This is a genomic window from Paenibacillus sp. J23TS9 (assembly GCF_018403225.1).
GTDB lineage: Bacteria > Bacillota > Bacilli > Paenibacillales > Paenibacillaceae > Paenibacillus_AQ.
Genome location: NZ_BOSG01000004.1, coordinates 345,599 through 460,941, shown reverse-complemented (window position 1 = coordinate 460,941; position 115,343 = coordinate 345,599). Strand labels below are relative to the sequence as shown.

The 115,343-nt window shown below is 48.9% G+C and carries 112 protein-coding genes and 1 other annotated feature (2 of these 113 running past the window's edge); of the genes, 90 read left to right on the top strand and 22 right to left on the bottom strand.

Annotated elements, in window-relative coordinates; genetic code table 11:
- On the bottom strand, positions 1-156 hold the 5' portion of the coding sequence (locus tag KJS65_RS23770; protein ID WP_213652304.1) for a YycC family protein. 15 nt of this gene lie to the left of the window's left edge; the window shows 156 of its 171 coding nt (coding positions 1-156); it begins with the start codon at positions 154-156; the stop codon falls past the left edge of the window.
- A 170-nt stretch (positions 157-326) separates the two neighbouring features.
- On the opposite strand from KJS65_RS23770, the gene KJS65_RS23765 reads away from it, so the two are divergent.
- Both KJS65_RS23765 and KJS65_RS23760 read left to right on the top strand, forming a co-directional pair.
- Positions 327-2,126, top strand: coding sequence for a M3 family oligoendopeptidase (locus KJS65_RS23765; RefSeq protein WP_213652303.1), 1,800 nt, complete (start codon positions 327-329; stop codon positions 2,124-2,126).
- Positions 2,127-2,424: 298 nt separating this feature from the next.
- Positions 2,425-2,832 carry an O-methyltransferase gene (locus KJS65_RS23760; RefSeq protein ID WP_213652302.1) on the top strand — a complete coding sequence of 136 codons (408 nt, stop codon included), beginning with the start codon at positions 2,425-2,427 and terminating at the stop codon, positions 2,830-2,832.
- Positions 2,833-3,077: 245 nt separating this feature from the next.
- Here the strand turns inward: KJS65_RS23760 and KJS65_RS23755 are convergent, their stop codons facing one another.
- Together KJS65_RS23755 and KJS65_RS23750 are read right to left on the bottom strand one after the other, a co-directional pair.
- Positions 3,078-3,314, bottom strand: coding sequence for an alpha/beta-type small acid-soluble spore protein (locus KJS65_RS23755; protein WP_136603646.1), 237 nt, complete (start codon positions 3,312-3,314; stop codon positions 3,078-3,080).
- 159 nt (positions 3,315-3,473) lie between these two features.
- Positions 3,474-4,451 carry an aldose 1-epimerase gene (locus KJS65_RS23750; protein WP_213652301.1) on the bottom strand — a complete coding sequence of 326 codons (978 nt, stop codon included), beginning with the start codon at positions 4,449-4,451 and terminating at the stop codon, positions 3,474-3,476.
- 518 nt (positions 4,452-4,969) lie between these two features.
- Here KJS65_RS23750 and trpS point away from each other — a divergent pair.
- Positions 4,970-5,959, top strand: a complete 990-nt coding sequence (gene trpS / locus KJS65_RS23745; RefSeq protein ID WP_213652300.1) for a tryptophan--tRNA ligase — start codon at positions 4,970-4,972, stop codon at positions 5,957-5,959.
- A 2-nt stretch (positions 5,960-5,961) separates the two neighbouring features.
- On the opposite strand, the gene KJS65_RS23740 is transcribed toward trpS, so the two are convergent.
- Positions 5,962-6,147, bottom strand: a complete 186-nt coding sequence (locus tag KJS65_RS23740; protein ID WP_213652299.1) for a hypothetical protein — start codon at positions 6,145-6,147, stop codon at positions 5,962-5,964.
- Between the two features lie 118 nt (positions 6,148-6,265).
- Here KJS65_RS23740 and KJS65_RS23735 point away from each other — a divergent pair, with 118 nt between their 5' ends.
- Complete coding sequence (locus tag KJS65_RS23735; protein WP_213652298.1) at positions 6,266-6,478, top strand: alpha/beta-type small acid-soluble spore protein; 213 nt, start codon at positions 6,266-6,268, stop codon at positions 6,476-6,478.
- A gap of 171 nt (positions 6,479-6,649) precedes the next feature.
- Here KJS65_RS23735 and KJS65_RS23730 read toward each other — a convergent pair whose 3' ends face one another.
- Entirely contained in the window at positions 6,650-7,633 is a 984-nt protein-coding gene (locus tag KJS65_RS23730; RefSeq protein ID WP_213652297.1) for a metal-dependent hydrolase, read from the bottom strand.
- A 306-nt stretch (positions 7,634-7,939) separates the two neighbouring features.
- Here KJS65_RS23730 and cyoE point away from each other — a divergent pair, with 306 nt between their 5' ends.
- Both cyoE and KJS65_RS23720 read left to right on the top strand, forming a co-directional pair.
- On the top strand, positions 7,940-8,875 hold the full coding sequence (cyoE, locus tag KJS65_RS23725; RefSeq protein WP_213652296.1) for a heme o synthase: 936 nt from the start codon (positions 7,940-7,942) through the stop codon (positions 8,873-8,875).
- Positions 8,876-9,027: 152 nt separating this feature from the next.
- Positions 9,028-9,639 carry an SCO family protein gene (locus tag KJS65_RS23720; RefSeq protein WP_306432990.1) on the top strand — a complete coding sequence of 204 codons (612 nt, stop codon included), beginning with the start codon at positions 9,028-9,030 and terminating at the stop codon, positions 9,637-9,639.
- An 81-nt stretch (positions 9,640-9,720) separates the two neighbouring features.
- Here the strand turns inward: KJS65_RS23720 and KJS65_RS23715 are convergent, their stop codons facing one another.
- Entirely contained in the window at positions 9,721-10,071 is a 351-nt protein-coding gene (locus tag KJS65_RS23715) for a toprim domain-containing protein (RefSeq protein WP_213652295.1), read from the bottom strand.
- A gap of 444 nt (positions 10,072-10,515) precedes the next feature.
- Positions 10,516-11,685 (bottom strand): MFS transporter, encoded by a 1,170-nt coding sequence (locus KJS65_RS23710; protein WP_213652294.1) that lies wholly within the window; start codon positions 11,683-11,685, stop codon positions 10,516-10,518.
- Positions 11,686-11,909: 224 nt separating this feature from the next.
- Between KJS65_RS23710 and KJS65_RS23705 the strand changes: the two genes are divergently transcribed.
- Together KJS65_RS23705 and KJS65_RS23700 are read left to right on the top strand one after the other, a co-directional pair.
- Positions 11,910-12,365: a hypothetical protein gene (locus KJS65_RS23705; protein WP_213652293.1), complete on the top strand. Its 456-nt coding sequence runs from the start codon at positions 11,910-11,912 to the stop codon at positions 12,363-12,365.
- 42 nt (positions 12,366-12,407) lie between these two features.
- Complete coding sequence (locus tag KJS65_RS23700) at positions 12,408-13,562, top strand: transglutaminase domain-containing protein (RefSeq protein WP_213652292.1); 1,155 nt, start codon at positions 12,408-12,410, stop codon at positions 13,560-13,562.
- Between the two features lie 84 nt (positions 13,563-13,646).
- Here KJS65_RS23700 and KJS65_RS23695 read toward each other — a convergent pair whose 3' ends face one another.
- The 3 genes from KJS65_RS23695 to KJS65_RS23685 all read right to left on the bottom strand — a co-directional run bounded on the left by KJS65_RS23695 (position 13,647) and on the right by KJS65_RS23685 (position 16,495).
- Complete coding sequence (locus tag KJS65_RS23695; RefSeq protein WP_213652291.1) at positions 13,647-15,476, bottom strand: 5'-nucleotidase C-terminal domain-containing protein; 1,830 nt, start codon at positions 15,474-15,476, stop codon at positions 13,647-13,649.
- A gap of 91 nt (positions 15,477-15,567) precedes the next feature.
- Positions 15,568-15,993 (bottom strand): ImmA/IrrE family metallo-endopeptidase, encoded by a 426-nt coding sequence (locus KJS65_RS23690; RefSeq protein WP_213652290.1) that lies wholly within the window; start codon positions 15,991-15,993, stop codon positions 15,568-15,570.
- A 52-nt stretch (positions 15,994-16,045) separates the two neighbouring features.
- On the bottom strand, positions 16,046-16,495 hold the full coding sequence (locus tag KJS65_RS23685) for a helix-turn-helix domain-containing protein (protein WP_374706215.1): 450 nt from the start codon (positions 16,493-16,495) through the stop codon (positions 16,046-16,048).
- A gap of 255 nt (positions 16,496-16,750) precedes the next feature.
- Between KJS65_RS23685 and KJS65_RS23680 the strand changes: the two genes are divergently transcribed.
- The 30 genes from KJS65_RS23680 (at position 16,751) to KJS65_RS23540 (ending at position 45,430) form a co-directional block, all read left to right on the top strand.
- Positions 16,751-17,218, top strand: a complete 468-nt coding sequence (locus tag KJS65_RS23680) for an ArpU family phage packaging/lysis transcriptional regulator (protein ID WP_213652289.1) — start codon at positions 16,751-16,753, stop codon at positions 17,216-17,218.
- A 461-nt stretch (positions 17,219-17,679) separates the two neighbouring features.
- A complete protein-coding gene (locus tag KJS65_RS23675; RefSeq protein ID WP_213652288.1) occupies positions 17,680-18,519 on the top strand; it encodes a hypothetical protein in 840 nt (279 codons plus the stop codon).
- Between the two features lie 10 nt (positions 18,520-18,529).
- Positions 18,530-18,739 carry a YqzN/YkzM domain-containing protein gene (locus KJS65_RS23670; protein ID WP_213652287.1) on the top strand — a complete coding sequence of 70 codons (210 nt, stop codon included), beginning with the start codon at positions 18,530-18,532 and terminating at the stop codon, positions 18,737-18,739.
- A 2-nt stretch (positions 18,740-18,741) separates the two neighbouring features.
- Positions 18,742-20,208 carry a phage tail sheath family protein gene (locus KJS65_RS23665; protein ID WP_213652286.1) on the top strand — a complete coding sequence of 489 codons (1,467 nt, stop codon included), beginning with the start codon at positions 18,742-18,744 and terminating at the stop codon, positions 20,206-20,208.
- Positions 20,209-20,269: 61 nt separating this feature from the next.
- A complete protein-coding gene (locus tag KJS65_RS23660; protein WP_136603665.1) occupies positions 20,270-20,677 on the top strand; it encodes a phage tail tube protein in 408 nt (135 codons plus the stop codon).
- 35 nt (positions 20,678-20,712) lie between these two features.
- Positions 20,713-21,147 carry a phage tail assembly chaperone gene (locus KJS65_RS23655; RefSeq protein WP_136603666.1) on the top strand — a complete coding sequence of 145 codons (435 nt, stop codon included), beginning with the start codon at positions 20,713-20,715 and terminating at the stop codon, positions 21,145-21,147.
- A 23-nt stretch (positions 21,148-21,170) separates the two neighbouring features.
- Positions 21,171-21,299, top strand: a complete 129-nt coding sequence (locus tag KJS65_RS30125) for a hypothetical protein (protein ID WP_280531354.1) — start codon at positions 21,171-21,173, stop codon at positions 21,297-21,299.
- A gap of 23 nt (positions 21,300-21,322) precedes the next feature.
- On the top strand, positions 21,323-22,891 hold the full coding sequence (locus KJS65_RS23650) for a tape measure protein (protein ID WP_213652285.1): 1,569 nt from the start codon (positions 21,323-21,325) through the stop codon (positions 22,889-22,891).
- A 68-nt stretch (positions 22,892-22,959) separates the two neighbouring features.
- The gene (locus KJS65_RS23645) at positions 22,960-23,613 is read left to right on the top strand and encodes a LysM peptidoglycan-binding domain-containing protein (protein ID WP_213652284.1); all 654 of its coding nucleotides are present in this window, start codon (positions 22,960-22,962) and stop codon (positions 23,611-23,613) included.
- Positions 23,610-24,587 carry an XkdQ/YqbQ family protein gene (locus KJS65_RS23640; RefSeq protein ID WP_213652283.1) on the top strand — a complete coding sequence of 326 codons (978 nt, stop codon included), beginning with the start codon at positions 23,610-23,612 and terminating at the stop codon, positions 24,585-24,587. Before KJS65_RS23645 ends, KJS65_RS23640 begins: the two co-directional genes overlap by 4 nt.
- The gene (locus KJS65_RS23635; RefSeq protein ID WP_213652282.1) at positions 24,580-24,981 is read left to right on the top strand and encodes a hypothetical protein; all 402 of its coding nucleotides are present in this window, start codon (positions 24,580-24,582) and stop codon (positions 24,979-24,981) included. Before KJS65_RS23640 ends, KJS65_RS23635 begins: the two co-directional genes overlap by 8 nt.
- Positions 24,974-25,429, top strand: coding sequence for a DUF2634 domain-containing protein (locus KJS65_RS23630; protein ID WP_213652281.1), 456 nt, complete (start codon positions 24,974-24,976; stop codon positions 25,427-25,429). Before KJS65_RS23635 ends, KJS65_RS23630 begins: the two co-directional genes overlap by 8 nt.
- The gene (locus KJS65_RS23625) at positions 25,429-26,583 is read left to right on the top strand and encodes a baseplate J/gp47 family protein (RefSeq protein ID WP_213652280.1); all 1,155 of its coding nucleotides are present in this window, start codon (positions 25,429-25,431) and stop codon (positions 26,581-26,583) included. Before KJS65_RS23630 ends, KJS65_RS23625 begins: the two co-directional genes overlap by 1 nt.
- Complete coding sequence (locus tag KJS65_RS23620; RefSeq protein ID WP_244864760.1) at positions 26,576-27,142, top strand: YmfQ family protein; 567 nt, start codon at positions 26,576-26,578, stop codon at positions 27,140-27,142. The genes KJS65_RS23625 and KJS65_RS23620 overlap by 8 nt, the downstream gene beginning before the upstream one ends.
- A 2-nt stretch (positions 27,143-27,144) precedes the next feature.
- Positions 27,145-28,173 carry a phage tail protein gene (locus KJS65_RS23615; protein ID WP_213652279.1) on the top strand — a complete coding sequence of 343 codons (1,029 nt, stop codon included), beginning with the start codon at positions 27,145-27,147 and terminating at the stop codon, positions 28,171-28,173.
- Positions 28,174-28,190: 17 nt separating this feature from the next.
- Positions 28,191-28,487, top strand: coding sequence for a hypothetical protein (locus tag KJS65_RS23610; protein ID WP_213652278.1), 297 nt, complete (start codon positions 28,191-28,193; stop codon positions 28,485-28,487).
- 146 nt (positions 28,488-28,633) lie between these two features.
- Positions 28,634-29,065 (top strand): phage holin family protein, encoded by a 432-nt coding sequence (locus tag KJS65_RS23605; protein ID WP_213652277.1) that lies wholly within the window; start codon positions 28,634-28,636, stop codon positions 29,063-29,065.
- Positions 29,052-29,768: a glycoside hydrolase family 73 protein gene (locus tag KJS65_RS23600; RefSeq protein WP_213652276.1), complete on the top strand. Its 717-nt coding sequence runs from the start codon at positions 29,052-29,054 to the stop codon at positions 29,766-29,768. Before KJS65_RS23605 ends, KJS65_RS23600 begins: the two co-directional genes overlap by 14 nt.
- Before the next feature lie 543 nt (positions 29,769-30,311).
- Positions 30,312-31,802, top strand: a complete 1,491-nt coding sequence (gene glpK / locus KJS65_RS23595) for a glycerol kinase GlpK (protein ID WP_213652275.1) — start codon at positions 30,312-30,314, stop codon at positions 31,800-31,802.
- 78 nt (positions 31,803-31,880) lie between these two features.
- Complete coding sequence (locus KJS65_RS23590; protein WP_213652274.1) at positions 31,881-33,551, top strand: glycerol-3-phosphate dehydrogenase/oxidase; 1,671 nt, start codon at positions 31,881-31,883, stop codon at positions 33,549-33,551.
- Positions 33,552-34,179: 628 nt separating this feature from the next.
- Positions 34,180-35,169, top strand: a complete 990-nt coding sequence (locus KJS65_RS23585; protein ID WP_213652273.1) for an ABC transporter ATP-binding protein — start codon at positions 34,180-34,182, stop codon at positions 35,167-35,169.
- Positions 35,166-36,155 carry an ABC transporter ATP-binding protein gene (locus tag KJS65_RS23580; RefSeq protein ID WP_213652272.1) on the top strand — a complete coding sequence of 330 codons (990 nt, stop codon included), beginning with the start codon at positions 35,166-35,168 and terminating at the stop codon, positions 36,153-36,155. Before KJS65_RS23585 ends, KJS65_RS23580 begins: the two co-directional genes overlap by 4 nt.
- Before the next feature lie 135 nt (positions 36,156-36,290).
- The gene (locus KJS65_RS23575; RefSeq protein WP_244864759.1) at positions 36,291-37,958 is read left to right on the top strand and encodes an ABC transporter substrate-binding protein; all 1,668 of its coding nucleotides are present in this window, start codon (positions 36,291-36,293) and stop codon (positions 37,956-37,958) included.
- A gap of 17 nt (positions 37,959-37,975) precedes the next feature.
- Entirely contained in the window at positions 37,976-38,980 is a 1,005-nt protein-coding gene (locus tag KJS65_RS23570; RefSeq protein ID WP_213652271.1) for an ABC transporter permease, read from the top strand.
- Between the two features lie 11 nt (positions 38,981-38,991).
- On the top strand, positions 38,992-39,888 hold the full coding sequence (gene nikC, locus KJS65_RS23565) for a nickel transporter permease (RefSeq protein ID WP_213652270.1): 897 nt from the start codon (positions 38,992-38,994) through the stop codon (positions 39,886-39,888).
- Between the two features lie 211 nt (positions 39,889-40,099).
- Positions 40,100-40,615 carry a sigma-70 family RNA polymerase sigma factor gene (locus KJS65_RS23560; protein WP_306432989.1) on the top strand — a complete coding sequence of 172 codons (516 nt, stop codon included), beginning with the start codon at positions 40,100-40,102 and terminating at the stop codon, positions 40,613-40,615.
- The gene (locus KJS65_RS23555; RefSeq protein WP_213652269.1) at positions 40,605-41,792 is read left to right on the top strand and encodes an anti-sigma factor; all 1,188 of its coding nucleotides are present in this window, start codon (positions 40,605-40,607) and stop codon (positions 41,790-41,792) included. Before KJS65_RS23560 ends, KJS65_RS23555 begins: the two co-directional genes overlap by 11 nt.
- A 216-nt stretch (positions 41,793-42,008) precedes the next feature.
- Positions 42,009-43,418, top strand: coding sequence for a deoxyguanosinetriphosphate triphosphohydrolase family protein (locus KJS65_RS23550; protein ID WP_213652268.1), 1,410 nt, complete (start codon positions 42,009-42,011; stop codon positions 43,416-43,418).
- Between the two features lie 42 nt (positions 43,419-43,460).
- Positions 43,461-44,417, top strand: coding sequence for an MsnO8 family LLM class oxidoreductase (locus KJS65_RS23545; protein WP_213652267.1), 957 nt, complete (start codon positions 43,461-43,463; stop codon positions 44,415-44,417).
- 32 nt (positions 44,418-44,449) lie between these two features.
- Complete coding sequence (locus tag KJS65_RS23540; RefSeq protein WP_213652266.1) at positions 44,450-45,430, top strand: TRM11 family SAM-dependent methyltransferase; 981 nt, start codon at positions 44,450-44,452, stop codon at positions 45,428-45,430.
- Positions 45,431-45,479: 49 nt separating this feature from the next.
- Here KJS65_RS23540 and KJS65_RS23535 read toward each other — a convergent pair whose 3' ends face one another.
- Positions 45,480-46,451: a D-2-hydroxyacid dehydrogenase gene (locus KJS65_RS23535; protein ID WP_213652265.1), complete on the bottom strand. Its 972-nt coding sequence runs from the start codon at positions 46,449-46,451 to the stop codon at positions 45,480-45,482.
- A gap of 187 nt (positions 46,452-46,638) precedes the next feature.
- On the opposite strand from KJS65_RS23535, the gene KJS65_RS23530 reads away from it, so the two are divergent.
- The 5 genes from KJS65_RS23530 (at position 46,639) to KJS65_RS23510 (ending at position 51,595) form a co-directional block, all read left to right on the top strand.
- Positions 46,639-48,393, top strand: a complete 1,755-nt coding sequence (locus tag KJS65_RS23530) for an ABC transporter ATP-binding protein (protein WP_374706211.1) — start codon at positions 46,639-46,641, stop codon at positions 48,391-48,393.
- A 69-nt stretch (positions 48,394-48,462) separates the two neighbouring features.
- Positions 48,463-49,131, top strand: a complete 669-nt coding sequence (thpR, locus tag KJS65_RS23525; protein ID WP_213652264.1) for an RNA 2',3'-cyclic phosphodiesterase — start codon at positions 48,463-48,465, stop codon at positions 49,129-49,131.
- Positions 49,132-49,394: 263 nt separating this feature from the next.
- Positions 49,395-50,255 carry a cell wall hydrolase gene (locus KJS65_RS23520; RefSeq protein ID WP_213652263.1) on the top strand — a complete coding sequence of 287 codons (861 nt, stop codon included), beginning with the start codon at positions 49,395-49,397 and terminating at the stop codon, positions 50,253-50,255.
- Between the two features lie 89 nt (positions 50,256-50,344).
- Positions 50,345-51,028, top strand: a complete 684-nt coding sequence (locus KJS65_RS23515) for a metal-dependent hydrolase (RefSeq protein WP_213652262.1) — start codon at positions 50,345-50,347, stop codon at positions 51,026-51,028.
- Positions 51,029-51,106: 78 nt separating this feature from the next.
- A complete protein-coding gene (locus KJS65_RS23510; protein ID WP_213652261.1) occupies positions 51,107-51,595 on the top strand; it encodes a ferritin-like domain-containing protein in 489 nt (162 codons plus the stop codon).
- A gap of 21 nt (positions 51,596-51,616) precedes the next feature.
- Here KJS65_RS23510 and KJS65_RS23505 read toward each other — a convergent pair whose 3' ends face one another.
- On the bottom strand, positions 51,617-52,774 hold the full coding sequence (locus tag KJS65_RS23505; RefSeq protein ID WP_213652260.1) for an MGDG synthase family glycosyltransferase: 1,158 nt from the start codon (positions 52,772-52,774) through the stop codon (positions 51,617-51,619).
- A 243-nt stretch (positions 52,775-53,017) separates the two neighbouring features.
- Here KJS65_RS23505 and KJS65_RS23500 point away from each other — a divergent pair, with 243 nt between their 5' ends.
- The 4 genes from KJS65_RS23500 (at position 53,018) to KJS65_RS23485 (ending at position 61,618) form a co-directional block, all read left to right on the top strand.
- Positions 53,018-53,599: a TetR/AcrR family transcriptional regulator gene (locus KJS65_RS23500; RefSeq protein ID WP_213652259.1), complete on the top strand. Its 582-nt coding sequence runs from the start codon at positions 53,018-53,020 to the stop codon at positions 53,597-53,599.
- A gap of 164 nt (positions 53,600-53,763) precedes the next feature.
- Entirely contained in the window at positions 53,764-56,118 is a 2,355-nt protein-coding gene (locus KJS65_RS23495; RefSeq protein ID WP_213652258.1) for a YhgE/Pip domain-containing protein, read from the top strand.
- A gap of 478 nt (positions 56,119-56,596) precedes the next feature.
- Positions 56,597-61,195: a glutamate synthase large subunit gene (gene gltB / locus KJS65_RS23490; protein WP_213652257.1), complete on the top strand. Its 4,599-nt coding sequence runs from the start codon at positions 56,597-56,599 to the stop codon at positions 61,193-61,195.
- A gap of 276 nt (positions 61,196-61,471) precedes the next feature.
- Entirely contained in the window at positions 61,472-61,618 is a 147-nt protein-coding gene (locus KJS65_RS23485) for a hypothetical protein (RefSeq protein ID WP_213652256.1), read from the top strand.
- Between the two features lie 102 nt (positions 61,619-61,720).
- Here KJS65_RS23485 and KJS65_RS23480 read toward each other — a convergent pair whose 3' ends face one another.
- Positions 61,721-62,089 (bottom strand): helix-turn-helix domain-containing protein, encoded by a 369-nt coding sequence (locus KJS65_RS23480; RefSeq protein WP_136603696.1) that lies wholly within the window; start codon positions 62,087-62,089, stop codon positions 61,721-61,723.
- Between the two features lie 218 nt (positions 62,090-62,307).
- Here KJS65_RS23480 and KJS65_RS23475 point away from each other — a divergent pair, with 218 nt between their 5' ends.
- The 5 genes from KJS65_RS23475 to KJS65_RS23455 all read left to right on the top strand — a co-directional run bounded on the left by KJS65_RS23475 (position 62,308) and on the right by KJS65_RS23455 (position 66,836).
- The gene (locus KJS65_RS23475; protein WP_213652255.1) at positions 62,308-62,739 is read left to right on the top strand and encodes a hypothetical protein; all 432 of its coding nucleotides are present in this window, start codon (positions 62,308-62,310) and stop codon (positions 62,737-62,739) included.
- A gap of 326 nt (positions 62,740-63,065) precedes the next feature.
- Entirely contained in the window at positions 63,066-63,683 is a 618-nt protein-coding gene (locus KJS65_RS23470; protein ID WP_244864771.1) for a sugar transferase, read from the top strand.
- A gap of 58 nt (positions 63,684-63,741) precedes the next feature.
- A complete protein-coding gene (locus tag KJS65_RS23465) occupies positions 63,742-64,731 on the top strand; it encodes an LCP family glycopolymer transferase (protein ID WP_213652253.1) in 990 nt (329 codons plus the stop codon).
- Between the two features lie 415 nt (positions 64,732-65,146).
- Positions 65,147-66,061: an ABC transporter ATP-binding protein gene (locus KJS65_RS23460; RefSeq protein ID WP_213652252.1), complete on the top strand. Its 915-nt coding sequence runs from the start codon at positions 65,147-65,149 to the stop codon at positions 66,059-66,061.
- Positions 66,054-66,836 carry an ABC transporter permease gene (locus KJS65_RS23455; protein WP_213652251.1) on the top strand — a complete coding sequence of 261 codons (783 nt, stop codon included), beginning with the start codon at positions 66,054-66,056 and terminating at the stop codon, positions 66,834-66,836. The genes KJS65_RS23460 and KJS65_RS23455 overlap by 8 nt, the downstream gene beginning before the upstream one ends.
- Before the next feature lie 119 nt (positions 66,837-66,955).
- On the opposite strand, the gene KJS65_RS23450 is transcribed toward KJS65_RS23455, so the two are convergent.
- Positions 66,956-67,378 (bottom strand): bactofilin family protein, encoded by a 423-nt coding sequence (locus KJS65_RS23450; protein WP_213652250.1) that lies wholly within the window; start codon positions 67,376-67,378, stop codon positions 66,956-66,958.
- A 9-nt stretch (positions 67,379-67,387) separates the two neighbouring features.
- Positions 67,388-68,398: a M23 family metallopeptidase gene (locus tag KJS65_RS23445; protein ID WP_213652249.1), complete on the bottom strand. Its 1,011-nt coding sequence runs from the start codon at positions 68,396-68,398 to the stop codon at positions 67,388-67,390.
- A 204-nt stretch (positions 68,399-68,602) separates the two neighbouring features.
- On the opposite strand from KJS65_RS23445, the gene cls reads away from it, so the two are divergent.
- Positions 68,603-70,033 carry a cardiolipin synthase gene (gene cls, locus KJS65_RS23440; RefSeq protein WP_213652248.1) on the top strand — a complete coding sequence of 477 codons (1,431 nt, stop codon included), beginning with the start codon at positions 68,603-68,605 and terminating at the stop codon, positions 70,031-70,033.
- 28 nt (positions 70,034-70,061) lie between these two features.
- On the opposite strand, the gene KJS65_RS23435 is transcribed toward cls, so the two are convergent.
- On the bottom strand, positions 70,062-70,385 hold the full coding sequence (locus KJS65_RS23435; protein WP_374706210.1) for a YnfA family protein: 324 nt from the start codon (positions 70,383-70,385) through the stop codon (positions 70,062-70,064).
- A gap of 171 nt (positions 70,386-70,556) precedes the next feature.
- On the opposite strand from KJS65_RS23435, the gene KJS65_RS23430 reads away from it, so the two are divergent.
- A complete protein-coding gene (locus tag KJS65_RS23430; protein ID WP_213652247.1) occupies positions 70,557-71,480 on the top strand; it encodes a YitT family protein in 924 nt (307 codons plus the stop codon).
- A gap of 337 nt (positions 71,481-71,817) precedes the next feature.
- Here KJS65_RS23430 and ligD read toward each other — a convergent pair whose 3' ends face one another.
- The 3 genes from ligD to ku form a co-directional block, all read right to left on the bottom strand.
- Complete coding sequence (gene ligD / locus KJS65_RS23425; protein WP_213652246.1) at positions 71,818-72,708, bottom strand: non-homologous end-joining DNA ligase; 891 nt, start codon at positions 72,706-72,708, stop codon at positions 71,818-71,820.
- A gap of 471 nt (positions 72,709-73,179) precedes the next feature.
- Positions 73,180-74,121: an ATP-dependent DNA ligase gene (locus KJS65_RS23420; protein WP_213652245.1), complete on the bottom strand. Its 942-nt coding sequence runs from the start codon at positions 74,119-74,121 to the stop codon at positions 73,180-73,182.
- 24 nt (positions 74,122-74,145) lie between these two features.
- Complete coding sequence (ku, locus tag KJS65_RS23415) at positions 74,146-75,066, bottom strand: non-homologous end joining protein Ku (RefSeq protein ID WP_213652244.1); 921 nt, start codon at positions 75,064-75,066, stop codon at positions 74,146-74,148.
- A gap of 189 nt (positions 75,067-75,255) precedes the next feature.
- Here ku and KJS65_RS23410 point away from each other — a divergent pair, with 189 nt between their 5' ends.
- From KJS65_RS23410 to KJS65_RS23395, 4 genes are all read left to right on the top strand, one after another.
- Complete coding sequence (locus tag KJS65_RS23410) at positions 75,256-75,555, top strand: hypothetical protein (RefSeq protein ID WP_213652385.1); 300 nt, start codon at positions 75,256-75,258, stop codon at positions 75,553-75,555.
- A 55-nt stretch (positions 75,556-75,610) separates the two neighbouring features.
- The gene (locus KJS65_RS23405) at positions 75,611-75,790 is read left to right on the top strand and encodes an H-type small acid-soluble spore protein (protein WP_136603711.1); all 180 of its coding nucleotides are present in this window, start codon (positions 75,611-75,613) and stop codon (positions 75,788-75,790) included.
- A gap of 165 nt (positions 75,791-75,955) precedes the next feature.
- Positions 75,956-76,765, top strand: a complete 810-nt coding sequence (locus KJS65_RS23400; RefSeq protein ID WP_213652243.1) for a phosphotransferase family protein — start codon at positions 75,956-75,958, stop codon at positions 76,763-76,765.
- A gap of 212 nt (positions 76,766-76,977) precedes the next feature.
- A complete protein-coding gene (locus KJS65_RS23395) occupies positions 76,978-77,772 on the top strand; it encodes a class I SAM-dependent methyltransferase (protein ID WP_213652242.1) in 795 nt (264 codons plus the stop codon).
- Positions 77,773-77,827: 55 nt separating this feature from the next.
- Here KJS65_RS23395 and KJS65_RS23390 read toward each other — a convergent pair whose 3' ends face one another.
- On the bottom strand, positions 77,828-78,370 hold the full coding sequence (locus tag KJS65_RS23390) for a GNAT family N-acetyltransferase (RefSeq protein ID WP_213652241.1): 543 nt from the start codon (positions 78,368-78,370) through the stop codon (positions 77,828-77,830).
- A 266-nt stretch (positions 78,371-78,636) separates the two neighbouring features.
- On the opposite strand from KJS65_RS23390, the gene KJS65_RS23385 reads away from it, so the two are divergent.
- The 20 genes from KJS65_RS23385 to KJS65_RS23290 all read left to right on the top strand — a co-directional run bounded on the left by KJS65_RS23385 (position 78,637) and on the right by KJS65_RS23290 (position 98,432).
- Positions 78,637-79,515 carry a LysR family transcriptional regulator gene (locus KJS65_RS23385; RefSeq protein ID WP_213652240.1) on the top strand — a complete coding sequence of 293 codons (879 nt, stop codon included), beginning with the start codon at positions 78,637-78,639 and terminating at the stop codon, positions 79,513-79,515.
- Between the two features lie 126 nt (positions 79,516-79,641).
- Entirely contained in the window at positions 79,642-80,484 is an 843-nt protein-coding gene (locus KJS65_RS23380; protein WP_213652239.1) for a transporter substrate-binding domain-containing protein, read from the top strand.
- 37 nt (positions 80,485-80,521) lie between these two features.
- The gene (locus KJS65_RS23375; RefSeq protein ID WP_213652238.1) at positions 80,522-81,307 is read left to right on the top strand and encodes an amino acid ABC transporter permease; all 786 of its coding nucleotides are present in this window, start codon (positions 80,522-80,524) and stop codon (positions 81,305-81,307) included.
- Positions 81,304-82,014, top strand: coding sequence for an amino acid ABC transporter permease (locus tag KJS65_RS23370; RefSeq protein ID WP_213652237.1), 711 nt, complete (start codon positions 81,304-81,306; stop codon positions 82,012-82,014). Before KJS65_RS23375 ends, KJS65_RS23370 begins: the two co-directional genes overlap by 4 nt.
- The gene (locus KJS65_RS23365) at positions 82,011-82,763 is read left to right on the top strand and encodes an amino acid ABC transporter ATP-binding protein (RefSeq protein WP_213652236.1); all 753 of its coding nucleotides are present in this window, start codon (positions 82,011-82,013) and stop codon (positions 82,761-82,763) included. Before KJS65_RS23370 ends, KJS65_RS23365 begins: the two co-directional genes overlap by 4 nt.
- Positions 82,764-82,775: 12 nt before the next feature.
- Complete coding sequence (locus KJS65_RS23360; RefSeq protein ID WP_213652235.1) at positions 82,776-83,792, top strand: LLM class flavin-dependent oxidoreductase; 1,017 nt, start codon at positions 82,776-82,778, stop codon at positions 83,790-83,792.
- A gap of 35 nt (positions 83,793-83,827) precedes the next feature.
- Entirely contained in the window at positions 83,828-85,009 is a 1,182-nt protein-coding gene (locus KJS65_RS23355; protein ID WP_213652234.1) for a M20 peptidase aminoacylase family protein, read from the top strand.
- A gap of 44 nt (positions 85,010-85,053) precedes the next feature.
- Entirely contained in the window at positions 85,054-86,172 is a 1,119-nt protein-coding gene (solA, locus tag KJS65_RS23350; RefSeq protein WP_244864758.1) for an N-methyl-L-tryptophan oxidase, read from the top strand.
- Between the two features lie 12 nt (positions 86,173-86,184).
- The gene (locus KJS65_RS23345) at positions 86,185-86,652 is read left to right on the top strand and encodes a DinB family protein (RefSeq protein WP_213652233.1); all 468 of its coding nucleotides are present in this window, start codon (positions 86,185-86,187) and stop codon (positions 86,650-86,652) included.
- Between the two features lie 78 nt (positions 86,653-86,730).
- Positions 86,731-88,068 (top strand): LLM class flavin-dependent oxidoreductase, encoded by a 1,338-nt coding sequence (locus tag KJS65_RS23340; RefSeq protein ID WP_213652232.1) that lies wholly within the window; start codon positions 86,731-86,733, stop codon positions 88,066-88,068.
- Positions 88,069-88,082: 14 nt separating this feature from the next.
- On the top strand, positions 88,083-89,303 hold the full coding sequence (locus KJS65_RS23335; protein WP_213652231.1) for a M20 metallopeptidase family protein: 1,221 nt from the start codon (positions 88,083-88,085) through the stop codon (positions 89,301-89,303).
- 13 nt (positions 89,304-89,316) lie between these two features.
- On the top strand, positions 89,317-89,892 hold the full coding sequence (ssuE, locus tag KJS65_RS23330) for an NADPH-dependent FMN reductase (protein ID WP_213652230.1): 576 nt from the start codon (positions 89,317-89,319) through the stop codon (positions 89,890-89,892).
- Positions 89,893-90,032: 140 nt separating this feature from the next.
- The gene (locus KJS65_RS23325) at positions 90,033-91,106 is read left to right on the top strand and encodes an LLM class flavin-dependent oxidoreductase (protein ID WP_213652229.1); all 1,074 of its coding nucleotides are present in this window, start codon (positions 90,033-90,035) and stop codon (positions 91,104-91,106) included.
- A gap of 201 nt (positions 91,107-91,307) precedes the next feature.
- On the top strand, positions 91,308-91,943 hold the full coding sequence (locus KJS65_RS23320; protein WP_213652228.1) for a hypothetical protein: 636 nt from the start codon (positions 91,308-91,310) through the stop codon (positions 91,941-91,943).
- A gap of 20 nt (positions 91,944-91,963) precedes the next feature.
- Positions 91,964-92,938 carry a helix-turn-helix transcriptional regulator gene (locus KJS65_RS23315; RefSeq protein WP_213652375.1) on the top strand — a complete coding sequence of 325 codons (975 nt, stop codon included), beginning with the start codon at positions 91,964-91,966 and terminating at the stop codon, positions 92,936-92,938.
- A 127-nt stretch (positions 92,939-93,065) separates the two neighbouring features.
- Positions 93,066-93,551, top strand: a complete 486-nt coding sequence (gene tsaE / locus KJS65_RS23310; RefSeq protein ID WP_213652374.1) for a tRNA (adenosine(37)-N6)-threonylcarbamoyltransferase complex ATPase subunit type 1 TsaE — start codon at positions 93,066-93,068, stop codon at positions 93,549-93,551.
- Positions 93,548-94,318 carry a tRNA (adenosine(37)-N6)-threonylcarbamoyltransferase complex dimerization subunit type 1 TsaB gene (tsaB, locus tag KJS65_RS23305; RefSeq protein ID WP_213652227.1) on the top strand — a complete coding sequence of 257 codons (771 nt, stop codon included), beginning with the start codon at positions 93,548-93,550 and terminating at the stop codon, positions 94,316-94,318. Before tsaE ends, tsaB begins: the two co-directional genes overlap by 4 nt.
- A gap of 20 nt (positions 94,319-94,338) precedes the next feature.
- Positions 94,339-94,857 (top strand): ribosomal protein S18-alanine N-acetyltransferase, encoded by a 519-nt coding sequence (gene rimI / locus KJS65_RS23300; RefSeq protein WP_213652225.1) that lies wholly within the window; start codon positions 94,339-94,341, stop codon positions 94,855-94,857.
- Positions 94,857-95,903: a tRNA (adenosine(37)-N6)-threonylcarbamoyltransferase complex transferase subunit TsaD gene (gene tsaD / locus KJS65_RS23295; RefSeq protein ID WP_213652223.1), complete on the top strand. Its 1,047-nt coding sequence runs from the start codon at positions 94,857-94,859 to the stop codon at positions 95,901-95,903. Before rimI ends, tsaD begins: the two co-directional genes overlap by 1 nt.
- 421 nt (positions 95,904-96,324) lie before the next feature.
- Positions 96,325-96,607, top strand: a binding site (T-box leader).
- 274 nt (positions 96,608-96,881) lie between these two features.
- Positions 96,882-98,432, top strand: coding sequence for a 2-isopropylmalate synthase (locus tag KJS65_RS23290; protein ID WP_213652221.1), 1,551 nt, complete (start codon positions 96,882-96,884; stop codon positions 98,430-98,432).
- Positions 98,433-98,915: 483 nt separating this feature from the next.
- Here the strand turns inward: KJS65_RS23290 and KJS65_RS23285 are convergent, their stop codons facing one another.
- Positions 98,916-100,865, bottom strand: a complete 1,950-nt coding sequence (locus KJS65_RS23285) for an ABC-F family ATP-binding cassette domain-containing protein (protein ID WP_213652219.1) — start codon at positions 100,863-100,865, stop codon at positions 98,916-98,918.
- Positions 100,866-101,228: 363 nt separating this feature from the next.
- On the opposite strand from KJS65_RS23285, the gene KJS65_RS23280 reads away from it, so the two are divergent.
- From KJS65_RS23280 to KJS65_RS23240, 9 genes are all read left to right on the top strand, one after another.
- Entirely contained in the window at positions 101,229-101,873 is a 645-nt protein-coding gene (locus KJS65_RS23280; RefSeq protein ID WP_213652218.1) for a 5-formyltetrahydrofolate cyclo-ligase, read from the top strand.
- The gene (moaC, locus tag KJS65_RS23275; RefSeq protein WP_136603734.1) at positions 101,854-102,327 is read left to right on the top strand and encodes a cyclic pyranopterin monophosphate synthase MoaC; all 474 of its coding nucleotides are present in this window, start codon (positions 101,854-101,856) and stop codon (positions 102,325-102,327) included. Before KJS65_RS23280 ends, moaC begins: the two co-directional genes overlap by 20 nt.
- Before the next feature lie 42 nt (positions 102,328-102,369).
- Positions 102,370-102,855, top strand: a complete 486-nt coding sequence (locus KJS65_RS23270; RefSeq protein ID WP_136603735.1) for a MogA/MoaB family molybdenum cofactor biosynthesis protein — start codon at positions 102,370-102,372, stop codon at positions 102,853-102,855.
- 216 nt (positions 102,856-103,071) lie between these two features.
- Positions 103,072-103,341: a twin-arginine translocase TatA/TatE family subunit gene (tatA, locus tag KJS65_RS23265; RefSeq protein ID WP_213652373.1), complete on the top strand. Its 270-nt coding sequence runs from the start codon at positions 103,072-103,074 to the stop codon at positions 103,339-103,341.
- A 91-nt stretch (positions 103,342-103,432) separates the two neighbouring features.
- The gene (gene tatC / locus KJS65_RS23260; RefSeq protein ID WP_213652216.1) at positions 103,433-104,206 is read left to right on the top strand and encodes a twin-arginine translocase subunit TatC; all 774 of its coding nucleotides are present in this window, start codon (positions 103,433-103,435) and stop codon (positions 104,204-104,206) included.
- A 381-nt stretch (positions 104,207-104,587) separates the two neighbouring features.
- Complete coding sequence (gene groES, locus KJS65_RS23255; RefSeq protein ID WP_136603737.1) at positions 104,588-104,869, top strand: co-chaperone GroES; 282 nt, start codon at positions 104,588-104,590, stop codon at positions 104,867-104,869.
- Between the two features lie 59 nt (positions 104,870-104,928).
- Complete coding sequence (groL, locus tag KJS65_RS23250; RefSeq protein WP_213652215.1) at positions 104,929-106,557, top strand: chaperonin GroEL; 1,629 nt, start codon at positions 104,929-104,931, stop codon at positions 106,555-106,557.
- 725 nt (positions 106,558-107,282) lie between these two features.
- Entirely contained in the window at positions 107,283-107,795 is a 513-nt protein-coding gene (locus KJS65_RS23245; protein ID WP_213652213.1) for a hypothetical protein, read from the top strand.
- A gap of 1,691 nt (positions 107,796-109,486) precedes the next feature.
- A complete protein-coding gene (locus tag KJS65_RS23240; protein ID WP_213652211.1) occupies positions 109,487-110,224 on the top strand; it encodes a hypothetical protein in 738 nt (245 codons plus the stop codon).
- A 351-nt stretch (positions 110,225-110,575) separates the two neighbouring features.
- Here the strand turns inward: KJS65_RS23240 and KJS65_RS23235 are convergent, their stop codons facing one another.
- On the bottom strand, positions 110,576-111,226 hold the full coding sequence (locus tag KJS65_RS23235; protein ID WP_244864757.1) for a MarR family winged helix-turn-helix transcriptional regulator: 651 nt from the start codon (positions 111,224-111,226) through the stop codon (positions 110,576-110,578).
- A gap of 120 nt (positions 111,227-111,346) precedes the next feature.
- On the opposite strand from KJS65_RS23235, the gene KJS65_RS23230 reads away from it, so the two are divergent.
- From KJS65_RS23230 to ppk1, 3 genes are all read left to right on the top strand, one after another.
- Positions 111,347-113,188, top strand: a complete 1,842-nt coding sequence (locus KJS65_RS23230; protein WP_244864756.1) for an ABC transporter ATP-binding protein — start codon at positions 111,347-111,349, stop codon at positions 113,186-113,188.
- Positions 113,189-113,465: 277 nt separating this feature from the next.
- Entirely contained in the window at positions 113,466-114,380 is a 915-nt protein-coding gene (locus KJS65_RS23225; protein ID WP_213652210.1) for a Ppx/GppA phosphatase family protein, read from the top strand.
- Positions 114,377-115,343: the 5' end (the start) of a polyphosphate kinase 1 gene (gene ppk1, locus KJS65_RS23220; protein ID WP_213652209.1), read on the top strand. Its footprint extends 1,172 nt past the window's final position; the window shows 967 of its 2,139 coding nt (coding positions 1-967); the start codon lies at positions 114,377-114,379; its stop codon lies off the right edge, out of view. The genes KJS65_RS23225 and ppk1 overlap by 4 nt, the downstream gene beginning before the upstream one ends.

The following is a 115,343-nucleotide window of genomic DNA, read 5'->3' as shown; positions in this document are numbered from 1 at the left end:
CTTGTCAGCTTGATCCTCATCCGGTTGTTCTTTGCCAAGCTCAGCGATTTTTTGCAGCAAAATATGCTGCGGCATGTGCATGAGATTTTCAAGCGGAACTCCCAATTTTTCCGACAGCTTTACAGCCGTTTCCGGTGATATTTGCAATGGTCTCATGACGAGTATCCCTCCAATGGATCTATTAATGCCTAGACTTTCTTAAGAAAACAACAACAAATGCGGTCTGGCTACTGTGGAATTACGTCGATAGACGTTTTCTTATAGTTATACACCTTATCATGAAAACCAATCAAATGAAATCCTAAACAAAGGAATGGTGATCTGTAATGAATAACAATTTAAAATTGACATGGGATCTGGAGTCCATTTTTCCGGGAGGATCCGCATCTTCCGAATATTTAGCGTACCTGGACACTCTGGAACAGGATCTTCTGAAGCTGAAAAAGGATGTTAACGCCGCTGGTGCGCCAACGAGTCTTGAAGAAACCAAGCCTTTTGATGCCGTCATTTCTTCTCTGGGAAGCTGTATTTCCCGCCTCTCGGAGGGCAGTGCTTTTGTCAGCTGTCTTCAGGCACAGAATCAAGGGGATACCAAAGCGGTTCAGCTCGCCGGACGAATCACAAACTTGCATGCGCTTTTGAACACCATCATGACACAATTCGATGATATCCTTGGCCGCACGAATGATGAGACATGGAAAGCCTGGATGGGCCGCGCTGAGATTCATCCAATTGCTTTTGTATTGAATGAGAGCCGGGATCAAGCCCGTGAAAAGCTGAGTCCGGAGCTTGAAAGTCTGGCGCTGGATCTGGCCGTGGACGGATACCATGGTTGGAGCGACCATTATGACACGGTTGTGAGCCATGTGAAAATTCCATTTGAAGTCAATGGCGAAACGGTGCAGCTTTCCGCCGGGCAAGCTCATAACAAGCTTTATGATGCCGATAAAGAAGTCCGTGATGCCATGTTCGTGAAATGGAAGGAAGCTTGGGCTGATAAAGCCGATTACTGCGGAGACACGCTGAACCATCTCGGCGGCTTCAGATTGAAGCTGTATGAGCGCCGCGGCTGGGATGAAGTTCTGAAGGAGCCTTTGGCTATTAACCGCATGTCCAATGCAACGCTGGATGCGATGTGGAGCGTTATTCAAGACAACAAATCGATGCTTTTGAAATACATGGAACGCAAAGCCAAACTCCTCGGGGTTGAGAAGCTGAGCTGGGTGGATGTTGATGCTCCAATTGGAAAGGTTTCTACCAAGGTGTCTTACCAGGAAGCAGCGGAGACCATCGTAGAACAGTTCCGTAAATTCAGTCCGAAAATGGCCGACTTTGCCGAAATGGCATTCGATAAATCATGGATTGAAGCGGAAGATCGCCCTGGCAAACGTCCTGGTGGCTTTTGTACTTCACTTCCGGTCAGCAAAGCAACCCGTATTTTCATGACGTACAGTGGAACGGCTTCCAATGTTTCCACGCTAGCACATGAATTGGGTCACGGCTACCATCAGCATGTGATGGATGATTTGCCTGTGTTCAACCAAAATTATGCTATGAATGTCGCTGAAACGGCATCAACCCTTGCCGAAATGATCGTTGCTGACGCAATGGTGAAGAAAGCAGGCGACGAGCAGGAGAAGCTGGCTTTGCTGGAAGACAAGATCCAACGCAGCGTAGCCTTCTACATGAATATTCATGCCCGCTTCCTGTTTGAGACCCGCTTCTACGAAAAACGTAAAAATGGACTTTTAAGCGTTCAAGAGTTGAACGATCTGATGGAGGAAGCACAGAAGGAAGCTTATTGCGATGCGCTGTCTGCTTATGAACCAACGTTCTGGTGTTCTAAGCTTCATTTCTATATCACTGGCGTGCCGTTCTATAACTTCCCGTACACCTTCGGTTATATGTTTAGCACAGGCATTTATGCACAGGCTCTACAGCAGGGCGCAAGCTTTGCGGATAAATATGATGCTTTGCTTCAGGATACCGGTGCTATGACGGTTGAGGAGCTTGCGAAGAAGCATCTGAACGCTGATTTAACAGGACATGATTTCTGGCAGAGTGCTTCTGATCTGCTACAGCAAGATATTGAGGAATTTTTGGGCATGACGGAAGAATTGGCGTAAATTCTGCAGGTTTGCAAAAAAGCTCATTATATCTGTAAACAAAAACAGGAAGATCCGCTTAATCGCGCTATCTTCCTGTTTTTTTTGTTTCGGCATGAAACCCTAGGGAAAATCATTTATTTTGTCAGATAAACCAGAAAAATAGCGGATTTTTGGCGAGAAATAAATCAAAAAAATGAAAATAATAGTAATAAATACCCAATTTTGTTTGAAATTGTTGTGTGATTCAGCACCCTGTCTTATAATGAGTCATAAGCCCTAAAGAGTTTTGACGAAAGTTGAAGAGAGGAGGAAGAAAATGATAAAAACCGAGCAATTATCCCTAGCAAGACAGCTTGATATGGTATTTAAAGAGCTTGAAGAAGAACTTTCAGGGCTATCCTCGGGAACTGTATTTGTGCAAATACGCAATAATGCTATTGGCAAATTCGGGATCCGTCATAATCCGCTGGAGGGTCGAAATGGAGAGCTCCGCTCTGCAGATTCAGGGCTCTCTCCGGTGCAATATTCTTCATTCCGAATCATGGCGCTTGAAAGTTTGAAATACAAACGACACTGGACCCATGGCGAGATTAGCTACGAATTTGCTGTACGGCAGGGCATGATTGTGGTCGATGCTACGCTGGAATCCAATTATAACATGGCTAATTTGATGATTCGCTACCCAAGACATACATATCCGGATCCACTTACTGAAATTTTTTAATCAAACAGCACTCATATATGACTTTTTTATATTAGCATCACAAACGATAATGCTTTCCGAGTGGCGAAAAGCTTGATTAGTTAGACGACATAATAAGGGTTTTTGCAAGTTATAAAGCGCAAAAAAAGGCAACCTTTTTACAAAGGCTGCCTTTTTCTTACGGATTAGACCGTTTGATCAGCAGGTGCGGCTCACGCCTTGCCGCTGATCGACATGATATCACATTTACAAATGCCGAAAGCAGATTATTGACGACCAGAAAGCTGCTGTTCTGCCATTTGCACCAGACGTTTTGTGATATAACCTCCCAAAGAACCAGTCTCACGGGAAGTCATATTACCGTAGTATCCGTCTTGAGGGATTTGAACGCCCAGCTCCTGAGCAGCTTCATACTTCATTTGTTGAAGTGCGGAGTTTGCTTGAGGTACTACCAGGTTGTTGGAACGGTTGCTGCGTCCTTGGTTTTGTCCTGCTTGACCCATGTGTTGTCACCTCCTTTGAACTTGTTGAAGTTATTATGGATATAAAGATTTGAAAACATACAGCAAAAGAGAACAAAAATAACTGGAAATTATTAGATGGAAAATCGAAAAGGCGGCCTCCCGATATGCATCGGAAAACCGCCTGGTTTCATTGTTATTTTATGATTGAACAGGGTAAACCATATTCAAATGCAAATCCATTTCTATGGACTGCTTGGGCTCCAAGCGAATCAGTCCTGTAACATCCGGGCCAACCGGGAGGTTAGGGGCATTCGGCAGCCAAGTATAAGGTTCGATGCAGAGGAACTCATTGGCCTCACCCTTGGTATACAGCACCCAGTGCTTATAATATGCGGAATCTGCTGAATATTTGAATCCATAGCCATCGCTGCGCATCAGGGTCGCCTCTACAGGCTGGCCTTTTCCGATTCGAAGCAGTGTGTCAAAATTGGTTCCTTGCATATTTAGTCCTTTATTAAGCTGCTCCAGCGGTCCTAAAGGCAGAACTTCACCCGTTGTGAGTAAGTCCTGATCCAGACCATAAATCGCATCCACTGGCAGCTGGAGGGTCCAGTCACCGGGTTTTTCGTCAAGGAGAAACCAGGTATGAAAACCAATGCCGAAAGGTACAGGCTGCTCACCCAAATGTGTAACCCTTAAACGCTGGGTCAAATGATCGCCCTGCAGGCGCATGGTCATCTCAAGCTTTAGAGGAGCCGGAAACTGTTCCATCCAGTGAGGATCGTCCGCGGTCAGGAATTCGGTGGTAACCGCGCAGCCGTCCTCATCTTCCTCAATATCGCTGACTCTCCAAGGCTGTGTACGGTGCAGCCCGTGAATATGATTGTCACCAGCGGTATTGCGGTCGAATTGGTACTCGCGGCCTTCATATTCAAAATGGCCTCCGCGAATTCTGCCTGGCGGAATGAGCATCGGCATACCGAAATGATAGGGTTTTTGCATATAAAATGCCAAATCATTTTCATCGGGTCTTCGGATGACTTGTCTGCTCTGGATGTTGTCCCAAATGGAAATCACATTGTTCCCCAGCCACGGCAGCAGCGTGACTTCAAGCTCACGACTATGAAGGATGTACGTGTCGTAACCATTCCATTGCCCTTTGGTCACTTGTTTCATATCGATGCTCCTTTTCCCACTATAATTCAGATCGTTACGTTTGATACTTATAGAGTTATCATAACAGATTTTGCGGTGATACGTAAAAAAACGCCTTCGTTGCAGTTCACAGAAATCATATTTTCATAAAAAAGGGATTTGACAATTTGGCAAGTTCAGCTATATCATAGGCATTGCATAAAGGCTTTTAATGATTATGGTAACACGATGACAGGGACAAGTAAGCAAAGACGGCATAACCTTCAGAAAGCCGGTGGTTGATGTGAACCGGTGGAGCCGATTTTGCCGAATGGACCCATGAGTGCCGAGTTGAACGGAAGAAGCTTCTTCCCGCGTAGGCCGGCCGGATCATTCCACGTTAAGGAATTCAAGGCTGTTTCGGACCTTTAGTTTGCATTTGTTCAAGTTGAGCAATCATTCTAATGACGGTCAGCAAATAAGGGTGGCACCACGGTCTCACGTCCCTTCAGGGCGTGGGGCCTTTTTGTATATTTAAATGAATTAATGGAGGGATTTTCATGAAAACTGTACTTTCCGGAATCCAGCCGAGCGGTAAACTGACGCTGGGAAACTATATTGGAGCCATGAAAAATTTTGTGAAGCTGCAAAATGATTATGCCTGCAATTTTATGGTCGTGGATTTGCATGCCATTACGGTAGCGCAGGAGCCAAAGGCTCTGAGAGAGCAGTCTGAGGCTGTAGCAGCGTTGTTCATCGCAGCCGGAATCGACCCTGATAAGGCAAATGTATACATGCAGTCCCATGTACCGCCACATGCGGAGCTCGGCTGGATCTTGACGACCCTGACCTCCATGGGTGAACTTGAACGCATGACCCAGTTTAAAGATAAAACCGCAGGAAAGGATTCCGTCGGTGCAGGCTTGTTTGTATATCCATCACTGATGGCAGCAGACATCCTGGTATACAATGCGGATCTCGTACCTGTCGGTGAGGATCAAAAGCAGCATCTTGAGCTTGCCCGCGATCTAGCAGGACGTTTTAACCACCGTTTCGGTGATTATTTTACGATTCCCGAACCGTATATCCCTAAAGTGGGTGCGCGGATTATGTCACTTGATGATGCATCCAAAAAAATGAGCAAGAGCAACCCGAATCCGGGCAGTCATATCACTCTGCTTGATACACCGGATGAGATTCGCAAAAAAATCAGCCGTGCCACGACGGATTCTGGAAAAGAGGTACGCTACGATCCTGCTGAAAAGCCAGAGATCAGCAATCTGATGAGTATTTACTCCGAGTGTTCAGGCATGTCTATGACAGAGATCCAGAATCAATATGAAGGACAAATGTACGGCGGCTTTAAGAAGAACTTGGCTGAAGTGGTTGTCAGCGTACTGGAACCTTTGCAGAAGAGATACTTTGAAATCCGGGAGTCCGGTCAGCTGTACGATATTCTTGCAAAAGGCGCCGATAAAGCGATGGAAACCGCATCACGCACCGTAACGGATGTCAAGGAACGGATGGGCTTCCTGCTCCCCAAAAAGTAAGATTATTCGGGTTCCGGCCCATTTATACGATTTTTCTTGGCCTTGATTACGAAGCCCCAGCCAATATTACCGATGGCGATCACGCCAAGAAGAACTGCAATCCAACCGTTATAGCTCATGGCGATGGCCGCTGCTGCCAGAAGAAGGATGGACGAGCATGCGAACCATAGGGACAATCCTTTACTCATTGTAAAAAACCTCCAGACAAGATATGAATTCTTTTCTGTATAACTCTCAGCGACCGAGCCATACTAAGCTTGCAAGCTTGTTACTAACACACACGCAGAATTGAAGGGAGATCTTAATATGGCTCAATCTCGTTCTAACAATCTGGTAGTACCGCAAGCAAGAACAGCTTTGCAACAAATGAAAATGGAAGCTGCTCAAGAACTGGGTGTTCAAATTCCTGAAGACGGATATTACGGCAATATGACTTCCCGTGAAACTGGTTCTCTTGGAGGATATATTACCAAGCGTCTCGTTCAATTGGCTGAACAATCCATGTCCGGTCGTCAATAATCTAATACATTCGCCAGCCCGGAGCGCAAAGCGCTTCGGGCTTTCTTGCGTAAAAATGAGTCTCTAGGGTGATTCTCTCCTACCAGGCAATTTTCGTCAAGTTTGAATTGGAGGAAAACATAGAAAAGGCTGTTCCGAAATGGAAACAGCCTTCTTATTTAATATGAAGTTTTAGCCTGAATTAATGGACAGCCTTTTGTCCATTTTCTTGGCGCTGAGCCATCCGACATACGTATTAATGGGTTGAAATTGTTTATCCATCACCAGCACGGCTACAAACGGATATTGTTTCCGGTGGCGGTAGCGTACATCCGCCCAGCGAACGACATAGCCCCAGGGCAGATTCTCAACCTCCGCAACGGCGAATGATGTAAAATAGAGAAATGCCTGCACATCCGGATGCTGCTTGGAATGCTCAACAGCGGGGTGCTGCTCGCTGCATGCATGCTTACGCCATTCCAGGTCATTACCGTTCATAACACCAATCTCATAGCTGCCATCGGTCAGAGCTTTGACGACATGCCATTTATGAAAGGATACGGTGGGTATGACATAGTAACGTTCTCCCCCTTGGCGGGTAGGATCGAGTCGCTTGACCTCTGCTGTCTTGAATGAATGGACGACGGTGCGCCAGACATAGTAGATCGCGGTCAGGATATACAGACCCAAAAATAACGGGGCCGGTTTGGCTGCTCCGGTGCTCCATAAGAGAACGGCAGCAGCATGGGTCGTAAAGATAAACGGATCAAAAATGTGAATGATGTTCCAGGATATCCATCGCTCAGAAAATGGCCGTACAGCCTGGGTTCCATACGTATTGAACAAATCGCTGAATACATGGACGCATACGGCGACTCCTGTCCAGAGAATTATGTGTCCTGCTGGCACTGTACTGAACAACAACGCTAGAATACTGCCGATAAGCGCGGTCCAGATGACGAGAAACGGGAGCGAATGCGTGATACCCCGGTGATTCTTTACATACAGGGCATTGCTCTTGAAGCGCAATAGCCCGTCGAAATCAGGGGCCTGAGAACCGATGACCGTACCCAGAAGTACAGCAGTGGCAAGCGTTGGGCTTGCAGCTACCGCTGGATCAACGTAGGCGAGACCGGCCAGACTAAGTCCCATCACAAAATGTGTGGCTGTATCCATTACCATGTCTCCTTCATGTTGTTCTTGTTATTATTGTAACAAATCCGGAAATGCAATTCCTGCTCCTGCGGGCAATTCATGTGAGAATTTTGCAAATTTTGCAGTGCATGTTTTCCTTATTATAGTTACTACCCACTTTTGGATGAATATATAAGGGATTGACCATACTAAAATGTGTCACCGAATTGTCAAAATAGTGAATGATTTTGGAGAGGATTGTCAAACACTTTTAACTTTTGATATGATAAACTTTATAGCGGAGGCATCTTTCCTCCATAATGACAGAATAAGGAGGATTCTTAAGGCGTGGACAATCATTTAAGTTACCAGGCTCCTTCGGATTCCGCAACGCTTTCCATCAAACAAACGCCCCCGGATTCGTCGGCAACATGGAAAGATTTCATAACACTTACGAAACCCGGGATTATCCGTTCTAATTTAATTGCTGTTTTTGCAGGCTATTGGGTCGCGTCTCAATGGGACATTCAGTTTGGCAAAATGATCTTGACGCTGCTGGGAACCGTGCTTGTCATGGCTTCTGCCTGTGTATATAACAATTATTTTGATCGTGAACTCGATACGAAGATGGAGCGCACACGCAACCGTACACTTCCATCCGGACGCTTGAAGCCTTCCATTGTACTTTGGTATGCCTTTATACTCGGTGCACTTGGACTGGCTGACCTGTTTATTTTCTCAGGTGTTCTTGCCGGTATCTTCGGTATGGTCGGGATGTTCGTTTATGCGATTGTGTACACCATGTGGCTCAAACGCTCTTCGACATGGAGTACCTCGGTTGGCGCGATCTCCGGAGCTATGCCACCATTGATCGGTTATGTGGCTGTGACCCATAACGTCGATATGGGAGCCATTCTTTTATTTGCGTGGTTGTTTCTGTGGCAGCCGCCGCATTTCTGGGCGCTGGGCATTCGCCGCGTGGAAGAGTACAGAGCAGCCGGTTACCCGCTTCTGCCTGTTGTGAAAGGAATTAAGCGCACTAAAATTCAGATTATTCCGTATCTGGTGCTGCTGATCCCTATTCCGATTTTGATGTATGTGTTCGGTTATACGGGTATTTACTTTATGATCATCGGAACGCTGCTGTCGCTCTTCTGGCTTTTCCTTGGTATTAAAGGCTTCACCGCAAAAGATGATGATGCATGGGCAAAGAAGCTGTTTATCTTCTCGATTAACTACTTGACCCTAAGCCTTATCGTAATGATCCTTAACACCGTGCATTAAAAATAAATAACGGATAAATCCCATGGATGCATGGGATTTTTTCTAGAGATCAGGTAGAAGTTCGCCAAATAGCTTCTACCTGATCTTACAATTAGGGTTATTCTAATACTGTAATGATGCTCGTAAAATGTGGGAGAGGAAGAGTTATCCAAATGTTGAAACGTTATAAATGGACATGGGTTTTGCTCGCTGTCATTATCATTATGGCAGGTTACCTAATCTATACCAGTTCAGGGATCGGCAAATCCAAGCTGCCAGTAATAGGGCAAGTTGAGGACTTTTCCTTGGAGAATGTAGATGGCAAGACCGTAACGCGTGATGATACGAAGGGGAAAGTTAGGCTCTTTTACTTCTTTTATACCAGCTGTCCGGATGTATGCCCGGTAACGACATTCCTGCTCTCCCAGACGCAAAAGCAGCTCATTAAAGACGGCACTTTTGCCAAGGATGCGGAATTTGTCTCCATCTCCTTCGATCCGAAGGTGGATACACGGGAGAAGATTAAAGAGTTCGCCGATAAATTTTACGTGGATTATAACGGTTGGTATTTCCTGAGAGGCGATGACAAGAAAATCAGGGATATTGCCGAAAAATCATTTAAAATTGGAATTATGGGCGACAACAAAGATAATTTTGCTCATTCGAATGTCATTGCTTTGGTTGATCGTGACAATAATGTCCGTAAGCTGTATAACGCAAATGACACCGACAATGTCACCGCAGAATCGCTTGCCAAGGATGTCGAAGACCTGGCCAAAAAGTAATTATAAAGCTATAACATAGGAAGCGCCGCTTGATTTGCCGTTAAGGCTTACATCAAGGGCGCTTTTTCGTTTGCTTTTCCATCAGGAATAAAAGGGAGGATCGGGATAGAGGATGTATTCTTCCAGTCCCGCCTTTTCAAGCTGGGCAACCAGATATTCGACGGGTGTACCCTCAACCCCGGGATATCCTCGCCGGGTGTATATATGACCCGCATCAGGAAAGGCATCACGGAGCAAGCCGCGGATTCTTTTACCGGAGCTGTCATTATCCATAAATAAATAAACTTCTTCATCTTTGATCTCTTTACGCAGTGACTCCAGCTTGATGGAATTGAGCGTGCCAAAGGTGCATAAAATCCGGATTTCATCTTGAAGCAGCCGGCGGAGCTTGCTGCGGTCATTTTTTCCCTCGACAATAATAAATATGGACATGACGATCTCACCTCGGGTACAGGAGCCGACAAGCTCCTATCGAAATTCCCCGGGAAATGTTGAAAGGACAATGACTTTCGTCCCCGGGTCTCCCTTAGTGTAGCTCTTTTCCGGCAAGCCATGCAAAAAACAAGACGATCTGTCCGGGTGGAGGCAGACCGTCTTTGAAGAATCGTTTAGACTAGCACCAGAAGGCGCGCAGAATAATTACCAGCAATATAAAGAGCACCAGGATAACTCCAACATTATTACATCCTCCCATGACTGGCGAAACTACTGGAGCTACAGGAGCAACTGGCGCTACAGGACCGCAGCCACAGTGACCTATATGACCCATACCTATCACCCCACTCTCTTTTCTGGTCGCATAACACAATGTATCTTATGTGGGTAGAGGTCATAAGTATTGTGCAAAGGCCTAGGGAGGAAGATTTAGGTGTTAACCTATGATGCCGGGGTTTGATTGACATTGGGATGCAGCAGGGAGCCCGGTTTGCGGCTGATTGGGAGCAGCATAAGTCCGGTCATCAGCAGTACAAAGGCAATAAAGTAGGGAGAGACAATGTCACGCAGCTGCCCGGCTGTGATAGGCCCGATAAAGGAACCTATGGACATGGCAATGGACTGCAGCGAGAAGACCCTGCCCAGTTTAATGCCTCCACTCAGCTGAATAAACAATGAGGCCATCGCCGGGAAAATAACGCCCTTCGCCATCCCGAGAATGAATAGCGCTGCAGTCAAAGGGATGGATTGAAGTGCGGCGAGACTATAAAAACATACTGCGAGCAGCAGGATTCCACTGAGCACTCTTTTGTAAGGGGAGTAACGGTTAACAAAAAGCATGCTCAGCGTGAGTAATGCACCGATGCTCATAATGGAAAACAGTATGCCGGTTGATTTGATTCCCTCCACGCCGGTCGAGCGTAATGGCAGCTCAAAGAATAGTATTCCCTGCGAACATGAAATGACAAAAGGCAGAATATATATGCGCCAAGGAACTTGGACTTTTGTTGAAGTAGCGTTAACCGCCGCTTCAGATGCTTCAGCAGCAGATTGAGCCGCTTTGCGGGCAGCTCCGGGCACACTGAATATGGCCATAAGCCCGGTGGCGATCAGCAGCCATCCCAGGCTTTGGAAAGTGGCTGAATATCCGGCTTTGGCAACGATAAATGCACCCGCTGCAGGTGATACGACGGAGGCAAGCGTATGTACAACGCCATGTCCTGACATGAATTTACCCTGGGTCACCTTGTCGGAGGACAGCGAAGCCAGCAGTGTCAGGCAGGCGGGGGAGAGAAAGGCCAGGACAAAACCGCTGATAGAGCGCAGGACGAGCAGCTGCCATGGATAATGTACTTGAGACTGCAGCAGCAGCACGATTCCGGCCGAAACGAGGCTGAAAATAATATAACGGCGGCTGCCATGCCTGTCGATGACGGTTCCGGCGATCAAATTACCCGGCAGATGCGTGAGGGCGTAAATGCCCATCATCCAGCCGATAAAGACAGGCGCAGCCCCAAGTGACACTGCAAAAGGAGTTAAGATGGGATACTGGGCATGAAGATCAAAGAAAGCCAGAAACAAAAACATATACAGCCAAATTGCGGTTTTCACGTGAGCGGCTCCTTTCTGTGCAAAAGACAAGTTATGATCTACATGTACGCTTGTACTTGGGGGATTAGACCCTATTTTTCAATATCGCTATACTTCAGTAGAGTGACAACTACCGCCAGTGCAGGCTGACAGCCTATAAGGTAATCATGTATAATCTAAAAGGCGGACCTCATGCTCGATGGAGAGTCTGATAACAAGCTTTGGCTGATGGGAGTGGTAAGTGAATGAATACGCAGGTTTGGTCCGATTTTTTGCAGCAAAACTGGCTGGTGATCGTTATTGCTCTCATTGTGCTGTTTGTGGTCCTGAATCTAGTAAAAACAATGGTGAAATGGGCTCTGGTCATTATCATCATCGTGGCCGTGGTAGTTTACAGCGGGGTTTCGCTGGAGAAAATTAAGGACGTTGTGAACGATGTGAAGACGGAGGCCGTGGATAACCTCAAAAGTGAAGCGACAAATGTCATGATGAAGGAAGCCAAAGAAGCGAAATATACATCGGATGCGGCCGGGAACTTTACGATTACGACGCCTAATCTGGAGATGAAAGGCCAGAAGGGCAAGGACAAGGTGGATGTGTCACTCCGGGGCGTATCGCTCGGGCAGTGGAAAATCAGTGACACCGTTCAGTCGTTTATCGCTGAATCCAAGAATAACTCAAATGTTACCTCGGGTAAGTAGAGCAGGCTTTTTCCATGCCGCAACCTGGAGGGAGGTCATCTTATGCTGCAATCATGGATGAAGAGTCTGCAGGAATTCAATATCATCTCGATTTTTCTGCTGCTGATTATGCTCGTTTCGCTGTTTCAAGGCTGGCGGCGGGGAGCATCGCGTTCGGCCGGAAGACTTCTCTCCCTGCTTAGGGAGGGAGTTTTTATTGTGGTAGCCCTGGTGCTGTCCGTGCCTTTTACACTATGGATATCACCTAAAGTACAGGAATGGCTGACGCAGTACACAAGCTCAATGCCGAACCGTAACCTGAAAGCCTGGGAACAGATTTATTATACGTTCATGTCTTCCATGGCTGATTTTCCGCTGCTGCGGTTTGCCGTGCTGTTTATACTGAGTTACAGCATGATCCGCCTGCTTATGCGCTGGCTTACGGTACTTGTTTTTGGTGGGAAGGGCGCTCTGTTCGCGCCGGGTACAAGGCAGTCCTCATCGATTTTCAGCCGCATGTCAGGAGCGCTCATCGGCCTCTTGATCGGTGCAGGACGCTGCATTGTTGTCGTGGCGCTGCTGTTTGTGTATGTGTCGCTGTATCCGAGTTCTGCTTTTACCCGTTATGTCGAAGCATCTCCGATTTATCAGGAGGGGGCGCAGCGGGTCATTGAGCCATTATCCGGACATTTGGTGAAGGATAAGCTGCCTGTATTCACGAAGGCCGTGGAAAAAGAACTCAGCGGCATTATGCAGCGCAAATACGAAGTCATCGATCATGCGATTCCGGATGATATTGATGCGGCCGCCGCTGATATCGTCAAAGGAGCGAAGACGGATGAGGAAAAAGCTCGGCTCCTGTATGATTGGGTAGGCTCAAGAGTGCAATACGATTATGGCAAGGTCGATGACTATGAGCAAAAGGGAATCTGGCATGAGCAGGATCCGCAGAATACGTTTGATACGAAAAAAGGGGTCTGCATTGACTATGCCCGTTTGTATGCGGTCATGGCCCGTTCGCAAGGACTGCAGGTTCGGGTGGTTACGGGGCAGGGATACAACGGACAAGGCGGCTACGGCCCGCATGCCTGGAATGAAGTGTACCTAAGTGAGAATAAAAAATGGATTCCGCTGGATCCAACCTGGGCCCAAAGCGGCAACTGGTTCAATCCACCGAATTTTGCGGCGACGCATATTCGGGACGGTGTCCTCACATAGACTTGGGTGTTGAAAAAAAGGAGCTGTACCGCATGCCTTAGCTGGCATGGGTACAGCTCCTTTATTTATTGCACAGCCGTTTGTTTAAGCTGGCAGCTTGATGGTTTGCCCTGGATAGATCAGACTGGCATTTTTAATATGATTCAGGTTTTGCAGGACTCTCCAGGTCGTTCCGTATTTCAGGGAAATGGAGTAAAGGGAGTCCCCCTTTTTCACCACATATATGCTTGCTGCAGGAACGGGTGCCGGTTTTGCCGGCTCAGGCTGCGGCTTCACTACGGGTGCTGTTGGCTTTTCCGGTTCTGGTGCTGGAGCCGGAGTTACCGGCTTGGTTGGCTCAGGTTGTGGAGCTGGAGCTGCAGGCGCTACACCTTCGGTGATGCGCCCTTGAGGCTCAGCTGGCACGTTGCCGCCCTTTTGAATATAAGAGATCAGCGCTTCATCCAGCGCACCGTACATACCGGCTTGCGGATATTTGCTGAACATGGTGTATTCGTCGCCGCCAATAGACATGAAGTCGTTGGTAGCCAGTGTGTATGTTGCTTTCAGGTCAATCGCTTTGTCGCCAACCATGACGGAATGCACGCGGCTTCCCTTTGGCTTGGACTTGTCGATTTTGAAGCTGACCCCGGATACTTGCGGGAAGCCGCCTTTGGAATCAGGATAGTCGGATACACCGTTTTCCAGAGCGGCCACGATATCTTCGCCGGTTACTTTAAGCTGTACGATCTGGTTGCCGAAAGGCAGGACGGTTACGATATCCCCTTTGGTAATGGTACCGGCTTCAATGGAGGCGCGGATACCGCCGCCATTGGTCAAGGCAACATCGGATTTGCTCACATCGCGCATCGCATCGGCTAAGAGATCGCCGAGGTTCGTTTCGCTGGTGCGTGCCTTTTCACGGGAGCCTTCAAGCTTGACCGGTGTTTCGCCGACTTTTTCCTTCAGGATCGGCTCTTGTTCCTTTTGGATGGAAGCCACGAGAGAGGCGACTTTTTCATCAGGCTTGATGTCTGCAGCCTGTTTTTCGTCGACCAGCTTCGCTTCCTTCTTCACGACTTTGCCGCCGTCTACCCACAGATCCACGACGCCGACATATTTGGTGTATTCACCGGCGCTGGCAATCAGCGTGTTGTTGTCGGCATTCAAGCCGTGTTCGAGTACGGTATGGCTGTGGCCGTCGATGAAAACATCAATGCCGGGAACTTCTTTTACTAGCTTCAGGCTGGTATCGATGCTGGACTTGTCCTCGCCCAAATGACCGACAGCAACGATGACGTCCGCTTTCCCTTTCAGCTCATCCACCATTTTCTTGGCTTCGACCGCAGGATCGGCGAACTTGAGGCCTTCCACGTTTTTCGGACTGGTTTTATAAGCGGTTTCCGGTGTGCTGAAGCCAATAATACCGATTTTCACGCCGTCCACTTCTTTAATGGTATAAGGTTTAAAAAGATCAGATCCATCCGATTTTTTTACATTGGAGCTTAGCATAGGGAACTTCAGCATCTGGGACAGCTCGACCAGGCGGTTCCAGCCATAGTTGAATTCATGGTTGCCAGGAACCATGGCATCATAGCCCATTTCATTCATGACCTTAACGATGCTCTCACCGCGGACCAGCGTGGCAAATGGCGTACCGTGAAGGGCATCACCCGCATCCAGCGTGAGCGTATCCGGATTTTGACTGCGGTATTGATTGAATATCCCCGTAACCTTCGCAAAACCCATTTCTGGTGAAGAAGCGACTGCGCGCGCATGCATGTCATTCGTGTGCAGGATGGTAATATGCTTGCCGCTTGGAGCAGCTGGAGCCGTTCCACCTGAGGTTCCTTCCGCCGCCGCGGCTGTTCCGATCGAACCGACCAATAGCCCGGTGCTCAGCAGAATAGAAGTGAACCATTTACTTTTGACCATGTAACTTCATGACCTCCCTATAGTAAATAGATAATATTTCCTTCTATTATATTTTAATAGACTATTGGAAAGGTGTAATAAGACTAACGAATCATTTATTATCCTGTGGTTGAAAAAAAGTATGCATTTCCTGCGGGATACCATTACGCCTGCAGTAATCCTGCACAGTCTCTTCCTGTTGAAAAGCTGTTCCCGCCGTCAACAGGAGAATGGCGAAACGGTTGGCCTGCCGTTCGAGCTTGCCAGGTGAAAAATAGGAGTGCTCTTCCAGAAAAAAACGGTTGATGCCCTTATGCAGCCTGTCGTGTCCGAGCTCATGCGCACATACGAATCGCTGCCATTCGGGAGAAAGCTGGTTGTGTATCACAATAAACCGTCTTCGTAGCTTGCGGTAGTACAGCCCCTTGGTTGATGTGCCAAGATCAGTGTAGCGGATATGTATGCCAAGCGCGCTTGCAAGCTCAAAGGGACAGCTGGTTTTGTGTTTGCGGGTTAACTTTCGAATGATGTCATCCACAGTGTTCACCTGCTTTGTCGGTTGTAGTCGAAAGTCGGGAGCTTGGGGTGAGCTATTTTCCATCCGGAGTTCCGTTATGGTTTTTCTTCCTCTTATTCATCTGCTTGGCCTCCCAAAACAATCCGGTCAGTACATCCTTGATCCGCTGCTTATCCTCCTGATCGAGTGGAATCCCGTCAAACATCAGCTCGCCGTCTTCTTCCAGCATTTTTTTGAAATCCCGCTTGTCCTTGTAGGTGGCCCATGCAGGTGATTGTTCAGCCATGCTCATGCCGTCTGCCTCTTCCAGATAGCCCGCTGCACTCATAAGCTCTCCATAAGAAGCATCCAACGCATCGGCCAGTTTGCGGATGGTAGTGGCTTTGGGAATGCCGCGCACACCGTTCTCCATTCTGGATATTTGCGAATTGCTGATGCCGGCCGCTTCTGCCAATTGATTGATCGTTAAACCTTGCTGCTCCCGCAGCTGCTTCATCATCATTCCAAATTCGTTCTCCACAATATGCCCACTCCTTCGATATAAAGCCTGCACTTTCTTCGTACTATACCCTTGTATTGCCAAAAGGTAAAGAAAAGATGTGTATTTTATACCAAAAGGCATAAAAGAGGAGATAATCTTGTCTTTATCGTCTGAAAAGGTTCAAATTTGCTGTTTTACGATATTAACCAAAAAGTGGTATGTTATCATCATTATACGAACAAAAATACGAACATACCAGAGTAAATTTAATTATTTAATTAGAAGGAGTGCATACCTATGGAAAAGGGACTACCGGAACTGGACCGCCGCAAAACGCAAACCGCCGTCGAGGCTTTGCTTGAAAAATACCGTATTTACAAGACCATTACCTTTGAGGCAAGAGAGGCAAGCATGACGGCTTCTTACACGGAACGCTTTCATGGGCCGACGAACGTGACCTCGGATCAGACCGCTCAGATTGCCGTTCATAATGTGGACGTGCCTGCGACAAGAAGAGCGTACTGTGAGATGATTGAGTCGATTGTGGAGCGGCTTAGTGAACGGGAACAGCTGGTCATCCGCGAACGTTATCTGAAGCAGGACGATGTATTCGATTACAAGGTCTACAACTATATTCTGGATCCGCCCGTCAGCAAGGACACGTATACGAAGGTCCGGACCAAGGCCTTTTATAAAATGGCGCTGGCATTGGCGGACAGAGGACTGTTGATGCTGGGGGAGCTGCAGAAGAGGAAGCCGGGATGAGAAGCTGCATGTTCGATGACCATCATGATATGGAGAGAGAAAACGCTGAGAGCAGCCGGGGGCCTGAGAAGGTCGCCGGTTTTTTTATTTCAAGAAAGGTAACGTCGACGACTTTGAATACGAACATCGCAATAAAATAAACATTAAAATACGAACATACATTCGTACTATTTTCATCCGCCGATGCTCTTTAATCCGTCCGTTTCACCGTCAGCGCATCCCATTCAGGGGTGTAAGATTATAGCATCGGAAATGAACACAAGAGGACAAGCCGAAGACAAAAACAGTCAAATGCGAGCCGGCCATAAGGGCCGGTTTTTATATGCGGTGATTGCCTTTCGAACGCATTTCCGGTGCATATGACGACGGGAAGGAGGAGCCGTATTGAGAAAGAGAGCAGACTTTAGTAGTGCAGAAATGGGATTTGGGGCCAAGGGGATAAAGGTTCGGCTGCCTGCAGCATGAGAGCGGCGGTCAAGCAAGCGATAATCGGCATCGTTCCGATACTGAAGGACCGGCTGTACGATGTGCAGCTTCCGGTCGAAGGGGGTGAGGAACCCTATGGTGTGATCGCCTTCGGCGAAGAAATATGGAAATCATCCTGGGCGGGATACCGGCAGGTGATCCGTATCAAGCTGTACGCGGGTGATGCCGGTTTGGATCAGGCGGATAACTGGGCAGCTGAGCTAATCAGTGGTCTGCATCACAAGCGTGTGAAGAATGCTGATGATTCTGCTTTTACGCTGCATTACCTGGGGGCTAGGGAAGCTGAAAGGCTGGATCCTACCACCGGAAAGGCATGCCGTACGCTGCGCTTTGGTGTGTATAACCCGGAGGCAGGTGCAGGCGATGCTGAGGCTGGGCCAGACGAGTGGCTGCAAGCATTAACCGATTGGACTTTCAGCCTGATGGGTAAGCCATGGTCGGTATATCATACGGCATGGCCATCCGGCCCGGATGAATACGCGGTGTTGTGGCGGATGACTGGATGCGAGACGAAGATGGCGGGAGCTTCCTTGTATGAAGTTCGCAAACATTACAGCGGGCATATTACCGCACCGGATGCAGCTACTGAGCAGCTGACGGCCGTGTCCTTGATTGAAGGATTAGGTTCGAAGGTGCAGCTGCCCATTAGTGCTGATCAACGAAGGTACATGTCGGTGGCGGAAGTGTCGGCCGATTTGCAGGCGGATTCCTTTCTGGACGGCCAGCTGCGGTTGACGCTGGTGCAGCGGCAGATGCGTCCAGCAGAAGAAGCGGCGCTGATCCGCAGAGTCGAAATTCATCCCATTTTGAAGTGAGGTGGCCTACATGGCTGTGAAGAAAACGATTAAAAACGAAATGGAAGGAAGCATTGCTCCCCGCTATAAGCTCACGGAGCTGATTGCCCATTGCAAGGATCTGTTTGATGTCAAACAGGAAGTGATGGCGGGCGCTTTTTATGGGACGGAAGGCGAGCAGTTCACTGTATCCGAGACCAAGGAAAAAATCGAACAATTCATGAAAGCGAAGGTGGATTAATTATGGCAGGCGGAACATGGGAAAACACGAATAAACCGGTATTGCCGGGACTGTATATGAATTTCAAAGCAGCGGCAGCATCCGCAATTCAAGGTGGCTTGCGCGGTACGGTGGTTGTGCCGGTCAAAGCCAATTGGGGTCCTGTACGCGAGTTTGTGGAGATCAGCAGCGAGACGGCGATTGCACAAGTTTTTTCAAAAGATACCCTTGATGGAGCAACTGCGTATCCGACGCTCTATCTCGCCCTTCTTGGCGGACCGAAGAAGCTGTTGGCGTACCGCTTGGCGGATGACACTACTGCCGCGGCAAGCATTACACTTCAAAATGCGGATGCTTCTCCTGCAGAAGTCCTGCAGCTTCAGGCCAAATATCCGGGCAGCCGCGGCAACGGCTTTGCCGTCACGGTACAGCCATCGCTCGGAGAACCGGATGGGCGTGAGCTTCGACTATACGAAGGCGCTAAACTGCTCGGCACCTACAAGGGAACAGACGGCACGGCGGCTTCCATCGCGGAGCAAATCAATCAGGACAGCAGCAATGTGTGGATTACGGCCAAGGTGCTTGGACAAGGCGGCATTCCGGCCGATGTCAGCGGTGCTGTGCTTTCGGGTGGTGTAAGCGGCAGCGGAAAGCTGACCAATGCCGATTATATCGCCATGCAGGAAGCAGCGGAAGGTCAGGAATTTGATGTGCTGGCACTGGATTATGCCGCTGATATGGCGCTTTTGCAAAGCTTCGCGGCTTGGGTTAAACGACTTCGCCGTGAAGGAAGAGGCGTGATGGCCGTCTTCGGTGGATCGACTTCCGATGATGTATCCAAGGATGCGGTGAAGCTGGCATCAGCCCGCTCGCTGGCCTTGAATCATGAAGGCATCATCAACGTCGGAACAGGCGTGCGTCTTGCCGGAACAGATTACAGCTCTGCACAGGCAGCTGCTTATGTGGCCGGTCTGATTGCGGGTCAGCGCTTGAATCAATCGGCGACGTATGCGGTAACGCCATTTGACGATGTGACTCGCCGCTGGACCCGCTCTGAACAGGAAGAAGCGGTGAAAAACGGCGTATTCCTGCTCTTTTTCGATGGCCGTCAAGTCAAGGCGCTGCGTGGTATCAACAGCTTGGTCAGCCCTGCGGAAGGCCAGAACAATGCTTGGAAGAAAATCCGCACCATCCGTGTCATGGATGCGATCAATGCCGATCTGCAGCATGCTGCGGAACAGACGTATATTGGCAAGGTGAATAACACCGAGGAAGGTCGCCTGGCGTTGATTGGCGCAGTGAAGGAATATTTGGCTCAGCTGTGGCTCAGTGGTGTCATCGAATCAAACGGCTATGACGTGATTCTTGACCCTGCCTACTATGGTGACAGTGCAGTGAATAAGCCGGAACCGGATCAGGTTTTTCTGCAGTGGAATGTGAAGTTGGCCGACGTGATGGAGCAGCTGTTCGGAACCTTTTATGTGCAGTAATACTCAGCAGCTTAATCATTCATCTATTTAATATCTTTCAAATTATAAGGAGGAACTAACAATGTTGGATGCTTCAAGAGTGATTTTGGGGACATATGGCCAGGCCTATATCGATGGGGTGTGGCAGACGCATATTAACAAGCTGGAGGCCAGCGTGGAATTGGAAAAGAGAGAGCTGAATCTGGTCGGCAACGACTGGAAGGTGCACAAAAACGGCATTAAAAAAGGCACCGGGACGATGAGCGGCTACAAAGTGACCTCCGATATGATTCAGCGAGGCTTCACCAAATTCGATATCATTTCCAAGCTGGATGACCCGGAATCATTTGGCCATGAACGCGTGCGCCTCATTCGCTGCATGCCGGACAAAATCCAGCTCGCCAACTGGACAGCCGGTGAAGAGGTGCAGGAGGAGACCACGTTTACCTTTGAGGGCTATGAGCTGGTAGATCCGATTGTCGGAGACTAAGCATTGTTAAATTTCATCATAAAGGAGAATGAAGTATGAGCTTGCATGAACATATGACAGAGGAACAAATATTGGACAGCCTGTTTGAGGCCGCCGAAAAGCTGCCGGAGGAGACCGTCCGCATCAAGCGCCTGGATATGCAGATCGTGCTGCATGGACTGACTTCCAGTAAAGTGGACAGCATCCGCGAACGCTGCATGATCCGCCGGACGGTAAAGGGTTCGGTAGATGAGAAGGTGGACAGCGAGACGTTTAATGCGCTGCTCATTGCGGAAGCGACCGGCAAGCTTGAAGTGAAAGGCTTGTCTTTGAGCGGCTGGGGTGACCCGCGCATTACGAGCCGCATGAAGCTGTCCGGCGGGGAGCAGGCGGTGCGCCGCATGCTGCTTGCGGGAGAACTGGATGCCGTTGGAGACAAGGTGCTGGAGCTATCCGGTTTTGGCGTTGAGATCGAAGACTTAAAAAACTAATCAACTCCGGGGGAATGACGACGATGCTGTATCATCTGTGGGTGCGGCATCACCTTCGTCCCGGAGATTTTTGGAGGCTGCCACGGGGTGAACGTCTGCTGCTGCTGGCTTTTACAGAGGACGAGCTGGACCGCATGGCGGCCAAAAATTAATGAATAGAAGGAGGTGAACACAAATGGCTGAAACGTTGAATTACCGCATGAACCTTGTCATCGACCCGAAAAACGTCATCAAGGCCAACCGGGAGCTGCGCGCCATGGAGCGCTACTTCGAGCGTATTCAGGGGCGTGTGATGCGAATCGGAAGAACCCGCATGGCACCTGAAATTGTACTGAAGGATCGGGCTTCGAAAGGGCTAGATGGAATTCTCGGTAAGATCAATCGGGTGAAATCGCAGATTATTAATGCTTCGGGGACGGTGAGAGTGGAAGCGGCAGCGGGGAAGGATCTACAAGATTTGTTATCGGCACTTGGAAATATCAAAATCGAGGTCGCAGGTGCATCTGAAAAACCAAAAACCTTCTGGGATAAACTGAAAGACGGCTTTACCGCCACGAAATCCATAGGTGGTGGTATTAAGAGCTTAACCGATATCCCCGGAAAGGCAAAAGCAGTGGGCGACGCCAGAAAAGGAATAAAGCCCGAAGATAAAAAGGATGGAAATGCTAAGAAAGATGAACCAGCAGATGAGTCCAAACCTATTACAAAAACGAGGAAACAGAGAATTCAGGAGGGAAGGCTGCATAGAGGTAAGAGAGCCCTGAACACGGCGAATGCCTTGGGAGACCTGATATCAACTGTCGGCTCTGCTGGAGTCGATCTGATTGGTGGAGCTCAGGGATTCGGTAAACTAGGAAAAGACCTATTTAAAGGCGGTAGCGGAATAGCATCCAAGGCAGCTTCTTTTGTAAGTTCAGCTGTTAGTGAAGTCGGTAATAGTGGTGTGGGGAGCATAGCAGGCAAACTCCTTAAAAGTGGATCGAAAAAGCTTCTCGGTCCATTAGGATTTGCAGCCGATGCGATGTCTATTGCTTCAGCCAAGCCGGGTAAGGAACGGGCTCAAGCGATCGGTTCTGCTGCTGGAAGCACCATAGGTTCTGTATTAGGCGGAGCCGTAGGAACTTTAATACCCATCCCTGTCGTAGGCACCGCAATCGGTTCTGTGATCGGGGGAGCCGTAGGGGATTTTGTTGGTGGGAAAGTAGGGGGCATGGTTGCAGATTATGCTCCTAAGATCAAAGAAACATTTTCATCAGTGAAGGGTTGGTTCTCGAAAACTTTCTCTGGTAAAAAGGACAAACCCTCAGCAGATATATCCCAAAAACCTGCTGCCATGATCGGTCCATCTATGCCAAGTAAACCGCAAGCATTTATTGGGCCGCCAGTACCTACGGGACCGTTAGTACCCAATGCTGCCTATTTAGCCGGAACATATGCTGCACCGGGTCCACGCCTACAATCAGCAACAGCCCCAAGCTCCGTATCAGCGGGTGGCAAGGCAATATCGCAGCTGGTGCAGATCAGTTCGGAGCAGATGACTGCATTTTCCGGACTCTTTAAGGATTTTAAAGCTGAAGTTACAAATCAATATAACCTTCCTCCAGGAGCGTTACAAGTCACTGTTCACGAGGAACACCCAATTGACATTGAGGGCTTGATCCAACAAATCGGTCAGCGGCTCAGAGCCGAATTTCAAAAGGCAACACAAAATCAAAAGCCTGCGGCAAGGGCTTACGCCCTCTAAGCATATACCGTAAGCTTAGTGAATGATTCGGCTGTGGATGGCCTACTTGAAAGGAGGAAGGTAGATAGATGGAATTTATTCTAATCAACGGCAAGGGGGAGAAGTTCACTTTTCCGGTAAACCCGGAAGAGGTATCGATCTCGCGGCAGAAGGGCTTCGATACGACAACGATCCTATCGTATGGGGAATTCGATTTCCCTCAGGGAGATAAAGTGAAGGAAATTTCCTTCGCTTCTTTTTTTCCTAAAGAGTTCGATGAATCTTTCTGCCAGGGAAGCGAGCAGGATCTACCGGACCCGCAAATTGCGATGAACACACTGAATGAATTTTTATCATTAAAAGCACCTCTGCGATTTATCATCACGGAGACGGCCGTGAATGTTCCCGTATTTGTATCCTCTCATCAGTCGACTTTTCGCGGCGGCGAACTGGGAGATGTTTATTTTGACATTACGCTTCGGACCTGGAGGGAAATGAAGGTAGCCAAAACGGCGGCCAGCAGTACTGGCCAATCTGCGACAGCGGTTAATAAGAAACCACGTGTGGATATGAAGCAAAAGAACAAGAGCTATATAGTCAAATCGGGTGATTCGCTATCCAAAATAGCCAAGCTGGAGCTCGGGAACAGCTCAGATTGGCAGAAAATATATCAATTGAACAAAAAGATAATCGGCAGCAATCCAAGTGCTATTAAACCCGGGCAGAAGCTGGTGCTACCATGAGCTATAAAGTGATTTTGCAGGATAAATATGATCTGTCTCCCTTGGTTGAGGCGATCAATCTCCGCGATTCACTCGAACAGGTTGCTTATCAAGGTACGGTTAACCTGATTGTAACGCCGGATATGCCGGTGATAAGTCCAGGCATGGCTATCCGGATCAGCGGGGTTCCTTACGGGAAAAAGGACTATGTTCCTCTGCTTAACCCGGCCGTCGTCTGGGAGGTCGAAAGCTCAAATAACGGAAACAAGCGGATGACGCTGACGGTATATGACCGGACGATTTATCTGGATAAATCCGAGGATGAATATTTGTTTCCGGCCAAACAGACGGCGACGCAGCGCTTTAAAAAGTATGCATCCGATTGGAACTTGAAAATCGCCAAATTGCCGGATACAGGCAAAGATCTGGGGCGTTCGGTTTACCGGACACAGTCCATCTATGCAAGCATGTTTGCTGATCTGAGAGAAACCGCAAAGGCTGGCGGAAAGCTCTATCATCCCCGTATGATCTCGTCCGGGCTGGAATTGTATGAGCTTGGAACGAACAAAGAAATATATATTCTCGAACATGTAACGGATACGACGCAATCCCGCACGCTGGAAGGAGCCGCAACCAAAGTGAAGGTGCTGGCAACGACCGCCAACGAGAGCGGGCAAGAGGTTCCAGCCAAAGTGATGGCGATCGCGGAAAAGGACATCGATAAGTACGGGCAGCTGCAGGCGATTATCCAGGATGATGAAGTAAAGTCGAATGCAGCTGCAAAAGAACTGGCGAATAGCAAGCTGCGCGGGATTTCGCAGACCATATCCCTGAATGCCCCGGATATAAATACGGTACGGGCGGGAGATGCCGTTATGCTGGGCGGGATGAAGCTGCTGGTGATTTCGGTCAGCCGGGAATTGGGAGAGCCGGGAGGCATGTCGCTCGAGCTTGGTACCTATGATGACGTGAAAAGGAGGTTTTACCTTGAATAAAGATCCTTACGGACAACTGGCATCCGCACTTTACTCTTCTGTCGGTAAGCATGCAAGACAGGCATTCGGAGGCACGGGTGCTGTACTGGGTACGGTCACGGGGACTGGCCTCAAGCTGGATGATTTCAAGCATGAGCTTCCGGATTATATGGTTGCAGAGCTGCCGGGATTGTTTACGGCACCCCGATATATGGTGACAGGGACGACCGTTCAGGCCGAGCAGCCGAATTGGGACAATAAGCAGATGAACACCTCTTTTTATTTTGAAAAGAACGAAGTGAAAGATGTTAGTCTCAGACTTGCCTTACAGCCGGGTGACCGGGTACTTGCCGTTCGGGTAAACAGAGGCAACGACGTGGTCGTTGTAAGTAAGGTGGTGAACGGACATGGCTAATCTATTTCCTGAGACGGTGGATATGGTGTGGACGGACGTAACAGAACCAGAAGCACTCGAGAAGAACGGGGCAATTTTCGGGCGAAGCTGGCGCTTTGATTTTGAGGCTGGCGAATTTGTCATGTCGCCGACACGCAAAATGACGGTGGGCGGTGATAAGGACGCTTGGGTCATTTGGTGCGAAAAAGCCATCCGTACGCCGCGGTACCGCTATGTGATTTACTCCCGGGATTACGGCAGCGAACTGGAGGGTCTGATCGGCAGCAGCAGCCGGGCGCTTCAGGAAAGCGAAGTTCGGCGCATGGTTACCGAAACGCTGCTGTCCGATGCAAGGACACAGAGCGTGGATCAGTTTGCCTTTGACTGGGAAGGAGAAGCATGCCGCTTCAGCTGCCGCATTACGAACGTCCATGATGAAATGGAAACAATCGAAAGCGTGGTGATCTAATGGCAGACTTGCCGCAATATTTGCAGGAACAAACGGAAGAAGAAATATTAAACCGTATGCTGGATAAGGTGCCTTCGGATATCGATAAATCTGAAGGCTCTTTTATTTGGGATGCACAGGCTCCGGTCGCGTTTATGCTGTCTGAGGCGGCGATTTGGGCGCAGGAGCTGCTGAGACGTGGGTTTGCCAGCACGGCGGCCAGCGATACCGACTATTTCCGCTCGGCTGAACTGGATTTGCGGACAGCGGAGCATGGCATAACAAGGCGTGAAGCGGTAGCTTCATCAGGGCGTGTAGTATTTACAGGAAAACCAGGAACGAAGGTGCCTTTAGGAACTTTTGTTGCTACCCCGGCGGATGACGTATCTGGTGAGCTCGCGGTGGAATTCGTCACAACGAAAGCGGTTGTTTTGGACGAGAACGGTGCAGCATCGACAGCCATACGGGCAGTTACGCCCGGGAAAAACAGCAACGTACCCGCAGGCGTGATACAGTTGATGTTTTCGTCAGTAAGCGGTATTACATCTGTTACAAATCCCGAACCGACAAGAAGCGGGGCGGATACTGAGACGGACCAGTCGCTGTTGGAGCGTTTCTACGCGAAGGTTCGCAGCCAAGGGACAAGCGGAAACAAGGCACAGTATATGCAGTGGGCGAATGAAATCGCCGGTGTTGGCGGCGTTGAAGTAGTCTCTTTATGGAAGGGGCCCGGCACGGTTGCACTGTACCTTTTGGATACAGACAAGCGTGCGGCAAGCGCAGAAATTGTGGAAGCCGTGCAGCAGCATATCGATCCGACCCGGGACGGGCAGGGCGAAGGGCTGGCCCCGGCAGGCCCCGTGGTGACCGCGATGCCTGCGGAGGAGGTTGCGATCGATATCACCGTCAAAGTCCAGCGTACACAGGAGAAGCCGTCAACGCTGGAAGAAATCCAGAAACTCATCGGAGACGGGATTCAAGCCTATTTGCAGCAAATTGCCTTTAACCGGAAAGATCCCTTGGTGCGCTATACGCGGATTGCCGCCGTACTCCTCGACATTCCGATCATCGTGGATTATTCAGATCTGACCATTAACGGGAACACAGCTCAGCAGAATATTGAAATCGGGTCTGGCGAGGTGGCGGTACTGGGGACGGTGAGCGTAAGTGAATAAAAGTGAATGGAGCAGCTTGCGGGGACGCGAGCTGTTTTCTTATCTGCCAGCGTACTACGAGAACTCACGAGTGATGCAATCGGACATGGATGCCAAGGGCAGGGAGATGGATCTGCTGTATCAGGCACTGGAAGCGGCAGCCGCACAATTTTACGTACGCACAGCAACCTGGGGTCTGAGTCGTTGGGAGGTTGAGCTTGGTATTCCCACCGACTCGGCTAAGCCTTTAGAGCAAAGGCGTGCTGTGGTGGAATCCAAGCTGCGCGGTGCGGGCCAGTTCTCCGGGGCTCTCGTCAAAAACGTGGCCGAAGCCTATGACGGTGGAAAGGTGGAGGTATCTTTTCAGCCTGAGGGATGGGGCTTTACAGTCAAGTTTATCGATACCGTCGGCATTCCGCCGAATCTCGAGGATTTGAAAGCGGCTTTGGAAGAAATCAAACCAGCCCACTTGGCGGTGAAGTATGCCTTTAACTATCTGTTGATCCGCGACCTTCATGGGGTGGTCACGCTGGATCAACTGCAACAAATACCATTAAACAAATTTGCAGGAGGTGCTTGAGCATGGCGAGCAATACACCGAATCTGGGGCTGTTGAAGAAAGACCCGGCAACAGATGGGAACGATACTTTTAATGTTAAGACGATGCTGAATGAAAACTGGGATAAGATTGACGAGGCTGTAGGGAATATTAAGGTTAATGTACCAGATGCGAGTACTACTCAGAAGGGAATTGTGCAGCTGTCGAATGCGACGAACAGTGAATTGGAATCAACGGCTGCTACATCAAAAGCAATTAAAAATATTACAGATGAGATGAATAAAAGGTTACCAATGAGTGGAGGGAATATAACTAATAACCTAACTATTCAATCTAACCAGGTTATCCACTCTGGTAACATATTATCTTATATCCCAACTGTTGATACAGGAGACCAAGTAGGAAGAATGTTTTATGTGGATGGATCGGCAGGGATAGATACACCTGGGCGCGGATCTGAGAATACACCCTGTAGAACAATAAGTTTCTGTTTATCGCAAATAAAAAAGCATCTTATTGGAAATGTAACTATAGCTATTAGGGCAGGAATTTACTCAGAGAGCATGATTGATATCAGTGGATTTGATGGTCCATATAAATTAGAATTTCGTCCATGGTATCCAAATACTAATTTATCAGTAGATATTACAGGGTATATTAAAATATTAGGTTGTACAGTATGGAATATTTCGTTTTACGGATTGAAGTTTGCGCAATGTATAGATTCAAGAGATTATTCTTCATCAAGAGTAAATATTACGAGTTGTCAATTTTATTCAACATTCCAATATGGCATTATTTTTACTGGCCAAGGACTGGATGTATCATTTACCAACTTTGTTAATAAACCTGTTTGTATTAGCATGATGTCTGGGTTTTTGGTGTTTTCTTCAAATAATACAGGTTCCAATAATACCACAGGGATTTCGGCAGAAAATGGAGCGATTGTAACCATCAGGGGTACAATTGATATTGGAGCTATCACAACATTTAAGGCAACTGGAGGAGCGCAGATTTTTAATACACCATATGGAGTAATAAGAACTAGTTAAAAGGAGAGGCTTACACAATGTTTGCTTATATATATAAACGTGAAAACCGTATTATAATTGATCGCATTCTGGATGTTATTAGTGTTAGTGATGATCAGATTAATGGCCAGGATATATGTGTTTCTGGCATAGATACGACAAAAGCAGGCATACTAGTTTCAGAAAAATTACTAGAAATTGGGGGCGAAATTCCTAGAGATTTAAATGATTACAAAGCGGATTTCGCCAACAAATCCACAGAAGAAGAGGTTGTTTCTCTTAGAAACAGATTGGCAGAGCTTGAATTAGTGTTGGTGGATTTTTTAAAAAGGTAGGGAAATTACTTATTACTTGACACACAATAAGATATCCTTTTTCATTTTGGGAAAAAATCAATAAAACCAAAACAACCATGCTCTCGGATATTCCGAATACATGGTTGTTTTTTTCGAAAATATAAAATTTGAAAGGAGGACTACCCATGGATGAACGACTTTCTATCCTAGTCAAAATGTTCTCCACAGCTTTTGGTGCGGTAACTGGATATTTCTTTGGCGGCTGGAGTTTGCTGATGCATCTTCTGTTGATCCTGGTTGCCGTCGATTGGTTTACGGGGTGGATCGCAGCCTGGAGCAGCGGCGAGCTTATGAGCCGCAGAGGATTTTATGGTATTGCTAGAAAAGTTGCTATATTCCTTATGGTTACCGTAGCCCATTTTATAGACCTGGTGCTTGGAAACCTCAAGTACTTTCAGAATGCCGTGATCTTCTTCTATTTAGCAAATGAACTGCTAAGTATCATTGAGAATGCTGGACGCATGGGGCTTCCTATACCTAAAGTATTTCAGCGAGCCATTGAAATTTTAAACTCCAAATCCCAAGAGGAGGAAAACACTCACCATGAACAAAACTAACTTCATCTCCACCATCGCTCCCTGCGCCGTCTCCGATATGCAGCGAACCGGAATTCCCGCGTCTCTCACGATCGCCCAAGCGATTCTCGAATCAAACTGGGGGACAAGCAGACTAACGAAGCAGGCTAACAATCTGTTCGGCATCAAGGGTAAGGGACCGGCGGGAAGCGTGGACATGCCAACGACGGAGTATGTGAAGGGCAAGCCGGTCAAGGTGACCGCCTCCTTCCGAAAATACCTTTCCTGGACGGAATCGATCGCTGATCATTCTGAGCTGCTACTAAAAGGCACCCGCGATAATCCGACCCGCTATCATGGCGTGCTTCACGCAGATTACAAAACAGCTGCCAGAGAGGTCTGGAAGGGCGGCTACGCCACCGACCCACAATATCCTGCCAAACTGATCGCCATAATGGAGACATACAATCTGACAAAGTACGATACCACGAGCAAAGATAAAGGAGATGGTAATTCGATGCAGGTTGCCGAGCTTCAGCAGCAGCTTCAAGTCATGCAGAAAAGGGTAGATGAATTAGAAGGGCAGCTGTCCCGTTTAACAGTTAAAGACCAAATGCAAACACCGGCATGGGCTGAATCCGCGGTGCAATCCGCAACCAGCGCCGGTTTAATCGATACGCCTGTCCAAGGAAGCTACGACTTCTTCCGGATGCTGGCGGTTTTGCAGCGTCTGAAACTGCTGTAGGTTTCGCAGCATCTGAACGGGACAGGAGGGAATTGATGTTTTCATGCTACGGCTAACGGGGGCTCCATACTAGGAACATCACAGAGACAACAAGGAGCCCCGTTTTGTTTACTGCAAAAGGCAATCCGGTCTGTAGAGGATTGAATTAGTGGCGTGTAAATTGGCTATACATTGCAAATTGTGTTTAACAAAAAACTTAAGCAGCGGAGGGGACGGAATCGATCTGAAGAAGCGTAGCGGTCGCCTAAAAGCTTTCCGAAGGAAAGCTACATCGGAAGCATAAGCTTTGTCTCCGAATCTCTACCTTAGGAAATATAATCAAGAAATTTGGAGACAACAGCGATCGGAAGAACGATCCGTCACCGTAGCGGTCACATAGCACAAAGTAAAGAACTTCAATAAATTAAATTTTCTTCTTCAAATATAGAAGGTTTTCGAATAGCATAAGAAGTAGGAAAAACACGTACAGCACTTTTTTATCAAAATTCACTAAAGCGTTTACATGACCTTAACAATCCATTCTACATAAACCGGGGGAGAGCTATGGAAAAATACATATTGTCTTTGGACCAGGGAACAACGAGCTCGCGCGCGATTTTATTCAATAAAGCGGGAGAAATCGTCTACACCGCGCAAAAAGAGATCACGCAATATTTTCCGAATCCGGGCTGGGTCGAGCATAATGCCAACGAGATATGGGGATCGATTCTGTCGGTCATCGCTTCGCTTCTTTCGGAGTCTGGCGTCAAGGCGGAGCAGATCGAAGGTATTGGCATTACCAACCAGCGGGAAACCACCGTCGTTTGGGACAAGGAAACGGAAGAGCCAGTATACCACGCGGTGGTATGGCAATCGCGGCAGACGAGCGGGATCTGTGAGGAATTGAAATCCAAGGGATATAACGACCTCGTACGCGAAAAAACAGGCCTTCTCATTGACCCTTATTTTTCGGGTACCAAAGTAAAATGGATTCTGGACCATGTGGAAGGTGCCCGTGAAAAAGCCGAGCAGGGCCGGCTGCTATTCGGCACAATCGACTCCTGGCTGATCTGGAAGTTTACCGGGGGAAAGCGGCATGTGACGGACTACTCCAACGCTTCCCGTACACTGATGTACAATATCCACGAATTAACATGGGACGAGGAGCTGCTGGAGATTCTTGGCGTACCTTCGTCTATGCTGCCTGAGGTGCGTCCATCTTCCGAAGTGTACGGCCACACGGTAAAGCATCACTTTTTTGGCCAGGAGATTCCGATTGCCGGAGCGGCTGGCGACCAGCAGGCGGCCTTGTTTGGTCAAGCCTGCTTCGATGAGGGAATGGCGAAGAATACATATGGAACCGGCTGCTTTATGCTGAAAAATACCGGCGAAACTGCCGTACACTCCGAGCATGGCTTGCTGACCACAATCGCGTGGGGCATTAACGGACGTGTGGAATACGCGCTGGAGGGCAGTATTTTCGTGGCGGGATCCGCCGTGCAGTGGCTTCGGGACGGTCTCCGTATGCTCAAGGACTCCAAGGAAAGCGAGGATTACGCCGCGCGGGTCAGCAGTACGGACGGTGTGTATGTTGTACCTGCTTTTGTGGGTCTCGGCACTCCATACTGGGACAGCGATGTACGCGGAGCGGTTTTCGGCCTCACACGCGGCACCTCGAAGGAGCATTTTATCCGGGCAGTGCTCGAGTCGCTTGCTTACCAGACCCGGGATGTAATTGCTGCGATGGAGGGCGATTCCGGCATTGAGCTGAGAACGCTGCGCGTGGACGGCGGTGCTGTGCATAACAACTTCCTGATGCAGTTCCAAAGCGATATTTTGGGCGTGACGGTGGAAAGACCGGTCGTCAACGAAACAACGGCACTCGGTGCAGCTTATCTGGCGGGACTCGCGGTTGGCTACTGGAAGAGCCAGGAGGAAATTTCGGAGCTGTGGGCGAAGCAGCATGAATTTGAGCCGGTCATGGACGAGGATGTTCGCGAAGGATTGTATGAAGGCTGGAAAAAAGCAGTTAACGCAGCCATGGCGTTCAAGTGAAATTTTGCAAAATCCTGGAATGATACAATAAGTGCGCGCCTTTATGGCCTTTAGTGCATGCAGAGGAGATGAGCATAGATGACTTTCACGAACACGGAACGGGAACAGATCAAAAATGCACTGAGCGGCGAAACGTTTGACGTCCTTGTAATCGGCGGAGGGATTACGGGGGCAGGAATCGCCTTGGATGCGGCAGCACGCGGCATGAAGGTGGCTCTGGTGGAAATGCAGGATTTTGCGGCAGGCACCTCCAGCCGGTCGACGAAGCTGGTTCACGGCGGGCTGCGCTATCTGAAGCAGTTTGAGATCGGCATGGTAGCGGAGGTCGGCAAGGAAAGAGCGATTGTGTATGAAAACGGACCGCATGTGACCACGCCGGAATGGATGCTGCTCCCGATGCATAAAGGCGGCACCTTCGGTAAGTTCAGCACGTCGATCGGACTGCGTGTGTATGATTTTCTGGCGGGTGTGAAAAAGGGGGAGCGACGCTCCATGCTTTCCATCCAGCAAACGCTAGAAAAAGAGCCGCTCATTAAAAAAGATGGGCTCAAAGGCGGCGGCTATTACGTCGAATACCGTACGGATGACGCCCGTCTCACGATTGAAGTGATGAAAGCTGCTGTAGAGCACGGGGCCACGGCCTTAAATTACACCAAAGTCGAAAACCTCATTTATAGTGACCAGAAACAGGTGAAGGGCGCCGCCGTCCGAGACTTTCTGACAGGGGATGCCTATGAAATAAAGGCGGCCAGGGTTGTCAATTCTACCGGACCATGGGTCGACCGGATTCGGGAGATGGATGACTCCAAAAAGGGTAAAACGCTCCGGTTGACCAAGGGTGTTCACCTCGTGATCGATCAGTCCCGGTTTCCGCTGCGGCAGGCGGTTTATTTTGATACTCCGGATAAGAGAATGGTATTCGCCATACCGCGTGATGGAAAAGCCTACGTGGGTACCACGGACACCTTTTATGACCAGAATCCGGTACATCCGCAAATGACGGCGAGTGACCGGAGCTATATTATCAATGCCATTAATTTTATGTTCCCCGATGTGAATATCACCGAAAAGGATATTGAATCCAGCTGGGCCGGGGTGCGTCCACTCATCTATGAGGAAGGAAAGGACCCGTCGGAGATTTCCCGGAAGGATGAGATTTGGGAGTCCGACAGCGGGCTGCTGACGATTGCAGGCGGCAAGCTGACCGGATATCGGAAAATGGCAGAAACGATTGTCGATGTGTTAGCCAAAAAGCTGGAAGAATCGCAGCAGCGATCTTTCAAGCCATGCCAAACCAAGCATCTTCCGATTTCTGGCGGAGATATGGGCGGGGCCAAGGCTTTGGACGCATTTATACAAAAAACCACGCCTACGGGCGTACAGGCAGGACTTTCGCAAGCGGAGGCGGTCAGGATCGCACGGATGTACGGTACGAATGCCCCCAAAGTGTACAAGCGCATTGCAGAAGGCAAGGATAAAGCGGGGACTTTCAAACTTCCGCTGATGCTTTATGGCCAGCTGGCCTATGCATTGGACGAAGAAATGGTAGTATCTCCGGTAGATTTCTTTACTCGGCGCTCTGGGTTGACCTTGTTCAACATCGATATGGCACGAAAAATGAAGCAGCCTGTCATTGATATGATGTCCTCCTGCTTGAAGTGGAGTCCGCAGGCCCAAACGCGCTACACGATTGAATTGGAAAAGGCGCTCGTTGATGCGGTTACCCCAACCGGTGATTTAACGGTATAAGCGGATATCCATAAAATAAAACGAAAAAGATCATAAAATGCAAAATGAAGACCTTAAAAAGGTACTTTGTTTTGCATTTCTGCTGTTTAATGATTAATTTTGTAGAAAAAAGTAGAATTGTGTCCGAATATAATTTGTACAAGCTGTAAAATATTTCTTGTAACTGCTTATTTCTTGTAGTAAAGTTTTGTATTAAATAACGGAATATTTATAGTATTCGATGTTTCTGATGCTAATCAATGATTTACTTCGATCTGGATCCATCCATCTAAAGTTCTACTCACTTCGCATGCAGACAGAAGTCACTCCTTACTTCTATGACCTCACTTCACAATCATGCAGAACCTTTCACAGACTTTTCCCGGCATCATACCTACCCTTGGCTCTATCTTACCCAAAGCATGACATGGCAGACCTGATGAATGCTTTATCAGAAAATTTAAGCGTTATAATTTTGTCCAAATAAACAGAAAAGGGGATTGTATCGAAAAGACAATCTAAAAACGAATGAAACCTAAATTAGAAGCCGCTGAAGAACAGGCGGGCTGTTTTTTGCACCCATTTGACCAAAGTTCAATTGTTCATATTCATCCCAAGCAACCCATTTTTAGCACAAAGGAGTTTTTGCATGGGCAAGCCAATACTCGAGATCAAGAATCTCCGGACGCATTTTTTCACAGACCGTGGGGAAATTCCGGCAGTTGACGGTGTCGATTTGTATCTGAATCCGGGTGAAGTGCTTGGTGTCGTTGGAGAATCCGGCTGCGGCAAAAGTGTGACCTCATTGTCGGTACTCAAGCTGGTTCCGAGTCCGCCAGGCAAAATTGTAAGCGGATCCATACGATTCAAAGGCAAAGATATCGTTCCGCTTAGGGAATGGGAGATGCGCAAAATCCGCGGCAACTCGATTTCGATGATCTTTCAGGAACCGATGACCTCGCTCAATCCCCTGTTTACGGTAGGACAGCAGATTACAGAAACCGTCCGTCTGCACCGAGGCATCAGCAGGAAAAAAGCGCGCTCGATCACGCTCGATATGCTCAAAAAGGTCGGTATCGCAAGAGCGGAGTCCATTATTGATGAATATCCGCATCAACTGTCAGGAGGGATGAGGCAGCGGGTGATGATTGCCATGTCCATCGCCTGCAGTCCCGAAGTACTGATCGCTGATGAGCCGACAACCGCTTTGGATGTAACGATTCAGGCTCAGATTCTGGATTTGATCCGGCGGCTTAATGAAGAGCAGGGCATGGCTGTCATGATGATTACGCATGATCTCGGCGTGGTCGCTGAAATGTGCCACCGGGTAGCGGTGATGTATGCCGGTAAGGTTGTGGAGGAAGGCAGCGTGCATGACATCTTCAAAAATCCCCTTCATCCGTACACCCAGGGGTTGATTCAATCGGTTCCCCGTATGAATGAGACCAGGGAGCGTTTGTATTCCATTCCCGGCAATGTGCCGATTCTCAGCAAAAATATGCAGGGCTGCCGCTTTGCCGCAAGATGTCCGCATGTCATGCAAAGATGTTTGGAAGCGCTACCAAATTTAACGGAGCAGGAAACCGGTCACAGTTGCAGATGCTGGCTCCATGAAACCCCGCAGGAGGATGCCGTATGAGTGAGACACTGCTTGAGGTTTCGCATCTGAAAAAGTATTTTCCTATCCGTAAAGGACTGTGGAACAAAACGCTGGGACATGTAAAAGCCGTGGATGATATTTCGTTTTCCGTCCGCCGGGGCGAAACCTTCGGTCTGGTTGGTGAGTCGGGCTGTGGCAAATCCACGACCGGACGCTCGATTCTGCGGCTGATTGAACCAAGTGAGGGCAAGGTTCTTTTCGAAGGTCGGGAGATTACAGGTCTGTCCATGGAGGCCATGCGTAAGCAGCGCCGGGATATGCAGATTGTATTTCAGGACCCGTTCTCTTCGCTGGATCCGCGGCATAGCGTGCAGCGCATTCTGGAGGAACCCCTCATTGTTCACGGTATCTCAAGCCGCAAAGAGCGGCAGGAACGGATTGAGCGGCTGATCGACGTCGTTGGCCTAACACGGACGCATCTGCACCGTTATCCCCATCAGTTTTCGGGAGGGCAGCGGCAGCGGATCGGCATCGCCAGAGCACTGGCCCTGCAGCCCAAGCTGATTGTTGCGGATGAGCCGGTGTCCGCGCTGGATGTATCGATCCAGTCACAGGTCATTAACCTGCTGCAGGATCTGCAGAGTGAGTTCAAGCTAACGTATATTTTTATCGCGCATGATCTCAGTGTGGTGAAGCATATATGTGACCGTGTTGCCGTCATGTATCTCGGGCGAATCGTGGAAATTGCGGACAAGCATCAGTTGTATGATACACCGCAGCATCCATACACCCAAGCGCTTCTCTCCGCAGTGCCGGAGCCTGATCCGGATTTGAAAAGGCAGCGGATTATTTTGCAGGGGGAAGTGCCGAGTCCGGCCAATGCGCCGGTCGGATGCGCTTTTCATACGAGATGTCCAAAGGCGATGAAGGTGTGCAGTGAGGTCCGTCCTCAGCTTCTGGATACCGGAGGCGGGCATATGACGGCCTGCCATTTGTATACCCCGGAGTTATCCAGCAGGCAGTAGTGATGATTTCGGTTTCATGCGGCTTATAGCTGCTGTTTGAGGCTTTGCAAATGAAAGGTTCAATCGAACCTATGCAAAGTCCCGCATATAAACACTTTTTATTCGATCTGTAAGAAAAGAAAGGGGAAAAAAACGATGAAGAGATGGACGAGCGTTTTCCTGGCACTGACGATGGTGATGGTATTTACGCTTACGGGATGCGGCAGCAAGAGCGACGGAAAGCAGGCATCCGAGACACCGAAGACGACAGACAGCACGGAGAAGAAAGAAGATCCGAAGCCAGAGGAGAAAAAGACGCAGGATACACTGGTATTTGGGCGCGGCGGGGATTCGGTAGCATTGGATCCAGCCATTGTCACGGATGGAGAATCCTTGAAGATCGGACATCAGGTGTTCGACTCGCTGCTGGAGTATAAGGAAGGGGAAACGGAAGTTCAGCCCGCACTCGCAGAGAGCTGGGAAGTATCCCCGGATGGTCTGAAGTATACGTTCAAGCTGCGCCAGGGGGTCAAGTTCCATGATGGCACGGACTTTAACGCAGAGGCCGTCGTGTTCAACTTCCAGCGCTGGAGTGATCCGAAGAGCGAATTCAAATTCGAAGGCGATTCCTTCGACTATTATGATTCCATGTTTGGTCCTGATGGCTCCCGGGTCATTAAGGACGTGAAAGCTGTGGATACGAATACGGTAGAGTTCACGCTTGCCCAGCCGCAGGCACCATTCCTGCAAAATATCGCCATGACCTGTTTTGGCATCGGGAGCCCGGCAGCGATCAAGGAGAAAAAAGAGAATTTTAAAAGCGAGCCGGTCGGCACAGGGCCATTTGTATTTAAAGAATGGAAACGTAATGATTCCATCACTTTGGAAAAGAATCCGAACTACTGGAAGCAGGGGCTTCCGAAGCTGAACAAGGTTATCGTACGTTCCATTCCGGACAATTCCGCACGATTCAATGCGCTGCAAAATGGAGAAATCGACATCATGGAGGATTTGAACCCGGATGACCTGTCCGTGCTCGAAAGCAAAAGCGATCTGCAAAAGATCAACCGGCCATCCTTCAACATCGCATACCTCGGCTTTAACCTGAAGAAAAAACCGTTTGATAACGTGAAGGTTAGAGAGGCGCTCAGCCATGCGGTGAACAAACAAGGTATTGTTGATGCTTTCTTCGCAGGACAGGCTAAACCAGCCGTGAATCCAATGCCGCCTACGCTATGGGGTCATAATGACAGCATTCAGGATTATGACTATAACCTGGACACCGCCAAGAAGCTGCTTGCAGAAGCAGGTTATCCAAATGGGCTGCCTGATCCGGTCACGTTCTATGCGATGCCGGTATCCCGTCCTTATATGCCGGATGGCAAGAAGGTGGCAGAGGCAATCCAGGCGGATTTCGAAAAAATCGGAGTCAAAGTCAACATTCAATCTCCGGAGTGGGCAACGTATCTGGATGATACGAAAGCAGGCGCCAAGGACGATATTTACATGATGGGCTGGACAGGCGATAACGGCGACCCGGATAACTTTATCTATACGCTGCTTGATAAGGATTCCATCCCAGGCAACAACCGCAGCTTCTATGTGAATGAAGACCTTCACAAAATTCTGATTGAAGCTCAGAAGGAAGTTAGCCAGGACAAGCGTGTAGAGCTGTACAAGAAGTCTCAGGAAATCATCAAAAAAGATATTCCATGGATTCCGCTTGTGCATACCACGCCAATTCTGGCCGCCAAAGCCAATCTGAAAGGGTATGTGCCGTCGCCAACAGGTACTGAAGCCTACAGCAACATCTACTTTGAATAATCGGCAGGTGAATTGCTTTGAGCTCATATGTATTGAAACGCCTGTTGATTCTGATTCCGGTTCTGATCGGAATGACCATTATCGTATTCTCCATTATTCATGCCATTCCCGGTGATCCGGCAGAAACGATTCTCGGCCAAAAGGCCACCGAGCAATCCAAGGAGGCGCTGCGCCAGCAGCTGGGGCTGAATAAGCCCTGGCTGCAGCAGTATTTTACCTACCTTGGAGATCTGGCCAAAGGTGATTTGGGGAAATCGGTCCGGACAAAGGAACCGATTGCGAAGGAGATCATGCCGTATCTTGCAGCTACGCTGGAGTTGACCTTCACAAGTATGCTGTTCGCAACGTTTGTAGGGATGAATGCCGGTATTATCAGCGCATGGAGGCAGAATTCCTGGTTTGATTACATTATCATGGTGATCGCACTGGTTGGGGTCTCCATGCCGATATTTTGGCTTGGTCTGATGGAACAGTGGATCTTCTCCATTAAACTGCACTGGCTCCCTTCCATTGGAAGGATGGACCAGCGCGATCCGGTGGAGTCGGTCACGAATCTGTACATCATAGATTCCATCATTGCCGGCAGATGGGATCAGCTGTGGACGGTCATGAAGCATCTGGTACTGCCGAGCATCGCGCTCGGTACGATTCCCATGGCGATCATTGCACGGATGACGCGTTCGAGCATGCTCGAGGTCATGAAATCCGATTATGTCCGTACAGCCAAAGCCAAAGGCTTATCCCAGTTTTTCGTGGTGTATAAGCATGCTCTGAAGAACGCGTCCATTCCTGTATTGACCGTCATCGGTCTGCAGACGGGTTCGCTGCTCGGCGGAGCGGTGCTGACGGAAACCATTTTCGCATGGCCGGGTGTGGGCCGTTATATTTTCGAAGCGATTAGCTCCCGTGATTATCCGGTTATTCAAAGCGGTATTCTTATTATCGCATTCATTTTTATCGTTATTAATCTGATAGTGGATCTGCTGTACGCCTTGATTGATCCGCGCATCCAATACAAATAAGGGGGAAGAACATGGCAGAAGTTACGGTTAAACCAAGCTCCGCCGCCGCTCCAGTCATGGAGGAAGTGTCAGGCCCCTGGCGTGATGCGTGGAGGGCGTTTCGTAAAAATAAAATCGCGATGATCGGGCTCATGATTATTATTTTCTTCATTGTGATTGCCCTGATCGCGCCGCTGATTGCACCCTTTGATTACAAGGATCAGCAGCTGATGGACCGCCTGAAGGCACCATCCTCGGCCCATTGGTTCGGAACGGATGATCTCGGACGCGATTTGTTCAGCCGGGTATTGTATGGCGCAAGAATTTCGCTTTGGGTCGGCTTCTTTTCGGTGATTGGCTCCATTGCAGCCGGCACGGCACTGGGAATTATTGCGGGCTACTTTGGCAAATGGGCGGATATGGTCATTTCAAGACTCTTCGACATTTTGCTGGCATTCCCGAGCATCCTGCTCGCGATTGCAATCGTGGCCATTCTGGGGCCTTCGCTGCAAAATGCGCTGTACGCCATCGCGATCGTTAACATTCCAACTTACGGCCGGCTGGTCCGGGCGAAGGTGCTCAGCTTGAAGAATGAAGAGTATATCACGTCGGCAAAGGCGATTGGAATGAAAAATATGCGTATTCTCCTCAGCCATATTTTGCCGAACAGCCTGACGCCGATCATCGTGCAGGGCACGCTTGGCATTGCGACGGCGATTATCGAAGCGGCGGCCCTCGGCTTCCTTGGTCTCGGCGCTCAGCCTCCGGAGCCGGAGTGGGGCAAAATGCTGTCCGACTCCCGTCAGTTTATTCAGAAAGCACCTTGGACGGTCGTTTTTCCGGGTGTATCGATCATGCTGACGGTGCTCGGTTTCAATCTCCTCGGGGACGGCCTGCGGGATGTACTGGATCCAAGAATGAAAAATTAAAACATGAGTAAGCAGAGAGCAGCTTTTTACCTCACAATGAGGTAGAGGGCTGCTTTTTTGTGTCCTGTTCGTCTGTCCTGGCCCATCTTGTTCTTGGAGGAATCCGTGCCATTTAGGTGGAAGTGGTAAGGATCTGATAAGTTTTTGAGATTATTTTCCAAAAGTCTGTAACTATTGTCTGGTTGAAACGTGGTTTTATTGAGGGGATTAAATGATGAAGCGCAGCACACTCGAAAGCGTGTACCGGAAATATATGCCTGAAGTGTACCGATATTTACGGACCCTTTGCGGAGAAGAAGCTGCCGCAGAGGATCTGGTACAGGAGACCTTTTACCGGGCTTATTTGCATCTGGAAAATTACAAGGATGAGAAGATCAAGCCTTGGCTCTTCCGGGTGGCCTACAATGCCTTTATTGATATGAAGCGTAAAGAAAGCCGAAGTATCACGTCGTCGGATGATTTTTTTCATAATCTGCCTGATGATGACAGGAAGGAACCTGAATCGGTCATTTTGCAAAAGGAAGCCAGGGATACGCTGCAGGATTGGATATCTAAGCTTCCTGATCTGCAGAAGCAGGCTTTGATTTTATATGATCTGCATCAGTTTTCATACCAGGAAAGCGCGGATATTATGGGCATTGCACTATCGCATTTTAAAATTCTGCTGTTTAGGGCCAGGCAGCAGCTGCGGAAGATCCGGGAAAGGAACGATCAGAATGAGCGATGATTTCAGAAAAAAGCTGCAGGATTACCGGGATGGAAAGCTGCCGGACGAGGAAAAGCTACAGCTGGAGCAGGAGCTGGAGAAGATGGAAGTCTACCAGTCCTATCTGGATAACATGCTGGACAGTGAGGAAGACAAGAAGAACACGGGGCACGGTAAGTTATCTGCTGAAGAGAAGAAAATGCATAAGCGGGAAGCGAGACTGCTCCGAAGAGGGAAATGGAAGGCGCGTTTTGGCACGGTATTAACACTATTCAGTTTGTTTATATGGTTTACGTTCTTGTCTTCGATCGGGAGCGCGATTTACTTTTCAGCAGGGAGCCCGGATCGTAGTGAAGTGAACAAGGATGTGGTGGAGTCGGCTATCGCTGTCGGATATCCTAATATCAAAGTTAATCTGAGCAGCAATGCTGGGACTTATTTTAATATGAAGGCAACCGGGAAAATGACGAAACGCGTGGGAGATGAAAATCTTGAGGTAGGAGATTTCTCGGGATCATTTCTATTCAGCTGGCTGCGAATATATGATTTCTCCTGGTCAGATGCCGAAGCAATCGGAAAAGTTCTTTTTCAATATCCAGGATATAAAGCCATAGACAGTGGTGCAGAATGGAAAAGGCTGGAGAAGCTGCCTGAAGGCACGGTAACGGAGGCCTATGTATCTTACAAACAGCTATATTCAACAGATGATTTTTTGAAGCTGTTCGAGGGCAAACCGTTTGATCCGCTCTGGTTTGCTGTAGACAATGGTGAGGGATCGGCAAAACGCGATTACGGAATGGTGGTCAGCCCAATTGGATTTCCATCGTACCCCGTATGGCATCCTGGCGATGGGAAGGTCACGAGTAGTTCAAAACAAAAAACGGGACTCTTCACCTCAATGAGCACTACTTCAACTTCATATCCTGGTGTAGACCCCTACGGCTCAGGAGAGCTAAGGAATGAGAACTTTATCAATACCCTCCGCATTCTGGAAAAGCATAAATTAGCGGCGAGAAATCTGATTCCTTTTGTGGACATTAGCGATACTCTTGATTATGTGGAGAAGAACGGGGTTAAAATCTATGGAGCCGTTGTGACCGGCCCTACCAAAGAAATTCTAAAGCTGAAAAATGACCCTGCGGTGTCCGGTATTCGCGTTGGAAAAGTCACATTGTGGAACTGGAACCAGGAGCCGTAATGGAATGATTGGACTGATTTTACAATCTGTGTATCCATTAGCCGTCGATGCGGACCGTGATAACGGTCTGAAAGGCGGCTTTTTTGTGCAGATTTATGATAGGAAAGCAATTATCGAATAGAAGAAGCATCACGCGTTTATAAATTTACAAGTACAGCGGGTTCGAAATGTCTTATAATGAAAAAAATAAAAAACTGGAGCCAAGGAGTGCTGTATATGAATATCAAAGAGAAAAGAGAACACCGTCAGTACCCTGAACAAACCAGACTGGATGCGTCCAGAGCTACGTATGAACGGGATTATTCAAGGCTGATTCATTCACCGACATTCCGCCGGTTGCAGGGCAAGTCTCAGGTTTTTGGCGCGGGGACCGGTGACTATTACCGCACACGCCTGACACATTCGCTCGAAGTCGCGCAGATTGCCCGCGAAGCGGCCAAAAGTCTGGTGCGTGCATATCCTGAAGTTACGGAAGAGATGGCTGATAATCCTGGACTTGTGATCGATCCGGAGGTCGTGGAATGCGCGGCGATTGCCCATGATTTTGGACATCCGCCTTTTGGACATAAGGGTGAAGAAGTGCTGGACGGCATTCTGGATCAGCTTATCAAGGATAAGACGAAAGAAGCGGTTGAAGGCTTATATATGAACTCCGAACAAATTCAGGATGTGCGCATCCGCATGCGGCATAAATATGAGCATTTTGAAGGCAACGCGCATAATTTCCGGCTGATTATGTTTCTGGAAAAACGGGAAAACGTGGATGGGCTTAATTTATCCGACGCGGTGCTGCTGGGGATTAACAAATATCCGTTCCCGGGTACGTTGAGTAAGAAGGGCCTCTACCAGCATGAATGGAGTTATATTTCGGAGATCCGCCAGGACTGGGGCATTCCCTCCGATAAAAGAACGCTGGAATCGCAGCTCATGGATTTATGCGATGATATTGCCTACTCCGCGCATGATCTGGAAGATGGGATTAAGGCTGGGAAGATTGAGGTGCATGAGCATTTTCTGCATGATCCTTATATTATCCGCCTGATTATTGAGAAGATCATGACGCTGGAGGATTTCTTCTGGAAAGGCTGGGACGCGGACCGCATCCGCCTCAAAGTAGAAGAGGTCATGACCTCCTTCTTGCAGGTCTGGAATGATAAGCTGCCTTCCTGCGAGCATGATTATTCCCGGACTCGGCGCGAGGTCAAGGCCTTCTGGGTAAGTCTGTTCGTCAGTAACCTTGGAGTCATCGAAGATGGGGACTGGAAAAAGGTTACGTTTATCAAGGACAATGAAGAAAATCTCGATATGCTTCGTACCGTTAGCGTCCTGAAGAGCTTTGCCTGGGTCACCATGATCCGGGATTTGCGCGTGCAGCGTCTGCAAAAACGGAGCGAGTGGATGATTAAGCATCTCTGGGATGCTTTTCTCGATCCTGTCACATCCAAATCCATTATTCCGTCCGACTGGCTCCAGCGCTACGAGAGGGATCAGGCTAGCAGCCGCCCGATTTGGACATGGGAGCACATGGTCATCGATTATATCGCCGGCATGACGGACGCCTTTGCGGAAAAGATCTATAATGAATTGTACGGACTAAAGGTAGGGTCCATTTACGATCTGGATTAAATAGAGGTTTCATAATCGGTTTGTGTGAGAGGGGCTGAAATCATGACGGGAATAAGCTTAAGCGTGCTGGATTTGGTACCAAGAATAGGAGAGGTCTCCTATGAAACCGCGCTTCAGGAGGCAGTGGTGCTTGCGTCTTCGGCGGAACAGTGGGGCTATTCGCGTTATTGGGCAGCTGAGCATCATGATCTGGAGAATCTGTCCTGTGCCTCACCGGAGCTGCTCCTCGCACATATCGGAGCGAAGACTAACCGGATCCGGCTGGGGACAGGCGCTCTGCTCTTGCCTCACTATAGCCCGCTGAAGGTCGCGGAGAGCTTCCGCCTGCTGGCTGCTTTGAATCCGGGACGCATTGATCTCGGGATCGGTCGCGCGCCTGGCGGCTCAGCCCATGCTTCGATGGCGCTTAGCGGTAACTTTCTGCAGAATGTCGCAGATATGCCGAAGAAGATGCGGGCTTTGATTAAGCTTCTGGATGACCGATATGTCTATGAAGAACAGCTGGTTCAGGCCAGACCTTTTCCACAGATCCAGCCGGAGTTATGGATGCTGGGCACGAACAGCAAGAGTGCAGGTTTTGCTGCCGAGTATGGCACAGGTTATGTCTTTGGGCAGTTTATGAGCGAACGTGACGGTGCCGAGGTGCTGAAAACGTACCGTGAGAGCTTTCATCCTTCTGCTCTGCTGGACAAGCCGCGCATGATGGTGGCGATTGGGGTTATTTGTGCCGAGACGGAGCAGGAGGCAGAGCATCTGCTGCGGGCAGCTAAGCTGCCGGGACCAGAACGGAGCGGGCCGGGAGAACAAGAAGTACGTGGTGAACCACAAAACCGGCTTGTATACGGCACACCGGAGCAGGTAAGGGAGCGGCTCGCTATGTTTGCAGGCGTCTATGAATGCGATGAATTCCTTGTATTTACCCCTGTTCAGGATTATCGGAAGCGGCTTGATTCTTACCGAATGCTTGCCTCCTGCTGTTTAGGAGTGAATAATATATAGCTCATTTGGCCTTGGAAAGGAACAGGTTATTCATGAAAGAACATGTACAACAGGACTTGGCGGACGGTCACATGGTTTATCTCTATACGTATGCCAGCCATGAGACGGAAGCGGAGCTTTGCAGTATGGAGATGCGGGCATTATTTGGCAGCAGCGAGGAATACCGGAAGGAATCACTGCTGCTAAGTCAACAGGATATCGATCCCGACCGCAGTCCGTTCCTGTCTCTGCGTATGGATGTGCTGCTTAGCGGAAACTCAGTGGAAGAGCTTGCGGAGCACGCAAGCTTGAGACAGCTTGTTGAGGACAAAAAAACTTTCAAAGTGATATTTATCAAATCAGGTGATCCTTATCCTTATGAGGATCAGAGAGCATTTGAACGGCTCGTCGGAAGCCGGATTCAGGGAAGGGCTGATATGAGGAAGCCGGATATTACGCTAGGGCTGATCTCTATACAGGGGACCTGGCTGCTAGGCATATGTCACTATCCGCAGCGGACATGGCACTCGCATATCCATAAACCGCAGAACTATTCCACGGGCCTCAGCGCCGCCACAGCCAGAACGCTGGTTAATATTATGGCGCCGGATACAGAAGGTTTACGGGCGGTGGACCCTTGCTGCGGGATGGGCAATGTGCTGATTGAAGCCTTGTCCATGGGGCTGGACATCCGGGGAAGAGATATCAATCCTCTTGCCATCCGCGGAGCAAGAACGAATCTGGAGCACTACGGTTATCCTGTGGAGCTGGTTACGCTGGGGGATATGAATGAACTGGATGGTCCGTTCGATGCTGCGATTTTAGATATGCCCTACAATCTCTGCTCGGTATTGCCAACGGAAGAGCAGAAGCGTATGCTGGCGAGCCTTCATCGTCTGGCGCCGCGGGCGGTGATCGTATCCACTGAAGAAGAGGTACGGAGCCGGATCGAAGAAGCGGGTTACCGCATCAAGGTTGAATGCAAGGTATGGAAGGGTAGCTTTGTACGCCATGTGTGGCTGTGCGAGGCTTAATATAGGAAAGCCCCGGTCTCTTCTAAATGAGAGACTGGGGCTTTTATTATTAATACATCCGTTCGTAATCAACCAGATTGCGCGGCGGCTTTTGCCCTTGGGCGTAGGCTTTAACATTTTCCGTGAAAATATCAACCACCCGCTCGGTGTAACGGTCATTGCTTCCGGCAACATGCGGAGTAATGATCACTTGTTCCATCGTCCACAGCGGATTGTCCGATGGGAGCGGCTCCTGTTCAAATACGTCCAGACCAGCACCGCTGATTTGTCCGCTGTTCAAGGCATCAATTAGCGAGGACGTATCAACCGTCGGCCCGCGGCCGGCATTGATGAAGCATGCGCCTTTTTTGGCTGCCTTCCAGGCTGCGGAGTCAAACATATGATGAGTTTCCTCCGTTAACGGCAGCACATTCACAATGTAATCGCCCTGACCAAGAGCCTCATGCAAGCCATCCATCGTAAACATTTGATCCACGTTCGGCTCCGGTTTATCCGAGCGTCTGACCCCGATAACATGCATGCCGAAAGCCTTGGCCAGTCGGGCAGTTTCGCGGCCGATTTCTCCCACGCCGACGATAACCAATGTTTTGCCGTTTATCTCGCCCAGTGTACTGTGTCCCGGAACGGCCAGATCCGATTTCCAGTTCTTCTGCAGTTGATGGCGGACGGCGATATGCATCTGACGGGAGAAGGAGAGCATCATAGCAAATATGCTTTCCGAAATCGGAATGGCATGCACCCCGCTGGAGTTGGTGATCAGGATGCCCCGATCCCTTAATCGCTCTAAAGGCAGGGTATCCACACCCGCAGACCAAGTCTGCACCCATTTCAGCTTACTATCCTCCTGCAGGGCATGTTCGGCAATCGTTTTCGACCAACCGACGATGATTTCCGCGTTCTTGATCTGCTGTTGGTCGAGCTCCTTCTTATTCTTTACAATCATTTCAAAGCCGGGGGCGGCCTGCTCGATCTGATGAATTTGTTCCGGTGTCAGGGAATGAAGACATACGATCTGTTTCATGCTTAAGCCTCCTCATTCTGTGTTATGTACTTTATTTATTACCTACTAGAATACCAGATTTAAACAGGCCATGAAAAGAAGGGGATCTTTTTATATAAACATTTTATCGCGAAAGGTATGTCTCCAACTTTGGTCTTTACGCTATAATCAGGTTACTTACATATAGATGTGGAGGCTTAGCAAGCGTATGATGCAAAATGCAGGAAAGGCTGCAGGTCAAAATTCGGGTCTGATTCGAAGGTTCATGGCATATTATGGTCCGCATAAAAGACTGTTTATGATCGATTTTGGCTGTGCAGTGGTAGCAGGATTGCTTGAACTCGGATTTCCGGTCGCAGTCCAGTGGGTGGTGGACAAGCTGCTGCCGGATGGAGCATGGGGTACGATTATCGCAGCGGGATGCGGTTTGCTTGCCCTCTATCTGGTCAGCATGGGGCTGCAGTTTATCGTCAGCTACTGGGGGCATAAGCTGGGCATCAATATCGAATCGGATATGCGCCAGCAGGCGTTTAACCATGTGCAGAAGCAGTCATTCAAGTATTTTGACAACACAAAAACAGGGCACTTGATGTCGCGAATGACCAATGATCTTTTTGATATCGGGGAGATGGCCCACCACGGGCCGGAAGATATGTTCATTGCCGTCATGACTTTTCTCGGGGCATTTTGTATCATGTGGACGGTCAACTGGCAGCTTGCCTTAATCACTTTCATCATCATGCCGTTTATCGTATGGCTGATTGTATTTTTTAATCAGAGGCTGAACCATGCATCCTCGGAAATGTTCCGCAATATTGCGGAGCTGAATGCCGGCGTTGAAGATAGCGTTTCCGGGATTCGGGTCGTCAAATCCTTTGGCAACGAAGAGTTTGAAATCGAACGTTTTCGCGTAAGCAATGCCGGTTTCCGTCTTGCCAAGCTGCACTCGTACTTGGTCATGTCTTTTAGTGTCTCGGGGATGTATATGCTGACACGACTGATCTCGCTGATCGTGCTGATCTGCGGCGCCTGGTTTGCTTATCAGAATAAGCTGACTTACGGCGAACTGGTTGCTTTTCTGCTGTACGTCAATATTTTCCTGAAGCCGATCGACAAAATCAATGCCTTGATGGAGAGCTATCCTAAGGGGATGGCAGGCTTCAAACGCTTCTGTGACCTGATGGATACCGACCCTGAAATTAAGGATCAGCCGAATGCGGTGGAAGTGAAGCAGCTTCGCGGTGATATTGAATTCCGTAACGTATCATTCGGCTACGAAAATCACAGACGGATTCTGGAGGATATCAACCTGACGGTTCAAGCCGGTGAAACGGTAGCCCTGGTCGGACCCTCGGGCGCCGGAAAATCAACTCTGTGCAGCCTCATCCCGCGTTTTTACGATGTGGAAGAAGGAGCTATCACGATTGATGGGATGGATATTCGCGAAATGACCCAGCATTCGCTCCGCTCACAGATCGGTATGGTACAGCAGGACGTGTTCCTATTCAGCGGGACGATCCGTGAAAATATCGCCTATGGGGATTTGAATGCGAGCGAAGAGGATCTGCTGGATGCGGTGCAAAAAGCTCATCTGGAATCCCTTGTGGCGTCACTGCCGGACGGGCTTGATACCATTATTGGTGAGCGCGGCCTGAAGTTGTCTGGCGGACAGCGCCAACGACTGGCCATTGCACGCATGTTTCTTAAGAATCCTCCGATATTAATTTTGGATGAAGCGACATCTGCCCTCGATACCGAGACAGAAGCAATTATCCAGGAGGCGCTGGAAATCTTGGCGGTCAACCGGACCACGCTTGTGATCGCGCACAGACTGGCTACCATCCGTAATGCTGATCGGATTATCGTCGTAACGGAAGAGGGAATCGCCGAGCATGGACGCCATGAGGAACTCCTGCAAAGCGGGGGCGTGTATGCAAGACTGCATCAAGCACAATTCGGATAAAAATGATCATTACACAGACCGCAGGAAATTTTTCCTGTGGTCTTATATTTTTGGAGGACATAGGCATTTTTGGGATATACTAAAATGAGGCTATTATATAGAAGGAAAATTTTCGAAAGGGGTATATTTTACATGGATAAGCAAATAAAGGAGCAGCCGCTCCGGCTGTTTATAGCGATAAAATTATCTGAGGATCTAAAGTCCAAGCTGGAGGAATGGAGAGAACATTATCAGCAAGAATTTGCTTTCAAAACATGGACGCACAGGGAGGATTATCATATCACTCTCCAGTTTCTAGGAGATGTGGAACCAGTCCGCGTACCAGCCATTTCGCAAAAGCTTCAGACCATAGCTCACCAATTCCATCCATTTAAACTTAAGTTTGGGAAAGCCGGTATCTTTGGTGTTGGGACCTCCCCAAAAGTGCTTTGGGCTGGAGTAATTGACTACAATCATATGCTCAATCAACTGCAGGAAGCTGTGACTATTGGAATGGAGGAGTTCGGTTTTGTGAAAGAGTCCCGTCCCTATCATCCTCATATCACAATTGCCCGAAAATACACGGGAAATGAGCCTTTTCAATTGGATTCAGTGCCCTCATTACTTCCGCAAACAGCGCTCAAGGGGCAAGAAGAGGGGGAGGCCTTCTGGACTATAAACGAATTTGTACTTTTTTCCACGCATTTGCACGATCGTCCAATGTATGAGATACTAGAATCCTTCCGCATGGAAGATTAGGAGATTGATATTTTCAAGCTTTATTTTTAGTCATATAAAAAATTCCTGCACATAAAACAATAGCTTTTCCCTTTAGCCGTATCCTGTGAACCGTAAAATTGTGCCGTCACGAAGCTGTTGATGTTGTAAAAAAGTACCTATGTTTTTCCGTTTACTCTCGTATTCGCGGATGCAGCAAGTCACCGAAAATTTTTTTTGGGTTTTCAAACCCTCTATTTTCGGTTACATAAGAAGGGAATGTGCCGGAATATAGGAGGAGAAATATGTACACTCTACGACAAAACCGCTGGATGGCTTTGCTTATCGGAGTTCTTCTAGTGTGTTTCTCTGCGATTTGTTTGCTTCTTCAAAATGAACAGGCCAATAAATTGCAGAATAAAAGCAGTATGAATCTGAATCGCTTTGATTCGATTTCTTTAAGCAAGACCGAAGTCAAGGCCGCTAAACCGGCGAATATACAGATTACGTCACAATCATCCCATGACAGACTGCCCCTGCGTTTTCAAAATGTAAATAATTTGAATTCGTGGAAAAATAAATCGAAGGTTATTTTTATTGAAAGTCTTCCTGCGAAATCGCCACAGGCAAAGACGAAGCTGGAAATTGAGCAGCTGAACGCAAAACCGAAGGTGAAAAAAGTGGAGGCGACTCATCAGAAAGAGCTGAATCCTCAGCTTACTCCCCCTAAAAAATTATTCTTCAGCCGGACCAAACTGCTAAGTCCATCGGAACAGGCAAAATCGACCTGGCAGTACAATGTATCCGCTGATGATGTGCTCCTGCTGCAAAGAATTATTATGGCAGAAGCAGAAGGCGAACCGTACCAAGGCAAAGTTGCAGTAGCGAATGTTGTCTTGAATCGGCTGCGGTCAGCCAATTTTCCCAATACCATTAAAAAGGTTATATATCAAAAATATCAGTTCAGTCCTGTGGCTAACGGACGGTTTGATCGCGTGAAGCCGAACCAGGATAGTATTCATGCTGCCAATGAAGCGTTGAACGGCAAGAAGGCGGTGACGGATGATACGTATTATTTTCTTTCCCTTAAGCTGGCAGATGATCTGACGGTACATCATACGCGCACATTTGAGAAGCGGATCGGGAACCACTCTTTTTACAAATAAATTCCAATTAGATATGATAGGGTTAGATTGAGGTTTTTCTTATCAATCCGGTTCATGTTGGGTAATTTATTGTAGGAGGTGCCACATTCATGAAAATTACGTATTACGGCCATTCTTGTGTACTTGTAGAGGCTGAAGGCAGAAGTGTTATTATGGATCCCTTTTTGACGGGAAATCCCGCTTCGGGAGTTTCGCCAAAGGATATTCATGTGGATGCTGTACTGCTGACGCATGGACATGCGGATCATTTTGGAGACTGCATCGAGATTGCCAAGGCGAATGAATGCCCGATTATAGCTGTGTTTGAACTGGCGGAATACTGCCGGAGCCAAGGTGTCCAAACCTATGGCATGAACATCGGCGGGAGCCAATCATTTGACGGTTTTAAAGTAAAATATACGCTGGCCTTTCACAGCTCCTCAGTTTCGGTGGGGGATTCATGGATTTATGCAGGAGAGCCTGGAGGCATTTTGCTGACGATGGGTGGCAAGACCTTCTTCCATGCCGGGGATACAGCGTTGTTCGGTGATATGCGTTTAATTGGTGAAATGAACAAAATTGATGCTGCTGCTCTCCCGATCGGAGATGCGCTGACCATGGGACCGGAGGATGCATTGCTGGCGGCCAAGTGGCTGAACGCGGAAAAGGTGCTGCCGGTACACTACAATACATTTTCGGGCATCCATCAGGATGGACTTCTTTTCTGTGAGCGGCTCAGTCAGGAAGGGATTAAGGGATATCCACTGAAGGCGGGGGAGAGCTTCGAAATCTGAGGCTGCCGAGCAAACACCACTCTCTATCCTGGGCATATACTATGATTGAATAGGCCTACAGGAAAGGCGGGAGCCCCGATGAACTACCGGACAAACGGAAGCGGTACAATCGCCGTTCACCACCTGCAGTATGTTATTCAGGCAGAGTATCGTTCCATGATCAACGCACAGCGCCTACTGCATCTAGCCCCTCCAGAACACCGGATGCATTTCAGCAGGAGTGTGGAATTGAAACAGAAGGAACGCCTCGCAGTCTGGACGCGTTTGTATTATCATTTAACCGCTTGTTATCCGGTGTTCACCAAAGTGGAGCCGCCAAAAGATTATGTGTCAGGACTTAAAGCGTCTGTCTTCGATGCGCTTGATGCCGCCGAACTCTATGCAGAACTGCTGGACCGTGCGCAGGAACCTGAGCTTCAGCGCATACTGCAGCGTGCCATGAATGGGGAGAACCGTTTGGCTGCCCGGCTTAACTTTTTGTATAGCAGCTATATGCTGGAGAATGGTGATTTGGTTAAAAGCAAAGGGCTCATCGGTGTGATAAAAAAACAGCTTCCTCCTTTTTAGGAGGGAGCTGTTTTTGCGAGTTTATAGCCTGCTGCTTCCGGAAGAAGATTGCGGACTCCACTGTCGTAATAATTCGTACACCTGCTGCGCGCAATGAAATGGCTCGCTGCCTGGCTCAGGACTAACCAGAGATTTCAGCCTGCTGTTTTCCACAGACTCATATTCATGAATCAGACGATGATGCCAGCGATCCAGGACAGCAGGGGAGCTGATCATTTCCGCACTTCCAAGCTCCACGAAGTATTGGCCGTTTTCTTCCTCCTGGCCAGGAATCACTTCGTAAAACAGCATCGGGATGCCCTTGGCCAGGCCTTCGGTGCATGTCATGCCTCCGGGCTTGGTAATGAGCAGATCGGAGACATCCATCCATTTATCGATCTGGTTGGTATATCCAAGCAGGTGGATGTTAGGATGATTGAGTACAGGACTGCTTTTCATTTTGTGGAGGAGTTTTTCATTACTGCCTGTGCATAATATCAGCTGTATCTGATCCGCCCAGGATATCAGCAGATTTATCATTTCTTTGTTAAAGGAAACGCCCCAGCCCCCGCTCATGATCAGAACTGTCGGCATGCGTCTAAGTCCAAGCTCTTGAAGCAGCTGTTCCTTGTCCGCTCTTTCCCAGAAATTCGGGTGAACAGGGATGCCGGTCACTTGAATAGATGAGGAAGGAACATTCCGGCGTAACAGCAAGTTTTTGACCCTGGATGTAGACACCAGGTATTGATTAACTTCCTTATTAACCCATGTACCATGGACATCATAATCCGTAATTAGTGTAACGAGCGGCACAGGTATCCCCTGCCTTTTGAGGCGCGAGATCACAGCATTGGGAAAAGGATGCGTACATACGATCAAATCCGGTTTAAGCTGTTTAATGACCTGAGCCGCCTGCGTGTAAAAGAGCCGATGCAAGGCGAGCTTGGTCAGCCGGTTGAGCGATTTATTATATTGCTTGCGGTAGAGCATCCCAACCAGTTTGGGGCTGCTGCTGACCGTCTTACGGTATGCCGACAGGATTAAGGGACCCATCTTCGGATTTAAAAATTTACCGAGCTCGATGACGCGGCATTGAAGATTGGGGTCGAGCCTCTTCATCCCGGCCGCCAGTGCGTATGCTGCTTGCGTATGGCCTGTGCCGAAGCCCTCGGACAGCAGCAGCACTCTCTTTTTCCGCATGTTTTCACCCACTTTTCCTTCCTCTATCTTACAGGAGGATATGGTAAAAATCTATAAACGGCCGTCAATTCTGCAGGATGGAAAACGGGTGTGTGAAAATAAAAGAAAAGATTCTGAAAAAAATGTCTGGGAGGGGTTGCCAGCAGTCTATGAACGTGATAAAGTATGAATTGACCATATGACCGGATTGGAAATCTGGTCATTACGATGAATGAATAATCTAAAGGAAAGGAGGAGAAGGATATGCCTGCGGTAGATCGTCGGAAGCAAATCCTTCAAGCGGCAGCGCAGTCTTTCGCCCTGTTTGGATATAAGGCGACGACGATGGATCAGGTGGCAAAAATTGCGAACGTGGGCAAAGGGACCATCTATACATTTTTCACCAACAAGGAAGAACTGTTTGATGAAATTTTGTACAGCGTGATCGTGGAGATGAAAGGACTTGCCGAGAGTAAAATCAGGCGGGAGCATACTTTTTTTGAGAACCTGTACAGGGTCTTGGACGCTTTGCTGGAATTCAGAGATGACCATGAGCTGTTCATCAAGCTGTCCCAAGAGGTCCGGGATGTCGGTACGCTCAAAGCCAGGGAAGGGATTGCCAAGCTGGAGCGTGTAATTTTGGATTATTTGGAGAGGGAAATCGCCTCTGCGCTTGACCATGGAGAAATCAAACCTTGTGATCCGCAAGTGGTTGCCATTGTCATGTTCAAGCTGTATATTGCTCTGACTTCCGATTTTAATCAGATACGGGAACCACTTGGCAAGGACGAAATTCATCATTATATCCAATTGTTTTTAGCAGATGGTCTGGCGGAGTCTTCCTGAAGCAGCATACACATCAAAATAGCGGGGCAGACCATGCTTCCAAGTACGAGCAGCCTAAGTAGGCGGCCGGAAAAGGAAGTTTTTATTAGCTCTGAAGTGACCAATTGATCAAAACGGTCATTTAGTATTGAGAAACAATAGAGAATATAAGGAGAGAAACATTCATGAAGTCAATATCTGTATTTTTCAAGGATATGGCTGCGACGGTCCGCAACCGGAAGCTGCTTATTTCCATGGTAGCTGTGCTCTGTATTCCGGTTATGTATGCCGGATTATTCCTGACAGCCTTCTGGGATCCTTACGGTAAAATGGATCAATTGCCAGTGGCGGTTGTCAATACGGACACCGGTGCAGAGTATGGAGACCAGTCGCTGCATGTTGGGGAAGAGCTTATTGATGAGCTAAAGAAAAGCGATGATTTTGCTTGGAAGTTTGTAAGCCGCGAGGAAGCGGAGAAGGGGATGGAGGAAGACAAGTATTATATGACGATTGTCATTCCTGAAGACTTTTCATCCAAAGCCGCGACAGTACTGGATGAGCATCCGCAGCCTTCCGAAATCATCTTCGAACCGAATGAAGGGTATAACTTCCTGGCTTCGCAAATCGGCGGAACAGCCGTAAAAGAAATCAGAACAAAGGTATCCGAGAAAGTAACCGAAGCTTATTCCAAGACATTGTTCGATCAAATCAAAACCGTATCAGATGGCCTCGGTGAAGCAGGCAGCGGGGCATCCGACATTTCAGACGGAGCTGTAAAGCTTGATGAAGGAGCTGCCAAGCTGAAAGAGAATTTGAGCAAAATGGTGGCAGGCACGGTTAAGCTTCAGGAAGGTATTCAGCCACTTTCTAATGGAGCAGGTGACCTGCAAAAAGGCGCCTTGAGCCTGAAGGAAGGTTCATCGACATTGGCAAGTGGTCTGGGTCAGCTGAGTTCAGCACATAAGCAGCTGGAAGATGGCGTTGTCTCCGCGCATCAGGGATCCGTACAATTAAAAGACGGACTGACCGCGTCTGAAGCCGGCAGTGCAAAATTGAAAGCGGGACTGCAATCCGCAGTAGACGGCAGCAGCAAGCTTCAAGCCGGGTTGGCATCGACAATGGATGGCAGCGGCAAGCTTCAGGATGGGCTGAAGCAATCGGAAGCAGGCAGCGCCAAGCTGGCCGAAAGCATGAAAACCGCAGAAGCTGGCGGGGCTCAAGTGGCATCGGGTGCCCAAGGCGTGGCACAGGGCTTGCAGCAGTTAGCTCAGTCAAGTCCGGAGCTTGCTCAAAACCCGGCAGTGCAAAAGCTGATCGCGGCAAGCCAGGCAGTAGCCAAAGGCAGCGAACAGCTGCATCAAGGGCAGCAGCAGCTCAGCGAAGGAGCTTCGCAGCTGCATAAGTCTCAACAGCAGCTTTCTGGCGGAGCCTCCAGTCTCCATGATGGATTGCAGCAGCTATCCGGTGGCGCGACCCAGCTCAGCCAAGGAGCAACGCAGCTGACAACAGGTGTGGATCAGCTGCATCAAGGACAGCAGCAGTTGCTTCAAGGAGCAGCCCAGCTCGAAGCAGGTCAATCCAAGCTGGAAGACGGAATGAAGCTGTTCGGCACGAAGCTGGCCGACGCGGCTAACGGCAGCAAGCAATTATCCAGCGGCGCAGCCCAAATCGCCGATGGTTCAGGCAAGCTGAAGGGCGGTATGAGCCAGCTCGGCAGCGGCGTATCTGTCTTAGCGGATGGATCGAAGCAGCTTGATACCGGGGCTGGCCAATTGACAGAAGGACTCGGCAAGCTGAAAGACGGTTCCGGAGAGCTGGCCTCTAAGCTGAATGAAGCAGCCAAGAAAACGGGTGAAGTTAAAGCCGGTGACGAGAACTTCCAAATGTTTGCGGAACCTGTTCATATCCAAGAGAATAAGTTCTCCAATGTACCGAATTATGGAACAGGTTTTGCGCCGTACTTCCTGTCTCTAGGGTTGTTTGTGGGTGCCTTGATTAGTACCATTGTTATTCCAATGAGAGATACATCTGTGATGGGTGCTTCCGGCTTCAACCGGTTCATCAGCCGGACATTCTCTTTCGTATTGATGAGTGTGCTTCAATCTTTATTGTCTGCTCTCGTCATCTTGTACGGATTGAAGCTTGATGTACAGAGCGTTCCGCTATTCTATCTCTTTACATTTATCACGAGCTTGTCCTTTATGTTTATGATTCAAGCCATTGTTACCTGGCTGGATCAGCCTGGACGTTTTGTTGTCATCGTACTTTTGATCTTCCAATTGACAACCAGTGCAGGTACCTTCCCGCTGGAGCTGATTCCAGACTGGATGAAGAGCCTCAATCCGCTTCTGCCAATGACATACAGTGTCAAAGGCTTCAAAGCGGTTATATCTACCGGCGATTTCTCATTGATGTGGCAGCAAGCTGCTGTACTCGGCGCCGTGGGCATTGTATTCCTGGCCCTGACGCTCGTATACTTCTCCATGAAATCGCATAAAGGCATTCTTGATCAGCAGCAAGCACCGAGCGTGTCCGCATAATAGACACAAAGGTGAAAAAAGGGTTATCCCAAGCCATAGTGGCTTCGGGATAACCCTTTTATTTATCTGTTGAAAAATAAATCAATTGTATTTCTTCTACTATTAAATAAGGAAATAAAATAAGGAAAAATAAGCCATAGCAATGAATATTTATTCACTTAATGTATTATTTAATTGATCTTACTTTAATACGGCAGTGCAAACCAATATTTATCAGGATCATAAAAACTTTAAATTGCGCAGACCCAGAGGGCAATGTTAAAATAATAAAACCAATTCTTGTTGAATAAATATCGATGATTAAGATGAATAACCTTTCCCCCATAACAACGAGGTTGTCCGCTGTTGTATGTTTACCCCATTCCCCAATTATAGTCACTGTTTTGTTCTTGTAGCCAATGTCGTCTCGCCCAGGGTTGTGTTTGTCGTACCCGGAATTAAGTCATTATTCATTCTGAAGATAGAAAGGTTGCTTTCCATGAGACATACGGTACTTCCCCCTAAACAGGGACTTTATGATCCGCAATTTGAAAAAGATGCTTGCGGCATGGGGTTTGTTGCTCATATCAAGGGCCGGGCTTCCCATGAAATTGTCAGTCAGGCGTTGACGATGCTGGAAAATATGGAACATCGCGGCGGCCAAGGCAGTGAGCCTAATTCCGGTGACGGAGCCGGTATTATGCTGCAGATTCCACATCGTTTTTTTGCCGAAGAGGCACTAAAGCTCGGATTTGAACTTCCTGAGCCGGGTCAATACGGAGCAGGCATGCTGTTCCTTTCCCATGATGAGGCCGTTCGTGAGGCTCATGAGAGCCGGCTGATTCAGATTATTAAGGAAGAAGGCCAGACCTTCCTCGGTTTCCGGGAAGTGCCGACCTATGATGAAATGCTGGGCAAATCGGCGAAGGAAGCGAAGCCGTACGTGCGCCAGGTATTTATTGCTCGCAGCAGCGACCTGAAAGAAGATCTTGATTTCGAACGCAAGCTGTACATCATCCGCAGACGCGTCGAACTCGATATCCGGTATGGTGGAATGCCGGAAGGGGATACCTTCTATATTTCAAGCTTATCCTGCCGGAAAATTGTATACAAAGGCATGCTGACCACGGTACAGGTGGGCCAATTCTATCTGGATCTGCAAAACGAAACGGTGGAGACTGCGATCGCGCTGGTTCACTCCCGTTTCAGTACGAACACGTTCCCAAGCTGGGAGCGAGCTCATCCATACCGTTTCATGATTCATAACGGCGAGATCAATACGCTGCGCGGTAATGTGAACTGGATGCACGCCCGCCAATCCCTGTTTAAGAGTGATGTCTTCGGTGCTGATCTGAACAAAGTGAAGCCGGTTATTAATCCGGACGGCTCAGATACCGCGATGTTTGACAATACCTTTGAATTTTTGTACCTGAGCGGACGTTCCCTTCCTCATGTGGCCATGATGATGGTGCCTGAACCGTGGAACAACGACGAAGGTATGGGAGAAACCAAAAAGGCATTTTATGAATACCACAGCACGCTGATGGAGCCTTGGGACGGACCTGCCGCTATGGCGTTTACGGATGGCGTGCAGATCGGAGCAATCCTTGACCGTAATGGTCTTCGACCTTCCCGTTACTATGTGACCAAGGACGACTTGATTATTCTGTCTTCCGAAGCGGGTGTCCTTGACATTGCTCCTGAAAATATACTGTACAAGGATCGTCTGCGCCCAGGCAAAATGCTGCTTGTCGATACCAAGGAAGGACGCATTATTTCCGATGAGGAAGTGAAAGCATTGATTGCTTCCGAACAGCCATACCGTGAATGGCTTGACGAGCATCTGGTCAATCTGGATGAGCTGCCGGATGCGCCTGAGCTTCCGAATCCGAAGCATGACAATGTAACACAGCTTCAGTTGGCCTTTGGCTATACATTCGAAGAGCTGCGCAAGGTATTGGAGCCGATGGCCTCCACCGGTATGGAAGCACTCGCCTCGATGGGCTATGATGCTCCGCTGGCTGTGCTGTCCGATAAGCCTCAACGGCTGTACAATTACTTTAAGCAAATGTTTGCTCAGGTAACGAACCCGCCGATTGATGCGATTCGTGAAGAAATCATTACGGCGACGGGGACAACCATTGGACCGGAGCGCAATCTGCTGCATCCGGAGCCGGAAAGCTGCCGCCAGATCCGTTTGGATACGCCGATTCTGTCTAATGAGGATTTTGCAAAAATCCGTCATGTGCACCGTCCTGGCTTCAAGTCTATGACGATCCCAATCTTCTTTACGGCAGCTGACGGGGCCGAAGGCCTGCGTCAGGCGCTCGATGGACTTTGCCAAGCGGCTGACCGGGTCATCCGCAAGGGTCATAACATCCTGATTCTGTCCGACCGCGGCGTGGACCGTGAAAATGCAGCCATACCAGCGCTGCTGGCCGTTTCCTGCCTGCATCATCACCTGATTCGTCAAGAGACGCGCACGAAGGTGAGCATCCTGCTCGAATCCGGTGAACCGCGTGAAGTGCATCACTACGCGCTGCTGCTTGGTTATGGTGTCAGTGCGGTCAACCCGTATCTGGCCTTTGAAACGCTGGACGACATGATCCGTCAAGGATTGCTGCGCGGCGTAACGCATGAGAAAGCTGTGAAAAATTATATTAAAGCCTCGACCAAGAGCGTGGTTAAAATACTTTCCAAAATGGGTATTTCTACAATTCAATCCTACCGCGGGGCTCAAATCTTTGAAGCGGTTGGCTTGAAAGAGGAATTCGTAGAGCAATACTTTACACGCACGCCTTCACGTATCGGCGGTATCGGTCTGGAGGAAGTAACGGCTGAAGCGCTTGCCCATCATAACCGTGCTTTTACAGAAAAAGACGGAAACGACAAGGTACTGGATTCCGGTGGTGAATATCAGTGGCGTAAGGACGGAGAAGAGCATCTGTTCAACCCGCAAACCATTCACTTACTGCAGCAAGCAGTCCGTACTGGAGACTACAAGGTTTATAAGAAATACTCCAAGCTGGTGCAGGGTGAGAATGAGCAGAAGATGACCATCCGCTCGCTGCTGAAGCTGAAGCCGGTTGGACCTGCGGTATCTATTGATGAGGTTGAGCCCATCGACTCCATCATGCGCCGTTTCAAAACAGGCGCGATGTCCTTCGGTTCGATCAGTAAAGAAGCGCATGAGAGCTTGGCGATTGCCATGAACCGCATCGGTGGCAAGAGCAACACCGGTGAAGGGGGAGAGAATCCTGAACGTTACATTCCGGATGCGAATGGTGATTCCCGCCGCAGCGCGATCAAGCAGGTTGCATCAGGCCGGTTTGGCGTAACATCCAACTACCTGGTGAATGCCGATGAAATCCAGATCAAGATGGCTCAAGGTGCGAAGCCAGGCGAAGGCGGCCAGCTGCCAGGACGCAAGGTGTACCCTTGGGTTGCCGAGGTCCGCGGTTCCACGCCGGGTGTCGGTCTGATTTCACCGCCGCCGCATCATGATATCTATTCCATCGAGGATTTGGCGGAATTGATTTATGATCTGAAGAATGCGAATCCACGTGCGAACATTAACGTGAAGCTGGTATCCGAGGTTGGTGTGGGCACGATTGCCGCAGGCGTAGCCAAAGGCAGAGCCGACATTATCCTGGTGAGCGGCTATGATGGCGGCACCGGCGCTTCGCCGCAAAGCTCAATCCGCCATGCAGGTATGCCGTGGGAGCTGGGTCTTGCGGAAACGCATCAGACGTTGATTCTGAACAATCTGCGTGACCGTGTCGTGCTGGAGACGGACGGTAAAATGCTGAACGGCCGCGATCTGGCCGTGGCAGCGCTGCTCGGAGCAGAAGAATATGGCTTCTCTACGGCACCGCTGATTGCCCTTGGCTGCATCATGATGCGTGTATGTCAGATGGATACTTGTCCGGTGGGCGTCGCAACCCAGAATCCGGAACTGCGCAAGCATTTCATGGGGGACCCGGCGCATGTCGTGAACTTCATGAGATTTGTGGCTGAGGATCTGCGTGAGTGGATGGCTGAGCTCGGATTCCGCACCATCCAGGAAATGATCGGGCGCACCGACTGCCTGGATGCCGATGTGGTGAACACGCACTGGAAGAAGCAGGGCATCGACCTGTCCGCACTGCTGCATATCCCGGAAATGCCGGAAGGAAGCACACGCTTCAACAGTAAAACTCAAAATCATGGTCTGGAAGAAACACTGGATATTCGTCATCTGCTTGATTTGGCTGCCCCTGCTCTTGAGAGCGGAGCCGCTGTTCAGGGCACGCTACCGATTACCAATGTAGACCGGGCAGTAGGCACGATTCTAGGCAGCGAGGTAACACGGAAATATGGAGCAGCAGGACTTTCGGCAGATACCATTACCTTTACGTTTACAGGTACCGCTGGCCAGAGCTTCGGGGCATTCGTTCCGAAAGGAATGACGCTGACGGTTGTAGGCGATGCCAATGACTATACAGGCAAGGGGCTTTCCGGCGGGAAGCTGATTGTGAAGCCATCGGAAAAATCAACCTTTAAGGCAGAGGAAAATATAATTATCGGTAATACTGCATTCTACGGTGCAACAAGCGGAGAGGCCTACATCAACGGGATTGCCGGTGAACGCTTTGCAGTCCGTAACTCCGGTGCCTCGGTTGTCGTTGAAGGCGTTGGCGACCATGGTTGTGAATATATGACAGGCGGTCGCGTGGTTGTGCTTGGCGGCACAGGACGCAACTTTGCTGCCGGGATGTCCGGTGGTATCGCCTATGTATATGATCCGGAGAACACCTTCATTCAGCGCTGCAATCTGGAAATGGTGCTGCTAGAGCGGGTGGAAGAAGCTGAAGAGGCAGAAGAACTGAAAGAGCTGATTCAGAAGCATGTGTCCACTACTGGAAGCGCGATGGGGCAGAAGGTTCTGGAGGACTGGGGTCAGAGCCTGCAGCAATTCGTAAGGGTTATTCCGAAGGATTACAAACGAATGATTCAGCATATCCGCAAGGTACAAGAAAAAGGACTGACCGGAGAAGCGGCTCTGCTGGCCGCGTTTGAAGCCAACATGCGTGAGCTGGCCAGAGCTGGCAGTCATTAAGTCATAAATTTTACATGAACATGCAGGCTTGACCAAAAATGGGTTTGCGATTTTAACTCCTTATGGAGACTGAAATCGCAGGCCCATTTTTTTCGACAAAAATAGAACCGGATTTATAAGACAAACTTTCCATCAGACGACAGCATCATAAAAGCACTTGAGATATAATAAAAAAGTCCTATCCGTCCAGGTTCTAAATGACCTGTTTTAGGGTAATCAATACAGCATTCTGATCTTATATTGTTAAATTGATGAGTGGAGCGAGGGGTATCTTCGATGAGTGATGAGAAGGAATTTGGTACCGAGGCCCGGTCCAATGGTGAGCTTCCGGCGCAAAAACAATTGGATATCCTGAAAGTGCTGGAACAATGCGGGATACACCCCGAAAGCTGGCATAACTACATCAAACAACAGGATCAATAGAAATAAATAGAAGTAATCGACGTACGTTCAAAGAATCCATTCCTTATTTAGCGGAAGTTAAAAATACCTCAGCAGCTCTAATGCTGTGAGGTATTTTTCTGTTTATTTCATGGAACGCTCCATACGTACAAAAGCAATAAACCGTTTAGCTTCTTCCTCTGTAAGACTGCGTCCGTCTACCATTAGATTAAACCGCTCCAGCAGATCCCCGTCAGAAAGCTCCAATTGATCTACAAAATCACGAACTTCCTGATCCATAACCCGGTTGGATTGGTTCGTACGGCCAATCAGATAGTCTATGGTTACTTCGAATTTATCGGCAAGCTTGGTGAGAATCTCAAAATCAGGTTTGCGGCGGTTCTTTTCATAGTGGGAGAGTGCGGCTCTCGTGATGCCGATCGATTGGGCTAATTCTTCCTGAGTCCATCCTCGTTGATCCCGCAATTCTGCGATGCGATTATCATGATTCATGAATAAACCTCCTCCAATTGCCTGCATGGTTGCTCAGCAAAAGTAACGAATTGTATCAAATATAGGTCTATATGTTTAAAAAGGGATTGACTTGTTACAGTTTGTATCGTAAAGTGAACATGTAATCGATACTATTTGTATCTATGGTAAACAATATGTATCAATAAACAGTGTAGTTCAATATTCATACTTTTATACCATAAGGCAGGGTCGAAGCAATGAATATGTTGACGGCATACGGCATACATCTGCAAATGTACATATCCATTTATCAAATTGGTGAAACTTCCATCGTTTTAAATCGTTCCCGTCCGGTCGTTCTATGGGAAATTGAATCCAGGATGCTCATATTCATCAGTGATTTGAATTTCCCGCTTGTGCCTGAAATACGGCTCTGCTTCGATATCATCTGTGAGGGCCAGCCCATATGCCGGACTTATGGCAAACTGCTCTGGAAAGAAGACAGCCTGACGGAGGCCAAGCAATATGGGGTTCTCCTTGAGCCCGAAGAGCACGGGGAGGTGAACATAGCAAAAAAAATAACCCGCTCCGTAATGGGCGGCGGCAGAGTCAGCATTCAAAAGTATGATTTTTACATGGAATTCTTGAATGATAAAGGCAGCGGGCAAGTTTTTGATGTCTTTACGTAGGATTTTCACTCAAATCCTGTAATTAAAAAGTGCAGTGCATGGGATAAAGTCATTTTACTATATTTATCAAAGGGCTGCATAGTGCTTTTGCCGGAGGTTTTGCAAAATAGCCGTATAAATCGGGAATAGGAATCTATTAAGCGAGGGATGGATCTTGAGCAGTGTGAATATTTATGATAAACAAGCCGTTTTGGACGAACTAAAGCTCCCCCGAAAAATTCTTCTAATTAATACCACTGCCCTGTAGGATCCTCATGAACAGTATAAATCCGTTAAAAAATACCCTGGAAGCCGGCCGTCAGTTTGAAGCAATTCCGCTGTTTGAAATGAAGAACCGAAATTTATTTTTGATTAGTAAACGAATTCAGGATGTATGCTTTTCCCTTCTCGGGCTTTTGCTGTTGTCGCCGCTGCTGCTCTTGATTGCATTCCTGATTAAGGCTGAAGATCCTAAAGGCGCCGTTATTTTTGCTCAAACGCGGGTTGGAAAGAACGGAAAGGTATTTAAAATGTATAAATTCCGCTCTATGGTCAGTGATGCCGAGACGATGCTTGGGAAGCTGATGGATCAGAATGAGATAAGCGGAGCCATGTTTAAGATGAGAAATGACCCAAGGATTACCCGTGTGGGGCGGTTTATCCGAAAAACAAGCCTGGATGAGCTCCCTCAGCTGCTGAATGTGCTCATGGGGAATATGAGTCTGGTGGGACCAAGACCCCCGCTGCCAAGGGAGGTTGACGACTATACCTCATATGACATGATGAGACTTCTTGTCGTGCCTGGCTGCACGGGGCTGTGGCAAATCAGCGGCAGAAATCATGTGGGATTTCAGGAAATGGTGGAGCTCGATCTCGAATACATACGCAATCAATCCCTTATGAAGGATATCATTATTATGTTCAAAACCGTTAAGGTACTTTTCGGAGCGGATAATGCCTACTGACCACAAGTTTTCCTTTGTTTTCAGCAAAGCTTGAACAGAAAGGTGGAAAATCTGATTCATGAAAAAATGGGTTGTAATCCTCACGTCTGCTTTTGTTGTCGTCGTACTGGGCGTGGCCGGTTATGCAGCATATATTTATCAATCCGTGAAAACCACGGCCCATCAGATCTATGAAAGCAGGGATGCTGCAGTTCAGCCGAAGCCAGTCAGCAAGGAGGGGAATTCATCTCCGAATACGGCAGTGACTAGCACTGGCAAGGATGCGAGCGTACAGCCCAGCTCTGTCAAGACAACCGTGCAGCCCATCAATCTGGAGGAGAAGAAGCCTTTTACTGTGCTGGTCCTGGGTGTCGATCAGCGGGAAAATGATAGGGGTCGTTCAGATTCGATGATCTTCCTGACTGTCAATCCAGCGAAGCAGAGTATTCTCATGTTCAACATCCCGAGGGATACACGGACGGAGATTGTCGGACATGGCACCGTGGATAAAATCAATCATGCCTATGCGTTCGGTGGCGTGAGCATGTCGGTCAAAACCGTCGAGCATTTTCTTGATTATCCCGTGAACTACTATATCAAAGTGAATATGGAAGGCTTCGCCCATTTGATTGATTCTATGGGAGGCGTGGAGGTAAACAATCCCTTTTCCTTCTATTATGAAGGGCATCAGTTTGATCAGGGGGATCTGAATTTGAATGGGGAAGAAGCGCTGCTCTATTCCCGGATGCGTTACGATGATCCGCGCGGCGACATGGGCAGAAATACAAGACAGCGGCAAATCTTGAATCAGGTGATTAAAAACTCGTTGAAAATTACGAATGTGGTCAAGATAGAGTCGCTTCTGAGCGATGTGGGAGACAGTGTTAAGACGGATATTACCTTTGATGATATGAAGGCCTTTCTTACAAATTACCGTACAGATCTGAAGGAGATTGAACAGGTTGAGATTAGCGGTGAAGGAGAAAGAATCAAGGGAATCTGGTACTACTCCGTCAGTGATAAGGAACGCAGCAGAATCCATAATCTGATTAAAGAGCATTTGCAATAGAAAAAAAGTCAAACCCTGAACCGTCCTGGACGACCAATCCATGGAGGTTCAGGGTTTTTCGTACAGAATATCTTGACATCAATCCATGATTGTTGTAGATTTCTGTTAATGATACAAATCGTAACTTTTATAAGCTGAATGATACACTTTGCGTTTGTTTCATACCAAAGGAGAGGAAGTTGGTTCTGATGAACGATCAGCAGTATGTCTATTGCTTGTGCTGTGAGAGAAAGGTGCCTGTGTCGGATACAATGGTTATTTTCCGGACGGGATATTATCGTACCATTGTTCCTTTGGGATATTGTAAAAATTGTTATACGCAGGGGGAAAAAGAGACGAGATTCCAGTATATGGAGCATATGCCAAAAGGATATGATACAATGAGGCGATAACCAAGCGAAAAGGAGTGAAGTGAATGCAGCATGAACCAGTGGTTCGGCTGGAGGGTGTGACGAAGAAGGTCTCTTCCAAGACATTGGTAGAAGATGTTACGCTCGACATTCCGCCCGGACAGGTATTTGGATTCCTTGGACCCAACGGTGCCGGGAAAACAACGACGATTCGGATGATGGTCGGTTTGACCTCAATCAGTCAGGGAGATATCAAAATTTGCGGATACAGCATTAAGGAGCATTTCGAGGCGGCGGTTTCCAATGTCGGGGCCATTGTCGAAAATCCGGAGATGTACAAGTTTTTGACAGGATATCAGAATTTGCGCCATTTTGCCCGCATGATGACCGGCATTACTGAGGCCAGAATTCAAGAAGTGGTCGGACTTGTAGGACTGAATAACCGGATTCACGACAAGGTGAAGACCTACTCACTTGGGATGAGACAGCGTTTGGGGGTAGCCCAGGCCATTCTTCACCGGCCGAAGCTGCTAATTCTGGACGAGCCTACGAATGGACTGGATCCGCAAGGGATCAGGGAGCTTCGCGATTATCTGCGCCTTTTATGCCATGAAGAAGGGACTACCGTTTTCGTCTCCAGCCACTTGCTGTCCGAAATGGAACTGATGTGCGACAGTGTGGCGATTATACAAAATGGCCGACTGATTGATGTGCGCTCGCTCAAAGACCGCAGTGTGGATGGTCAATCGGCAGCGATAGAAACAGGGTTCCTCGTGGATGAGCCCAATAAGGCGCTCTCGATCCTTGAAGGCGCTGGCATCCAAGGCAGCATGATCACCTTAAAGCTTACCCGGGACGAGATCGCCGAGATAAATGCCAGACTGGTGCAGGCAGGAATCAAGGTGTATGGCATACATACCGTTACCCGTTCACTGGAAGAACAGTTCCTGGAAATGACGGGGGGTGACCAAATTGGGTAATTTTTTCAGTCTCGTACAAAATGAAAATATGAAAATCTACCGGCGCGTCCGGACTTGGGTGATGCTTGGGATTCTCGTCGTCGTTAATCTGGTGATTCCGTTGCTGTTTTCGATGGTGGACTCTGAAGGGGCAACCTCTATTTGGGACAGCGTAATCCTCAGCTCAACCTTTACGTTTTTCCTGTGTACGATCTTTTCGGTGATTATTGCAGCCGATTCCGTGGCAGGCGAATTTTCCTGGGGAACCATCAAGCTGCTTCTGATCAGACCGTGGAGTCGTTCCAAAATTCTGCTGTCCAAATATATATCGGTTATCCTGTTCAGTCTGCTCTGCACATTACTGCTTACAGGGGTCTCGCTTCTGGTTTCCAGTCTCTTATTCTCCGGCAGCGTGGATAGCAATATGTTCACGTCAGGGAAAAGCGGACTTGTCTTCACGCTTCAATATATTCTATGCGACTATGTCAATTTGTTTATTACGGTCGCGATTGCCTTTATGCTGTCAACGGTATTTCGTGCCGGAGGCCTCGCGATCGGACTTGCGCTGTTCATCATGTTTACCAAAGGGATTTTTATGACTCTGTTCAGTCCTGAGCGTTATACATGGGCCAAGTACTTGATTTTTACGCATATGGACCTCACGAGTTATCTGCAGTCGGATGTGGGACCAGGAGGAATTACGCTGGGCTTCTCACTTGCTGTGCTTGCTGTGTACTATATCGTTTTTATGGCGATCTCCTGGTATGTCTTCAAGAAAAGGGATGTCGCTGCATAAGACGCTGATGGTTCCAAAAAAGCCCACCGTGGAACGGAGTGTGTTTGATTCTGCACACCCCGCTGCGGCGGGCTTTTTTCTATGCAAAATAAAGTTCCCGGCAGCATGGGGCAAAATGGTCAGCCTGCTTCCGTTTCCAAAAGATGCACATCAACAGCCGGCAATGCTTCCGCTTGTTCATCCTTCTTCGGCTCCATTTTGCTGGAACCATTGAGAATACCACCCTCGGCAATCACGAGGGAAGAGGCGGCGAGCACGTCTCCGAACATCTGGCCGGTCGGGGTGATCGTCAGCTTGCCTTCCGCCTGCACATCTCCATAGACTTTTCCTGCAATAACGACTTCCCTGGCGCTGATATCGGAGCGGGCAACAGCATGCTCCCCGATCGTGACGCAGGCGCGGCTTTCAATGACTCCGTTGAATTTGCCCTCAATACGCACATTAGCCTCACAGGCGAGAGCTCCTTCAACCTCGGTTCCTCTTCCGATTAGGGAATCGGTAGGCATAAACGCATTTTTGGATGCTTTGGATCTGCTCAACATAGGACCTCCTTAATTCAATTCGGATTTTTCCGGACGGATATACGGGAGTGGATTAATAGGCTTATCATTCTTGACCACCTGAAAATGAAGATGCGGACCGGTACTGCGGCCGGTCGAGCCGAGGAGGGCGATCTGCTCGCCTTTATCTACCGATTCGCCCACATCCACTTGAATTTTACTGAGATGCATATACCAGGTTTGCAGCCCATTCGGATGCTCGATAATGATATAGCGGCCGCGTGCGCCGCTTTCATCCGCTGTGACCACTTTGCCGGCACCTGCCGCATAGACAGGACCACCGTTCTCGCCGGCAATATCAATACCTGCATGGAAGGCGGCTTTACCTGTAAAAGGATCAGTCCGGTAGCCGAAGCTTGATGTCAGCACTTGGGATGAGGTAGGCCATAACGTGGGGTTACCTGATATCTGCGTCTGGGTTTCCTGGGCTTTTTTCAGCGTGTGGGGGACCTGGCTTTCCATTGCTTTCAGCAGCTCCTGCATTTCCTGAAAGTCGTCTTTCGTCTCCTGGGCCAGATCCAGCATTTCATTCTCATGCACGGCAATGAACTCGCCCCCGACATGCTCTGAAGCATCCCAGGACAGGGAAGACGCTTTAACAGCGGAATCATCCGTGGACATGCTTGTGCTGTGTTTGTCGATAAACTGCTGCAGCTGCTGCTCGAGCTCATCCACATGCTCCATTTTTAGTTGCATATCCTTGGCCTGGGACGAAAGCTTAATAATTTCATTTTGCAGTCGCTCGATAGATTGCTCGCGGCTGTTGACCGAGCCTTGAAGCTGAAGGTTCTTCACGTTTTCCAGGTTAACCTTCTGCTCCAGCTGGGTAATCACCTGGGAGGAATGGGCCTGCATGGCAAGAACGAGACCGGACAGCGAGAGGACCGCGGCTGCGGGTACAGCCAACATCAATGGTTTGGACAGATGAATCTGCTTCACCGAATGCTGGGCATCCCGCATGACCAGAAGTGTCATACGTCGATTCGCGGTTGCACTTTTCATGGCAGCTCCTTTCTGTAGCGTCGTTATACTTGTCTTATAATCTATGTATTCGACGAACGCTCGGAACATGTCTAAAATGTTACCATTTTACGTTTGCGTCTGCCGGGCGCTCTTGAGGGTAAGTATTGAATAAAGAAGGCTTGGTTTGGTGAATGATGGATAAATAACCGATCGGCGATATTTTTCCGGTAAGGAGGCTGCCCTATGGTGTGGCTGCTGTTCGCACTAATTATTTTTATTTTTCAGATCGCTACCATTTTGCTGTTCGAGTTCCATAATCCTTCCAAAACGGTTGCATGGATGTTTATTCTTTTCTGCTGCCCGATTATCGGTTTTGTCGTCTACTATTTTGTAGCTCAGGATTATAAGGCGCGCAGGAGGGTACGTACCCGGGGCTCGCGGCTGTTCCGCCAAATGCGTTCCATACTGTGGAGCCAGGCGGTGACGGTCAAGAAAATAGAAGAGATGCATAATCCCGAATTCGAGCATCAGGAGCGTCTGTTCAATCTGCTGTCACGACTATCGGAAAGCCCGATCACAGGCTGTAATACCAGTAGGGTGCTGACGGATGGGGAAGAAGCGTTTGGTGCCATGCTGAAGGCAATGGAAGCGGCGAAAGAGCATATACATATCGAGTTTTATATTTTCCGGCATGATGTCATTGGGACCCAATTTCAGGAGATCATGATCCGCAAGGCGAAGGAAGGCGTCAAAGTCCGTTTCATGTGCGATGGACTGGGCAGTTACAAATTGAAGCGGGAGTTTGTGAACAAACTTAAGGAGGCAGGAGTGGAGTTTCATTTTTTCCTCCCGCCACTGCTGGCCTTTATCGACCGGCGCATCAATTACCGGAACCACCGGAAGATCATTGTGGTGGACGGAACGACGGGATTCGTGGGCGGGATGAACGTCGGGGATGATTACCTGGGGCAATATCCTAAAATGGGTTACTGGAGAGACACGCATATGAAGATCGAAGGGGATGCCGTCTATTTTCTACAAAACGTGTTTTTGAATGACTGGCAGCTGGCTTCAGGGGAAAAGATCGTCGATCCTGCGCTCTTTCCCGAGCATGAATGCGAAGCGGGCGAACAGATTCAGATTGTCAGCAGCGGTCCCGATCAGAACTGGAATGCGATTCAGGAGCTATGCTTCTCAGCCATTTCCGTTGCGAAAAAAAGAATCTGGATCACTTCGCCTTACTTTATTCCGGATCCGAGCATTTATGAGGGACTGAAGACAGCTGCTGTCAGCGGAGTGGATGTGCGAATTATCATTCCGTGGAGATCGGACTCAAGGCTGGTCCACCTGGCTTCGCTGTCCTATGTGGAGGAGCTGCTGCTGGCCGGAGTCCGGTTCTACCAATACCAGAAGGGCTTCATTCATGCAAAGGTGATGATCGTGGATGATATGCTGGCTTCGGTGGGTACCGCTAATATGGATATGCGCAGCTTTTTTTGTAATTTCGAGCTTACCGCCGTGTTATTCGAACAGTCAGCAATCGACCGGCTCACTGCGGACTTTGAGGAGGATATGCGGGTCAGTCATGAAATAATGAAGAAGGAATTTCAGGAGCGGGCATTTTTACATAAAAAAGCAGAAATGCTCTGCCGCATGTTATCTCCACTCCTGTAGTTTCGTTCCGTTTCCTATTCCTTCTCCTTCAGGAGCGGGGAGCCCACAGGATGATAGAAACGCCTACCAGGCAAAATGCAGCCCCGATCCAGTCGTACAGGTCCGGGGTGTTTTTGTCGATCCCCCATCCCCATAGGAGGGCAAGTACAATGAAGACACCACCGTACGCGGCATAAACGCGCCCGAAAGAGGGGAAATGCTGCAGTGTGGGGATAATACCGTACAAAATCAGCACCAAAGCGCCAACCAATCCATACCACCAAGGTCTGGACTCCTTAATCCAAAGCCATACCAGGTAACCTCCGCCAATCTCTGCCAGACCGGCAGCTAAAAATAAAAATAATGATCTCATGATAGAATATCTCCCATCCCATTAATACTCAGACAGAAACTATGATATAATAATAAAGAACATTTATCACGAAAAGACTTGATGGAGGATCATTTATTAGTGCTTCTCTTTCCTCTCATGGCGCTTTCGTGTTTATATTCACACCAAATTGATAAGAATCGGGGGAATTCGATGGCTGGATCTTCTAATGCCCAAACTGCGGATAGGGCCAAACTTCCGCATGGACAGCAGCAACCGCTTAACGCACCGACTTCTAAGCTTAGGATTTTATCGCGCATCATCGCCATGCTGATCGGAGCGAGTATGGTCGCTGTCGCACTGGAAATTTTTCTGGTGAACAACAGTATTATCGATGGCGGAATTACCGGTATCTCCATTATGTTAGCCCACCTCTTTCATTTGCCGCTTGGTATTTTTCTGACCTTACTCAATATTCCTTTTCTGTTTCTCGGTTATAAGCAAATTGGTAAAACCTTTGCATTCTCAACTCTCGGAGCCGTAATTGTCATGTCCGTAGGAACGGCACTGCTTGAGCCTGTAAAACCCATTACCTTTGATCCGCTCCTTGCCGCCATTTTCGGTGGTGTGATTCTTGGAGCAGGCGTAGGCCTGGTTATTCGTGCAGGGGGATCTACAGACGGTAGTGAAATCGTCGCGATTCTGATCAATAAGAAAACCCCTTTTTCCGTTGGCGAGATCATCATGTTCATCAACGTGTTCATTCTCACCAGTGCGGGCTTTGTGTTCGGCTGGAATAATGCCATGTATTCACTCATCGCCTATTTCATCGCTTTTAAAGTGATTGATATCACCAACGAAGGTATCGACCAATCCAAATCTGTATGGATCATCAGTGACAAATACAAAGAGATTGGTGATGCTCTGACCCAGCGTCTTGGACGCGGCGTGACTTATCTGGAGGGTGAGGGTGCCTACTCAGGTGACAGCAAAAAAGTAATTTTCGTTGTCATCACCCGCCTTGAAGAAGCAAAACTGAAGTCGATCGTCGGTGACTGGGACCCGGACGCGTTTCTTGCGGTTGGTAATATCCATGACGTTAAGGGTGGCAGGTTTAAGAAAAAGGATATTCATTAGCTGTGGGCTCATCAAAAGGTTAGCTGTTGACCGGCGCGTGCGAAACCGCTGCGGTGCGGATCATTCTTCCGGTCGCTGTTGTCCCCGGATTTCTTGAATGAAGTAGTTGCAAATGTAGAAATCCGCTGACAAAGGCGAACGCTGCGCTTCTTCAGAACAATTCGGCTCCTCCGCTCCCTAGGCATCAATCAAAAGCCAACTTCTTATTGAGCAGGGGGGAGTAACAAAAGCCCGGAAGAATTCATCTTCCGGGCTTTTTGACATATAAGAATGTATACATTTACGGGGTCCCCGCAAAGTACATGGATGGACCTGGGAGGATCCCTGCTTAGCGGGGTTATTTGGCGTTCAAATGGCGGATGACCTTCTCCACAGGCTGCGGCGGCAGGGATGCGATGAGATCGCCGGTCTTTTGCAACCGTTCTTCGATATTCAACAGGTGAAAATCCAGCGGTGACACATTGCTCCGAACCTCTTCCCAGTGGAGCGGAGTAGATACTGTAGCGCCGGGTCTGGCCCGGGGGGTGTACGGTGCCGCAAGGGTTTTACCCTGATAATGCTGGAGGTAATCAAAATAGATTCTGTCGCCGCGGTTTTTCTTTAGACGCTCCAGCGTGAACAGCTCCGGATGCTTTTCAGTGACAAACCTTCCTACAAAAAGTCCAATGACCCTAAGCTCATCGAAAGTAATCCCCTCATGGATAGGAACAATAATTTGCACGCCTGTAGCTCCCGATGTTTTGGGAACCGAGTCAATCCCCAGCGAATGAAGCACATTACCGACGATGGATGCGGCTTCCATAATACGCGGCTCGACTTCCCGTGAGGGATCCAGATCGATCATCCACTCACACGGCAAGGTGCTTCCGGCGTAATGGAGGGATGGATGGAACTCGAGTGCTGCGAGATTGCCAAGCCACAGCAGCTCAGGCAGACCGTTCAGCACAATATAGTGGATGCCTTCCTGCTCGGCCGTATGGACATAAGGCGGAAGCGGCTCGGGCGCATTTTTTTGATAAAAGAATTCACCGGGTACCCCATGCGGATATCGGATGGTTGTGAGCAGCCGATTCTGGCAGTAGCGCAGCAAATAAGGCGCGAGCGCAGCCAGCTTTTGCAGATACATTGCCTTGGTGATGCCCATTTCGGGCCACAGCGGCTTATCTGGATTGGTGATGGGAATGGCATGGCCTTCAATGGTAATGGTGCCTTTCACGGTACGTGGCATAAAAATACCTCCGAAAGATTTTGTCGATAGGCTGTCCTGCTTGGGACAGCCCAGTTGTGATACCTATATAAAGTTCATCCATAGAGAGGGAGGTGCCAAAGAAATGGATGGGGACATCTGCTGGTGCTCCGGATCTTCGTAAAAAAAATCAATTGGCGAAATCGGCGAGATACTGAAAAAAAGCGAGGAAGCCGTCAGGAAGAAATATAGCCGAACCCAAATGAAGCTTAAAAGCATGATGACGGCATCGGAGGAGGAAAATGAATGCGTCCCGGAATTGCGATTAATTCGCTTGGGGAACCTACAGCCAAAAAGTGCGGGATCAGCTGCAGCCGGGAGAATACGGGCAAGCAAGAACCGACTTGGATGGAGAGATGACAAGCATAATTTATATTACGAAATATACGATAACCTGGGCAGCAAATTGACCAAACAGGATTTCGTAAAGCTCGCTGAGGATATGATTGCATCTCATTGATCCAACTTGCAGTCCTCTGGAGCGGAATCCACGAAGGCCTGTATACTCGGTTGGCGCAGTGTGCCTCCGGGCGTCCATTCAAGAAAGTTCACCTTTACGACCCACTCGGGGCGGATCCATACCGCCCCTTTTTGGCGTTCCGACGGATTGGCGAATGGCCTGTCCTTTTGCTGCATAGTCGTAGCCTTCTCCGTAATTCTTCGCCAGTCTGCCACTGCCAGCTTGCCGGTTCCGGCATGCCCGATATAGATAAGCTTACCTTCTTCATCATAAAGGCCGAGCAGCAGCGCGTTCACCAGACCGTCCCGGTAGGTGACGCCGCCAACCACGGCATTTAAATCGAGAATGTTCTTTCGCTTTTGCCAGCGCTTATCCTTGCCACCCACAGCGTATGCGCTGTCCAAGTCTTTGACGACAATGCCTTCGAGCTGATGCTGTTTGGATACTTCATGCAGTAGGGGGATATCCGGATAGCTCGGAACAGATTGTACCAACGGACTTGGAATCAGGACCTTAGCCAGCAGCGCCTGACGTTCATGCAAGGGCTTATTCGTGACGGATTCCCCGTTGAGGTACAGAATATCAAATACCATATATACGATCGGAACCTGCTGCACGCGGGCGCGGATTTGCTGCTCTTGCCGCAGGCTGTCCCGCTTCATCACTTGATGAAACGAAGGCACGCCATCAACCAAAGCGATAATCTCACCGTCCAGTATAAAGGAGTCCGCCCGGCAATAGGCAGCGGTGTCCATGAGCTCGGGATATTGCCGCGTGCGGTTGTTGCCTTTGCGGTTGATGAGCTCTGTGCCCTCGCTGTCATGGTAAACCAACATGCGTACGCCATCCCACTTGATCTGAGCGATCAAGCGTTTCCCGCTGGGAATAATATTCGTCATGATTGGCTCGAATGGTTTAACCGGACGCAGCTTCATAGGCAGGATCCCCCCAGCTTGCGGTTAAGAGACGGTTTCATTTTTCTTGGCCGTCTTGCGGCGTTTCGGCTTAGGACCTTCGGCGCCCGCGGCCTGCTTGTCATCTGCGGCTGCTGCCGTCTTGGCTTTAGGCTTGGCAGCTTTCTTAGGCTTGCCCGGATCGGTAGCCAAGCTTGCCGGCCGGGAAGCTTCGATACTGGCCTGTAAGGCCGCCATCAGGTCGATCACATTCGTTTCCTGCTTGGCAGGCGCGATCTTGATTTCTTGGCCCGTGACTTTATGCTCGATCAGCTCGAGCAGCCGCGCACGGTAATCATCAGTATATTTCTCGGGATTAAAAGGCTCGGACAGCTGGTCAATTAGCATTTGGGCCATGCCGAGCTCTTTCTCGTTCACGGTCACATTTTCAGGTAAGTTCGGAACCTGCGTCACCGGACGGATCTCATCGGGATAGAACATGGTTTCAATAGCAAGGCAGTTCTCCAGCACGCGAATGGCCGCGAGGGAGCTTTTGGAGCGGATGGATATTTTGGCGATGCCGATTTTACCACTCTGCTGCATCGCTTCCTTCAGGAGCTGATAAGCGTTACCGCCAGCCTGATCAGGCGCTAAGTAATATGTTTTCTGAAAATAAATGGGATCGATCTCCGTCAAGTCCACGAAATCTAGGATAGCGATCGATTTATTCGCCTGATCCGTGATTTGCTCGAGTTCATCCTTTTCAAACAGGACGAACTTTCCTTTTTCATACTCATATCCTTTGGAAATTTCCTCCCACTCAACCTCTTTCTCACATACCGGACATTTGCGGACATAGGACAGGGGACTTCCGCACTCCTTATGCACATATCTCATGGAGATATCTTTATCTTCCGTCGCCGAAAACATTTTGACAGGCACATGAACCAGCCCGAAGCTGATGGCCCCTTTCCAAACCGTATGCATATTCAGCCGCTCCTTTTTATTTTTTTTTGTATTAGCTCTGTTCCTAACAGTATGCCTATCTTTTGCTCAATCTATGACATTTGAATAGAAGAAATGGAGGATGATCCGCTGGTTTTACATGCTTTTTTCCTGAAAAGGGCATGCTAAGAACAGTGCAGACCATTTTTACGGGCAGGAGGCAAAAAGAGAATGAGGAAAAATCAGGATGAAGACCTGCATGAGGATTTTAATAAGGCCGCGTTAAAGCGTTATGAAAAAGTGTCCAACAATATGGAAGCTGCCAGCTTTATCAATGGGAACGATGTGGATTGGGAAAGCATGACATCTCCTGAGCAGGTATCTCATGAGAGCCATATGTTTGATATTGACCGGATGGTAAATGAAGGACTTGGCGGCGGTGAAATTACGGCGGATAACGGATATATCGGTGATAGTACGACGGATTCGATGGTTCCGGAGCCGCATGACGGCGAATCAGATGACAAGTAAGCAGAGGAATCGGGTCTGGGAAATCTATTATGAATAAAAGAGAGGTTCGATGGTAATGGACGTTAAACGCGCGCTTGAGATCTATAAGGACACAACCAACATTGCTGTAAAGCTCGAAGGGGAACCCGTCTGGATTGAAAATGTGGATGAAGTGAACGGTATGGCTACCGTACAGGTGGGCGCAAGGCCAACCAACACTCAAACCGTCAATGTGGAGCGGCTGGAAGAAGGATAGATCATCATATGAAGAAGGCCCGTTGCCCGAAAAGGAGCTGACGGGTTTTTTTATGCTTATATATGTCGATGGATCATATGATAAGTGCTTCAAGATTCTTCTGAATTCGATTACAATTATTGTAAGATCCGCTAGTGTTGTTACCTTGGAGGAGGAGAAGGGAAGATGAACAAGAGTGAGGGGATTATTGCTTCTGGACGAACAGCCGAACTGCTGGCCTATGAACCGCAGCGGGTATTGAAGCTTTTTCGAGAGGAGTTCCCGATGAGGGCCGTAGAGCAGGAGTTCCGTGTCAGCCGGGAAGTGTATGCGTCTGGGATTCGGGTACCACAGCCTTTTGAGATGAAAGAACATAACGGACGTATGGGCATTGTTTATGAAGAGGCAGACGGATTGACCATGCTGGCAGCCATTTTCCGGGATCCTGGAATTATAAAAGAAGAAGCGGGGCGGATGGCGCGGCTTCATGCGGAGATACATAAGAGAAAAGTGGATGGACTTCCCCGGCAAAAGGCTATGTTGGCCGATAAGATTATGGAAGCACCTTTTTTGATGGAAGATGAGAAGCGCAGGATTATCGCTGGGCTTGATTTGCTGGAGGATGGCTCGTGGCTCTGCCATGGAGACTATCATCCGGATAATATTATGCTGGGGCATAAGGAGTGGATTATCGACTGGATGACGGCGATGAGCGGAAGTCCAGCCGCTGATGTCGCAAGAACTTTGCTCTTGCTTAGAACAGGAACACTGCCAGAAGAGCTGCCTCCTCCCGTTCAGGAGCTGTTTGCCCAAATTCGGGAGCAGCTGACGGTAGAGTATTTGCAGGAATATATGAAACTAACCGATATCTCACATGAGCAGATTGAACGCTGGATGGTTCCAATCGCTGCGGCACGCCTGGTGGAATGGATCCCGCCGGAAGAGAAGGAACAGCTCCTGGAGCTGATTCGGGCGCAGGCGATTGACCCCGAATAGTCTGTGAAATACTTCTAAAACTTGGTCACCCGAAGATTTTTCATGGGTGGCCTGCTTGGTCTTCGTGAAAAAACCTCTTTTCTGTTTGTCGATTTTTGCGTTAAAATAAATGGGCATAACATACAATATACCTATCAAATGATGTTCATAGAGGGCGAACCATTGGTGATTTTCATGACACAGCCCACATTCTTATAAACCTTGGAGGAACAATGGAAGCGCGCGAATCGAACAGAGAAGCATGGAATGGCGGGGCTTACTCGGCATGGGTGAACCGCTTTGGTACGCCTGAGCAGGCAGCCGAACGACTAAAGGACAATCCGGTCAAAAGCATTCAACATCTATACAAATATTTTGAAGAGCAGGTTCAGGGTAAAAGCATAATGAATCTGATGGGCTCCAATGGGATAAAAGGCGTTGCGTTAGCCCTGCTTGGAGCCAAGGTAACGGTTGCCGATTTTTCTTATGAAAATCAGCAGTATGCCGAGGAATTAGCCCGTGCCGCGGGGGTTGAACTCCGATATGTGTTATCGGATGTGCTGCAGCTTCCGGAAGAGGAATTTCTTTTGTCCTATGATACGGTTTTCATGGAAAACGGAATTCTGCATTATTTTAAGAATTTGAAGCCTCTTTTTGATTGCGCAGCTAGGCTGTTGAAACCAGGAGGCAGATTGGTGGTGCAGGATTTCCATCCTATTTCTACGAAGCTCATATCCTCCTCAGGGACGACGGCGAAGATCAGAAAGCATAAAGTGACAGGAGATTATTTCAGCACTTCCTTGGAGGCAAGTGACGTATCCTTTCAAAAGTATTTGAACAGCGGGGAGAATAGCAGTTCGAATACGGTCTATTTACGTAAATGGACGCTTGGAGAAATTGTGACTGCCGTGGCGGAATCAGGCCTCCGTATTATGTCTCTCGAAGAAATGCCCAATCTCTCCTCCGAAGTATATGACAAGGGGATTCCCAAGACATTTACTATTGTTGCTGAGAGGATCGGTTCATAGCAGTACATGAAAAGGCGGTGCCAGCTGTAGAGCTGGGCACCGCCTTTTTTTCATTTTATACAACCGGTTCGAGCAGTGAAGTTGAGCTCAAATCGAGCTGATATCCTTTTACAAGCGTTTCTCCGTTCCGGGTATCCGTCTCATAAGCGCGCTTGAAGCCAAGACGTTCGTATAATTGTACGGCTGAGGCCATCATGTCCGATGTATGCAAATTTAGGGTGGACGCACCTAACTGGACGGACCTGCGCGCAGCCTCCTTGATCAGATCCGTGGCTATTCCTCGTCCGCGGACTGCAGGAGACACGGCAAGAAGCCGGATAATTGGCGATTGTAAACCCATTTCAGGCTTGCCATACGCGGCCTCGGAGGAGAGAAACAGCTGCACACTTCCAACAATTTCACCGTCCAGCTCGGCAACTATGCGGGCATGAGGACCGCTGCCATATACGGAGTCACGGATGGAATTACGGTATTCCTCCCAACGCGGCTCCGGAAGGTCGAAAGCATACTGCTGATAGGCTTCGAGCATGACATGCGCTATGGCCTCCTGCTCAAATTCCTCCGCATCGCGGATCATAATTTCTTGTGCTGTGGTCATCACGGTCACTCCTTTTCATCGTTTTCATCAAATTTGTTTATTCAGTATAACTCCAAAAACAAAGTAAACATATGGGAATTAACAAATATTGATATCGTTATTGAAAAATTCAATTATACAGGATTGATCTAAATAATCATTGACAATAAAATTCCAACTGTATAAATTGAACTAAAGAAATGGATAAGATCAGAAAAATTGATTAGCGACTGCTGGTTTAAAACCGTCTATTTTTATATGAATAGTATGTAATTGGAGGTGTATGTATGAATATTGAAAATATTGAAGCTTTCGTCTACATCAATCATTATGGAAGCTTTAACAAGGCAGCAGATGTGCTTTTCTTGTCCCAGCCTACCGTCACCGCACGGATCCAGTCGCTTGAGCGCGAGCTGGATTGCAGACTCTTCGACCGGTTCGGCAAGCAGATCCAGCTCACCGACAAAGGCAAACAGTTTCTTCCCTATGCTCAACAAATCCTCCAGACCTATCAAAAAGGCAAGCATCATATCCATTCCAAGCGCGCGACACCCAATGAACTGCGGATTGGCTGCACCGTGTCTGTGTCGAATTACTTAATGCCTCATTTGCTTATGCGGCTGAATGAAAGGTTTACGGATATTAAATTCAAAATCACGACGGCTCCCACAGATGAGCTCGCAGCCAAGCTGTCTTCCAGAGAACTAGATCTGGCGTTTGTACGAAAACTGATGAATCCTGCATTTCAGTCCTATCCTTTCTTCGAAGACCCGATCCGTTTGTATGTGTATAAGGAGCATCCGTTAGCTGCTGCCGGGAGGGCATCAATCCGCGATATCCGTCATGAAACACTTATTTTCTTCGAGTGCGGCTCACTCGATTGGATGCGGATCCACCGGGTATTCGAAAGCTTGGAGCAGCCCCCTAACATCGTGTTCCAGGTGGATAACTCCGAAACGGCCAAGAAGCTTGTGTTGCGCCGGGCTGGAATCTGCTTTCTCCCCGGGCTCTGTGTGCAGCAGGAAGTAGAGGCGGGTCTGCTTGTCCCTGTCGATATTACCGAAACGACGGGCATCGCCCTGCAAACCAACCTGATTACATTAAACGGAGAGCACACGGAATTCGCTGAAGCGCTGCTCGAATCGGGCGGAAGGGTACTAAATTAAGGATTTGGATACATGAATAGAAAAACTCTATTAGACGCGTGCTGTAATTCGCGGTAAAGTTAGTAACATCAAATTCATACTAAACAGATAGGAATTATCAATTTGGATCGAAAAGGGGATGAGATCATGCGTAAATCATGGACAATGGCTGCAGCATTACTGCTCACGGGGGTAATTGCCGGATGCGGATCGGGAGCTGAAAAGTCAGCCAATCAAGCAAAGGAAGGAACTGCCAATGCGTCAGCGGGAACAGTGAAAAAGATAGTGGTGGGCACAGGTACAGCCTTTCCGAAAATCTGCTTTATCGACGAGAACGGTAAGCTGACCGGCTTTGACGTGGAGCTAGTCAAGGAAATTGATAAGCGGCTTCCACAATATGAGTTCGAGCTGCAAACCCAGGAATTCGCTAATCTCCTCCTCAGTCTGGAGACGAAAAAAATTGACTTTGTTGCTCACGAGATGGAAAAAAATCCGGAGCGAGAGCAAAAGTATTTATTTAATAAAGAGCCTTATGCCCACTGGAGAAACAAGATCATTGTTGGCAAGGACAATAATTCCATACAATCACTGGATGATCTGAAAGGGAAGAAGGTTTTGACCGGTGCAACAAGTGCCGAGGCTCAAATCCTGGAGAACTATAACAAGAAAAATAACAATGCCATCAACATCGTCTATCAAAGCGGCGCGGCCAAGGATTCCGTGAATCAGATTACGACCGGACGCGTGGAAGCCACGGTCGGTGCAGACTTCTCACTGCCGCTGATTGACCCGCAGGGCAAGCTGAAAACAACGGGGGATGATCTCTCGGAAGCGGATATCCTCTTTGTATTCCGTAAAGACGATCCGGAGGAGCAGAAGCTGGCGGATGACATCGACGGTGCGATCAAGGAACTGAAAGCAGACGGTACGCTGGGCAATTTGAGCAAACAGTGGCTGGGTTCGGATTTCACCGCCGATTCCAAGAAATAGACTGCATGCATGACCTAGGTTAGGGAGGAGGAAGCTCATGGGGGCGCCGTTTGATTTTACTTATATATTCAGTTATTTTCCAAAGCTGCTATCGACGCTGGGGATTACGCTGCTGATCGTAGCAGGCTCGCTTCTGGTGGGGATCATCCTGGGGTTTCTCATCGCCCTTCCCCGCCTATACAGGATTCCGGTAGTGAATACGCTGGCCAAAGTGTATGTTTCTTTTTTTCGGGGAACGCCGATATTGATCCAGCTGTTTCTTTTTTACTACGGTCTTCCCGAAATTCTGAAGCTGGTGCATATCGATATATCCAGAGCACCGGTGCTGGTATTCGTCATCTTGACCTATGGCCTTCATACCGGTGCTTTTATGTCGGAAACGATCCGCGCTTCGGTAACGGCGGTGGACCGGGGACAGGTCGAGGCGGCTTATGCCATGGGCATGAAGGGGCATCAAGCATTTACCCGGATTGTGCTGCCTCAGGCGCTGGCGATCGCGGTCCCGGTATTCTCTAACCTGGTCATTGCTCTGCTGAAAGACACGTCGCTGGCCTTCACGCTTGGCGTGATGGAAATGACGGGCAAGGCGGATACACTGGGTTCTCTCACGCAGCATTTTGTTGAAGCATATATCTCGCTTGCACTCATCTATCTGGCGGTCAGCTTTACGCTCGAGAAGCTGCTTTTGACCCTAGAGCGCCGCTTACTGAGACATGAGCAGCCTGACCCGGCAGGGCAGAGAAGGTTTCGGATTCAAAGAAAACGCTCCTATCGGCGCATGGTTGCCAGCATCGACTCGGGCAAAGGAGGGACTGACCTATGAAAATCGATCCATCCTTTATCTGGACGGCTTTGGTTCAGCTGCTGTCTGCCATTCCTACCACGCTTGTCATAACAGCAGTGTCTGTTACCGCCGGCTTTGTCATCGGATTGATCACCGCGCTGCTGCGAATTTATAAAATCCCGGTACTGGGCCAGATTGCGACCGGCTATGTCACCTTTATCCGGGGAACTCCAATGCTTACCCATTTACTCCTTATTTATTTCGGTCTGCCGATGCTGCTGGATGCATTGTCCGTACAGCTGGGATGGGGTTTCAAATCATCCTCTATTCCGATGATCGGCTTCGCCTTCATATCCTTTTCAATCACAGCGGGCGCCTACATGGCAGAAGTGATCCGTTCCGGTCTGCTCGCAGTGAACCGCGGTCAGCTGGAAGCTGCTTATTCGGTAGGCATGACGACACCGCAGGCGTTACGCCGAATTGTTTTTCCCCAGGCGCTGGCGGTCAGTCTTCCGAATTTGTCCAATTCGGTCATCGGCATGCTGCACGGTTCTACGCTCGCTTTTACAGTGTCGGTTGTTGAAATCAATGCAAAGGCGCAAATCGTGGCATCGACGAACTGGAAGTTTTTCGAAGCATATCTGGCGGCAGCCGTTATTTTCTGGGGACTTACGCTTCTGATTGAACGGGCCACTGCAATGATCGAGAAACGAATCAATCTGTACAATCGGGGTGGAGTTGCATGATCAAACTGACCAATATATCTAAATCCTTCGGGCGTCACCAGGTACTGAATCAAATTGACCTAACCGTGCAGAAAGGAGAGGTGGTCGTCATCCTGGGCCCAAGCGGCTCCGGGAAAACGACGCTTCTGCGCTGCGTGAACTATTTGGAAAAACCAAATAACGGCGAAATTGTTATCGGTGACTACAGCTTGAATTGCAAGCGTGCTGGAAAAAAGGATATCCATCAGCTGCGCCAGAAGTCGGCAATGGTATTTCAGCAGTACAATCTTTTCAAGCATAAGACCGCGCTGGAAAATGTGATGGAAGGACTCATCGTGGTGAAAAAGCTGCCCAAGGAAGAGGCAAAACAGCGAAGCGTTGCACTGCTTGAAAAAGTAGGTCTTGGCAGCAAGCTGGAGGCGTATCCGAGCCAGCTCTCCGGTGGACAGCAGCAGCGTGTGGGGATTGCCCGCGCACTGGCTCTGGAGCCGGAAGTGATTCTTTTCGATGAACCGACTTCGGCACTGGATCCGGAGCTGGTGGGCGAGGTGCTTGCCGTGATTCGGAAAATCGCGAAGGAGGGCATTACGATGATCGTTGTCACCCATGAAATGGGCTTTGCGCGGGATGTGGCGAACCATGTGGTATTCATGGATGGCGGCGTGATCGTGGAAGAAGGGACGCCGGCGGAACTGTTCAACAATCCCCGTGAAGAGCGGACGAAGCAGTTTTTGAAGCGGATCACACCGGAACTTAACTATAGCATTTAGGAGGCAAAGGGTATGGCGATTACAATAAGCGTTCTTGATCAAAGTCCGATCTATCCGGGAGAGACAGGCGCAGAAGCACTCGCGCGCACGGTATTGCTGGCGCAAAAATCGGAGCAGCTGGGATTCCGGCGCTTCTGGGTGTCGGAGCATCATGATTCCGAGCAGCTGGCAGGCTCCTCGCCTGAAGTGTTGATCTCCTATCTGCTGGCAAAGACGGAAACGATCCGTATCGGCTCAGGGGGCGTGATGCTGCAGCATTACAGCCCATATAAGGTAGCTGAGAATTTTAACGTGTTAGCCTCCTTGGCTCCAGGGCGTGTTGACCTCGGGATTGGGCGTGCGCCGGGCGGCTTGCCCCGCAGTACGCAGGCACTGCAGCGCGGCATTCAGGATTCGGCATCTTTGACGGACAAAATCGTGGAGCTGGATCAATTTGTGCATAACCGTCTGGAACCGGACCATCCGCTGGCCGGGCTGAAAGCAGCGCCGCTTCCGGAGAACCCGCCTGAACTCTATGTTCTCGGCGCCAGCGTGGGGAGCGCGGAAATTGCAGCCGGGCTGGGTCTTCCATATGTATTTTCCTTATTTATCAATGGTGATGAAGAGGTGGCTCTGGAAGCAATCCGCAGCTACCGCAATGCATTTAACACAGAACATGGTTCTCAGCCACAGGTCATTATCGCGCTCGCCGTTGCTGTTGCGGATACCGAAGAGGAGGCTGCTGACCTTGTAGGTGCACAGAAGCTGGTGAAAATTCATCTGGCCAGTGGCAAGACACTGACGCTCGGCACTCGCGAGCAGGCGGAGGAATTTGGCCGGCAGGCAAATGAGGATTATACGATTGCAGAACAGGAGCCTATTATCACGAAGGGTACCAAAGCATCCGTGCGCGAGAAGCTTGATGCACTCCATAAGGCATCCGGTGTGGATGAGTTTATCGTAACCAGCAATATTGCCCCATTCGAAAAACGTCTCCGGTCGTTTGAACTGCTGAGTGAAGCATTGGCTGGTGCGGCAGCGGAGGTATGAGGCTCCGTTCAAAAAATGTGAAGGAGGATGATGTGATGACTGGTCATCAACTGGAGTCCGTATCCGAAACTGCTTATGAAAAATTTATTCGAATTCGCAGGCATTTGCATCAATATCCGGAGCTGTCGAATGAGGAATTCGAAACGACGAAGTCTATTCGCAGATGGCTGGAGGAAGGGGATATTCGGGTTCTCGATTATCCTTTGGCAACAGGCGTCATCGCTGAAGTCGGAGGTCTCCGGGAAGGCCCCGTTATTGCGCTGCGCGCGGATATCGACGCGCTGCCGATCCAGGAAGAGACGGGTCTGGCCTTCGCCTCAACAATTCCAGGAAAAATGCATGCCTGCGGGCATGATTTTCATACCGCGGCCTTGCTTGGAACGGCGTATGCTTTGAAAGCGCGCGAGAGTGAACTGCAAGGCACCATCAGACTGATATTTCAGCCGGCTGAAGAGAAGGCCAAGGGAGCGAAGCAGATCATTGACAGCGGAGCGCTCGAAGGGGTGCAGGCGATATTCGGCATGCACAATAAGCCGGATTTGCCTGTAGGGACGATCGGTATTAAAAGTGGTCCGCTGATGGCTGCTGCAGACGGCTTTGTCGTGGAGATTGACGGCAAAGGCTCCCATGCAGCTGTTCCAGAAGCGGGACTCGATCCGATCGTAACAGCGGCCCATGTCATTACGGCACTTCAATCGATTGTGAGCCGGAATGTAAGTGCCCTGGAAAGCGCGGTGATCAGTGTGACCCAGCTTCACAGCGGAACGGCCTGGAATGTCATTCCAGACAAGGCTGTATTGGAAGGAACGATCCGGACCTTTGACGATCAGGTACGGCTGCAGGTGCTGGAGCGCTTCAGCCAAGTGGTTGAAGGAGTGAGCACCGGATTGGGTACCCGTGCCGGTGTACGATGGATCGAAGGCCCGCCTCCAGTCCATAACGATGAGACGCTCGCGGAGCTGGGGCGTGAGGCTGCTGGCGCCACCGGATTACAAGCGGTGGTACCGGTGCCTTCGCCGGCCGGAGAGGACTTTGCAGTATACCAGCGCAGCATTCCGGGGTTATTCGTTTTTATGGGAACGGCAGGAACGCAGGAGTGGCATCATCCAGCCTTTACGCTCGATGAGGCGGCGATTCCGGTCAGCATCCGTTTCTTCACGGTTCTGGCTGAACGCGTATTAAAGCATCTGCATTCCAGCGGGGGTGAGCTGTCATAACATCCATCAAGAACTATGACGTCATTATCGTCGGAGCAGGCTCCATGGGGATGAGCGCCGGTTATTATCTCGCCAGAGCGGGCGTGCGCACACTGCTGATTGATGCGTTTGATCCGCCGCACCGAGAGGGAAGCCATCATGGTGAACCAAGGCTGATCCGGCATGCCTATAGCGGTCATCCAGTCTATACAGACATGGCCATCCGTGCCCACGAGCTGTGGAATGAAGTAGAGGATTTGACGGAAACTCACCTGCTGGTGCAGTCAGGGGTTCTCAATATAACCGATCCGGATCTGTATTCCTTGTCAGAACGTATCGTAGGAGCAGCTAAGCATGGGGTTATAACGGAAAAGCTGGACGCTGCAGAAATGCGCAGACGCTGGCCTGGCCTTGATATTCCGGAGCATTTTGAAGCCATGTATGAGCCTGCCGCCGGTTATTTGCGGAGTGAGGCTTGTATCCGGGCTTATAGGGCGCTGGCGCTGTCTTACGGAGCAGAGCTGTTGACAAATACCGCGGTCACCGGCATTACGGCCCGGAAGGGCAGCGTAATCATCCACACCCGGAATGGCAAGTATCATGGGTCGGGCGCAATTCTGACCGCGGGAGCATGGTTCAGCACGCTTGCCCCGTTTGTTTCGCTCCCGGTCAGAGCTGTCCGTAAGGTGGTTGGATGGTTCGAGACAAGTACTCCCGATTTCCAAACGGGAAGATTCCCAGGATTTACACTCAACACTCAGGAAGGCGGATATTACGGTTTTCCGGATATCGGAGGCGCTGGTCTTAAAATCGGCCGGCATGATACCGGACGTGATTGGAAGCCGGGGAGCCCGGTTCTGCCCTTCGGCAGCTTACGGGAAGATGAAGGGGAGCTGCGTAGCGTACTGGAGAAGTATATGCCAGGGGCTGCTGGCCGGTTGACCAAAGGCGCAGTTTGCAAATATGAGCTTTCGCCGGATGAGAATTTCATTATAGACAGGCATCCGCAATATCCGAACATCCTTGTCGCAGGAGGTTTCTCGGGACATGGTTTCAAATTTTCGAGCGTGGTCGGCGAAATATGCTCGCAGCTTGTCATGGATGGACAGCCGCAGCATGACATCCGTCCGTTTGCGCTATCGCGTTTTGAACGGCAGGCACCACCTGAACCAAGCTTCGCATAAGGAGGAGATTAAATGAGTGAGGTTAATTTAGAAGCTTTTTTAAATACCCATGGACAGCTGCTGACGGCCATAGACGGATTAAGTGAGGAGCAGGTGAAGTGGAAGCAGGCGCCGGAGGTATGGAGCGTTCAGGAGGTGGTCTCACATCTCGTCGATCACAGCTTTGTCATTTCGTTTCGGATTCGCGATATCCTTGCTGCTACAACGGCACAGCTGCCAGCTTTTAACCAGGATGCCTGGGTCAGCGGTCAACACTCGAACGAAGGACAGCTTTCTGACATCCTGGATGCCTTCCATGCCATTTTGGAATATAACAGCCTATTAGTAGGACGTTTGAGCGAGGAGGAGTTGGCGAAGACCGGCGTCAATTTTAAAGGCGAGACCGTAAGCATCAAGACCATCATCCAAGGATTTTCCAAACATGTTCAGGGGCATCTCGGTCAAATTGAACGAATTAAACAGGCTGCTGTTGCGGTGTGAAGTAAGGACGGCTTAACCTATTGGTTTTCCAAATCAAGCTTTCTAAATGGACCATTTCCGATAAGGAGGATGTTAAACATGGCAAAGCAAAAACAGTTAAAGCTTGGGGCTCTCCTGCATGGAGTTGGCGGAGGAACTTCTTTATGGAGGCATCCGGACAGCGATCCGGGCGCGAGCGTGAATTTTGAACTCTATAAGAGCTGGGTTCAAAAGGCCGAGGAGGGCAAGCTGGATCTCATTTTTATTGCAGACGGATTGTACATTAACGAGAAATCCATTCCCCACTTTCTGAACCGCTTCGAACCGATCACCATCCTGAGCGCGCTTGCTGCTGTCAGCAAGAACATCGGCCTTGTCGGCACCTTATCCACCTCGTACAGCGAACCGTTTACGGTCTCCCGTCAGTTCGGCTCACTGGATGTTATCAGCGGCGGCCGCGCCGGCTGGAACATTGTTACTTCTCCGCTGGAAGGCTCTGCGCTGAACTACAGTAAAATGGAGCATCCGGAGCATGACAAACGTTACCGGATCGCGACCGAGTATCTGGAAGTTGCACGCGGCTTATGGGATTCATGGGAGGATGATGCGTTTGTCCGGAATAAGGAGACAGGCGTGTTCTTTGATCCAGAGAAAATGCATGAGCTAAATCATGAGGGGGAATTTTTCTCGGTGAAGGGACCGCTGAATATCGCAAGGTCCAAGCAAGGGCAGCCGGTGATTTTCCAGGCCGGGGCATCCGAGGTTGGTAAAAATTATGCTTCGAAAGAAGCGGATGCTATCTTCACGGGGGCCGAGAATCTGGAAGAAGCCATACGTTTTGCACAGGATGTGAAGGCTCGTGCCGCCGCCTTTGGCCGGAATCCGAATGATGTATTGATCTTCCCTGGCATCGGACCCATCATTGGCAGCACTGAGGAAGAAGCGGAACACAAATATCAGGAAGCTGCCAGTCTGGTGACCATTGAGAATGCGCTCAATTACCTGGGCAGATTCTTCGAGCATCATGACTTTTCGCAGTATCCACTCGATGAACCGTTTCCGGAGCTTGGCGATCTAGGCAAAAACAGTTTCCAGAGCGGTACGGATAAGATCAAGAAGGATGCGAAGGAAAAAGGCTTAACGCTTAGGCAAGTCGCCATCCAATCTGCTACGCCGCGCGGGAACTTTATTGGTACAGCGGAGCAGGTGGCAGACCGCATCCAGGAATGGTTCGAGGCCGGAGCGGCCGACGGATTCATGCTTACAGCCTCCGTGCCGCATGGGCTTGAGGATTTCGTGGATCAGGTGGTGCCTATTTTGCAGAAGCGGGGCATTTTCAGAACGGATTATGAGAGCGATACGCTGCGGGGCAATCTTGGATTACCGGTTCCGGAAAACCGTTACGCCAAGTCCGATGCCGAAGCTGTGCGCTCCTGAGTATATCTACGGATATGAACGTCATTGAACACATGGACGAAATCATGGCATATGCCGGAAGTCTCCAAGAAGAGCTGATTGAGATCAGGCGTGATCTGCACCAACATCCCGAGCTGTTGTATGGCGTTGCCCGCACGGCTGGCATTGCAGCCGGACTGCTCGAATCTTGGGGTATCGAAGTCCGGCGGAATGTCGGTCCGCATTTTGGCATGGGTGTGGTTGGAACCCTTAAGGGGACTGGCGGAGAGGGACCCATCATCCTGCTGCGTGCAGACATGGATGCTCTTCCGATCCAGGAGGAGAACGATGTGCCGTACAAGTCGCGGCAAGCGGGTGTTATGCATGCCTGCGGGCATGATGCGCATACTGCCATGCTGCTTGGGGCAGCGAAGACCTTATCGCAGTTCCGGGATCATATCCGTGGAACGATCCGGTTTGTATTCCAGCCGGCCGAGGAAGGGGCGCTCCCAAGTCCGTTGGATGGACGGCTGCTGTCGGGCGGACGCGATATGATCGAGGCTGGGATCCTGGATGGGGTAGAGCGGTGTTATGCGCTTCATGTCATGCCTGAGCTTCCAGCCGGGTCGCTTGGTATTCATGACCATTATGCAATGGCGGCATCCAGTCACTTCAAGATTCGCTTCACGGGGACATCGGGGCATCATAGTGCGCCTCATCATGCCGTAGATGCACTGCAGATGGCAGTCCGCTTCGTAACGGAAGTGAACGGACTGATGGCGAACAGGGTGGACCCGACCGAAGCGGCCGTGCTGGCTTTTGGCACACTGCAGGCGGGTAGCGCTATAAATGTCATCGCAGCGCAAAGTGAGCTCACGGGTACTTACAGGGCATTTACCAAGGAGACCGTAGCAGCGATAACGGATGGTTTGCAGCGTAATGCGGCCTCCATTGCAGAATCTGCTGGCGGAAGCTATGAGATGGAGCTGCGCGAGGGAATTACGGTGGTGAACGATGCAGCTGAGGTTCAGCGCGTTGTGTCCGCGGCAGCAGAGGTTCTGGGCGCAGAGCAGGTTCACCGGCTCTCCCCTCCAAGTCTGGCGGGAGAGGATTTCGGCTGGTATCTGGATCGGGTCCCCGGGGTATTCGCTTTTCTCGGCTGTGGTAATGCCGCTCAGGGAATAACCCACGCGATCCATCAGCCTCGCTTTGACCTGGATGAAAGCATCCTGGTGCAGGGCACCCGCATTCTGGTGAAATTAGCGGTTCAACCATGAGGAGGAGATTATAATGAGAAGAATTGCTTTAATCGTAGGAAGCCCGACACACGGGTCCAGATTATTTGGAATGACCCAATACGCTGCAGATCATCTGGCTCTATCCGGCTTTGACATCGATTTGATTTCAGCTGCAGATCTTCCGGCTGAGGATCTTCTCCGCGCACACTTTAACAGTCCTGAGATCCAGCAGGCACTTGCCAACGTGGAGCAGGCAGACGCAGTCATTATTGCCAGTCCCGTTTTTAAGGCTTCGTATTCAGGCGCATTGAAGACCGTTCTCGACCTTATACCCCAAAAGGGATTCCAAGGAAAAGTAGTGCTGCCCCTTTTTATCGGAGGGACGATTGCACATCTGCTCGCCGTGGACTATGCCTTAAAACCAGTTGTGTCTGCGCTTGGAGGCACGAATATTCTCGGAGGGGTGTTTGCTGTAGACCAATGGATCAGCCGCACGGAACATGGGGGATTTGAGCTTACCGAGCAGCTGAAGGATCGTTTGGACACGGCCCTGAACGAGCTTAAGCTCGAACTTGAGCATTACATCTCTATTTCCAGTAACGAGAGAGAGGAGCAGGCTGCAGTCTGAAGCATTCCACGAACCCATCTCTCGAACAAGACCACGATCCAGCGGGATCGCGGTTTTTGTGCTGCAATTCAAGGGTGCATCATTCTGCCATTCACGATCCTATTTCATCAGAACGAATCACTCAAAGGAGGCTCCATATCATGAAAGTGGCAATATTCAGTTTAATGATGAATCTCCCCAATGCCGTAACAGGGGAGTCCCGGACGTCGCAGCAAAAATTTCAAAATGTCATCAACCAGGCTGTTCTCGCCGAACAGCTGGGATTTGATGCCTATGGTGTGGGCGAGAGGCACGGGGCTCCTTTCTTATCCTCCTCACCACCCATCGTATTGACTGCCATTGCGGCCAGAACCTCCCGCATTCGTCTGCTGACCACGGTTACGGTGCTGAGCGTCCTGGACCCGGTGCGTGTTGCTGAGGATTACGCAACCCTAGATCATCTGTCCGGGGGGCGACTGGAAATGATCATCGGAAAAGGCAATGATCCACGGCATTATCCGCTCTTCGGCATTACGGAGGAGGAGCAATGGGATTCCATGGCTGAACGTTACCGGCTGCTAAAGAGGCTTTGGACGGAGGAAAACGTCACCTGGGAAGGGCGCTATCGTTCGCCGCTAAACCAGGTGACGACATATCCAAGAACGTATCAGTCCACCATACCGATTTGGCATGGCAGCGCGTCAAGCACCCTGTCGACGGAGCTTGCGGCACAGTTCGGCGAACCTATTTTTTCCTCGAATTCTTTTCATCCGCAGGCGAAGTACAAAGCGCTCATCGATCATTACCGTGAACGACTGGCCTATTACGGGCATGATCCGTCCCAGGCTGTCGTGGGAGCGGGCTCAGGCAGTCTTTACCTGGGAAATACGGCTGAGGAGGCGATCCGCCGCTTCAAACCTTACTATCGTGCTTTTAGTGCAACAGAGTCGGCTAAGCATAACCAGTCACCGTTTGTTAGTCTAGAGGATACTATCGCGAATGGTCCGGCACTGATTGGCAGCCCCGAGCAGGTCGTCGAGAAGATCCTGAGCTATCACGAAGCCTTTGGTCATCAGGTTCTGAGCATCAGCGTTGACGGCCTGACGGAGACGGAGCAGCAGGAGCAGCTGCAGCGTTTTGCCGAGGAAGTGCTGCCTGTCCTGAAGCGGGAAATCCCAAGCAAGGTTTGGGAAAAGCCGTCCGTTATCGTAAAGGAAGAAAAAGCTGTGCGGTAGAATGAATCCCATCCACTTCAAAAAGCCTCCAAACGGTTACAAGTCACAGGTGTCTGACAAGACTGTCCTGCGCTGCCGCTTGGCGGTTTTTTTTATTTCGAGCGGGAACGTATAGATAACCAGACTATAACTCTAGCTATCGCTGGGTTACAATATTTTGTAATATAAGAATATTATTCTTCCAATGACAGAGGTAGGGTTATGAAAAAAATGATCTTGTCCATCGCCATTGTGGCTGCCGGCTTGGCCTACTTTTATATCTTTTTTATAGATGGAACCTACAGGACACCGGTTCAGGCGATCGAAAAAGCAAGAAAATTGGATGAACCTATTGAAGTTGTCCAAGAGCAAAAGAAGGGGAACGGGGAAGTTGTCTTTTATCTCCGTTATATCCATCAACATAGTCCAAGCCCTGTAATTTCTGTGGATTATACGAGCCGGGATCTGATGGGCTGGAGATGGGTTACTGGCGGCGGGCACACTCTGATGGAGTCAGATGAAGCGATGGCAGAGCAGGAGCGGCTGGATGCGCAGTGGTCGGTCCAGTGGGTGCCGGGTGAGGATGAAACGCCATTTCCCTTGCTTTTCGGTGCTGTCGTGAACCCGGATATTGCCTCGGTGACGGTGACGGACGCCAAGACAGCCACAACGGAGACTGTGGAGATGATTGACGCCGGCAAGGATTTGAGAATATGGTACTTATTTGTTGATGAGTCACTAGGAACGGATTTTACATTACACGCACTATCCGCGGAGGGTGATGTGCTCAGTACGCAGCAGCTGAACGGCAAGCCTCTTCATACAGGCACAATGGCAAGGGAAGATATATTAAAATGAAAAAGAGCGGGGGTGCACCGATGTCCAAAGCTGATAACATGCTGGCGATTCTGTGGATGCTGAAGCAGGGAAAAAAAATAACTTCGACAGAGATCGCGGATCATCTGGAGATCCATGTTCGTACCGTATACCGGTGTATCGATGCCTTGTGTGCAAGTGGTGTTCCGATTGTGTCGGAAGCGGGGCATCACGGAGGCTTCAGCCTGCTCCATCCTTTGGTGGAAGCTCCGATCTTTTTTGATGCGGGTGAACAGCTGGCATTGGTCCATGCTGCTACGTTTGCAAGAGAGGCTGGGTATCCTTTTGGGCAAAAGCTGGAGCAAGCGGTTCGCAAACTGAAACAGTATACCAAACCGGAGCAGCTCGAGCAGCTTCAACGCCACGAGGCTGGCCTCGAGGTGCTCCGGTCGGAGCCTGAACCCTCGTTGGAACCAGTTCTAGAGCAGTTGGAAACGTTATGCGCGAAGCGAGCAACCTTGCGGATGATCTACCGGAAGAGCCCGGAGTCGCCGGAGCAGCCGCGCAGTATTGATCCATATGGCCTCGTGCACTGGCAGGAAAAATGGTACATTGTCGCGTTTTGCCATTTGCGCAGCGAAATCCGCAGCTTTCGGGTGGACCGCATTCAGGCGATCGAGCCTACGGGGCATTCGTTTATGCGGCCGGAACCATTTTCGGCCAAGGCATTTTTCATGAATCGGCTATTATCGGCACCGGGAGAGAATCAGGACATCCTGACGCTCCGTATTCAAGGAAAGGGCTGGGCTGTTGAAGAGCTGTGCAGTCACTGGTACATGCATCATTATTTGGTGAAGCAATCTCCATATGAAGCCTTTTTTAATATCGAAAAGGAGGCCTTGAATACGTTTGTTGCAAAGCTTCTCTTGCCATATGGCCCAGCCATCCGGATATGTGAACCGGCTGATCTTAACGAACGTCTTGCACAGATGGCGTCGGAGCTGGCGGAATATTACCGATCCTATGAAAAATTTTAGAATGAATTCGAATCAGTGGATCTCTCGGACCATCCTTGCGGGAGCGGGAGCAGACCGATATAATTAAGGACAAGTTACAGAATGGAATTGAAGCTGAAGGCGAAGGTGGGTCAAGGCATTGGAACAGATTCAAAACGGGAAACCGTTTGTATATACCTCCCATAGTCCTCAGGATACGGAAGCACTCGCAGCGTGGCTGGCGAAAGCGGCAGGACCTGGAACCGTTATCGGTTTGGACGGAGATTTGGGAGCAGGGAAAACGGCATTTTCACAATCATTTGCCAAGCATTTAGGCGTGAAGGCGATCGTTAATAGTCCCACGTTCACGATTATTAAAGAATACGAGGGGCGGCTGCCTTTCTATCATATGGATGTGTACCGGGTATCGCTTGAAGAGGCGGAGGATCTGGGGCTTGATGAGTATTTTTACGGCAGTGGGGTAAGCCTTGTGGAATGGTCACAGATCGTAGAAGAGCTGTTGCCGGAGCCGCATCTGCATTTACAGCTTGAAACCACCGGTCCAAACGAGCGGAGAATTACGGTGCAGGGTTACGGAGAGCCTTATGAAGAGTGGTGTAGAAGTCTGATACAGAATGGGGTCTTTACAGAATGAATCAACCACAATCACAGCCGCTTAAGCGGTTTTTGGCGTTGGATACGTCCACGGCATGTCTTGCTTTGGCGGTTATGGAAAATGATAAAGTACTGCATACCATCAAAGCCGCAGGGGAACGGAATCACTCGGTTCACCTGCTGCCCCTTGTTCAAAAGGGATTGGCGGAAGCCGGTGTGGCATCAAGCGATCTGAACGGAATTGCGGTCGGCATCGGTCCCGGCTCTTATACGGGCACGCGCATAGCCGTTACGGCTGCCAAAACGCTGGCCTGGACCTGGAACATTCCGGTTGCCGGCATTTCCAGTCTGCATGCTTTGGCATGGAGCGGTCTTCTAAGTGCTGCGGAGAGAGGCGCTGGCAAGAATTGGGTGGTTCCTTTAGTAGATGCCAGAAGAGGGCAAGCCTATACGGCGCTGTTTCAGGCCCGAGGGGATCATATGCCCGTCCGCCATCATGAGGATGCGATCCGCCTGATGGATCATTGGGTGGAAGAAATTGAACATCTATGGACCGAGACGCCTGAGGGAGAGAAGCCGGAAGGCATCTGGTTTGTAGGAGAGATCGGGAATCTGGAGGCTGCAGCAGAACGTCTGCGTCCGATGCTCGGGGACCGGCTGCATATTGCAGGATGTGATATGGAGGGAGAACCCGTGGGACGGCTGGGAGCGCAGCATCTAATGCATGGAGAAATAGATGACGTGCACCGTTTAGTGCCGAATTATACACAGCTGGCGGAAGCTGAGAAGCTCCTGCGGAAGTCGTGAAGGGAGTCTGTCATAACGTCATGGAGCAGGAGTTGTACTTGAATAATGAAGGCCTGACCTTCAGACAAATGGCGCTGGAGGATATTCCCGATGTCATGGTAATCGAGCATGAAGCCTTTACACTGCCATGGACGGAGGATGCATTTCGAAACGAACTGACCCAGAACCATTTTGCACGTTATATGATTATGCAGTATCTGGGTCAGGCGGTCGGTTATGCGGGAATGTGGACTGTCATCGACGAAGCGCATGTGACCAATATTGCTGTTCTGGAGGCATTCCGCGGACGCAAATGGGGGGAACGCCTTCTGCGCGAACTCATGAAAACCGCAGCTCAGCTGGGGATGCAGCGGTTGACGCTTGAGGTCAGGGTCACCAATGAAGTGGCGCAAAATTTATACCGGAAGTTGGGATTTAAGCCTGCCGGGCTCCGCAAAGGTTATTACTCGGACAACCAGGAGGATGCCATGATTATGTGGGCGGATCTGCCTGAACGCGGCAGCGCTTATGGCAGTGAGGAAGGAAGCGAAGCATACTGATGAGTGAATTTCATAATGAACATGAACCCTGCTATATACTGGCGGTGGAGACAAGCTGTGATGAGACTTCCGTTGCTGTTGTGAAGGACGGCAAGGAGGTGCTCAGCAATCTGATCGCCAGCCAGATTGAAACCCATAAAGCCTTTGGCGGCGTTGTGCCGGAGGTCGCCTCGCGTAAGCATGTTGAGAATATTACACTGATGCTCGAAGAAGCCGTGAACAAGGCAGGCATCCGCCTTCAGGATATTTCGGCAGTAGCCGTCACACAGGGTCCTGGCCTGGTCGGGGCTTTGCTAGTCGGCGTGGTTGCTGCTACCAGTCTGGCCATGGCTCTGAATAAGCCGCTGATCGGTACACATCATATTGCCGGGCATATTTATGCCAACCGCCTGGTGGCGGATATAGAGTATCCGTGCATGGCGCTGGTTGTTTCCGGAGGGCATACGGATCTAGTGTACATGAAGTCTGAAGGCAGCTTCGAAGTCATAGGCCGTACTCGTGACGATGCTGTGGGCGAGGCTTACGACAAAGTCGCCCGTGCCATTGGTTTTCCCTATCCAGGCGGACCGCATGTGGACCGCCTGGCGCTTGAGGCAGAGGAAGCGATTGATCTTCCACGTGTGTGGCTTGAACCGGATTCTTACGACTTCAGCTTCAGCGGTTTGAAATCTGCGGTGCTTAATGTTGTCAATCAGCGCAAAATGCGCGGAGAATCACCGATGGAGGGGGCCATTGCCCGCGGATTCCAGGAATCTGTCGTGGAGGTGCTTACCACGAAGGCCATCCGGGCAGTCAAGGCCTATGGTGCCAAACAGCTGCTGCTTTGCGGAGGCGTTGCCGCCAACCGGGGTTTGCGCAGAGAGCTGGACCAGCAGTGTCAAAAGAAGGGCATTCCTTTGATCATTCCACCGTTCGAATATTGTACGGATAATGCGGCCATGATTGGTTCGGCTGCCTATTTGAAGTGGAAGGAACAAAAATTTACGCCCCTCGATATAAAGGCGATGCCGCAATTTTCGCTCGAAGAATGGTCAGTGCAGGAATAGATTATTTCCGAAAAGGGAAGCCTCTTTTTTGAAATGCCTATTGACAGCATTTGCCGTAAAACCTTATAATCAGTTCAAATTCCAAATGGATATGTTGTAACGCAATGAACAGGAGCAGTAGGAATCCGGGTTATTAGAGAGCTGCGGGATGGTGCAACGCAGTCAAAGGAACCTGCAACTCGCCTGGAAGCGGAGCAGTGGAAATACCGGATAATCATTTTCCGGACCGGTTTTGCAACCGGATAGTATACTGCTACGGTCAGCCACCGATAAGAGGCTATTGAGGGGTTTCTTGGATTCCGCCATGGATGAAGAGGAGCAACAAGAGTGGTACCGCGAAGGTGAACAGCCTGTCGTCTCTTGAATGACAAGAGATGGCAGGCTTTTTTGTATTCCAAAACAACAATGATGAATTCATATACGAAACGCGATGAACGGGAGCAGTAAAAGGAATTCTGATCTAAAGAGAGCTGCGGGGTGGTGCGACGCAGTGGCAGATCCTTTGAATCTCGCCCGGAAGCGGAGCGGTGGACACGGAATTTATTCCGAATACACCGCATTACGGCTGGCCCCCGTTACAGGGATGCTCCATGATCAGAAGCATAATGATATGGAGCTCGAGGAGGGTGCGTTCTGTCCGGCAAGGACATGGAAGCACCAAGAAGAGTGGTACCGCGGAGGGTGTAAAGCCTGTCGTCTCTTGTTTACAAGAGATGGCGGGCTTTTTGGTTTGTATGCGGACAGGGACATGACCTGATCTGAAGGCATACAGCCTTGCTGCCGGCAGCAGTGGGTGGGTCAACAGGAAGCCGCAAGTCGACGTGTGGTTTCCTAAAAGAGATGTTTTTTCGACATAGAAGCGAGTAGCAGGCGGATCGGCAGTTATCGCAGCGGTCAATAGGCTTGCAGTCAAGAATTAAGTTGTATTGCTAATCCGAACCGAATATATAAAAAAGATAATCCAAGGAGGACTTTCCCATGACCGATAAATCAAGAATTCAAATCTTCGATACCACACTGCGTGACGGAGAACAGGCGCCAGGTGCAAGCATTAAACCGGAGCAAAAAATTGCTTTGGCATCCAAGCTGATTGAGCTGGGGATCGACGTCATTGAACCTGGTTTTCCAATTTCGAGCCCGGGTGAGTTTGCCGCGGTACAGGAAATCTCACGCCGGTTTCAGCAGGTAGAGATTTGCGGCTTCGCCCGTGCAGTCAAAGGGGATATTGAATCTGCCGTTAAGGCAACCCAGGATGCTGCGCGCCGGCGTATCCATCTGTTTATTTCATCCTCGGACATTCACCTGCAGCATCAAATGCGCAAAACACGCAAAGAGGCCGTAGCCCTTGCACGCGAGATGACAGCGTATGCCAGACAATTCTCGGATGTCGTTGAATTTACGGCTATGGATGCGACGCGTACACGAATCGAGGATCTGATCGAAATGGTGGAGGTCGCGATCGAAGAGGGAGCTTCGATCATCAATCTTCCGGATACGGTTGGCTATGCGCTGCCGCAGGAATATGGGGACATGTTCCGCCGTGTCCGGGATGAAGCCAGAGGAGGGAAGTCTGTTCAGTACAGCGCTCACTGTCATAATGACTTGGGTCTTGCTGTGGCTAACAGTCTGGCTGCCATTCAAAATGGAGCATCCCAGGTGGAAGTGACCGTAAACGGAATTGGTGAACGAACAGGCAATGCCGCTTTGGAGGAGCTGGTCATGGCGATGGAGACCAGAGGAGACGCACTGGGCTATACGACAGGAATCGCAATCGATAAACTATATGAAACTTCCCGGATGATCAGCGGAGCTATGCATTTTCCGATGGCGTATAACAAGCCTATCGTTGGCCGCAACGCCTTCCAGCATGAATCCGGTATCCACCAGGATGGTCTGCTGAAGGACCGAAGTACTTACGAAATTATGAATCCGGAGAAGATGGGAATTCCACGCAGCATGATCATTCTGGGCAAGCACTCCGGCCGTCATGCTCTTCGTGACCGTCTGGCCCGTTATGGCATTGAAATCCAAGGTGAAGAGCTGAATCAGTTCTACAATGTATTTAAAGAAGCGGCAGATCAATTGAAAGTGGTCAGTGATAATCAGCTGCTGCAGATGGTCAGCCAATCGCTGGGCAAACCGGCTCAAGTGTATGAGCTGGGAGATGTTCAGGTCGTGGCGGGCAGTGCTTCCAACCGTGTGGCGGCAGTGACTCTGCGTCATCTTCATGAGAACCGGGAGACTTCGCACTCGAGCATGGGTAATGGACCGCTTGAAGCGGTTATTGCAGCGATCAGCCAAGGTATTGATGCAGAGATTACATTCGGTGATTTGGAGCTTCACTCTTTAAGCGGCGGCGAGGATGCCCATGCCGAAGCAGCGGTCAGTGTTGACCGGAAGGGAAAAACCTACCGGGGAACAGCTGTACACCATGATATTGTCATGGCAGCTGGTCTGGCGTATGTAGCAGCCTGTAACAGCGCCGTTTTGTCATCAGAGGATGAGGGGAAGCCGCTGCAAGTTAATTAATCATAAGCAGCTTCTGCATTACGGCAGGCGTAGTGCCCGTTACTTGAGTGAAAGAACGGGCTTTTTTTTATTGGAAGATCGGGAGGTCAAGAACTGCTATTCTTACAGCATTCGACATTCTTTTTGTCAAGATGTGGACAATGTTATCCACATATTCCAGCAAATTTGTGTACAAAATCATGTTTAATGCGCAATCCGTTGGTTTATAAGGGTTTTGAAAACGGGGATAGTGTTTTCATTTTCATGAAGCAAAAACTGTGGATAATGTGGATAATTTGGTGGATAAAAGTGGATGCTGCAAAAAAACTTAATTTATTCAATAAAAAATGGCCCCAAGGGCCATTTTCTTGACTAAGTTATGCACTTTTTATGTGGATAAGATTGTGTACAAACATTTTCCTTTGAAATTAAAAAAGTTTTGTGAATTTGACAAAATACATTTTCTTGATCTCAAAGACCTATATTACAAGACCAAAGTCCGGATTAATCACTAACGAGCGTTTCCCATTCGGCAAAGATCTCATCAAGCTGTGTTTTCTTGGCTTCTTGATCCTGCTGATGCTTTTGCAGGGCCATATAATCCTGAAATACCTCTGGCTTGGTCATTTCAGCTTCAAGTTCAGCGATGATGCTTTCCAGCTCTTGAATTTGTTCCTCCAATGCGGCAAGTCTGCGTTGGCGGTTTCGTTCCTCGCGTTTCGCCTGCTTGTCGGCTTCAAAGGAGTTGAAGCCGGCTTTCTCGGCTGCATCGGCAGAATTCTCTTGTTTCGACACACTGCCGCCTGCAGCTTCAAGCGCCTCCTGTGTCAATTCCTCAAGTTCCTGCTTTTTGGCGGTATAATCGTCATAATTCCCCAGGAAATGCTCAACGCCTTGCGGATGAAGCTCGATGATCCGTTCGGCCATTTTATTGAGAAAATAACGGTCATGCGAGATGAACAGAAGGGTTCCCTCGTAATCAATCAGTGCGGATTCGAGCACCTCTTTGCTGTATAGATCGAGATGGTTGGTAGGTTCGTCAAGGATCAGCATGTTGGCTTCCAGCAGCATTAGCTTGGCGAGTGCGACACGCGCTTTTTCGCCGCCGCTGAGCGCAGCGATTTTTTTCAGAACATCCTCACCGCTGAACAGGAAGTTACCCAGCACAGTACGGATTCTGGCTTCTTCCATATGCGGATACTCGCTCCATAGCTCCTCCAATACCGTATTGGCGGGATTCAGGTTTGTCTGTTCTTGATCATAATAGCCAAGCTTAACCTTCGTTCCCCAATGGATCGATCCAGACTCTTGCCGGAAGCTTCCGGTCAGGCATTTGAGCAGCGTAGATTTGCCAATACCGTTTGGACCGATAAGGGCAACGGTTTCTCCGCGGTGCAGATCAAACGATACATTTGAAAACAGCCTCTTGGGAGGGGAGAAGGAAACGGCGAGATCCTTTACTTGCAGCACATCTTTACCGGTCATATATTCCACGCCAAAGGAAAAGACGGCCTTTTTCAAATCCCCCATGGGTTTGTCCAGACGATCCATCTTGTCGAGAGCTTTTCGGCGGCTTTGTGCCCGCTTGGTGGTAGAGGCCCGGACGATGTTTTTCTGTACAAAATCCTCCAGACGCGCAATTTCATCCTGCTGTTTCTCATACTGCTTCATTGCCGATTCAAATTCAGCAGCTTTAAGATCAATATAACGGCTGTAATTTCCGGTGTAACGCTTCGATTGGTGTCGTTCGATTTCAACGATGGTGGTCACAAGCCGATCCAGGAAGTAGCGGTCATGAGAAACGACCAGTATGGCTCCGGAATAGGACCGCAAGTAATCCTCCAGCCAGGTTAAAGTCGCAATATCAAGATGGTTGGTCGGCTCGTCCAGCATCAGCAGATCTGGAGCCAGCAGCAGGATTCGCGCCAGCGCCAGGCGAGTCTTTTGACCGCCACTGAGAGTGGATATCGGGGTATCCGGAGCAAAGCTGCCGAACCCCATGCCATGAAGGACGCTGCGGATGCGGGTCTCCATTTCGTAACCGCCATGGTCCTTGAACCAATCGGATCGGACAGCGTAACGGTCGAGCAGTTCCTGATATTTTTTCGGATTATCCATTTGGGAAGGATCCGCGATTTGCTGTTCGAGAAGACGCAGTTCTTTTTCTGTTTCAATTAAAGGGGAAAATACGTCCAGCATTTCTTCCCAGATCGTGCGGTTGGATTGAAGACCGCTGTTCTGGGCGAGATAGCCGATCGTGGTTTCCTTGGATTTATAAATTTGTCCGCCGTCATACGAGATTTCACCTGCGAGAATCTGTAGAAGGGTGGATTTGCCGGCGCCATTAACCCCAACGAGTCCGACACGCTCCCTTTCCAGAATCTGCAGATTGATTCCCTCGAGCACGGGCTCTATTCCATATAATTTTCTGATTCCACTTGCTTGAAGCAGCATGAGCTGATTAACCTCCATCTAGATGGAATTGAAATCAATATAAAGAAGCCTGAATCAATTCCGTCGATATATAATGAATAAATTCTGATCACCTTAATAATCCCAGTTTACATGAAATATGAAGAATTCGCGACTTGAAGGGCAGGACTTCAGACCAATCTTGGCGAAAATGGAGCAACAGTGGTAAACTAAGAGCAAAATGAACCTGCAGGTTTTGCAAAAGTTCATGAAGCGGCTGAATATATGCTATATGTAGATCTATACGGTGTGAAGATTCCATATATGGCTCCATGATGAAAATGAAATGAAATTTGTGAAAATTCGAAAGTTAACTTTTTAAGGGAAGGCAGCTGTTTTTAAACGATGAACGGCGAAAATTCCACAATTCAGGAAATAAAAGCAGAGCTTCGTACTCGAATGGCTCAGGTTCGCGGCGGTATTTCGGCTGAGCAGCACCGGGACTTTTCCCGGCTCGCATGCGGTCAAGCTGTCTCATGGCTGAAGCAGGGAAATATGCGCAGCATGCTGATCTATGTCTCTTTTCGCAGTGAACTGGATACGAAACCACTCATTGAAGAAGCATGGCAGACAGGCATTGAAGTGTATGTTCCCCGTTGCCGGCGAGAAGATTGCTCGATGTCGCTTCATTCGCTGAAGGACTGGGACGAGCTGAAGACAGGATCGTACGGCATTCTGGAGCCGGATCAGGAGCATTCCCCGGCTGTGCCGGAAGAATGTATCCCGGAGGCGGTTTTCGTGCCGGGCATCGCTTTTGACATGGCGGGAGGAAGATTGGGGTATGGGGGCGGCTACTACGACCGGTTGTATGAGCGCTTTTCGGTCCAAGGGGGACATGGAAAGCTTCCGGTATGGGCCGGCATCGGTTTTGGTACCCAGGTGGTAGAGCAGGTTCCCATGGAAAAGACGGATGCACGTCTTCAGGTTCTGATAACGGAGCAGGATGTGTACGAATTCAAGGAGGCTGAAGATGGAACTGACGCATTTTAATGAACAGGGCAGAGCCAAAATGGTGGATGTTTCAGACAAGGAGGTCACATCACGCACGGCCGTTGCGCAAACGATGGTGAAGATGGCCCCGGAAACACTCTCCCGAATTAAAGAAGGAAAAATAGGCAAAGGCGACGTGCTTGCCGTGGCTTCGGTGGCCGGGGTGATGGCTGCCAAAAAAACATCCGACTGGATTCCGATGTGCCATCCGCTTCCGCTGACGGGAATTAACATTCATTTTGCGGACAACGGGCATGATGAGCTTTATATAGAAGGAACCGTGAAAACAACCGGCAAGACCGGCGTAGAGATGGAGGCTTTGACGGCCGTTTCCGCCGCAGCCTTGACCGTCTATGATATGTGCAAAGCGCTGCAAAAGGACATGATTATCGGACCGACCATGCTGAAGTCCAAGACCGGTGGAAAAAGCGGGGATTATCAGCGCGAGTCATAGGAGTCTTTTGTTAAAAAGATGCGAAGGAGGAGGGGTGATCTCATGGTGTGGAAAACAGCGATCTTAACGGCAAGCGATAAAGGATCAAGAGGTGAGCGTGAAGATACAAGCGCCCAGGTCATCCGGGAGCTGGTGGAGGAGGAACTCGGCGGGGAGATTGTGGAGTACCGGATTGTACCCGACGAACAGGATGATATTATCGCATCACTCATTGAACTCACGGATTATTTTCAAGCGGATCTGGTACTGACAACGGGAGGAACGGAACTTGCGATACGGGATGTTACACCGGAAGCGACAAGGCGGGTGATCGAACGTGAAGTGCCAGGTATGGCCGAAGCGATGAGAGCGACAGTCATGCAAAAGAACCGGGGGGCGATGCTGTTCAGAGGCATATGCGGCATTCGCGGCCGGACGCTGATCGTCAATTTGCCCGGAACACCCAAAGGAGTGCATGAGAACCTGGCTGCCATTATGGACCAGCTGCCGGAGGCGCTCTTGATGGTTACGGGACAGTTCCGCCAATAACCAGAAAATTCCGTTCTATTTCCAAAATTGTCACACTTATTTGATATTGTTGTGATTTGAGTTATGGTATGATGTCTTTGTGGCAAAACTTTGTCTAAACCGTGGTCGTAATGTCTTTTTTTAACTACAACTTTGATTCTCTTTCCTCAATAAATCTAAGAGCGGCATATCGCTTTAGTTTTAGCGAGTAAAGTACAGAGAGGAGAATTCGATATGCTGAGTAGTATTGGCGTACCGGGAATTATTTTGCTGGTGATTTTGGCGCTGCTGTTATTCGGACCGAACAAGCTCCCTGAGCTCGGACGTGCTGTTGGTCGTACCTTCCGTGAGTTCAAGGACGGAGCCCGTGATATTATTGGTGAAGATGATCAACCTTCCCGTACAAGCGAACCGGCAAAGCCGCTCGCTGCCGCTCCAAGTGAAGTGCAAGCCGCAGCTCCGGTTGCTGCACAGAGCACTGCTGACAATAAACGTCTTCCGGAATAATTTGGTTTGAAAGAGAAGACTTTGGAATCCCTTCCGTGCGGGGAGGGATTTTGTTTTGTCCGCAGGGCAGAAGAGATAGGATGGTGACAGCATGTCTGATATACAGGAAGAAATGTCGATCGTTGATCATCTTGGAGAATTGCGTAAACGCATTATCATTATTCTGGTCGTTCTTTTGCTGGGCCTGATCATCGGCCTGGTCTGCGCCAATCCCATTTATAAGTATCTGATCAGTGTGGACTCGGCCAAAGACTTCCAGCTTCATGCATTTGCGTTCTGGGACGGCATCGGCATATATATGAAAATTGCGATGGTTGTTGCGCTGGTATTAACCATCCCGTTTACGGCGTATCAGCTGTGGGCATTTGTCAGCCCCGGACTCCGGGAAATCGAGCGTAAAGCTGCGCTCCACTATGTTCCGTATGTATTAATTTTATTTTTAATCGGCATTGCATTCGGATACTACGTGGTATTTCCGATGGCACTCGGCTTTACGACAACGATCACTAAAAATATGGGACTCACAGAAACCTACGGCATCTCTCAGTATTTCAACTTTATGTTTACACTGGTCTTGCCGATTGCGCTGCTGTTTGAGCTTCCGCTTATCGTCATGTTCATGACCAAGCTCAGAATTCTAAACCCGCGCAGGCTGCGGAAGATGCGCAAGGTTTCGTATTTTGCGTTGGTGTTCATCGCGGTAGTCATTACGCCGCCGGATTTTATCTCGGATTTTCTGGTAACCATCCCGCTGCTGCTATTGTATGAATTCAGTGTATACTTGTCCTCGGTGATATACCGGAAACAGCTCGCGGCCGATGAGGCTGCCGAAGAGAAATACAAGTTTCCTGCGAACATGGAATAACTTAATTGAATCGCACTGGATGAGCTTCATCCTTGCAACGAAAAGAGCATTCTTCTCTCCCCGGGGAAGACTGCTTTTTTGTTGTTTCAGAGTTTCATTCTTCTAAATTTTATCCCGTTTCCCCGGCATATTTTAAAATCCGCTGGATAGAATGATGGAGTATGAGTAACGGGGCTTCTTCAAGTGGTGAAGGACAAGCTCTGGTTAATTGAGTGAAAATGTGTGAGTTTCTTTGAAAAATGCATCAAGAGGACTTGAAATCTGTGCCCAAGTTGAGTATCATAAAAGTGGTTGTTAGCACTAGAGGTTGTCGAGTGCTAATACATAACGACAACAACGCCGTTACTGGAACACAACATATTAACAAGGAGGCTATTTTTCATGATCAAACCTTTAGGTGACCGCGTATTGGTAGAACCGATCGAACAAGAGGAAACGACTTCATTCGGGATTGTCCTTCCGGACTCTGCAAAAGAGAAGCCGCAAGAAGGTAAAATTATTGCTGTTGGCGGCGGAGCTGTAAAAGACGGAGTTCGCGTTCCTTTGGAAGTAAAAGAAGGCGACCGTGTTCTTTTCTCCAAATATGCTGGAACAGAAATCAAGTATGAAGGTAAAGAATATCTGATTATGAAAGAAAGCGACATTCACGCAATCGTAGGCTAAGGCCTGAACATAGGAACCGCAGAATTGAGAAACTATTTTAATGGGAGGTTTTTATCAACATGGCAAAAGATATCCGTTTCAGTGAAGATGCACGCCGCTCCATGCTGCGTGGTGTAGACGCTTTGGCTAACGCTGTAAAAGTGACGCTCGGACCTAAAGGCCGTAACGTCGTTCTTGAGAAAAAATTCGGCAGCCCGCTCATTACTAATGACGGTGTGACAATCGCAAAAGAAATCGAATTGGAAGACGCTTTTGAAAACATGGGCGCTCAGCTCGTTAAAGAAGTAGCAACCAAAACCAACGATGTTGCTGGTGACGGTACGACAACTGCAACGGTTCTGGCTCAAGCCATGATCCGTGAAGGTCTGAAAAACGTTACTGCAGGCGCTAACCCTATGGTCGTTCGCAAAGGTATCGACAAAGCGGTTAAAGCGGCTGTAGCTGAGCTGAAAAACATCGCTATCGCTGTCAATGACAACCAAAAAATCGCTCAAGTCGCTGCGATCTCCGCTGCTGACGATGAAGTTGGCGAACTGATCGCTGAAGCTATGGAAAAAGTGGGTAACGACGGTGTTATCACAGTCGAAGAATCCCGCGGATTCAATACTGAGATGGAAGTCGTGGAAGGCATGCAGTTCGACCGCGGTTATGTATCTCCTTACATGATCACCGACACGGACAAAATGGAAGCCGTTCTGGACAATCCATACATCCTGATCACGGACAAGAAAATCTCTACAACCCAAGAAATTCTGCCATTGCTCGAAAAAATCGTACAACAAGGCAGACCGCTTGTGATCATTGCTGAAGATATCGAAGGCGAAGCTCAAGCGATGCTGGTTGTAAACAAACTGCGCGGAACATTCAACGCTGTTGCCGTTAAAGCCCCTGGCTTTGGTGACCGCCGTGAAGCCATGCTGCAGGATATCGCTGCCCTGACTGGCGGCCAAGTGATCACAGAGAAGCTCGGTCTTGATCTGAAGAGCGCTACCATCGATCAACTGGGTAATGCACGTCAAGTGCGCGTAACGAAAGAAAACACAACGGTTGTAGACGGAAGCGGCGACAAATCCGACATCACAGCTCGCGTGAACCAAATTCGTGCACAGCTGGAAGAAACAACTTCCGAGTTCGACAAAGAGAAGCTGCAAGAGCGTCTGGCCAAATTGGCTGGCGGCGTAGCGGTTATCAAAGTCGGTGCTGCAACGGAAACTGAACTGAAAGAGCGCAAACTGCGCATCGAAGACGCCCTGAACGCAACCCGTGCTGCGGTTGAAGAAGGTATCGTTTCCGGTGGTGGTACTGCCCTCGTGAACGTATATAATGCTGTGAGTGCTGTTGAAGTGACTGGCGATGAAAGAACAGGCGTGAACATTGTTCTCCGCGCTCTGGAAGAGCCAATCCGTACCATCGCAGCTAACGCTGGCCAAGAAGGTTCCGTCATCGTGGAACGTCTGAAAAAAGAAGAAGTTGGCGTAGGCTACAACGCTGCGACTGACGAGTGGGTAAACATGTTCGAAGCTGGAATCGTTGACCCTGCGAAAGTAACCCGTTCTGCTCTGCAAAACGCGGCTTCCGTAGCGGCTATGTTCCTGACCACTGAAGCAGTTATCGCTGACAAGCCAGAACCAGAAAAACCAGGCATGCCTGACATGGGCGGCATGGGTGGAATGGGCGGCATGATGTAAGAAAAGCAAAAACCCTTGCTGTAACAAGGGTTTGGGCAACTGAATTTATGATTTGTTAACGATGGATCGATTTTTTTAGAGGCTCTCATTAGTTCTCCGAACTTTTGAGAAGCCTCTTTTCTTTTTTGATCGCAAATGAGCTTTACATAAGCCGGAGTTCAGTATAAAACATGCTTGAGCGAGCCGATCAGAAAATAGCAGAAAGTAAAGCAAGTAGCTTATTCCTTGTGGGTTTATACGGAAAATTTTCACTGGGAGATATATGTGGCAAGGCATTGTGTTAAGGGTAACAGTAGTTGCGATAAGATTTATTGTTACACTCTTCAGTGGTTGGAATGTAACTTTTGTGGATTGTAACTCTGCTTTGCTATTCTCTGCTTTACTAACAGCGGTTACTACGCTGGAAGCGTTATTTCTTTTTAACCGAAAATTCAGAATCTATTATGACAACATAACCAGGCTGTCTATAATAGATACAAATATAAGCATGTTGTTTGCAACTAGTAGCTACACAGAAGATCAGTATAATAAATGGTTTGAAGAATATACCGCGATACAGGAGAGTTTTCACGAGAACAGAATCGATATCATAAAAACTGCTGAAAATATAGGGATGTAAACAGATGATGTCGCCATAGGCGGCTTTTTTATTTTATAATCTTCATATCATCATCTTCTTTGCACCTGCGATTTTTCGACTATATTAAGGAGGGGAAATCTTCCTGATGTCGAATCATATCCTTTGGGGGATGATGAAAAGAATGAAAATAATCAAAGATAAAAAAGAAGTAACGATTATAGGGGCTAACCCCGAATACGTAAGTTTCAGTAATTTTCAAAATAAAACAAAAGAAGGACAATTTTATAAACTTGAAGAAGAATTTTTGGCAAAGCTAACAAATATCGCTTACTCAGAACGAATAGAATTAAAGCACACATTAAAAAATGAGATACAAAATAGTGAGTTCAATACGTCATTCTGGTTAGCAATTGCATTTCCGAGTTACATAGCGATTATAACTATTTTCGGTTCCGTTTATATATCTATTAATAATTTATTAAAAGATAAACTTACTCAGAGTATAGCTTTTTCTATTATTGGCTTGGTAGTGGGAATTATGATTATATTAATTACTGTGAAGGTGGGTATTAAACTTTATAAAAACAAGGAATTGGAGAAGTTTTTCAGGTTTTATTATGACATCATTGCAGCTAATGAAAATCTTGGAGCGCCCTAACTGAGGGCTCTTTTTTATTTTACAAAACAACTCAAGCCAATATTTGAAGGTGGGTGAGGTGAAATAAATGGCTGAAAAACATGTAATGGCAGAACGAGATTATATTCAAGGGATGAATAGATATTGCTAAGAAATACGATGTCATATTAAACATGGTGAAGAGTTGAAAACAACGTTATGGCTGGGAAAGAATCGAATTGTCTGTGAATCCTGCTCGGAATCCGGTCAACAAGAATTACAGCAGTACAAGAGCGGCCGTTTTCTATCCAGTACATGAAGTTAAGTAAGAGCAAGTCAAGACTCTACAGGGTAAGCCTGCCGTATGTCCCCGTGAGAAAGGGTTGATGAAAATGGAACATTTGTATGAGGGATTTCTTTTTTCGAACTCCAGAAACGATTGAATTATATCAACGTGATTTTAGATATTTCAAATAGTGATTTGCGGGGACCCAACAACAATAATTTAAGAAGGTTGATTTTCGAAAAGGGGAATATCGAAAGGGAGATTGCGAAAAGGAAAAAGTTTAATCATATCATCTTTCGGCAGGAGGGGAGAACCAAATGAAAACACATGTAATGAGTTTGGTAAGGTCTAGTTGTAAAAGCTCCTGTTATATGGAGCGAATTCTAAAGGCGTTGCTTATGAAAAAGACAATATCAAGATTCCTGGTATCACGCTTGTACTTCTGATCGGACTGCCTGATATTACACCTGCTGCCGCTACCACTGGAATAGATATTGCTGCTGAAAAGATATACAAGAAGCTCATGAACTTGGGTAAATGGGTCATCGTCATAAAAGGCGGGATCGATATAATCCAAAGCGCTGTGCAAGGGGACTTACAATCTGCAAAGAAGAATTTTCTTGGCTAACTATTGGTTTATGCTGTTCTGTGGGCGCTTCCTTGGGGCTTGAAGCAGGTGTTAAGCAGCACATTAGAACACAAGCAAAGGAAATGATTTTAGAAGCTCTTGAAGGTACGGGGGACGTAGTCGTTGATTTCGCTTATTCAACAAAACACGTCCTTTGACAGCTTGTTACAGCGGCTTAACGGGGGTAAAGGTAAGATATGATTCGATAGAGCGGAAGGCCATAGCGGCTATACTAAACGCTTAGATTGTGGTTATAAGCGAATGCCATGATCAAATACGGCAACGTAATAATGGACGTAGCCTAGCGTAGTCTTTTGACCCGATAACAGAGGATAATGCCCTTACCTTTCGATCTGTCTGCAACGGGTTTCATATACTGATTTCTCAGTTTGGGGCGCTGTTGTTAACAAAATGAGCGGTGAAGAATTGTCAGAATTTCATATCCCTGGCTTGTCGTGAGCTCTTGGAACGTTATGGCTTTATTGATAAAGTGGAGACACAGAAACTCAGGTGCCGGAAGACTTGCAGCGAGGCGTAATGTCTATCGGGGTTAACATGTACCGAGGTCAAGATCAAGCTGCATATCTGAGCAAAGACCCCGAATATAAAAACTCACTCTGGTTCTGATCGGGCCGACACGGGCAGGTAAAACAACACTGATAAGCAATCTGAGCTGGGATGCAATCAAAGCGGGGGAATGTGTCGTAATCTTCGACTAAATTAAAAACTGTGAGCTCAGGAGTAATGTGAAGGGGTTGAATGTTATAGGACAATTTTCTTCTGTCATACACTTAAGTAATGTGACAGAGGAGGGGTTATATGTTTAATCTTCAATTTGAATGTAAGGAAATAATGTTATCTAGAATTGAACCCCTTTACGTTGAAAATACCTCTAAAAAAGGCTTATTAACAAAAATCAATCTAATCCTTCAGGGTAATATCCTCCACCTTCCTTTAATTGTTCAAAAGGATAAACATGAAGATAAGTATTGGCTTATAGCAGGCTTTCCAGAATTTGAAGCATATAAAGAATGTGATATTGAAATCGTTCGTTGTCAAGTTCAGCTGCTTACAAGTGATACAGAACAACGACTCAATTTACTTAGACGAATGTTGCAGTATGAAAGGAACACTTGGATTGACCGACATAAGCTCATTGACCGATTGGTGACAGAGGGTTACACGGCTAAAGAAATAGGGAAAAGAATAGGTGTTACGGAAGGTGATATAAAACACTACCTTGTACACCCTGAAATCCCAGAGGATATAGTGCAACTCGCTTTTGCTTTTAAACGGAGTTTCCCTAACTTAGAAATAGTACGGAGATTAAGGTTACACCACTTCATTAAAGATCGGCTATACCAATCACTTGTTGAAGGGAATTTAAGTGGGGACAAGATACAGAAATTAAAATGGCTTCTAACAAGAACAAAATTTGAATTGCTTGATTGGAAAGAACAATGGGAGATTATTGATGACTCTGTTATAAACTATAAAGAACACCTCTTATCACATTGGGAGGAGCAAATTGAAAAGCAATTAAACGTATTTGCATAAAATTTCATTGTTTGTTATAGAAAATAATAGCTAGAATAAATAACCACAGGGGTTTTGAAGGCAATGTGGTTGTTGTTGTATTTACAATATTTTGAACTTGTGCAACATCTTTTGACGCGTAGGGTTAGTGTACAATATATGTAGTTACTTACTCTTCCAAGCATATCTAACTTATTATCAATCCATACATTATTAAAAAAGCCTCTCAGAATTTATTTCTGAGAGGCCGTTTTACGTCTTTTTTAATCCATATTGACTCCGGAGGCCTGCTGTTGCTTTCAAAGAATATGGCTGGCTGTGCTTCCCAGGATTACGCGGGAAGCACATGACACGAACGCTGTCCTGAGACTCTTATTCCTGTTCATGATCCTGCCCGGAGTGTGGCCCGCCGAAGCGTTCGTCACCCGGAGCTCGGTGTCGTCCCCAACCGAAGGAAGGAAATCCCGTCGTTCTGTGAAACCGGAATCCATGAGGCCCTTTGCCGTGCGGGCGATGACGTCCATGTCCGCCCCAGAAATCCCCGGGATTATGCTCAGAAGAAGCTCCAGCCCCGATCTGCTGCTCCATTTGGCCGATTAAGCGATTCAAATATTCGCTAAGTTTGGCCTGCTCATCTTCATTCAAGCAATCGAAGAGCTTGTTCTCATCCTGCTGCCGCTGTTCGAGCTGGTCGGCAGCTTCCGCTCCGGTTTCCGTCAGTTTCACGTTCATAACTCTGCGGTCCTGTTCCGACGGGGATCTTGTGATCAAGCCGTTGCGCTCCAACTTGGTGAGGAGCTCGCCCAGAGACTGATTTCGCATATTGAGCAAATACGTCAACTCCTTCTGCGTAATTTCCGGTTTTATTTTCAGAAGCGCGAGCACCCGACCCTGTCCCCGGTGCGGATCTCCGAAATGCTCCTGATCCCCGCGGACATGAAACTGATATCTGCGCAGCAGCATAATAAACTGAAATAGCTGTTCCATTAAAGTTGCGTTGTTTTCATTTTCGTTTTCGTTCATCGGTTCGTTCCTCCTCATTATCCAGGCACCTGATAATAAGGTACCTTGACATTATCATACAGGTACCTTATTATCTAGTCAATAGGTGATCATTTTATTCATAACTATAGGGGGAAGACGATGTCCAAAATGTATGGGGGAGGCATGCCAGGTGCGGGCTTTGGCCGGATGAAATTCGATGACGCCCAGCAAAAGCCCAATATTTCGAAGGCCATGCTTCTGCGCATTTTCAAGTATTTCAAGCCGTATTGGAAACAGACCATGCTTGTGTTATCGATATTGTTGGTTTCGTCATTATTGGGGCTTTTGCCGCCGATTCTGATTCAGCGGATCGTCGATCATGCGCTTCCGGACAAAAATATGAAGCTTCTGGCGGAGCTGGTGCTGATTTCGCTCGGAACCACGGTCGTGTCAGGGCTGCTCGGCGTGCTGCAAAACTATTTAAATTCATTGATTTCTCAGAGCATCGTGTACGATATGAAAAATCAGATGTACGTCCATTTGCAGCGGATGCCGCTGCAGTTTTTCTCCGCCGTCAAGCAGGGAGAAGTTATTACCCGGATGACGAGCGATATTTCAGGTATTCAAGGCGTTTTCAACAGCACGGTGATTAATTTTGCCAGCAATTTGTTTGTGCTTACCACCACGGTCGCCACGCTTTTCATCATGAACTGGAAGCTTGCCATCATTGGCATATTGATCGTGCCGTTGTTTATTATACCGACAAGAAAAATGGGCAATGTGCGATGGAAGCTGGCCAAGCAGACGCAGGAAAAAATGTCCGAACAGAACCATATCATCCAGGAAACGCTAAGCATCAGCGGTTATTTGTTGATGAAGCTATTCACGCGGGAAGAGAAGGAGTATGACAGCTTCAGAACCATTAACAGGGAGTCGACGCGGCTCCAGATCCGCGAATCCATGGCAGGCCGCTGGTTCATGATGATTTTGACTACGTTTACGAGCCTGGGACCGATGCTTATTTATCTCTACGGAGGTTATCTGTTTATACAGGGGGAAATCACGGTCGGAGCGATTATCAGCTTCGTGGCGCTGCTGGGCCGGATTTACGGTCCTTTCGGTCAAATGACGAATCTGTATGTGGAGATTAAAAGATCGGTTGCATTGTTTGAACGTATTTTCGATTATTTTGATATGAAGCCCGGGATTGTTAATCGCTCTGATGCCCGGGCAGCGGACTTGACCAAACAGGACATCGTTTTCGAAGACGTATGTTTTGCGTATCAGAAGGATAAACAGGCCCTGCAGGACATTTCGTTCACAGCGGCCTCCGGCACGATGACGGCCCTCGTCGGCCCGAGCGGAGCCGGAAAAACGACCATCACCAACCTGATTCCGCGGCTTTACGAGATCGACTCCGGAAGCATCCGGATCGGCGGAACGGATATTCGCGACATGACACTGGAATCCCTGCGATCACAGATTGGCCTCGTCACCCAGGACAGTTATCTGTTCAACGGGACGATCCGGGAAAATTTGCTGTACGCCTGCAGCGAAGCACGCGAGAAGGAGATGGTCAATGCCTGTAAAGCGGCATATATTCATGACTTTATCATGGAACTTCCGGATGGTTACGACACGGTCGTCGGGAACCGGGGGATCAAGCTGTCGGGAGGCGAGAAGCAGAGAATTTCCATTGCGAGAGTTCTCTTGAAAAACCCGTCCATCATTATTATGGATGAGGCCACCTCATCGCTGGACACGGCATCGGAATACTACATTCAAAAAGCGATGCATCTCCTTCTGCAGGATAAAACCAGCATCGTGATCGCTCACCGGCTCTCCACGATCATGGCTGCCGATAAGATTCTCGTGGTGAAGGATGGGGCCATTATTGAAGAAGGAAATCATGAAGAACTTTTGCTGAACAACGGGGTGTATACCGATCTGCACAGCAAGCAGTTTGAACGATTTAGCACCGATGTGCAGTCGTCTATATGACATTACCTCCCTACCCGATGACCCCATGTCATATACCGGGTGGAAGCCATGCCGCGTAAAGTGCAGGGCTGGTTCAAATGAAAATAAAATCCGGAAAAACCGTTAAGTACAGCAATCCTTGTACTTAACGGTTTTTTTTCTTACCTGCCGAGGGAAAATGACAAAATAGCATCATTTCTGCGCTTATTTCTCAGACATCCCCATGATTTTACATTGCGAAAACAATTCAAGATTAATATATGAAAGAAAACGAAGATTTAAGGTGTGGTGAATAGAGTTGATTACTGCGATTGTCGACGTCGGATCGAATACGATTCGTTTGACCGTATATCAATATGAAGGTCAGGATACACAGGTATTATTTCATCGCAAGACCATGGCAGGACTGGTTCATTATATCCAAAAGAAGAGTATGAATGAAGCGGGCATCCGTTTAGTCTGTCAGACCCTGAAAGATTATATGAAAATGCTGAAGCAGCTGCCTGTTAAGCCTGACAGCATTCATGTGTTCGCGACTGCGTCGATCCGCAATATTGCGAATACCCGGCAAGTGGCCGATGCGATCCGTGAAAGCGCCGGGATTGAGGTGGAAGTGATTTCCGGCGAAGAAGAAGCCAGACTCAGCTATGTGGGAGCGATGCAAAGCGTAGAGCTGGCGGAGGGAGTACTTGTTGACATTGGCGGAGGCAGCTCCGAGATTGCCATTTTTCAAAATAACGAGATTCGTTATAGCGATAGCCTGCCGATCGGGTGCTTGAATGCCTATGAAAAATGTGTCCAGAAAATCATTCCGACAGAGAAAGAACGGGAAGCCATCGCAGAGCTGGTGCGCATGAAGCTGCATGCCCTTGCGGTTCCGGATGATCTGGACCCGCTGCCGATTTGCGGCGTTGGCGGCACGATTCGCGCTTCCTTCAAATTGAAAGGCGTTCTTGGCGACACGGACAACGGAAATCTATTAACTGTCGAGGAACTGCAAGGGATGCTCCGGCATTTTAAAAATCATAAGAAGAAGCATATTGCTCCTATTTTGCTGAAGGCGCCGGATCGTATCCACACCCTGATTCCCGGCATGATCCTGCTGAATGAGATCGCTGCGTTTTTCGGAAGCGAAGTGATCCATATCAGCCGCTCAGGCGTTCGCGAAGGGTTCTTATATGATCGTTTAACCAAAGGAAGGGAAGAGACATGATCACCTCCATGCCATTGAAATCTCAAACCCTTTATATGCAGAACCGGGAGCTGTCTTGGCTTCGGTTCAATGAGCGCGTGCTTGAAGAAGCGATGGACGAGCGGGTTCCGTTGTTCGAACGCCTGAAGTTTGTGTCCATCTTCACCAGCAATCTGGATGAATTCTATATGATTCGGGTTGGCAGTTTAACGGATTTGTCCGTCATGAAGGAAGAACATCGGGATAACAAGACCGGATGGACGGCTCAGGAGCAGCTGGATGCTATTTTTGCGGCCACCGAACCATTTTATGAGAAGCGTAACGCTATTTTTGCCCAGATTGAACAAGCCCTGCAGAACTTTCAGATCTATCGCGTGGGCATGGAGGACCTGAATAAGCAGGAGAAAAAGTTCATTGAAGAATATTATGAACAGCATATCTTCCCGATTTTATCGCCGGTTGTGGTCGATTCGCACCATCCGTTTCCGCATCTGAAGAATGAGCAGCCCTATGTGATGTGCGGTTTTGAGGACAAAAATCATACGCTTGGCATTATACCGGTATCCCCATCGTTTCCGGATTTCATCCAGCTGCCGGGAGAATCTTTTCGATATATTTTGACAAGCCATGTCATCCTCGGGTATGCCAAGCAGCTGCTCAACATGTATAAAGTGAGCAGCGCCCATCTGGTTTCGGTGACCCGGAATGCGGATATTGCGCTGGATGATGAGAACCTGGAATACGAAGACGATGACGATATCCGGCTTCTTATGAAGAAGACGCTTAAGAAACGGGCGCGTCTGGCACCGGTCCGATTAGAAGTGGAGGGCTTTCTTCCCAAGCGTGTGGGACAACTGTTATGCGATAAGCTGCAGCTGAGCCGCAAGCAGGTGTTCAACAGTGCAGCACCCATTGTGATGAACTATCCGTTCGATCTGATCCAGCGCATGCCGAAGCACTTAAAACTGAAGTGTATGTATCCTC

What these genes read in the sequence shown, in the direction of transcription:
- KJS65_RS23375 (WP_213652238.1), top strand. Translation starts at nt 80,522, where the DNA reads ATGGGGGCGCCGTTTGATTTTACTTATATATTCAGTTATTTTCCAAAG.
- KJS65_RS23755 (WP_136603646.1), bottom strand. Translation starts at nt 3,314, where the DNA reads ATGGGTCAAGCAGGACAAAACCAAGGACGCAGCAACCGTTCCAACAAC.
- KJS65_RS23545 (WP_213652267.1), top strand. Translation starts at nt 43,461, where the DNA reads ATGACGGGAATAAGCTTAAGCGTGCTGGATTTGGTACCAAGAATAGGA.
- KJS65_RS23735 (WP_213652298.1), top strand. Translation starts at nt 6,266, where the DNA reads ATGGCTCAATCTCGTTCTAACAATCTGGTAGTACCGCAAGCAAGAACA.
- KJS65_RS23320 (WP_213652228.1), top strand. Translation starts at nt 91,308, where the DNA reads ATGAAAAAAATGATCTTGTCCATCGCCATTGTGGCTGCCGGCTTGGCC.
- KJS65_RS23660 (WP_136603665.1), top strand. Translation starts at nt 20,270, where the DNA reads ATGTTGGATGCTTCAAGAGTGATTTTGGGGACATATGGCCAGGCCTAT.
- KJS65_RS23420 (WP_213652245.1), bottom strand. Translation starts at nt 74,121, where the DNA reads ATGAAGCTGCGTCCGGTTAAACCATTCGAGCCAATCATGACGAATATT.
- KJS65_RS23365 (WP_213652236.1), top strand. Translation starts at nt 82,011, where the DNA reads ATGATCAAACTGACCAATATATCTAAATCCTTCGGGCGTCACCAGGTA.
- KJS65_RS30125 (WP_280531354.1), top strand. Translation starts at nt 21,171, where the DNA reads ATGCTGTATCATCTGTGGGTGCGGCATCACCTTCGTCCCGGAGATTTT.
- KJS65_RS23385 (WP_213652240.1), top strand. Translation starts at nt 78,637, where the DNA reads ATGAATATTGAAAATATTGAAGCTTTCGTCTACATCAATCATTATGGA.
- KJS65_RS23680 (WP_213652289.1), top strand. Translation starts at nt 16,751, where the DNA reads ATGGAAAAGGGACTACCGGAACTGGACCGCCGCAAAACGCAAACCGCC.
- KJS65_RS23470 (WP_244864771.1), top strand. Translation starts at nt 63,066, where the DNA reads ATGAAGAACCGAAATTTATTTTTGATTAGTAAACGAATTCAGGATGTA.
- cls (WP_213652248.1), top strand. Translation starts at nt 68,603, where the DNA reads ATGGTGTGGCTGCTGTTCGCACTAATTATTTTTATTTTTCAGATCGCT.
- KJS65_RS23750 (WP_213652301.1), bottom strand. Translation starts at nt 4,451, where the DNA reads ATGAAACAAGTGACCAAAGGGCAATGGAATGGTTACGACACGTACATC.
- solA (WP_244864758.1), top strand. Translation starts at nt 85,054, where the DNA reads ATGGGGATGAGCGCCGGTTATTATCTCGCCAGAGCGGGCGTGCGCACA.
- KJS65_RS23615 (WP_213652279.1), top strand. Translation starts at nt 27,145, where the DNA reads ATGGCGAGCAATACACCGAATCTGGGGCTGTTGAAGAAAGACCCGGCA.
- KJS65_RS23625 (WP_213652280.1), top strand. Translation starts at nt 25,429, where the DNA reads ATGGCAGACTTGCCGCAATATTTGCAGGAACAAACGGAAGAAGAAATA.
- KJS65_RS23360 (WP_213652235.1), top strand. Translation starts at nt 82,776, where the DNA reads ATGGCGATTACAATAAGCGTTCTTGATCAAAGTCCGATCTATCCGGGA.
- KJS65_RS23475 (WP_213652255.1), top strand. Translation starts at nt 62,308, where the DNA reads ATGAATATGTTGACGGCATACGGCATACATCTGCAAATGTACATATCC.
- KJS65_RS23240 (WP_213652211.1), top strand. Translation starts at nt 109,487, where the DNA reads ATGTTTAATCTTCAATTTGAATGTAAGGAAATAATGTTATCTAGAATT.
- KJS65_RS23270 (WP_136603735.1), top strand. Translation starts at nt 102,370, where the DNA reads ATGGTGTGGAAAACAGCGATCTTAACGGCAAGCGATAAAGGATCAAGA.
- KJS65_RS23655 (WP_136603666.1), top strand. Translation starts at nt 20,713, where the DNA reads ATGAGCTTGCATGAACATATGACAGAGGAACAAATATTGGACAGCCTG.
- KJS65_RS23370 (WP_213652237.1), top strand. Translation starts at nt 81,304, where the DNA reads ATGAAAATCGATCCATCCTTTATCTGGACGGCTTTGGTTCAGCTGCTG.
- KJS65_RS23715 (WP_213652295.1), bottom strand. Translation starts at nt 10,071, where the DNA reads ATGTCCATATTTATTATTGTCGAGGGAAAAAATGACCGCAGCAAGCTC.
- KJS65_RS23285 (WP_213652219.1), bottom strand. Translation starts at nt 100,865, where the DNA reads ATGCTGCTTCAAGCAAGTGGAATCAGAAAATTATATGGAATAGAGCCC.
- KJS65_RS23605 (WP_213652277.1), top strand. Translation starts at nt 28,634, where the DNA reads ATGGATGAACGACTTTCTATCCTAGTCAAAATGTTCTCCACAGCTTTT.
- KJS65_RS23675 (WP_213652288.1), top strand. Translation starts at nt 17,680, where the DNA reads ATGAGAGCGGCGGTCAAGCAAGCGATAATCGGCATCGTTCCGATACTG.
- tatC (WP_213652216.1), top strand. Translation starts at nt 103,433, where the DNA reads ATGTCTGATATACAGGAAGAAATGTCGATCGTTGATCATCTTGGAGAA.
- KJS65_RS23630 (WP_213652281.1), top strand. Translation starts at nt 24,974, where the DNA reads ATGGCTAATCTATTTCCTGAGACGGTGGATATGGTGTGGACGGACGTA.
- KJS65_RS23430 (WP_213652247.1), top strand. Translation starts at nt 70,557, where the DNA reads ATGGCTGGATCTTCTAATGCCCAAACTGCGGATAGGGCCAAACTTCCG.
- KJS65_RS23740 (WP_213652299.1), bottom strand. Translation starts at nt 6,147, where the DNA reads ATGAGTAAAGGATTGTCCCTATGGTTCGCATGCTCGTCCATCCTTCTT.
- KJS65_RS23515 (WP_213652262.1), top strand. Translation starts at nt 50,345, where the DNA reads ATGAAAATTACGTATTACGGCCATTCTTGTGTACTTGTAGAGGCTGAA.
- KJS65_RS23495 (WP_213652258.1), top strand. Translation starts at nt 53,764, where the DNA reads ATGAAGTCAATATCTGTATTTTTCAAGGATATGGCTGCGACGGTCCGC.
- KJS65_RS23465 (WP_213652253.1), top strand. Translation starts at nt 63,742, where the DNA reads ATGAAAAAATGGGTTGTAATCCTCACGTCTGCTTTTGTTGTCGTCGTA.
- KJS65_RS23460 (WP_213652252.1), top strand. Translation starts at nt 65,147, where the DNA reads ATGCAGCATGAACCAGTGGTTCGGCTGGAGGGTGTGACGAAGAAGGTC.
- KJS65_RS23485 (WP_213652256.1), top strand. Translation starts at nt 61,472, where the DNA reads ATGAGTGATGAGAAGGAATTTGGTACCGAGGCCCGGTCCAATGGTGAG.
- KJS65_RS23560 (WP_306432989.1), top strand. Translation starts at nt 40,100, where the DNA reads ATGATGAAGCGCAGCACACTCGAAAGCGTGTACCGGAAATATATGCCT.
- KJS65_RS23410 (WP_213652385.1), top strand. Translation starts at nt 75,256, where the DNA reads ATGAGGAAAAATCAGGATGAAGACCTGCATGAGGATTTTAATAAGGCC.
- KJS65_RS23235 (WP_244864757.1), bottom strand. Translation starts at nt 111,226, where the DNA reads ATGAACGAAAACGAAAATGAAAACAACGCAACTTTAATGGAACAGCTA.
- ssuE (WP_213652230.1), top strand. Translation starts at nt 89,317, where the DNA reads ATGAGAAGAATTGCTTTAATCGTAGGAAGCCCGACACACGGGTCCAGA.
- rimI (WP_213652225.1), top strand. Translation starts at nt 94,339, where the DNA reads ATGGAGCAGGAGTTGTACTTGAATAATGAAGGCCTGACCTTCAGACAA.
- KJS65_RS23760 (WP_213652302.1), top strand. Translation starts at nt 2,425, where the DNA reads ATGATAAAAACCGAGCAATTATCCCTAGCAAGACAGCTTGATATGGTA.
- KJS65_RS23530 (WP_374706211.1), top strand. Translation starts at nt 46,639, where the DNA reads ATGATGCAAAATGCAGGAAAGGCTGCAGGTCAAAATTCGGGTCTGATT.
- tsaD (WP_213652223.1), top strand. Translation starts at nt 94,857, where the DNA reads ATGAGTGAATTTCATAATGAACATGAACCCTGCTATATACTGGCGGTG.
- KJS65_RS23695 (WP_213652291.1), bottom strand. Translation starts at nt 15,476, where the DNA reads ATGGTCAAAAGTAAATGGTTCACTTCTATTCTGCTGAGCACCGGGCTA.
- KJS65_RS23445 (WP_213652249.1), bottom strand. Translation starts at nt 68,398, where the DNA reads ATGAAAAGTGCAACCGCGAATCGACGTATGACACTTCTGGTCATGCGG.
- KJS65_RS23230 (WP_244864756.1), top strand. Translation starts at nt 111,347, where the DNA reads ATGTCCAAAATGTATGGGGGAGGCATGCCAGGTGCGGGCTTTGGCCGG.
- KJS65_RS23325 (WP_213652229.1), top strand. Translation starts at nt 90,033, where the DNA reads ATGAAAGTGGCAATATTCAGTTTAATGATGAATCTCCCCAATGCCGTA.
- KJS65_RS23500 (WP_213652259.1), top strand. Translation starts at nt 53,018, where the DNA reads ATGCCTGCGGTAGATCGTCGGAAGCAAATCCTTCAAGCGGCAGCGCAG.
- moaC (WP_136603734.1), top strand. Translation starts at nt 101,854, where the DNA reads ATGGAACTGACGCATTTTAATGAACAGGGCAGAGCCAAAATGGTGGAT.
- KJS65_RS23315 (WP_213652375.1), top strand. Translation starts at nt 91,964, where the DNA reads ATGTCCAAAGCTGATAACATGCTGGCGATTCTGTGGATGCTGAAGCAG.
- KJS65_RS23700 (WP_213652292.1), top strand. Translation starts at nt 12,408, where the DNA reads ATGCTGCAATCATGGATGAAGAGTCTGCAGGAATTCAATATCATCTCG.
- KJS65_RS23670 (WP_213652287.1), top strand. Translation starts at nt 18,530, where the DNA reads ATGGCTGTGAAGAAAACGATTAAAAACGAAATGGAAGGAAGCATTGCT.
- KJS65_RS23280 (WP_213652218.1), top strand. Translation starts at nt 101,229, where the DNA reads ATGAACGGCGAAAATTCCACAATTCAGGAAATAAAAGCAGAGCTTCGT.
- KJS65_RS23450 (WP_213652250.1), bottom strand. Translation starts at nt 67,378, where the DNA reads ATGTTGAGCAGATCCAAAGCATCCAAAAATGCGTTTATGCCTACCGAT.
- KJS65_RS23345 (WP_213652233.1), top strand. Translation starts at nt 86,185, where the DNA reads ATGAGTGAGGTTAATTTAGAAGCTTTTTTAAATACCCATGGACAGCTG.
- KJS65_RS23730 (WP_213652297.1), bottom strand. Translation starts at nt 7,633, where the DNA reads ATGGATACAGCCACACATTTTGTGATGGGACTTAGTCTGGCCGGTCTC.
- KJS65_RS23585 (WP_213652273.1), top strand. Translation starts at nt 34,180, where the DNA reads ATGGGCAAGCCAATACTCGAGATCAAGAATCTCCGGACGCATTTTTTC.
- KJS65_RS23400 (WP_213652243.1), top strand. Translation starts at nt 75,956, where the DNA reads ATGAACAAGAGTGAGGGGATTATTGCTTCTGGACGAACAGCCGAACTG.
- trpS (WP_213652300.1), top strand. Translation starts at nt 4,970, where the DNA reads ATGAAAACTGTACTTTCCGGAATCCAGCCGAGCGGTAAACTGACGCTG.
- KJS65_RS23245 (WP_213652213.1), top strand. Translation starts at nt 107,283, where the DNA reads ATGTCGAATCATATCCTTTGGGGGATGATGAAAAGAATGAAAATAATC.
- KJS65_RS23335 (WP_213652231.1), top strand. Translation starts at nt 88,083, where the DNA reads ATGAACGTCATTGAACACATGGACGAAATCATGGCATATGCCGGAAGT.
- KJS65_RS23550 (WP_213652268.1), top strand. Translation starts at nt 42,009, where the DNA reads ATGAATATCAAAGAGAAAAGAGAACACCGTCAGTACCCTGAACAAACC.
- KJS65_RS23555 (WP_213652269.1), top strand. Translation starts at nt 40,605, where the DNA reads ATGAGCGATGATTTCAGAAAAAAGCTGCAGGATTACCGGGATGGAAAG.
- KJS65_RS23480 (WP_136603696.1), bottom strand. Translation starts at nt 62,089, where the DNA reads ATGAATCATGATAATCGCATCGCAGAATTGCGGGATCAACGAGGATGG.
- KJS65_RS23535 (WP_213652265.1), bottom strand. Translation starts at nt 46,451, where the DNA reads ATGAAACAGATCGTATGTCTTCATTCCCTGACACCGGAACAAATTCAT.
- KJS65_RS23355 (WP_213652234.1), top strand. Translation starts at nt 83,828, where the DNA reads ATGACTGGTCATCAACTGGAGTCCGTATCCGAAACTGCTTATGAAAAA.
- KJS65_RS23290 (WP_213652221.1), top strand. Translation starts at nt 96,882, where the DNA reads ATGACCGATAAATCAAGAATTCAAATCTTCGATACCACACTGCGTGAC.
- KJS65_RS23650 (WP_213652285.1), top strand. Translation starts at nt 21,323, where the DNA reads ATGGCTGAAACGTTGAATTACCGCATGAACCTTGTCATCGACCCGAAA.
- KJS65_RS23645 (WP_213652284.1), top strand. Translation starts at nt 22,960, where the DNA reads ATGGAATTTATTCTAATCAACGGCAAGGGGGAGAAGTTCACTTTTCCG.
- KJS65_RS23510 (WP_213652261.1), top strand. Translation starts at nt 51,107, where the DNA reads ATGAACTACCGGACAAACGGAAGCGGTACAATCGCCGTTCACCACCTG.
- ligD (WP_213652246.1), bottom strand. Translation starts at nt 72,708, where the DNA reads ATGCCACGTACCGTGAAAGGCACCATTACCATTGAAGGCCATGCCATT.
- KJS65_RS23665 (WP_213652286.1), top strand. Translation starts at nt 18,742, where the DNA reads ATGGCAGGCGGAACATGGGAAAACACGAATAAACCGGTATTGCCGGGA.
- KJS65_RS23405 (WP_136603711.1), top strand. Translation starts at nt 75,611, where the DNA reads ATGGACGTTAAACGCGCGCTTGAGATCTATAAGGACACAACCAACATT.
- KJS65_RS23505 (WP_213652260.1), bottom strand. Translation starts at nt 52,774, where the DNA reads ATGCGGAAAAAGAGAGTGCTGCTGCTGTCCGAGGGCTTCGGCACAGGC.
- KJS65_RS23435 (WP_374706210.1), bottom strand. Translation starts at nt 70,385, where the DNA reads ATGAGATCATTATTTTTATTTTTAGCTGCCGGTCTGGCAGAGATTGGC.
- KJS65_RS23340 (WP_213652232.1), top strand. Translation starts at nt 86,731, where the DNA reads ATGGCAAAGCAAAAACAGTTAAAGCTTGGGGCTCTCCTGCATGGAGTT.
- KJS65_RS23390 (WP_213652241.1), bottom strand. Translation starts at nt 78,370, where the DNA reads ATGACCACAGCACAAGAAATTATGATCCGCGATGCGGAGGAATTTGAG.
- groL (WP_213652215.1), top strand. Translation starts at nt 104,929, where the DNA reads ATGGCAAAAGATATCCGTTTCAGTGAAGATGCACGCCGCTCCATGCTG.
- KJS65_RS23720 (WP_306432990.1), top strand. Translation starts at nt 9,028, where the DNA reads ATGTTGAAACGTTATAAATGGACATGGGTTTTGCTCGCTGTCATTATC.
- nikC (WP_213652270.1), top strand. Translation starts at nt 38,992, where the DNA reads ATGGCAGAAGTTACGGTTAAACCAAGCTCCGCCGCCGCTCCAGTCATG.
- KJS65_RS23600 (WP_213652276.1), top strand. Translation starts at nt 29,052, where the DNA reads ATGAACAAAACTAACTTCATCTCCACCATCGCTCCCTGCGCCGTCTCC.
- KJS65_RS23765 (WP_213652303.1), top strand. Translation starts at nt 327, where the DNA reads ATGAATAACAATTTAAAATTGACATGGGATCTGGAGTCCATTTTTCCG.
- KJS65_RS23575 (WP_244864759.1), top strand. Translation starts at nt 36,291, where the DNA reads ATGAAGAGATGGACGAGCGTTTTCCTGGCACTGACGATGGTGATGGTA.
- KJS65_RS23610 (WP_213652278.1), top strand. Translation starts at nt 28,191, where the DNA reads ATGTTTGCTTATATATATAAACGTGAAAACCGTATTATAATTGATCGC.
- ku (WP_213652244.1), bottom strand. Translation starts at nt 75,066, where the DNA reads ATGCATACGGTTTGGAAAGGGGCCATCAGCTTCGGGCTGGTTCATGTG.
- KJS65_RS23705 (WP_213652293.1), top strand. Translation starts at nt 11,910, where the DNA reads ATGAATACGCAGGTTTGGTCCGATTTTTTGCAGCAAAACTGGCTGGTG.
- tsaB (WP_213652227.1), top strand. Translation starts at nt 93,548, where the DNA reads ATGAATCAACCACAATCACAGCCGCTTAAGCGGTTTTTGGCGTTGGAT.
- KJS65_RS23520 (WP_213652263.1), top strand. Translation starts at nt 49,395, where the DNA reads ATGTACACTCTACGACAAAACCGCTGGATGGCTTTGCTTATCGGAGTT.
- KJS65_RS23580 (WP_213652272.1), top strand. Translation starts at nt 35,166, where the DNA reads ATGAGTGAGACACTGCTTGAGGTTTCGCATCTGAAAAAGTATTTTCCT.
- gltB (WP_213652257.1), top strand. Translation starts at nt 56,597, where the DNA reads ATGAGACATACGGTACTTCCCCCTAAACAGGGACTTTATGATCCGCAA.
- KJS65_RS23590 (WP_213652274.1), top strand. Translation starts at nt 31,881, where the DNA reads ATGACTTTCACGAACACGGAACGGGAACAGATCAAAAATGCACTGAGC.
- groES (WP_136603737.1), top strand. Translation starts at nt 104,588, where the DNA reads ATGATCAAACCTTTAGGTGACCGCGTATTGGTAGAACCGATCGAACAA.
- KJS65_RS23395 (WP_213652242.1), top strand. Translation starts at nt 76,978, where the DNA reads ATGGAAGCGCGCGAATCGAACAGAGAAGCATGGAATGGCGGGGCTTAC.
- KJS65_RS23640 (WP_213652283.1), top strand. Translation starts at nt 23,610, where the DNA reads ATGAGCTATAAAGTGATTTTGCAGGATAAATATGATCTGTCTCCCTTG.
- KJS65_RS23380 (WP_213652239.1), top strand. Translation starts at nt 79,642, where the DNA reads ATGCGTAAATCATGGACAATGGCTGCAGCATTACTGCTCACGGGGGTA.
- glpK (WP_213652275.1), top strand. Translation starts at nt 30,312, where the DNA reads ATGGAAAAATACATATTGTCTTTGGACCAGGGAACAACGAGCTCGCGC.
- KJS65_RS23540 (WP_213652266.1), top strand. Translation starts at nt 44,450, where the DNA reads ATGAAAGAACATGTACAACAGGACTTGGCGGACGGTCACATGGTTTAT.